The 115,343-nt window shown below is 63.8% G+C and carries 99 protein-coding genes and 1 pseudogene (2 of these 100 cut by a window edge); 49 read left to right on the top strand and 51 right to left on the bottom strand.

The genetic code is table 11. The features are described 5' to 3' along the window. Positions 1-918: the 3' portion of a methyl-accepting chemotaxis protein gene (locus C8K18_RS25765; protein WP_107709201.1), read on the top strand. 648 nt of this gene lie to the left of the window's left edge; 918 of the gene's 1,566 nt are visible here — the last part of the coding sequence; its start codon lies beyond the left edge, outside the window; it ends in the stop codon at positions 916-918. Between the two features lie 167 nt (positions 919-1,085). Continuing rightward, complete coding sequence (locus C8K18_RS25760; protein WP_029969535.1) at positions 1,086-2,393, top strand: solute carrier family 23 protein; 1,308 nt, start codon at positions 1,086-1,088, stop codon at positions 2,391-2,393. A gap of 19 nt (positions 2,394-2,412) precedes the next feature. Here the strand turns inward: C8K18_RS25760 and C8K18_RS25755 are convergent, their stop codons facing one another. Next, entirely contained in the window at positions 2,413-4,062 is a 1,650-nt protein-coding gene (locus C8K18_RS25755) for a Na+/H+ antiporter (RefSeq protein WP_107709202.1), read from the bottom strand. A gap of 285 nt (positions 4,063-4,347) precedes the next feature. Here C8K18_RS25755 and C8K18_RS25750 point away from each other — a divergent pair, with 285 nt between their 5' ends. Together C8K18_RS25750 and C8K18_RS25745 are read left to right on the top strand one after the other, a co-directional pair. Next, positions 4,348-5,625: an EAL domain-containing protein gene (locus C8K18_RS25750; RefSeq protein ID WP_006048190.1), complete on the top strand. Its 1,278-nt coding sequence runs from the start codon at positions 4,348-4,350 to the stop codon at positions 5,623-5,625. A gap of 35 nt (positions 5,626-5,660) precedes the next feature. Continuing rightward, a complete protein-coding gene (locus C8K18_RS25745) occupies positions 5,661-6,353 on the top strand; it encodes a copper homeostasis protein CutC (protein ID WP_107709204.1) in 693 nt (230 codons plus the stop codon). 81 nt (positions 6,354-6,434) lie between these two features. Here C8K18_RS25745 and C8K18_RS25740 read toward each other — a convergent pair whose 3' ends face one another. From C8K18_RS25740 to C8K18_RS25700, 9 genes are all read right to left on the bottom strand, one after another. Continuing rightward, on the bottom strand, positions 6,435-10,022 hold the full coding sequence (locus C8K18_RS25740; protein WP_107709206.1) for an indolepyruvate ferredoxin oxidoreductase family protein: 3,588 nt from the start codon (positions 10,020-10,022) through the stop codon (positions 6,435-6,437). Between the two features lie 289 nt (positions 10,023-10,311). Further along, the gene (locus tag C8K18_RS25735) at positions 10,312-11,271 is read right to left on the bottom strand and encodes an ion channel (RefSeq protein ID WP_006048187.1); all 960 of its coding nucleotides are present in this window, start codon (positions 11,269-11,271) and stop codon (positions 10,312-10,314) included. Positions 11,272-11,409: 138 nt separating this feature from the next. Then, positions 11,410-11,655, bottom strand: coding sequence for a hypothetical protein (locus C8K18_RS25730; protein WP_006048186.1), 246 nt, complete (start codon positions 11,653-11,655; stop codon positions 11,410-11,412). A gap of 64 nt (positions 11,656-11,719) precedes the next feature. Next, positions 11,720-11,950: a hypothetical protein gene (locus tag C8K18_RS25725; protein WP_006048185.1), complete on the bottom strand. Its 231-nt coding sequence runs from the start codon at positions 11,948-11,950 to the stop codon at positions 11,720-11,722. Between the two features lie 134 nt (positions 11,951-12,084). Continuing rightward, on the bottom strand, positions 12,085-13,002 hold the full coding sequence (locus tag C8K18_RS25720) for a carbohydrate kinase (protein ID WP_107709208.1): 918 nt from the start codon (positions 13,000-13,002) through the stop codon (positions 12,085-12,087). Beyond that, complete coding sequence (locus C8K18_RS25715; protein WP_107709210.1) at positions 12,999-14,285, bottom strand: AGE family epimerase/isomerase; 1,287 nt, start codon at positions 14,283-14,285, stop codon at positions 12,999-13,001. Before C8K18_RS25715 ends, C8K18_RS25720 begins: the two co-directional genes overlap by 4 nt. After that, positions 14,282-15,268 carry a LacI family DNA-binding transcriptional regulator gene (locus C8K18_RS25710; protein WP_006048182.1) on the bottom strand — a complete coding sequence of 329 codons (987 nt, stop codon included), beginning with the start codon at positions 15,266-15,268 and terminating at the stop codon, positions 14,282-14,284. The genes C8K18_RS25715 and C8K18_RS25710 overlap by 4 nt, the downstream gene beginning before the upstream one ends. A gap of 220 nt (positions 15,269-15,488) precedes the next feature. Next, entirely contained in the window at positions 15,489-17,342 is a 1,854-nt protein-coding gene (locus tag C8K18_RS25705) for a phosphodiesterase (protein ID WP_107709212.1), read from the bottom strand. Positions 17,343-17,637: 295 nt separating this feature from the next. Next, positions 17,638-18,663: a bile acid:sodium symporter family protein gene (locus C8K18_RS25700; RefSeq protein WP_006048180.1), complete on the bottom strand. Its 1,026-nt coding sequence runs from the start codon at positions 18,661-18,663 to the stop codon at positions 17,638-17,640. Between the two features lie 567 nt (positions 18,664-19,230). Here C8K18_RS25700 and C8K18_RS25695 point away from each other — a divergent pair. The 4 genes from C8K18_RS25695 (at position 19,231) to icmF (ending at position 25,989) form a co-directional block, all read left to right on the top strand. Beyond that, the gene (locus C8K18_RS25695) at positions 19,231-19,662 is read left to right on the top strand and encodes a hypothetical protein (RefSeq protein WP_053857407.1); all 432 of its coding nucleotides are present in this window, start codon (positions 19,231-19,233) and stop codon (positions 19,660-19,662) included. A gap of 587 nt (positions 19,663-20,249) precedes the next feature. Continuing rightward, the gene (locus tag C8K18_RS25690; RefSeq protein WP_006048177.1) at positions 20,250-21,335 is read left to right on the top strand and encodes a porin; all 1,086 of its coding nucleotides are present in this window, start codon (positions 20,250-20,252) and stop codon (positions 21,333-21,335) included. 250 nt (positions 21,336-21,585) lie between these two features. Beyond that, complete coding sequence (locus C8K18_RS25685; protein WP_053857408.1) at positions 21,586-22,521, top strand: LysR family transcriptional regulator; 936 nt, start codon at positions 21,586-21,588, stop codon at positions 22,519-22,521. A 66-nt stretch (positions 22,522-22,587) separates the two neighbouring features. Continuing rightward, positions 22,588-25,989, top strand: a complete 3,402-nt coding sequence (gene icmF / locus C8K18_RS25680; RefSeq protein WP_107709214.1) for a fused isobutyryl-CoA mutase/GTPase IcmF — start codon at positions 22,588-22,590, stop codon at positions 25,987-25,989. A gap of 17 nt (positions 25,990-26,006) precedes the next feature. On the opposite strand, the gene C8K18_RS25675 is transcribed toward icmF, so the two are convergent. Continuing rightward, complete coding sequence (locus C8K18_RS25675) at positions 26,007-26,966, bottom strand: nitronate monooxygenase family protein (RefSeq protein ID WP_006048174.1); 960 nt, start codon at positions 26,964-26,966, stop codon at positions 26,007-26,009. 287 nt (positions 26,967-27,253) lie between these two features. Here C8K18_RS25675 and C8K18_RS25670 point away from each other — a divergent pair, with 287 nt between their 5' ends. Continuing rightward, on the top strand, positions 27,254-28,144 hold the full coding sequence (locus C8K18_RS25670; RefSeq protein ID WP_053857410.1) for an alpha/beta fold hydrolase: 891 nt from the start codon (positions 27,254-27,256) through the stop codon (positions 28,142-28,144). 29 nt (positions 28,145-28,173) lie between these two features. On the opposite strand, the gene C8K18_RS25665 is transcribed toward C8K18_RS25670, so the two are convergent. Beyond that, entirely contained in the window at positions 28,174-28,644 is a 471-nt protein-coding gene (locus C8K18_RS25665) for an Lrp/AsnC family transcriptional regulator (protein WP_006048172.1), read from the bottom strand. 114 nt (positions 28,645-28,758) lie between these two features. Between C8K18_RS25665 and C8K18_RS25660 the strand changes: the two genes are divergently transcribed. Next, positions 28,759-29,658: a DMT family transporter gene (locus C8K18_RS25660; protein ID WP_006048171.1), complete on the top strand. Its 900-nt coding sequence runs from the start codon at positions 28,759-28,761 to the stop codon at positions 29,656-29,658. Between the two features lie 374 nt (positions 29,659-30,032). Here C8K18_RS25660 and C8K18_RS25655 read toward each other — a convergent pair whose 3' ends face one another. From C8K18_RS25655 to C8K18_RS25630, 6 genes are all read right to left on the bottom strand, one after another. Further along, complete coding sequence (locus C8K18_RS25655; RefSeq protein ID WP_107709216.1) at positions 30,033-30,971, bottom strand: MBL fold metallo-hydrolase; 939 nt, start codon at positions 30,969-30,971, stop codon at positions 30,033-30,035. Next, a complete protein-coding gene (locus C8K18_RS25650) occupies positions 30,968-31,441 on the bottom strand; it encodes a MaoC family dehydratase (RefSeq protein WP_029969556.1) in 474 nt (157 codons plus the stop codon). Before C8K18_RS25650 ends, C8K18_RS25655 begins: the two co-directional genes overlap by 4 nt. Then, positions 31,438-31,665 (bottom strand): DUF1289 domain-containing protein, encoded by a 228-nt coding sequence (locus C8K18_RS25645; RefSeq protein ID WP_006048168.1) that lies wholly within the window; start codon positions 31,663-31,665, stop codon positions 31,438-31,440. The genes C8K18_RS25650 and C8K18_RS25645 overlap by 4 nt, the downstream gene beginning before the upstream one ends. 5 nt (positions 31,666-31,670) lie before the next feature. Next, the gene (locus tag C8K18_RS25640) at positions 31,671-32,192 is read right to left on the bottom strand and encodes a YbaK/EbsC family protein (RefSeq protein ID WP_006048167.1); all 522 of its coding nucleotides are present in this window, start codon (positions 32,190-32,192) and stop codon (positions 31,671-31,673) included. Between the two features lie 62 nt (positions 32,193-32,254). Next, positions 32,255-33,181 (bottom strand): hydroxymethylglutaryl-CoA lyase, encoded by a 927-nt coding sequence (locus C8K18_RS25635; RefSeq protein ID WP_107709218.1) that lies wholly within the window; start codon positions 33,179-33,181, stop codon positions 32,255-32,257. 36 nt (positions 33,182-33,217) lie between these two features. After that, positions 33,218-34,159 carry a glyoxylate/hydroxypyruvate reductase A gene (locus tag C8K18_RS25630; protein WP_107709220.1) on the bottom strand — a complete coding sequence of 314 codons (942 nt, stop codon included), beginning with the start codon at positions 34,157-34,159 and terminating at the stop codon, positions 33,218-33,220. A gap of 318 nt (positions 34,160-34,477) precedes the next feature. Between C8K18_RS25630 and C8K18_RS25625 the strand changes: the two genes are divergently transcribed. Then, complete coding sequence (locus C8K18_RS25625; protein ID WP_107709222.1) at positions 34,478-35,080, top strand: alpha/beta hydrolase; 603 nt, start codon at positions 34,478-34,480, stop codon at positions 35,078-35,080. Between the two features lie 125 nt (positions 35,081-35,205). Next, positions 35,206-36,237 (top strand): sulfate ABC transporter substrate-binding protein, encoded by a 1,032-nt coding sequence (locus tag C8K18_RS25620; protein ID WP_107709225.1) that lies wholly within the window; start codon positions 35,206-35,208, stop codon positions 36,235-36,237. A gap of 6 nt (positions 36,238-36,243) precedes the next feature. Here the strand turns inward: C8K18_RS25620 and bioB are convergent, their stop codons facing one another. The 4 genes from bioB to bioA are packed head-to-tail and all read right to left on the bottom strand — an operon-like array spanning position 36,244 to position 40,644. Then, positions 36,244-37,338 carry a biotin synthase BioB gene (gene bioB / locus C8K18_RS25615; protein WP_107709227.1) on the bottom strand — a complete coding sequence of 365 codons (1,095 nt, stop codon included), beginning with the start codon at positions 37,336-37,338 and terminating at the stop codon, positions 36,244-36,246. Between the two features lie 35 nt (positions 37,339-37,373). Beyond that, complete coding sequence (bioD, locus tag C8K18_RS25610; RefSeq protein ID WP_107709229.1) at positions 37,374-38,102, bottom strand: dethiobiotin synthase; 729 nt, start codon at positions 38,100-38,102, stop codon at positions 37,374-37,376. Continuing rightward, positions 38,099-39,283 carry an 8-amino-7-oxononanoate synthase gene (gene bioF, locus C8K18_RS25605; protein WP_053857420.1) on the bottom strand — a complete coding sequence of 395 codons (1,185 nt, stop codon included), beginning with the start codon at positions 39,281-39,283 and terminating at the stop codon, positions 38,099-38,101. Before bioF ends, bioD begins: the two co-directional genes overlap by 4 nt. Beyond that, positions 39,283-40,644, bottom strand: coding sequence for an adenosylmethionine--8-amino-7-oxononanoate transaminase (gene bioA / locus C8K18_RS25600; RefSeq protein WP_107709231.1), 1,362 nt, complete (start codon positions 40,642-40,644; stop codon positions 39,283-39,285). Before bioA ends, bioF begins: the two co-directional genes overlap by 1 nt. A 426-nt stretch (positions 40,645-41,070) precedes the next feature. Here bioA and C8K18_RS33855 point away from each other — a divergent pair, with 426 nt between their 5' ends. The 5 genes from C8K18_RS33855 to C8K18_RS25585 all read left to right on the top strand — a co-directional run bounded on the left by C8K18_RS33855 (position 41,071) and on the right by C8K18_RS25585 (position 52,191). Continuing rightward, positions 41,071-45,429 carry a filamentous hemagglutinin N-terminal domain-containing protein gene (locus C8K18_RS33855; protein WP_258196158.1) on the top strand — a complete coding sequence of 1,453 codons (4,359 nt, stop codon included), beginning with the start codon at positions 41,071-41,073 and terminating at the stop codon, positions 45,427-45,429. Between the two features lie 33 nt (positions 45,430-45,462). Further along, the gene (locus C8K18_RS33850; protein WP_258196159.1) at positions 45,463-48,756 is read left to right on the top strand and encodes a hemagglutinin repeat-containing protein; all 3,294 of its coding nucleotides are present in this window, start codon (positions 45,463-45,465) and stop codon (positions 48,754-48,756) included. Further along, on the top strand, positions 48,750-50,102 hold the full coding sequence (locus tag C8K18_RS33845; protein WP_258196160.1) for a hemolysin: 1,353 nt from the start codon (positions 48,750-48,752) through the stop codon (positions 50,100-50,102). Before C8K18_RS33850 ends, C8K18_RS33845 begins: the two co-directional genes overlap by 7 nt. Beyond that, positions 50,099-50,365 (top strand): hypothetical protein, encoded by a 267-nt coding sequence (locus C8K18_RS25590; RefSeq protein WP_107709233.1) that lies wholly within the window; start codon positions 50,099-50,101, stop codon positions 50,363-50,365. The genes C8K18_RS33845 and C8K18_RS25590 overlap by 4 nt, the downstream gene beginning before the upstream one ends. Before the next feature lie 71 nt (positions 50,366-50,436). After that, positions 50,437-52,191, top strand: coding sequence for a ShlB/FhaC/HecB family hemolysin secretion/activation protein (locus tag C8K18_RS25585; RefSeq protein WP_107709235.1), 1,755 nt, complete (start codon positions 50,437-50,439; stop codon positions 52,189-52,191). 11 nt (positions 52,192-52,202) lie between these two features. On the opposite strand, the gene C8K18_RS25580 is transcribed toward C8K18_RS25585, so the two are convergent. The 8 genes from C8K18_RS25580 to C8K18_RS25545 all read right to left on the bottom strand — a co-directional run bounded on the left by C8K18_RS25580 (position 52,203) and on the right by C8K18_RS25545 (position 61,178). Next, positions 52,203-53,519 (bottom strand): dienelactone hydrolase family protein, encoded by a 1,317-nt coding sequence (locus C8K18_RS25580; RefSeq protein ID WP_107709237.1) that lies wholly within the window; start codon positions 53,517-53,519, stop codon positions 52,203-52,205. A 633-nt stretch (positions 53,520-54,152) separates the two neighbouring features. Next, positions 54,153-54,602: a YchJ family protein gene (locus C8K18_RS25575; RefSeq protein WP_107709239.1), complete on the bottom strand. Its 450-nt coding sequence runs from the start codon at positions 54,600-54,602 to the stop codon at positions 54,153-54,155. Positions 54,603-54,609: 7 nt separating this feature from the next. Continuing rightward, positions 54,610-55,740: an acyl-CoA dehydrogenase family protein gene (locus C8K18_RS25570; protein WP_107709241.1), complete on the bottom strand. Its 1,131-nt coding sequence runs from the start codon at positions 55,738-55,740 to the stop codon at positions 54,610-54,612. A gap of 62 nt (positions 55,741-55,802) precedes the next feature. Further along, positions 55,803-56,480 carry an SDR family oxidoreductase gene (locus C8K18_RS25565; protein ID WP_107709243.1) on the bottom strand — a complete coding sequence of 226 codons (678 nt, stop codon included), beginning with the start codon at positions 56,478-56,480 and terminating at the stop codon, positions 55,803-55,805. A 46-nt stretch (positions 56,481-56,526) separates the two neighbouring features. Further along, a complete protein-coding gene (locus C8K18_RS25560; protein ID WP_107709245.1) occupies positions 56,527-57,747 on the bottom strand; it encodes an acetyl-CoA C-acetyltransferase in 1,221 nt (406 codons plus the stop codon). Further along, entirely contained in the window at positions 57,740-58,516 is a 777-nt protein-coding gene (gene can, locus C8K18_RS25555) for a carbonate dehydratase (RefSeq protein WP_029969583.1), read from the bottom strand. The genes C8K18_RS25560 and can overlap by 8 nt, the downstream gene beginning before the upstream one ends. Before the next feature lie 106 nt (positions 58,517-58,622). Next, positions 58,623-60,479, bottom strand: a complete 1,857-nt coding sequence (gene aceK, locus C8K18_RS25550) for a bifunctional isocitrate dehydrogenase kinase/phosphatase (protein WP_107709354.1) — start codon at positions 60,477-60,479, stop codon at positions 58,623-58,625. A gap of 231 nt (positions 60,480-60,710) precedes the next feature. Further along, entirely contained in the window at positions 60,711-61,178 is a 468-nt protein-coding gene (locus C8K18_RS25545) for a MerR family DNA-binding transcriptional regulator (protein ID WP_053857430.1), read from the bottom strand. 123 nt (positions 61,179-61,301) lie between these two features. On the opposite strand from C8K18_RS25545, the gene C8K18_RS25540 reads away from it, so the two are divergent. Then, a complete protein-coding gene (locus C8K18_RS25540; protein ID WP_107709247.1) occupies positions 61,302-62,372 on the top strand; it encodes an MBL fold metallo-hydrolase in 1,071 nt (356 codons plus the stop codon). Positions 62,373-62,482: 110 nt separating this feature from the next. Here C8K18_RS25540 and C8K18_RS25535 read toward each other — a convergent pair whose 3' ends face one another. From C8K18_RS25535 to argS, 6 genes are all read right to left on the bottom strand, one after another. Further along, positions 62,483-64,069 carry an ABC transporter substrate-binding protein gene (locus C8K18_RS25535; RefSeq protein ID WP_107709249.1) on the bottom strand — a complete coding sequence of 529 codons (1,587 nt, stop codon included), beginning with the start codon at positions 64,067-64,069 and terminating at the stop codon, positions 62,483-62,485. A 258-nt stretch (positions 64,070-64,327) separates the two neighbouring features. Beyond that, complete coding sequence (locus tag C8K18_RS25530; RefSeq protein WP_107709251.1) at positions 64,328-65,155, bottom strand: helical backbone metal receptor; 828 nt, start codon at positions 65,153-65,155, stop codon at positions 64,328-64,330. Between the two features lie 3 nt (positions 65,156-65,158). Then, the gene (locus tag C8K18_RS25525; RefSeq protein ID WP_006048146.1) at positions 65,159-65,932 is read right to left on the bottom strand and encodes an SDR family oxidoreductase; all 774 of its coding nucleotides are present in this window, start codon (positions 65,930-65,932) and stop codon (positions 65,159-65,161) included. Positions 65,933-65,948: 16 nt separating this feature from the next. Further along, the gene (locus C8K18_RS25520) at positions 65,949-66,587 is read right to left on the bottom strand and encodes a thiol:disulfide interchange protein DsbA/DsbL (RefSeq protein WP_053858943.1); all 639 of its coding nucleotides are present in this window, start codon (positions 66,585-66,587) and stop codon (positions 65,949-65,951) included. A 205-nt stretch (positions 66,588-66,792) separates the two neighbouring features. Further along, positions 66,793-67,620, bottom strand: a complete 828-nt coding sequence (locus C8K18_RS25515; protein WP_006048144.1) for an SPOR domain-containing protein — start codon at positions 67,618-67,620, stop codon at positions 66,793-66,795. A gap of 61 nt (positions 67,621-67,681) precedes the next feature. Continuing rightward, positions 67,682-69,472, bottom strand: coding sequence for an arginine--tRNA ligase (argS, locus tag C8K18_RS25510; RefSeq protein ID WP_107709252.1), 1,791 nt, complete (start codon positions 69,470-69,472; stop codon positions 67,682-67,684). Positions 69,473-69,916: 444 nt separating this feature from the next. Between argS and C8K18_RS25505 the strand changes: the two genes are divergently transcribed. Continuing rightward, positions 69,917-70,243, top strand: a complete 327-nt coding sequence (locus C8K18_RS25505; protein WP_006048142.1) for a DUF1840 domain-containing protein — start codon at positions 69,917-69,919, stop codon at positions 70,241-70,243. A gap of 186 nt (positions 70,244-70,429) precedes the next feature. Here the strand turns inward: C8K18_RS25505 and C8K18_RS33840 are convergent, their stop codons facing one another. The 7 genes and pseudogenes from C8K18_RS33840 to C8K18_RS25470 all read right to left on the bottom strand — a co-directional run bounded on the left by C8K18_RS33840 (position 70,430) and on the right by C8K18_RS25470 (position 78,635). Beyond that, positions 70,430-70,636 (bottom strand): hypothetical protein, encoded by a 207-nt coding sequence (locus C8K18_RS33840; RefSeq protein WP_006048141.1) that lies wholly within the window; start codon positions 70,634-70,636, stop codon positions 70,430-70,432. Between the two features lie 198 nt (positions 70,637-70,834). After that, positions 70,835-73,558, bottom strand: a pseudogene (metH, locus tag C8K18_RS25495) (methionine synthase); the annotation flags it as partial. Positions 73,559-73,636: 78 nt separating this feature from the next. Continuing rightward, complete coding sequence (locus C8K18_RS25490) at positions 73,637-74,707, bottom strand: homocysteine S-methyltransferase family protein (protein WP_006048138.1); 1,071 nt, start codon at positions 74,705-74,707, stop codon at positions 73,637-73,639. Between the two features lie 307 nt (positions 74,708-75,014). Further along, positions 75,015-75,272, bottom strand: coding sequence for a DUF3567 domain-containing protein (locus C8K18_RS25485; RefSeq protein WP_006048137.1), 258 nt, complete (start codon positions 75,270-75,272; stop codon positions 75,015-75,017). Positions 75,273-75,383: 111 nt separating this feature from the next. After that, entirely contained in the window at positions 75,384-76,178 is a 795-nt protein-coding gene (locus tag C8K18_RS25480) for an alpha/beta fold hydrolase (RefSeq protein WP_006048136.1), read from the bottom strand. 204 nt (positions 76,179-76,382) lie between these two features. Continuing rightward, positions 76,383-77,705, bottom strand: coding sequence for a DUF3108 domain-containing protein (locus C8K18_RS25475; RefSeq protein WP_107709253.1), 1,323 nt, complete (start codon positions 77,703-77,705; stop codon positions 76,383-76,385). Positions 77,706-77,747: 42 nt separating this feature from the next. Then, entirely contained in the window at positions 77,748-78,635 is an 888-nt protein-coding gene (locus tag C8K18_RS25470) for an IclR family transcriptional regulator (protein ID WP_107709255.1), read from the bottom strand. Between the two features lie 163 nt (positions 78,636-78,798). Here C8K18_RS25470 and C8K18_RS25465 point away from each other — a divergent pair, with 163 nt between their 5' ends. From C8K18_RS25465 to rfaE2, 6 genes are all read left to right on the top strand, one after another. Further along, a complete protein-coding gene (locus C8K18_RS25465) occupies positions 78,799-79,782 on the top strand; it encodes a fumarylacetoacetate hydrolase family protein (RefSeq protein ID WP_107709257.1) in 984 nt (327 codons plus the stop codon). A gap of 132 nt (positions 79,783-79,914) precedes the next feature. After that, positions 79,915-81,216 carry an ABC transporter substrate-binding protein gene (locus C8K18_RS25460; protein ID WP_107709259.1) on the top strand — a complete coding sequence of 434 codons (1,302 nt, stop codon included), beginning with the start codon at positions 79,915-79,917 and terminating at the stop codon, positions 81,214-81,216. 60 nt (positions 81,217-81,276) lie between these two features. Continuing rightward, positions 81,277-82,128 carry an enoyl-CoA hydratase/isomerase family protein gene (locus C8K18_RS25455; protein WP_029969614.1) on the top strand — a complete coding sequence of 284 codons (852 nt, stop codon included), beginning with the start codon at positions 81,277-81,279 and terminating at the stop codon, positions 82,126-82,128. Between the two features lie 268 nt (positions 82,129-82,396). Further along, complete coding sequence (locus C8K18_RS25450) at positions 82,397-83,281, top strand: PhaM family polyhydroxyalkanoate granule multifunctional regulatory protein (RefSeq protein WP_107709261.1); 885 nt, start codon at positions 82,397-82,399, stop codon at positions 83,279-83,281. A 591-nt stretch (positions 83,282-83,872) separates the two neighbouring features. Then, complete coding sequence (locus tag C8K18_RS25445) at positions 83,873-84,745, top strand: hypothetical protein (protein WP_006048129.1); 873 nt, start codon at positions 83,873-83,875, stop codon at positions 84,743-84,745. A gap of 213 nt (positions 84,746-84,958) precedes the next feature. After that, positions 84,959-85,441: a D-glycero-beta-D-manno-heptose 1-phosphate adenylyltransferase gene (rfaE2, locus tag C8K18_RS25440; RefSeq protein ID WP_029969621.1), complete on the top strand. Its 483-nt coding sequence runs from the start codon at positions 84,959-84,961 to the stop codon at positions 85,439-85,441. A 25-nt stretch (positions 85,442-85,466) separates the two neighbouring features. Here rfaE2 and C8K18_RS25435 read toward each other — a convergent pair whose 3' ends face one another. The 3 genes from C8K18_RS25435 to C8K18_RS25425 form a co-directional block, all read right to left on the bottom strand. After that, the gene (locus C8K18_RS25435) at positions 85,467-85,706 is read right to left on the bottom strand and encodes a hypothetical protein (protein ID WP_006048127.1); all 240 of its coding nucleotides are present in this window, start codon (positions 85,704-85,706) and stop codon (positions 85,467-85,469) included. Between the two features lie 116 nt (positions 85,707-85,822). Continuing rightward, positions 85,823-86,632 (bottom strand): type III pantothenate kinase, encoded by an 810-nt coding sequence (locus C8K18_RS25430; protein ID WP_107709263.1) that lies wholly within the window; start codon positions 86,630-86,632, stop codon positions 85,823-85,825. Continuing rightward, on the bottom strand, positions 86,629-87,546 hold the full coding sequence (locus tag C8K18_RS25425) for a biotin--[acetyl-CoA-carboxylase] ligase (RefSeq protein WP_006048125.1): 918 nt from the start codon (positions 87,544-87,546) through the stop codon (positions 86,629-86,631). Before C8K18_RS25425 ends, C8K18_RS25430 begins: the two co-directional genes overlap by 4 nt. A 106-nt stretch (positions 87,547-87,652) precedes the next feature. On the opposite strand from C8K18_RS25425, the gene C8K18_RS25420 reads away from it, so the two are divergent. The 10 genes from C8K18_RS25420 (at position 87,653) to C8K18_RS25375 (ending at position 96,467) form a co-directional block, all read left to right on the top strand. After that, entirely contained in the window at positions 87,653-88,786 is a 1,134-nt protein-coding gene (locus tag C8K18_RS25420) for an ABC transporter permease (protein WP_029969629.1), read from the top strand. Then, positions 88,783-89,661 carry an ABC transporter ATP-binding protein gene (locus tag C8K18_RS25415; protein WP_107709265.1) on the top strand — a complete coding sequence of 293 codons (879 nt, stop codon included), beginning with the start codon at positions 88,783-88,785 and terminating at the stop codon, positions 89,659-89,661. Before C8K18_RS25420 ends, C8K18_RS25415 begins: the two co-directional genes overlap by 4 nt. A 30-nt stretch (positions 89,662-89,691) precedes the next feature. Next, the gene (locus tag C8K18_RS25410) at positions 89,692-90,654 is read left to right on the top strand and encodes an MlaD family protein (protein ID WP_029969632.1); all 963 of its coding nucleotides are present in this window, start codon (positions 89,692-89,694) and stop codon (positions 90,652-90,654) included. Between the two features lie 30 nt (positions 90,655-90,684). Next, entirely contained in the window at positions 90,685-91,326 is a 642-nt protein-coding gene (locus C8K18_RS25405) for an ABC-type transport auxiliary lipoprotein family protein (RefSeq protein ID WP_006048120.1), read from the top strand. A gap of 31 nt (positions 91,327-91,357) precedes the next feature. Continuing rightward, positions 91,358-92,515 (top strand): VanZ family protein, encoded by a 1,158-nt coding sequence (locus tag C8K18_RS25400; protein WP_029969634.1) that lies wholly within the window; start codon positions 91,358-91,360, stop codon positions 92,513-92,515. 206 nt (positions 92,516-92,721) lie between these two features. Then, entirely contained in the window at positions 92,722-93,045 is a 324-nt protein-coding gene (locus C8K18_RS25395) for a ferredoxin (RefSeq protein WP_006048118.1), read from the top strand. 8 nt (positions 93,046-93,053) lie between these two features. Further along, complete coding sequence (locus C8K18_RS25390; protein ID WP_006048117.1) at positions 93,054-93,698, top strand: alpha/beta hydrolase; 645 nt, start codon at positions 93,054-93,056, stop codon at positions 93,696-93,698. A 333-nt stretch (positions 93,699-94,031) separates the two neighbouring features. After that, positions 94,032-95,261, top strand: a complete 1,230-nt coding sequence (locus C8K18_RS25385) for a D-alanyl-D-alanine carboxypeptidase family protein (RefSeq protein ID WP_006048116.1) — start codon at positions 94,032-94,034, stop codon at positions 95,259-95,261. A gap of 13 nt (positions 95,262-95,274) precedes the next feature. After that, positions 95,275-96,180, top strand: a complete 906-nt coding sequence (locus C8K18_RS25380) for a D-amino acid aminotransferase (RefSeq protein WP_107709267.1) — start codon at positions 95,275-95,277, stop codon at positions 96,178-96,180. Between the two features lie 17 nt (positions 96,181-96,197). After that, positions 96,198-96,467, top strand: a complete 270-nt coding sequence (locus C8K18_RS25375) for a DUF493 family protein (protein ID WP_006048114.1) — start codon at positions 96,198-96,200, stop codon at positions 96,465-96,467. A 25-nt stretch (positions 96,468-96,492) separates the two neighbouring features. Here the strand turns inward: C8K18_RS25375 and C8K18_RS25370 are convergent, their stop codons facing one another. After that, the gene (locus tag C8K18_RS25370) at positions 96,493-97,509 is read right to left on the bottom strand and encodes a transcriptional regulator GcvA (protein WP_006048113.1); all 1,017 of its coding nucleotides are present in this window, start codon (positions 97,507-97,509) and stop codon (positions 96,493-96,495) included. Positions 97,510-97,607: 98 nt separating this feature from the next. On the opposite strand from C8K18_RS25370, the gene C8K18_RS25365 reads away from it, so the two are divergent. From C8K18_RS25365 to lipA, 3 genes are all read left to right on the top strand, one after another. Then, positions 97,608-97,934 (top strand): DUF2917 domain-containing protein, encoded by a 327-nt coding sequence (locus C8K18_RS25365; protein ID WP_029969638.1) that lies wholly within the window; start codon positions 97,608-97,610, stop codon positions 97,932-97,934. A 71-nt stretch (positions 97,935-98,005) separates the two neighbouring features. Next, the gene (gene lipB, locus C8K18_RS25360; protein ID WP_107709269.1) at positions 98,006-98,731 is read left to right on the top strand and encodes a lipoyl(octanoyl) transferase LipB; all 726 of its coding nucleotides are present in this window, start codon (positions 98,006-98,008) and stop codon (positions 98,729-98,731) included. A 13-nt stretch (positions 98,732-98,744) separates the two neighbouring features. Continuing rightward, complete coding sequence (gene lipA, locus C8K18_RS25355) at positions 98,745-99,752, top strand: lipoyl synthase (protein ID WP_107709271.1); 1,008 nt, start codon at positions 98,745-98,747, stop codon at positions 99,750-99,752. Between the two features lie 122 nt (positions 99,753-99,874). Here the strand turns inward: lipA and C8K18_RS33835 are convergent, their stop codons facing one another. Together C8K18_RS33835 and C8K18_RS25350 are read right to left on the bottom strand one after the other, a co-directional pair. Further along, on the bottom strand, positions 99,875-100,009 hold the full coding sequence (locus C8K18_RS33835) for a hypothetical protein (RefSeq protein WP_006048109.1): 135 nt from the start codon (positions 100,007-100,009) through the stop codon (positions 99,875-99,877). A 54-nt stretch (positions 100,010-100,063) separates the two neighbouring features. After that, the gene (locus tag C8K18_RS25350; RefSeq protein WP_006048108.1) at positions 100,064-100,510 is read right to left on the bottom strand and encodes a hypothetical protein; all 447 of its coding nucleotides are present in this window, start codon (positions 100,508-100,510) and stop codon (positions 100,064-100,066) included. Positions 100,511-100,786: 276 nt separating this feature from the next. On the opposite strand from C8K18_RS25350, the gene tauA reads away from it, so the two are divergent. The 3 genes from tauA to C8K18_RS25335 are packed head-to-tail and all read left to right on the top strand — an operon-like array spanning position 100,787 to position 103,514. Then, complete coding sequence (gene tauA, locus C8K18_RS25345; protein WP_107709356.1) at positions 100,787-101,809, top strand: taurine ABC transporter substrate-binding protein; 1,023 nt, start codon at positions 100,787-100,789, stop codon at positions 101,807-101,809. Positions 101,810-101,850: 41 nt separating this feature from the next. After that, a complete protein-coding gene (locus C8K18_RS25340) occupies positions 101,851-102,648 on the top strand; it encodes a taurine ABC transporter ATP-binding protein (protein ID WP_107709273.1) in 798 nt (265 codons plus the stop codon). After that, a complete protein-coding gene (locus tag C8K18_RS25335) occupies positions 102,645-103,514 on the top strand; it encodes an ABC transporter permease subunit (protein ID WP_006048105.1) in 870 nt (289 codons plus the stop codon). The genes C8K18_RS25340 and C8K18_RS25335 overlap by 4 nt, the downstream gene beginning before the upstream one ends. Before the next feature lie 40 nt (positions 103,515-103,554). Here the strand turns inward: C8K18_RS25335 and C8K18_RS25330 are convergent, their stop codons facing one another. Beyond that, positions 103,555-104,238: an HAD family phosphatase gene (locus C8K18_RS25330; RefSeq protein WP_006048104.1), complete on the bottom strand. Its 684-nt coding sequence runs from the start codon at positions 104,236-104,238 to the stop codon at positions 103,555-103,557. A gap of 234 nt (positions 104,239-104,472) precedes the next feature. Here C8K18_RS25330 and C8K18_RS25325 point away from each other — a divergent pair, with 234 nt between their 5' ends. Beyond that, positions 104,473-106,140 (top strand): Na/Pi cotransporter family protein, encoded by a 1,668-nt coding sequence (locus C8K18_RS25325; protein WP_006048103.1) that lies wholly within the window; start codon positions 104,473-104,475, stop codon positions 106,138-106,140. 45 nt (positions 106,141-106,185) lie between these two features. Here C8K18_RS25325 and C8K18_RS25320 read toward each other — a convergent pair whose 3' ends face one another. Next, positions 106,186-106,956: a DeoR/GlpR family DNA-binding transcription regulator gene (locus C8K18_RS25320; protein WP_006048102.1), complete on the bottom strand. Its 771-nt coding sequence runs from the start codon at positions 106,954-106,956 to the stop codon at positions 106,186-106,188. Between the two features lie 308 nt (positions 106,957-107,264). Here C8K18_RS25320 and ugpQ point away from each other — a divergent pair, with 308 nt between their 5' ends. From ugpQ to C8K18_RS25285, 7 genes are all read left to right on the top strand, one after another. Next, the gene (gene ugpQ, locus C8K18_RS25315; RefSeq protein ID WP_006048101.1) at positions 107,265-108,029 is read left to right on the top strand and encodes a glycerophosphodiester phosphodiesterase; all 765 of its coding nucleotides are present in this window, start codon (positions 107,265-107,267) and stop codon (positions 108,027-108,029) included. Positions 108,030-108,174: 145 nt separating this feature from the next. Continuing rightward, positions 108,175-109,287, top strand: coding sequence for an ABC transporter substrate-binding protein (locus C8K18_RS25310; protein ID WP_107709275.1), 1,113 nt, complete (start codon positions 108,175-108,177; stop codon positions 109,285-109,287). 96 nt (positions 109,288-109,383) lie between these two features. Next, positions 109,384-110,322, top strand: coding sequence for an ABC transporter permease subunit (locus tag C8K18_RS25305; RefSeq protein ID WP_006048099.1), 939 nt, complete (start codon positions 109,384-109,386; stop codon positions 110,320-110,322). Then, on the top strand, positions 110,319-111,110 hold the full coding sequence (locus C8K18_RS25300; protein WP_006048098.1) for an ABC transporter permease: 792 nt from the start codon (positions 110,319-110,321) through the stop codon (positions 111,108-111,110). Before C8K18_RS25305 ends, C8K18_RS25300 begins: the two co-directional genes overlap by 4 nt. A 19-nt stretch (positions 111,111-111,129) precedes the next feature. Next, on the top strand, positions 111,130-112,200 hold the full coding sequence (locus C8K18_RS25295) for an ABC transporter ATP-binding protein (protein ID WP_107709277.1): 1,071 nt from the start codon (positions 111,130-111,132) through the stop codon (positions 112,198-112,200). 393 nt (positions 112,201-112,593) lie between these two features. Then, entirely contained in the window at positions 112,594-113,874 is a 1,281-nt protein-coding gene (locus tag C8K18_RS25290; RefSeq protein WP_029969651.1) for a dicarboxylate/amino acid:cation symporter, read from the top strand. Between the two features lie 61 nt (positions 113,875-113,935). Further along, positions 113,936-115,343, top strand: partial view of an ATP-binding protein gene (locus tag C8K18_RS25285; RefSeq protein WP_006048095.1) — the 5' portion only. Its footprint extends 593 nt past the window's final position; only the first 1,408 of its 2,001 coding nucleotides appear in the window; its start codon is at positions 113,936-113,938; the stop codon falls past the right edge of the window.

The raw sequence follows: 115,343 nt of genomic DNA, 5'->3' as shown, positions 1-115,343 counted from the left end.
CAGTTGGGCGGCGAGCCGGATTACGCGATGCACATCGCGAACCGCATCGCCGGCGGCGACCTCAGCGTGCGCGTCGAAACCCGTCCTGGCGACACGCAGAGCATGCTCTTCGCACTGCGCAACATGCGCGAGCGGCTCTCGGGCATCGTCGCGGGCATCAGCGAATCGAGCGAATCGATCCTCACTGCATCGGGCGAAATCGCGCAGGGCAACACCGACCTGTCGCAACGCACCGAAGAGCAGGCCGCGGCCTTGCAGGAAACCGCGTCGAGCATGCAGCAACTGACGTCGACGGTGAAGCAGAACGCAGGCAACGCACAGCAGGCGGGCGGCGTCGCGCACGGCGCTTCGGAAGTGGCGGCGCGCGGCAGCGATCTCGTCGGCGATGTGGTCGAAACGATGCGCGAACTCGCGGCCGGCTCGAAGCGCATGACCGACATCATCGCGATGATCGAAGGCATCGCGTTCCAGACCAACATTCTTGCGCTGAACGCCGCGGTCGAGGCCGCGCGCGCGGGCGAGCAGGGACGCGGCTTCGCGGTCGTCGCGGGCGAAGTGCGCTCGCTCGCGCAGCGCAGCGCGGTGTCGGCGAAAGAGATCAAGGAACTGATCGAAAACTCGACGGCGCGCGTGGACAGCGGCGCGGAACTCGCGGAGCGGGCCGGCCAGACGATGGCCGAAGTGACTCAGGCGATCAGTCGCGTGACGGACTTGATGAACGAGATTTCCGCGGCGTCGCAGGAACAAAGCACAGGCATCGAAGGCGTGAATCGCGCGGTCGCGCAAATGGACGACGTGACCCAGCAGAATGCCGCGCTCGTCGAGCAAGCCGCGGCCGCGGCGTCGTCGATGGCGGATCAGGCGAGGCAGTTGCAGGCGGCGGTGACGGTGTTCTCGCTCGAGCCGAAGCACGCGTGACGAACGTCGCGTCATCGCGCGCGTCGCGTTTGTGCCTGGCCGCGCGCGATATTGTCCGCGCTTGCCACCTCCAATCGCACTCCGTACACTCGCGCGTAATTCCCGCACGGCGCTATTTTTGCGCGCCGTCGTCCACGAAAAACGCCGAATAGAGGAGAACCCCCGCGATGGCCGATTCCTATTTTCCCCGCTGGCGCGCGCAGCCAGATGCCGTCGAGGGGCGCATCGTCGGTACTGACGAACGCCTTGCCTGGCCGCAGATGTTCGCGATGGGCATTCAGCACGTCGTCGCGATGTTCGGCTCGACCGTGCTCGCGCCCTTGCTGATGGGCTTCGATCCCAACCTCTGCATCTTCATGTCGGGCATCGGCACGCTGCTGTTCTTCGTGCTGGTCGGCGGCCGCGTGCCGAGTTATCTCGGCTCGAGCTTCGCGTTCATCGGTCTCGTGATCGCGGTCACCGGCTACGGCGGCCACGGGCCGAACATGAACGTTCCGGTCGCGCTGGGCGGCATCATCGCGTGCGGCGTGGTGTATGCGGTCATCGGCCTGATCGTGTCGGCGGTCGGCACGCGCTGGATCGAAACGCTGATGCCGCCAGTCGTGACCGGCGCGATTGTCTGCGTGATCGGTTTGAATCTCGCGCCGATTGCCGTGCGCGGCGTGAGCGGCAGCAACTTCGATTCGTGGATGGCGCTCGTCACCGTGCTGTGCGTCGGCGCGGTCGCGGTGTTTGGCCGCGGCATGCTGCAACGCCTGCTGATTCTCGTCGGCCTGCTGATGGCCTACGTGATCTACGCAATCGTGACGAACGGCCTCGGCATGGGCAAGCCAGTCGACTTCTCGATCGTTGCGAACGCTGCGTGGTTCGGCATGCCGCATTTCACGGCGCCCGTGTTCAACATGCAGGCCATGACGCTGCTCGCGCCGATCGCGGTGATCCTCGTCGCCGAAAATCTCGGCCATATCAAGGCGGTCAGTGCGATGACCGGACAGAACCTCGACCGCTATATCGGCCGCGCTTTTCTCGGCGATGGACTCGCGACCGTCGTTTCCGGTTTTGCCGGCGGTACGGGTGTGACCACCTACGCGGAAAATATCGGCGTGATGGCCGTGACCAAAATCTATTCGACGCTCGTGTTCGTGATCGCCGCGTTGATCGCGCTCGTGCTCGGTTTTTCGCCGAAGTTTGGCGCGGTGATCCAGACCATTCCGGGTCCTGTGCTCGGCGGCGTTTCGATTGTCGTGTTCGGTCTGATCGCTGTGACCGGCGCGCGCATCTGGGTCGTCAACAAGGTCGACTTCTCGGATAACCGCAATCTGATCGTGGCCGCGGTCACGCTCGTGCTCGGCGCCGGCGACTTCTCGCTGAAACTCGGCGGCTTTGGTCTTGGCGGCATCGGCACGGCCACGTTCGGCGCGATCATTCTTTACGCGCTGCTCAGAAGGAAGCCGGCGCAAGGGCCGGTAGCCTGATCGTTTTCAGGAGACGACGTTACTTCCAGCGCGCGGTCAGCGCCGTCTCCGACAAATCCACTTCATGCATGAGCTTGTTGAACGTTTCGTCGTTGATCGTCTGATTGCTGCGCAAGCTGAGCAATACCTGGCGCTCGGCACGCATTGCGGAGAGCTTCATGCGAAATTCCAATGCGTCCGCGCGCCGCGCCATGTCGCGCGGTTCCTGATCTCCGGCGAGTGCCGTCAGCCTGCGGCGATAAATGTCCATGACGCGCGCGGTCACGTCGGCGGCATAGGCCGAGGCCGATTCATCGAGATTCGCGCACTCCTTGTCATGCAGATCGTCGACGGCGCGGATCGCCGCTTGCGCCGCCATCGTGCGCGCGAGCGCTTCTTCCGCGGCGTGCGGGTCCTTGCCGCGGCGCCATCCGCGCAAGAGCAACGGCAACGCAATCACGCCGACGACGAGCGACACGAGAATGACACCCGACGCGATAAAGATCGCGAGGTCGCGCCCAGGCAACGCCGCGCCGTCCGGCAACGTTTCGGGCAACGACAACACGCCGGCAAGCGTCACCGCCCCGCGCACGCCGGCAACTGTCGTAACCGCCACGGTGCGCAGCCCCGGCACCGCGTTGACGAGGCCATGCCGCGCTGCGCCGCGGCTCGAAAACCAGCGCAGCAGCCACACCCACGTAAAGCGCAACGCATACAGCGCCACGGCGACGACCGCGATGTAGCCGATCAGGCGTCCCACTTGCGCGTCGCTCGTTTGGTGCGCGTCGAGCAATGCGCGGCCGAGAATGTGCGGAAACTGCAGCCCCAGCAGAATGAACACCATGCCGTTGAAGACGAACTCGATCATCATCCACGTATTGTTTGCGCGCAGGCGCGACGAGACCGATCCCGACGTGGCGAGCGTCGTGTAGTTCATCATCATGCCGGCGGCGACCGCCGCGAGAATGCCCGAGAGCTCGAAACGTTCGGCGATCAGGTAGGTGGCGAACGGAATCAGCAGCGTCATCACGACGCCGGGCGCCGGGTCGCCTTCTTCCGTCAGATTGAGAAAGCGCACGGACACGAAGCTGAACAGCCAGCTTACCGCCGCGCCCGTCGCGAGACCGCCGACGGCGATGATCACGAAACTGATCGACGCATCGCGCAATGAAAACACGCCGGTCAACGCAGCGGCGATCGCGAACTTGAGCGCGACGAGGCCGGACGCGTCGTTCATCAACGCTTCGCCTTCGAGAATATGCATCAGCCTGCCCGGCACCTTGCCTTTGCCGGCGATACCCGAGAGCGCGACGGCATCGGTCGGCGACAGCACCGCGGCGAGTGCGAACGCGACCGGCAGCGGCATCGACGGCACCAGCGCGTGCACGAAGTAGCCGATGGCCAGCACCGTCATGAACACGAGGCCGAGCGCGAGCATCAGGATCGAGCGGCGCGCCATGAAGAATTCGCGCTTCGGAATGCGCCATCCGTCGGCGAACAGCAGCGGCGGAATGAACAGCATCATGAAGATTTCAGGGTCGAACGTGACATGCAGTCCGAGCCTCGGCCATGCGAGCATCGCGCCCATCGCGATCTGCACGAGCGGCAACGGCAAGGGCAGCAAGCGGGTCACGACACCGGAGGCGGCCACGGCAAGCAGAAGAATCAATACGGTGAAGACGATATCCATCGGTACAGGGCTTAAATAGACAACGGGGATTATCCGATGGATCGGCGCATCGGAGCCAGGGCGCACACGCACGTCCATCGCACCTTAACGGTGCGCGCTCGCCCTCTGGTGGCGCACGCGCCATACCGTCGGTGCAATCTTTCACGCGAGTTACATCGCTATGTGCGCAAGCGTGCGCATGGAGCTTGCTTAAGCCATATCGATGGCGCACATTTTGGAGCAATGGCGCCGTGGGTTGTTCGCATCCGCGTTCTGACCGGCCCGGCTCTCGCGTGAGAGGATTGCATGACGATTGCGCAACAGGAAAGAACGGCCGCCGCGCCTCATGGCTTCGACGTCGAAGTGACATCGGGCCTCGAACGATTTTCGGTGCAGCACGGCGAGCTGACGCTCACGAGCGTGTTTCAACCCATCTTCAGTCTGTCGCACATGCGGGCTGTCGGCTATGAAGGGCTATTGCGCGCGCACGACATGCTCGACCGGCCGGTGTCGCCGCTCGACGTGTTCGGCGAGGCGGCGCGCGTCGGCGACGTGTTGCAACTCGATCGGCTCGCGCAGACGCTGCATCTGGAAAACTTCAAGGTGCTCGGCGCCGAACGCGAGTGGCTCTTTCTCAACGTGCATCCCGGCGCGTTGACCGATCCTTACCTGTCCGCCGCATTGCTCGCCACGCTCAAGCGTCTCGACTTGCCGCCGCGGCGCATCGTGCTCGAAGTGCTCGAGCAGCGCGCGGAAGACCTCGAGCGTCTCGCGGATGCCGTGCGTCAATTCCGCGAGCGCGGCTTTCTGATCGCACTCGACGACTTCGGCGCGGGACACTCGAACGTCGAGCGCATCTGGCAACTGAATCCGGACATCGTGAAGCTCGACCGCATCATGCTGTCGCACGCCGCGCATCGCGCCGACATGGCGACGATCCTGCCGGGCCTCGTCGCGCTGTTGCACGAAGCGGGCAAGCTCGTGCTGATCGAAGGCGTGGAAACCGAGCACGAAGCGCAGATGGCGCTCGCCTGCAACGCCGACTTCGTGCAAGGCTTTTTCTTTGGCCGCCCGAATCCTGGCGCGGCCGACGCGACGCATGCGGCCAGTTGCATCGGCGAACTCACCGAGCGTTATCGCGACCAGACTGAAGCGGGCGAACGCCGCAATGCGACCCGCCTCGCGCCGTATCTGCGCGCCTTCGAACGCGCGGCCGAGCGGCTTGCGGCCGGCGAGCCGCTGGAAGAAGTGTGCTGGAATTTTCTCGCGCTCGATCACGCCGCGCGCTGCTTTCTGCTCGACGCGAAAGGGCGGCAAGCGGGCCGCAACGTCGTGCTGCGCGCCGACCGCGCGGCGCATGAAACGCGCTTCTTGCCGCTCGCCGACGCACAAGGCGCGAACTGGCTGCGTCGTCCGTACTTTCGCGATGCGATCAATGCACCTGAGCGCGTGCATGTCACGCGTCCGTATCTGTCGATCAACGAGGCGTTGCCGTGCGTGACGTTGTCGGTGGCCACGCAGGTTGGCGGACAAATCTGCGTGCTGTGCGGAGATATCGACTGGGTGGACGAAGAGCGCTTCTGACATCATGTCGTTTTCAACGACACACGGTTGCGCTCATGTCCGTTCTGCTCGAAGTCATTGCCACTACCGTTGCCGACGCGCGGCTCGCCGCGCAGGCGGGCGCTGACCGTCTCGAACTCGTCACCGCGATGGGCGAGGGCGGGCTCACGCCGAGCATCGGTCTGATCGAAGCCGTGGTGAACGCGGTCTCCATTCCCGTCAACGTGATCGTGCGTCCTCACAGCCGTTCGTTTGTCTACGATGCCGACGATCATGCGCTGATGCTGCATGACGTGCGCGCCGTGAAAGCGGCGGGCGCGAACGGCGTGGTGATCGGCATGTTGAACGTCGACGGCGAGATCGATCGCGAACAACTGGCGCGCGCAATCGACGCCGCCGATGGCCTTGCCGTCACCTTCCATCGCGCGTTCGATGAAGTGCGCGATCAGCAAAAAGCGCTGGACGTGCTGCTCGGTTTTAATGCCGTGACGAATGTGCTGACGTCAGGTGGACAGCCTTCCGTGCTGGATGCCGAGGCGACGATTCGCGCGCTCGTGCGCCAGGCGTCGGGATCGCATTGCACGGTGCTCGCGGGCGCGGGTCTGACAGTCGATGCAGTCGCCGGCTTCGTGAGCCGTACACAAGTGCAAGCGGTGCACTTTGGGTCGGGCGTGCGTGTGGGCGGCAACGGACTTGCGCCGATCGACATCGACAAAGTTGCGCGAGTCAGGGCATTGCTGAACGCATAAAAAAGCCGCTTCATGTCGACACATGAAGCGGCTTCATCGTTTGCGCAGCAGCAAGCGTTGCGCCGGTTTCTACAACGCGTGCTACTTCGCAACCACGACCGGAATACCGCGCAACTGTCCCGCGCCTTTAACATCCTCGAGCGATTTCTTCACCGACGCTCCCGTCGACGCTTCAATCTGCAAGCGCGCCGCGAGTTCACGTTCGCCACGCTTCACGCCTGCGAGATTCGCGAGCTTCACGTGACCGTAACCGCGCACGCGAGCATGCAGATCGGCGAGCTTCGCGACGTCTTCGAGATTGCCTGCGTCGAGCTTGGCAAGCGCGCGCTGTAACGTGGTTTCGTAGTCGTCGGCGAGTTCGCGCTCCATCTTGCGCTCGAGCGTGCGGCCAAACGGATCGAGCATCGTGCCGCGCAGTCCACGCACTTTTGCCAGCACGCCGAGAACCGGCCACATCCATTGACCGAAGGTTTTCTTGGTCGGATTCCCACCGGAATGCGGGCGCGTGAGCGTCGGCGGCGCGAGATTGAACTTGATGCCGAAGTCCTTGCCCGCGACGCCTTCGAATTGCGCTTCGAGTGCTTCACGGAAGGCGGCGTCGGTGTGCAGGCGCGCGACTTCGTATTCGTCCTTCACCGCGAGCAAGCGATAAAACGTCGTCGCCGCTGCACGCGTCACGCGTTCGCTGCTTGCATCCACCGCATGTTCGGCGCGACGCGCGGCGTCGACCAGCGCGCGATAACGCTTCACATAGCTCGCGCCGCCGTAAGTTTGCAGACGGCCTTCGCGATGCGCGATCAGTTCATCGAGCGTATCGACGCGCACCGTTTGCTTCGCCGCATGCCGCGCCTGCCACAGCGATTCGAGCGCGGCGGGATCGTCGGCGGCAAGACGGCCGATCGAAAACGCGAGTTGGTTCATCTGCACCGCGACGTTGTTCAACTCAATCGCACGCATCAACGCGCCGAACGACACGGGCACGAGGCCGAGTTGCCACGCAAAGCCGAGCATCAGAATGTTCGCGCCGATCGTGTCGCCGAGAAAACGTGTGGCGAGCGCCTGCGCGTCGCATGCCGACATGCGTTCGGCTCCGGCCGCATGCCGCATCTTGTCGATCAACGCGTCGGCGTGCAGCGTCGCGTCCGGGTTCGTGACGAAGGTCGCGTTCGGAATTGCATGCGTGTTGACGACGATGCGCGTGCGCCCATGACGTACCGTTTGCAGTGCGTCGGCGCTTGCGCCCACCACCATGTCGCAGGCGAGCAGCACGTCGGCCTGCTGCGTGTCGATGCGCACCTGGTTCAGCCATTCGTCGCGCGCCGCGAAGCGCACGAACGACAGCACCGAGCCGCCCTTTTGCGCGAAGCCCATGAAGTCGAGGACCGACGCGCTCTTGCCTTCCAGATGCGCAGCCATGCTGATCAATGCGCCGACCGTCACGACGCCCGTACCGCCGACGCCCGTCACGAGAATGTCGTACGGCGCGGCGTCGAGCTGCGTGGCGGGCAGCCGCAATGCGTTCACGCGTTCGGTCAGCGCTTGCGGATCGAACGCGACGCCCGCGGCTTTCTTCAGCTTGCCGCCTTCCACGGTCACGAAGCTCGGGCAAAAGCCGTTCACGCACGAATAATCTTTATTGCACGACGATTGATCGATGCGGCGCTTGCGCCCCAACGCCGTCTCAACGGGCTCCACCGACAAACAGTTCGACTGCACGCCGCAATCGCCGCAACCCTCGCAGACTTCCTCGTTGATAAAGAGCCGCTTGTCCGGATCGGGGAATTCGCCTTTTTTCCGGCGACGCCGTTTTTCGGCGGCGCAGGTCTGGTCGTAGATCAGCACGGTCACGCCGTCGGTGTCGCGCAGTTCGCGCTGCACGGCATCCATTTCGCTGCGGTGATGGAACGTCGTGCCCTTCGGGAAAAGATCGTGATGGCCGTCGTATTTCTCCGGCTCGTCGCTGACCACGACGAAGCGCGATACGCCTTCGGCTTCCACCTGACGCGCGATCTGCGGCACGGAAATGCTGCCGTCGACCGGCTGGCCGCCCGTCATCGCGACCGCGTCGTTATAGAGAATCTTGTACGTGATGGTGGCTTTCGCCGCGACGGCCTGGCGGATCGCGAGAATGCCCGAATGAAAGTACGTGCCGTCGCCGAGATTCTGGAACACGTGGCGCGTTTTCGTGAACATCGAATGCGATGCCCAGTCCACGCCTTCGCCGCCCATCTGAATGAGACCGGTGGTGTCACGCTCCATCCACGAAGCCATGAAGTGACAGCCGATGCCCGCCTGCGCAATCGAACCTTCAGGCACTTTCGTCGATGTATTGTGCGGGCAGCCCGAGCAGAAATACGGCGTGCGCTTCACGCTGTCGGCGGCGTTCGAAAGAATTTGCGGCGCGACCAGATCGACCACGCGCTCGCGGCGATCAAGCGCAGGCTTGTGCTTCGCGAGCCAGTTCGCGAACACAGGCAGAATGCGCGAAGGCCGCAATTCACCGAGCGACGACAGCAGCATGCTGCCGTCTTCCGCATGCTTGCCGATCACGGCCGGCCGCGCACCTTGCGTGCGGTTGTACAGATAGTCCTTGATCTGCTGCTCGATGACCGGGCCTTTCTCCTCGATCACGAGCACTTCGGAAAGACCGTCGACGAACGTATCGATGCGCGTCATTTCCAGCGGAAACGACAAGCCGACCTTGTAGATGCGCACGCCGGCCGCGTCCAGGTCGGCGACGGTCAGATCGAGGCGGCGCAACGTCTCCATCAGGTCGAGATGCGCCTTGCCGCACGTGACGATGCCAACGTTCGCATGCGGACTCGGCGCGATCCATTTGTCGATGCTGTTGGTTCTGGCGAAGTGGCGCACCGCGTCGAGTTTCGCGTGCATCCGCGATTCGATGGTGAGGCTCGGCAAGTCAGGCCAGCGGTTATGCAGGCCGCCTGCCGGCGCTTCGAAATCGTGCGGGACGGTCCAGTCGGTTCGCAGCGCATCGAGATCGACGGTCGAGCCCGATTCGACGGTTTCGGAGATCGCCTTGTAGCCGACCCACGCGCCCGAGAAGCGCGACAGCGCCCAGCCGTACAGCCCGAACTCGAGCATGTCGGCGAGGTTCGACGGATTCACGACCGGCATGTGCCACGCCATCATCGCGAAGTCGCTCTGATGCGGCATCGACGACGACACGCAGCCGTGATCGTCGCCGGCCACGACCAGCACGCCGCCATGCGGCGACGAGCCGTACGCGTTGCCGTGCTTGAGCGCGTCGCCCGCGCGGTCGACGCCGGGGCCCTTGCCATACCACATCGCGAACACGCCCTCGACCGTGCGTTCCGGGTCCGCTTCCACGCGCTGCGTGCCGAGCACGGCGGTGCCGCCGAGTTCTTCGTTGATCGCGGGCAGAAAGCGCACGTCGCTCGCTTCGAGCAGTTTCTTCGCCTTCCACAATTGCTGATCGACCATGCCGAGCGGCGAGCCGCGATAGCCGCTGATGAAGCCGGCGGTGTTCATGCCGCGCGCCTTGTCGAGCGCGCGCTGCATCAACGCGAGGCGCACGAGCGCCTGGGTGCCGGTCAGAAAGATGCGGCCGCGAGTCGCGGTGAGATTGTCGGACAGCTTGTAGTCGGCGAGAGCGGGCGTGCCGTCGATGGGCAGGCGAGCGGTCATGGGTGAGTCTCCGTAATTTTGCATTCGCGCGCGCGATGGGGACCGGTGGGAACCACGAAGCCCGCGCAGCGAAAGAGACTCTATTTTTTAGCGCCAATCAGAGTGGATTTTTTCTACTTTCCGCGCATGCACGCGAATGCGCGCGAAGAGCGCCGCGTTTTGACGCGGTTTTGAGATGGATATGCCACGCGAAGGATGGCTTCGGGTATGCCCTGGGTGCTTCGCCGGGTTATATCGGGCGATTCTCGCCCGCGCTTCGCGTGTTGCTGCTTTGGCCGTTTATCGCCGCTTACGGCCGCACGCTTGCCGCGACAGGCGCTTCGTCGAGCGGCACGATCTCGTCGAAATGCGAGTAGTCGATATGGCTCACGCCGTCCTGCTCGCTCATGATGTCGACGAAACGGTGATGCCAGAAGATTTCGTCGCACGACCACATGTGGCGCGCCTGCATCGTTTGCGACGTCGATTCGTCGACGCCTTCGAGCGTCAACAGCAGCGACGTGTCGCGCGCCTTCAACGTTTCGGCGGTTTCGCCAAACAGCGGACTTTCTTCGTCGATCACATGCATCAGACTCCAGCCGAGCTTGAACACAGGATGTTGATCGCGCACGAGCGTCAGGTCATGAAGCCGCCGCAATGTGTAGCCTTCGGCCGTGGTTTCACGCCGCAGAATGCGCAGCCGCGCATGCGCTTCGGCGATCACGTTCTGACGTCCGTTGGCCGAGCGCACGATCAGCGTCATGTGGCCGTCGAGCGGCCGGATGACCGCGTAGCGCGCGAACATGATCTTCGCGTGCGGGCGAGAGAAGCGCGCGAATATCAGCCCCGTTGCCAACGCAATGCTCGACATGCCGACGAAGATTTCGAGCGTGGCGATCCAGTGCGCGTAGACCGTTTGCGGATGCATGTCGCCATAACCGACGGTGGCGAGCGTTTCGACACTGAAGAAAAACGCGCCGCCGAAGCCCGTTGGATACAGGTTGGCAATCGGTGCGTCGCCGAGCATGTAGAGCGCGGCGAAGCTTGTGTTGAGCAACATGAACAGCACCGCGAGCGAGACGAAAAACGTCGGCCAGCGAACCGTCAGCGCGCGGTGATAGAGATCCTGCCAGAACCGCATCGGCATGCCGTGCGCGACGACCACCTGATCCTCGATACGCAGTTCGCGGCTGCCGCGCAAGCGGCGTTTTCGCGCGCGCTCTTCAGCGTCGCCGATGCCGGGAAAACGGTCGGTCGGTTCGGTAGCCATCGCGTGCTCGAGGAATGAAAACGGCGCAAGCGTAGCACGGCGCCTGGCTCGCCGAACGCGGCTTGCGAGTGCGAAGCGCGGCGCGCCCGAAAGCCGCACGCCGCGCCGCGCTTCGCACTCGCAAGCCTTAATGCCGCTTTATGGAAACGCCCGCGGCTTCGGAATGCCCGCGCCGTGTTCGATGTCCTCGACCGCTTGCTGATGCGCGGCCGCGATCGCCTCGGCGGAGTCGCCATAACCGTTGTCGCCGCCGACGGTCGTCCACGGCTTGACCGCTTTCTCGCGATGCCGGATTTCGTACTCGGCGTCCCAGCGCGCGCCGCTGAGTTCGATCGGGCGCACGTGAATCGAGTACACGCCGTAGAGGAATAGCTGTTCAGCCATGATCGCCTCCAACCATTGCGTTCGGCGGCGCGGCGCGGATGCACGAGCGCGGGCGCCGGTCTGCCTAGAGTTCGATTTCCCCGAGTATGCGATGAGCGAGCGCCTTCGCTTCTTCCAGTGCCTCGCCTGGCGTGGACGACGTAGCCTCGACTTCGTAGACGGTGGTTTCCTGGTCCTCGCTCGCTTCGCCTTCGTCGCGAGCGAGTGTGACTACGCCTTGCCAGGTGTCCCGATCGAGTTCTCTTACCGACGCAGTGGCCGTGTAGATGCCTTTGGTGTAGGTGATGTCCTCCATGGCGTCGCTCCTCGTTCCAAAGGTTGCCGTGTTTTCATGCTAGCACGGCCATCGCGCATCGGCAGAAGCGGCGGCGTGCCGCAGGGCGCAGGCCGCGCGCAACGACAGCGCAACACCAACATAAACCACCCGCGTTACAACAGCGCGACGACTTCATCCAGCGACGGCGCATGCGCGCCCGCATGCCGGCACGCCGCGGCGCCCGCCGCGAGCGCGAACGCCAGATGCTCGGGCCACGCGCGTTGCGAAGCGGTCATCAGGCTGAACAGCAAGCCGCCGATCGACGCGTCGCCCGCGCCGACCGTATCCACCACCTCGACGCGCGGCGGCCGCGCTTCGACCGTCATCGCGCCGTCGATCAGCAGCGCCGTTTCCGGTCCGCGCGTGACGAGGACCGTGGCGCTCGGGTTCATCGAACGCAACTGGGCGAGTGCTTGCGCTTCGTCGTCGGTCTTGAACAGCAGGCGCAGGTCTTCGTCGGAGACCTTGATGAGGTCGGCGAGCGCGGCCATTTTACGCAGCGTAGGTTCGTAGCCGTGCTCCATCAGGTTGCGGTAGTTCGGATCGAAGCTGATCTTCACGCCGCGCGAGCGCAACTCGGCGGCCAATGCCGCGAGCGTGTCGCCAAGCGGTTGACGCACGAGACTGATGCAGCCGAAGTGCGCCCACTTCACGCGCTCCATCCAGCCGGCCGGCAGGTGCGCGGGATCGAACGCGAGATCGGCGCCGTTTTCGCCCATGAAAAAGTACGCGGGCGGATGCGTGCGATGAACGATCGCGAGCAAGGGCGGGCGCTCGACGCGCTGCATGAAGCGCATGTCGAGGCCGGCGGCGACGCTCGCGTCCCACAGCTCGTCGGAGAAATTATCGACGCCTAGCGAGCCCGCGCACGCGGTCGGCAAGCCGAGCCGCGCCACGCAGCGCGCCACGTTCCAGCCGGCGCCGCCAGGACGCGACAGCCATTGCGAGGCGCCCGTGCGCACGAGGTCGGTGAGGATGTCGCCCGCCGAAACGAAGACCGGCAGTTCATGGTTTGTGTCCGCGTTCGTCATTTTGCCTGCTCCGTTTGAACGGTTGCAGTGGCTGCGGCCGCGCCGTCGGGCAGCGCGTGCGCGAGCACCTCGTAGCACGCGCCCATCGTGTGATAGTCGGTCTTGCCGGCCGGGCTCTTTTCGTCGCTGTATTTGCGGTTGTCGCAGGTGAGTATGCGATACCAGGCGCCGTATTTGTGATCGACGAAGTGCGTCCAGCTATAGCGCCAGATCTCGTCGTACCAGTCCCAGAAGCGCTCGTTGCCTGTGCGCTTGCCGAGCAGCGCGGCGGTCGCGAAGGTCTCCGCCTGGACCCAGAAGTATTTGTCGTGATCGCAGACGGTGCCGTCGGGGCCGAAGCCGTAGTAGAGGCCGCCGTGGTCTTCGTCCCATGCGTGCGTCATCGCGGCGTCGAACAGTTCGATTGCGCGCGGCAACAGCCACGGCAACGGACGGTAGCGCTCGAGAATCAGCAGCAGCTTCGCCCATTCCGTTTGATGCCCCGGCTGGAAGCCCCACGGACGAAAAATGTTCGAGCTGTCTTCCTCGTTGTAGTGCCAGTCCACCGACCAGTCCGCATGAAAGTGCTCCCACACCAGACCCTGCGAGAGTTTCGCCTGACGCAGCGTGATGTTCGACGCGACGCGCTCGGCGCGATCCAGATAGACGAGGTGACCGGTCGCTTCATGCGCGGTCAGCAAAGCCTCGGTGGTGTGCATGTTCGCGTTTTGCCCGCGATAGGAACTCACGCGCCATTCGGGCGATGCTTCGTCGGCATAGAGACCCGCGGCGGCGTCCCAGAAGCGGTGCTCCATCAGTTCGAAGGTCGCGCCGATCATCGGCTTGGCTTCCTCGATGCCGGCCATGGCCGCATGCGAATACGCGAGCAGCACGAAGGCCAGGCCGTAGCAATGACGCGTGGCGTCGAGCGTGCGCTTTTTGCCGTCGCGCCATTCGATCTCCCAGTCGTAGCCTTCGTGCTGCGCGTCCCAATGGGCGTCGTGCAGAAAGCGCAGACCGTGGCGCGCGTATTCCAGATGCTTCGGGTCGCCAAACTGGCGATACGCCATCGCGTAGTTGAACACGTAGCGGCAACTGCTCACCAGGTGCCGCGTGGTTTTGTCGTAGACGGAACCGTCGTCGCGGAAAAAGTGGAAGAAGCCGCCGCTCGGATCGAGCACGTTCGGCGCGTAAAAGCGCAGCGTGTCCTCGATATGCGAGAGCAGAAACTCGCGGCTTCTGAAACTGGCGACGGGCGGCACGGCAGGGCCGTTCGCGGAGTGAGGCGTGGCGGATTGCGTCATGGCGTTTTCACCAAAGTACTGGCACGGGCGATGAGATGGACGGGCAAGCGGACTTCCGTTTCGGCGGGCGCGTCTTCGAGCAGCAATTCGACGCCGCGCCGGCCGAGCGCTTCCTTGTCGACGGAGATGGTGGAAAGCGGCGGCGTGGCATGGGCGGCGGCGGGAATGTCGTCGAAGCCGATCACCGCGATGTCCTCCGGCACGCGCACGCCGCGCGCGAAGCAGGCGCGCAGCGCCGCGAGCGCGGCGGCGTCGTTGTAGGCGAATACCGCATCCGGACGCGGACCGGGCGCATCGAGCAGTTGCTGCATCGCGCGGGCCGCGCCGCTGTCGGGGTCGAGGCCGGCGTCGATCGTCACTTCCAGCGACGGGTCGAACAGCAGCCCCGCTTCGAAAAACGCGCGCCGGTAGCCGAGCGCGCGCTGCGCGATGCTGAAGTGCGCAAGCGATCCGCCGATGAACGCGACGCGCTTGCGCCCCTGTTCGAACAGATGACGCATGGCGAGCGCGGCGCCCGCGGCGTTGTCGAGATTGACCGAGCGCAGGCCGGGCGCCCACAGGTCGATCAGCACGAGCGGCCGCTGCATCGCGACGAGCGTGGCAAGCGTCTCGGGCTCGACGAAGCCGGCGATGGCGACGGCGTCCGGCGCATGCAGACGCATCTGCTCAATCACGTCTTCGGTCGGTCCGGCAGTCAGCACGGACGGCACGATGCCGCGCTCGCGGCACGCGTCTTCGACACCATGCAGCACATGCGAGAAGAACGGGCTGACGGCGAAGTTGTTGTGCTGCCGATGCAGCAGGAAAGTGAGGCGGCGAATACGCGGACGCAGTTGCGCGGCGTCGTAGCCGAGTTCGCGCGCGGCCTTGACCACGCGCACGCGGGTGGCCTCGGAAAGCCCTGGCTGGTTTTTCAGTGCGCGCGATACGGTGCCGATCGACACGCTGGCCGCGCGCGCGACGTCGCGAATGGTTATCGCCATCGAAGCAGGCGGCCGTGCAAAGGCGGCCGCGCGGTGTTTGGGTCCGGGCGATTGTATAGTAAAACGTAGCCGAAACAGCCTGAAAAAAGCGCTGACCACACCCGTAAATACCCGCATGTACGGGTTATTTGTGAGTTTTTGGTGTTTAGTAAAACTAGCTAAACACGCCCGGGGAAAAGCGTTCGGCGGCGCTCTCGCCTCTATGAGCGCTATCAGTCCGTCAGTCTGCGTGCAGCGCGGCTTCCGATTGTCCGCGTAACAACGCCACGCTTTCCTCGGCGTCGATCAGCACGAAGCCGCTCGCTTCCAGCTTCGCGCGCCGCTTGGCCAGCGCCGCGACCGTTGCGATTGCCTCGCTGTTGTAGAGCGAGACGCCATCGGCGGAATCCGGCTCGACGCGCACGCAGCCAATCGCCATCGTCACGAAGCCGAAGAAGGTCGGATTGCCGCGCCTGTCCTCGCCGTGGATGCCCCCGGCCAGACGGTCCGCGGGCGCATAGAAACGCTGCGCGCCTTCGTTGAACGCATGGATCGCGCACAGCACACGCTCGCGCCAGTCGTCGCTCTGGAACAGGATCAGGAAGTCGTCGCCGCCGACGTGGCCGAGAAAGTCGCGCGTCGGGTCGCAGACGTCGGCGAGCACGGCGGCGGCGAACTTCAGCACTTCGTCGCCTTGCCAGTAGCCGTATTGATCGTTGAAGGGCTTGAAGTGGTTCAGGTCCACATAGCACGCGTAGAAACCCGCGTGGTTGCCGACGAGCCGCGCAATGTGCGAGCTGATCGGAATGTTGCCGGGCAGGAAAGTCAGCGGGTTCGCGTAGCGCGCCGCTTCGATGCGCACTTCGGTGACCGCGCGCACGAGGTTTTCGCCGGTGCCGAGCCCCGCGTATTTGCCGTTTTCGGTGATGACGAAGCCATCGGCGAGATAACGCTGGTCGTCGCTCGCGAGCAGCTTGGCCATTTGCTCGACCGTCATGGATTTCTCGATCACGACCGGCGACGCATTCGCGAACAGCAGGCACGGCCGCTTGCCGAACAGCTCGCGGTGATAGGGCAGCGCGTAGCGGTCCATGAAGCTCCGGCGGTTGATCAGCGCGACCGGCTCGTCGTGTTCGACGACGGCCACCGCATGCAGTTCGGGCAGCCGGTTGAAGAGTTCGAGCACGTCGTTGTTGGTCGCGTGGCGCGGCAGCGCGGGCGCGTGCACGAGCATCTTTTCCGACGCCATGCCGCCCGATGGCGATGCGCCGCCGAGCGTGCGCGTCGCTTCGGGAAACACGGCGATGTGGCCAGCGCGCAGCGCGTCGCGGGCGTCGTCGGTGACCTTGCTGGCCGGCTGCGCATGCGGACGGCCGAAGAAAAAGCCTTGCCCGCAGCCGATTCCCATATCGCGCACGACGATCAGATCCGCTTCGTTCTCGATGCCTTCGGCGACCAGCCGCGCGCCGCTCGCGCTCGCAAAGTGCTGCATCGCGCGAACAGCTTCGAATTTCAGCGGATCGCAGGCGATGTCGTGAATGAAGAAGCGGTCGATCTTCACGACGTCCGGTTGCAGCCGCACCCACAGATTCATGCTGGCGTTCGCGGTGCCGTAATCGTCGAGCGCGAATTGCGCGCCCGCCGTGCGCAGGCAGGCGATCACGGGCAGAAAGGCGCCGACGTCGGGAATCGTGCTTTGCTCCGTCAACTCGATCACGATGCGCTGCGGGTCCACGCCGCGGTGGCGCAGCAGCGCGAGCGTTTCGTCGGGCGCGTCGGCCAGGCGCCGCAGCGCGCCCGCGCTGAAGTTGAGGAACAGCTTGCCGTCGCGGCCGAGCTGCGCGAACGCGTCGATGCACGCGCGCGCGGCGGCCTGCTCGAGCTCGATCGTGCAGCCTTCGGCGAGCGCCTGCGAAAAGAGCGCGAACGGCGCTTCGAGCGGCGTGCCGGCCGGGCCGCGGATCAGGCCTTCGTAGCCGAGAATCGCGCCGTCCTCGAAGTCGATGATCGGCTGGAACACGGCGGACAGCTCACGCCGGGCAATCAGTTCGTCGATGCGCGGCGCGGCGGATCGGGAGGGCGAGCGAAGTTGCATGGCAGGTCGGCGTAGCGATGGACCTGCGGCTTAACGACCGCCCATGCGAAGAATTAAGTGAACTTTTGATGAAGCGTTGCACTTGAGTGGTGCACGAGCGTCGTCCCAGGAATTTTGCGGAATCGGCCTATGCCATCCGGCCGAGGCGACAACCGCGGCGTTTGCGCGTGAAATAGCAAAAAGCCGCGCAAGGCGGCTTTTCGAAAAACGACGCTCAGGGAGGGCGCTTATGAACGTTCTATTTGCATTGCGCGCGTATTCAACGGCGAACTCAGCGGCGAACTCAGCGGCGAGTTCAACGACGAGCCACGGCGGCGGCAGTTTGCCCGCGCGAGGCGGCGCGCGTTTCGCCGCTCATGTCGCGGGCGCCCCAGCGCTGCGCGAGCGCGGCGCACACCATCAACTGGATCTGATGGAACAGCATGAGCGGGAGAACGACTGCGCCCACGGCCTGCGAGGCGAAGATGACCTTCGCCATCGGCACGCCGGCGGCCAGGCTTTTCTTCGAGCCGCAAAAGATGATGGTGATCTGGTCCGCGCGCGAAAAGCCGAGCCGCTTGCTCACGAGAATGGTGACGCCCAGCGCGAGCGCGAGCAGCACCACGCTGATGAGCAGCACGCCGCCGAGGGCGGAGAGCGGAATCTGGTGCCACAGGCCCTCGGTAACGGACTCGCTGAACGCGCCGTACACCACCAGCAGAATCGAGCCCTGGTCGACGAACTTGAGCACGCTGCGATGCCGCTCGATCCATTTGCCGATCAGCGGGCGCAGCAGTTGCCCCGCCACGAACGGCACCAGCAATTGCAGCACGATATTGCCGACGGTGTGCCAAGGGGAGCTACCGCCCGCCGCCTGATTCGTGACGAGGACGCTGACGAGCGCTGGCGTGACGAAGATGCCGAGCAGACTCGAGGCCGACGCGCTGCAAACGGCGGCCGGCACGTTGCCTTTGGCAATGGACGTGAACGCGATAGAGGACTGAACCGTCGACGGCAGCGTGCAGAGGAAGAGGACCCCGGCATAGAGCGCCGGCGTGACAAGTGGCGAAAGGAGCGGTTTAAGCGCGAGGCCGAGCAGCGGAAACAGCGCGAACGTGCTGAGCAGTACGACTATATGCAGACGCCAGTGCGTGGCGCCCGCAACAATCGCTTCCCGCGAAAGCTTCGCGCCGTGTAGGAAGAACAGCAGGCCGACCGCGACGTTCGTGACCCAGTCGAACCCGACGGCGGCCTGCCCGTGAACCGGCAACAGGCTGGCGAATATCACGGTGCCGACGAGGCACAAGGTGAAGTTGTCGGGAAGCAGTTTCGGGCGGGCCATGTCGGATTCTCGAAATCGGTAATGCGGGACTGCACGCAAGGCGCGTGCGCGAAGCGCCGCGGATCAGCGCCAGGGAAAACCAGTATTGTCCTGCGAAAGCGATTGAAAACGCAAATTCATTTGCCGAATCGATTGATGAGTGATGCGCATTCGGAGCCGCGTGCTGTCCACGGTTGGCCGTGAATTCGCAGGCGGTTGTGCATGCGCGAGGCGCACGGTTTCGGCTTTGTCGGTCCCGACATCATGCGCGCAAACAGACCCTTGCCACCCGGTTTCCGCTACGCGTTCCGCGAATGCCAGGAGCGCGATCCGGCACCGCCATAAGGCGGTTTCCGCAAGGGTTATGTCGTAGAAAAACGTCGCAGTAACAAGGTGTTACAACAGCGGGCGAGGCCTAACACTTTTTGGCTCGACACCCTCTGCCGACGACCATAAATTACCGTTCAAAGGCCGTCGGGAATGCCCCGCGCCGCGAGCTTTTCCGCGGCGCCCGCGCCAGTCCCTCAACAAGTCCGCCGCAGCTCGAACGGTGGGCTTCAGGCAAGTCTTCGGGCAAGTGAGTCACGGGTGGACGGGTTGTCGAGAACGAAGCACTGGCTGTGGGGCGCGCTTGTTGTCGCGCTGTGCTCGTTCGCCTACGCCAAAGGGCCGGGCGTTGCCGGTTTCGCCGTCGACAGCTACGGTCATGGCAATTACGTCAATCGCGACGTGGGCGGCGCCTTCCATCGCTCCGGTGTGCCTGTCTCCAACATTCGCCGTGTCGCCGGACCGGGCTCTTATCCCGGCGAAGGCCGCGGCGGAATTCCGTACCCTGGCGTGATCACGCCCGTCAGCGCTGAATCGCGTCCCGGACAGCGGCCGCAGTCCAACCCGCCGGTTCGCTCGGGCTCGATCCGCGCCGACGTCGCGCGATATAACGAAGAACGCAGCTCCATCCGCTCGATCCAGCGCCAGGGCGACGACAGCCGCCCGCCCGAAGCTTCGCCCTACCGTAACTAACTTGCGCTGACGTTGGCCGCTTGCAGCCGGTTTGGCCCGAGGCGTTTACACGCGCACGTCGCATACGCATACAACGTCCGTTGCTCCACGACGTATCCCGCGCATTTCACAAGCAACTCCGCCTTTCAATCCGCTTCGCATCCGCATTACATCTCAATTCTCTTCTCACAAGCATTGAAACGCCTCCGCTCTAGTTGACGTTTCGACGCCACACTTTTTTGAAAACACTCGGCAGCAGACCGTCTCCCGTCGTCAAATCGGGGCGGTTATGCGGCGCTGCGTCATCGGGATGTCATGTGAAGCGTTATTAACCGGCTGGCGTGCCGCGAGCGCTGCCTGGCGCGATTCATTGCGTCTGCCGCGGCACCGCGAAATGGCTTGCACAACGGTCTTTAACAGGCCGATAAACGACGAACCTAATCAGACCGATATACCGGCAATAACGAGCCATGTTTTTGTTTATAAAAATGGTCCGCAAAGATGGTCCCGCCCAGATTGGCTCGATGATCGGACGGACAACAACAATGGTTCGCGCGAGCTTGCCCTTTCGCACAGCCACACCCTTTTTGACAAAGACTGGAGAATCCATGAAAACAAACATCAGCCGTGCGCTGAAGACCACCCTCAAGGCGACCGCATGTGCTGCTTTGCTGGCCGGCGCATCGTCTGCTTTCGCGCAATCGAGCGTGCAGCTTTATGGCCAGGTCGACGAATGGGTCGGCGCACAGAAATTCCCCGGCGGCAAGACCGCAGTTGGCGTGTCCGGCGGCGGCATGTCGACGTCGTACTGGGGTTTCAAGGGGGCTGAGGACCTGGGCAACGGCTACAAGGCGATCTTCACACTCGAAGGATTTTTCCGCGCGCAAAACGGCCAGTACGGCCGCTTCACCGGCGACAGCACGTTCTCGCGCAACGCCTACGTCGGTATCGAATCGCCGTACGGCACGGTCACGGCCGGCCGTCTGACCACCCATCTGTTCGTGTCGACGATCCTCTTCAACCCGTTCATCGACTCGTACGTTTTCTCGCCGATGGTCTACCACGTCTATCTCGGGCTCGGCACGTTCCCGACGTACTCGACGGACCAGGGCGTGACCGGCGACTCCGGCTGGAATAATGCGGTGCAGTACCAATCGCCGAATTTCAACGGACTGTCGGCAAGCGCGATGTACGCGCTCGGCAACACGACGCAGAACGGCGCGAAGAAGTGGAGCGGCCAGGTGCTGTATTTCCACGGCCCGTTCGCCGCGACCGCCGTCTACCAGTACGTGAACTTCAACAACACGCCGGGCGATCTGGGCAGCTTCGATTCGTCGGGCGTGCCAGGCCTGAAGGCGCAAAGCGTCGCGCAACTCGGCCTGTCGTACGACCTGAAGTACGTGAAGCTGTTCGGTCAGTACATGTACACGCATAACGACCAGACGCTGACGAGCTGGCATGTGAACACGGCGCAAGGCGGCGTGTCGGTGCCGTTCGGGCCGGGCACGGTGATGGCGTCGTACGCGTACTCGCGCGATGGCGGCGGCTTCGACCAGACCCGTCAGACGGCCGCGGTCGGCTACGACTATCCGCTGTCCAAGCGCACCGATGTTTATGCGGCTTATCTGTACGACCACATCAGCAATCAGTCGAGCGGCAACACGTACGGCGTCGGCTTGCGCGCGAAGTTCTAGGCGCGGCTGAAACGCGGGGCGCGGCGGCTCGCTTGTGTCGCTGCGCGCCGAGCGATATTCGGCGCAGTTAACGTTGCAGTCGCAGTCGAAGTCGCAGCCAGGCTCGCAGTAACCACAAAGCCCGCGTTCTCACCGAACGCGGGCTTTCGTCGTTTTAGTCATTCGGCATTGCTCGCCCGCGGCCTTTCCCCACCGGCTCTTGATAAACCATGCAAAATGACGCCGATTAATTCCTTGAGCGAGTGATTCGATGGACACCCTCGTCAGCATGAAAGTGTTCCGGCAAGTGGTCGAGGTGGGCAGCTTCGTCGGCGCGGCTGAGCGGATGGAAATGTCGGCGGCGATGGCGAGCAAGCATGTGATGCATCTCGAGCAGCAGCTCGGCGCGCGCTTGCTCAATCGCACGACGCGCCGCGTCGCGCCGACCGAGGCGGGCCGCGAATACTACGAGCGCCTGAGTCAGGTGCTCACCGAACTCGAGGAAGCGGAGCAGGTGGTCGGCGCGGCAAGCGTGGTGCCGCAAGGGCGCTTGCGCGTGTCGTCGTTGTCGGCGTTCGGGCTCAGCCACGTGATGGCCGCCGTCGCCGACTACGCCGCGCAGTATCCGCAGGTCACCGTCGACATCACGTTGTCCGACCGCGTGGTCGAGCTGATCGACGAGGGCTTCGACGTCGCGATTCGCGCTTCGCCGAGCGGCATGAAGTCGTCGTCGCTCATTGCCCGGCCGATCGCGATGGCGCATCTGCTGCTGTGCGCGTCGCCCGATTACTTGCGTCGGCGCGGCACGCCCAAAACAGCCGCCGATCTCGCGCGCCACAACTATCTGCAGTACGCGGGCGTGTCGGCGCTCGACGTCCTGCAAACCACGGGCGAGGCGGCGCGCGTGCGCTTGTCCGGCAATCTGATCGTCAACCATCTCGAGGCGCAACGCGTGATGGTGCTGCATGGCGCGGGCATCGCGCTGCTCGGCACCGAGGTGATCGGCGCCGATCTCGCGGAAGGGCGTCTCGTGCCGCTGCTCGTCGATGAAGTGCCGCCGCGCGAGCTGCCGATCCATGTCGTCTACGCAAGCCGTCGCCATTTGTCGGCGAAGGTGCGGTCGTTCGTGGATTTTCTGGCTGACCGCTTCGCGAACGAATCGCTGTGGCCGTCGCTTGAGCAGATCAAGGCGATGGCGGTGAGGTAGCGCCCCCTTTCGCTATACTGGTTGCCAGCACCCGCACACGCAAACAGCGTAACGATTGGGGGAGACATGACCGATCTGTCCTCGCCGCAGCGCGCCGCCAGCCACGAGCTGCCCGCCGGCCGGCGCTTGCGTTTCGTCACTGCCGCAGCCTTGTTCGACGGCCATGACGCGTCGATCAACATCATGCGGCGCATTCTGCAAGCAAGCGGCGTGGAGGTCATCCACCTGGGCCACAACCGTTCCGTCGATGAAGTCGCGACCGCCGCGCTTCAGGAAGACGCCGACGGCGTCGCAGTGTCGAGCTACCAGGGCGGCCACAACGAATACTTCCGCTATCTCGTCGATCTGCTGCGAGCGCGCGGCGGCGAGCGTATCAAGGTGTTCGGCGGCGGAGGCGGCGTGATCGTCCCCGAGGAAATCGTCGCGCTGGAACGATACGGCGTCGAAAAAATCTATTCGCCGCACGACGGCCAGCGGCTTGGCCTGCAAGGCATGATCGACGACATGATTGGGCGGTGCGCAGCGCTTGCGCGCGAGAGCGCCGCGGCGCGGGGCGGCGCGGTTGGCGCAGTCGGCGAATGGATCGACGGTTTGATGGCTGGACGCACCGAACACCCCACCGCCATCGCGTTCCGCCACCTCGCCCAACTCATCAGCGCATTCGAAACCGGCGCCGTCACCGCCGCCGAGCGCAGCAAAATCGCGACCCTGGCGCAAGCCGCGCAGATTCCCGTGCTTGGCATCACCGGCACGGGCGGCGCGGGTAAATCGTCGCTGACGGATGAACTGATCCGCCGCTTCCGCCTCGATTACGGCGACGCGCTCACCATCGCCGTGCTCGCCATCGACCCATCGCGCCGCAAGTCGGGCGGCGCGCTGCTCGGCGACCGCATCCGCATGAACGCGATCGGCGATTGGGACGGCGGCGCGCGCGGCGGTGCGCGTGTCTACATGCGCTCGATGGCGACGCGCGAGGCGTCGAGCGAAATCTCGAACGCGCTGCCCGACGCGCTGATGCTCTGCAAGGCGGCGGGCTTCGACCTGATCGTCGTCGAGACGTCGGGTATCGGTCAGGGCGACGCCGCCATCGTGCCGTTCGTCGACGAATCGCTGTACGTGATGACGCCCGAGTTCGGCGCGGCGAGCCAGCTCGAAAAAATCGACATGCTCGATTTCGCCGACTTCGTCGCGATCAACAAGTTCGACCGCAAGGGCGCCGCCGATGCGCTTCGCGACGTCGCGAAGCAGGTACAGCGCAATCGCGGCGAGTTCGCGAAGCCGCCCGACGCGATGCCGGTGTTCGGCACCATCGCTTCGCGTTTCAACGACGACGGCGTGACCGCGCTCTACCGGCATCTCGCGAACGCGTTGCACAAGCATGGCCTGCGCGCGGACGGCGGCGGCCGTCTTGCCGCGCGAGCCGACCTGCGGTTTTCGAGCGGCCGTCATGCAATCGTCCCGCCGGCGCGCGTGCGCTATCTCGCGGAAATCGCGCAGACCGTTCACGTTTATCGCGAGCGCGCCGATGCGCAGGCGCGCATCGCGCGTGAACGCTGGCAACTTATCGAAGCGCGCCGAATGCTCGGCGAAGCCGACACGAATGACAACGACACAAACAATGACGCAAAAGCCAGCGACACAAGCGCCAACGCACCCGCCGCCCAACTCGACACACTAATCGAGCAACGCACAGCCGCACTAGGCGAACACGAACGCAAGCTACTCGACGCCTGGCCGCAAACCGTCGCCGCATATTCCGGCGATGAACACGTCATCCGCATTCGCGACCGCGAGATCCGCACGGCGCTCACGGTCACCACCTTGTCCGGCACGCCGATCCGCAAAGTTGCGCTGCCGAAGTTCGTCGATCACGGCGAGATTTTGCGCTGGCTGATGCTCGAGAATCTGCCTGGCTACTTCCCGTTCGCCGCGGGCGTGTTCCCATTCCGCCGCGAAAACGAAGATCCGACGCGTATGTTCGCGGGCGAAGGCGACCCGTCGCGCACCAACCGGCGTTTCAAGCTGCTGTCCGAGGGCATGCCGGCCAAGCGTCTTTCCACTGCTTTCGATTCCGTCACGCTGTACGGCGAGGAGCCGCACGAACGGCCGGACATCTACGGCAAGGTGGGCAATTCGGGCGTGTCGGTCGCGACGCTCGACGACATGCATGTGCTCTACGACGGCTTCGATCTGTGCGCGCCGGAAACGTCGGTGTCGATGACGATCAACGGTCCCGCGCCGACCATCCTCGCGATGTTTTTCAACGTCGCGATCGATCAGCAGATCACGCGCAAGCAACACGAACTAGGCCGCGCACTCACCGACGACGAACTCGCCGCGACGCGCCACATCGCGTTGGAAAATGTGCGCGGCACCGTGCAGGCCGACATCCTCAAAGAAGACCAAGGCCAGAACACCTGCATCTTTTCGACGGAATTCAGCCTGAAAGTGATGGGCGATATTCAGGCGTACTTTGTCGAACACGGCGTGCGCAATTTCTATTCGGTGTCGATCTCCGGCTATCACATTGCCGAGGCCGGCGCGAATCCGATCTCGCAACTCGCCTATACGCTCGCCAACGGCTTCACCTATGTCGAGGCGTACCTCGCACGAGGCATGTCGATAGACGACTTCGCGCCGAACCTGTCGTTCTTCTTTTCGAACGGCATGGACCCGGAATACACGGTGCTCGGCCGCGTCGCGCGACGCATCTGGGCAATCGCGATGCGCGAACGCTACGGCGCGAACGAGCGCAGCCAGAAGCTCAAGTATCACGTGCAGACGTCGGGGCGCAGCCTGCATGCGCAGGAGATCGACTTCAACGACATTCGTACCACGCTGCAAGCGCTGATCGCGATCTACGATAACTGCAACTCGCTGCACACCAATGCCTTCGACGAAGCCATCACCACACCCACCGAAGAGTCGGTGCGTCGCGCGGTGGCGATTCAGTTGATCATCAATCGCGAATGGGGACTCGCGAAGAATCAGAACCCGAATCAGGGCAGTTTTGTGATCGACGAATTGACCGATCTCGTCGAAGAAGCGGTGCTCGCCGAGTTCGACCGGCTCACCGAGCGCGGCGGCGTGCTCGGCGCAATGGAGACCGGTTATCAGCGCGGACGCATTCAGGACGAGTCGATGCTGTACGAGCATCGCAAGCATGACGGCTCGTATCCGATCGTGGGTGTGAACACGTTCGTAAGCGCGCATCCGCATGAGGCGCCGCAGCCCATCGCGCTCGCCCGTTCCACCGACGAAGAAAAGCAAAGCCAGCTAAAACGCCTGCGCGATTTTCAGGCGCGGCATCGCGAGGCCGCGCCTGCCGCGCTGGAGCGTCTGAAGCGCGCGGTGATCGACGATGAAAACGTCTTTGCGGTGCTGATGGACGTGGTCCGCGTGTGCTCGCTCGGACAGATCACGCACGCGCTGTTCGAGGTTGGCGGGCAGTATCGGCGGAACATGTAGGCGGGCGAAGCCTGGCGTCAGCGCGCGATGCCGAGGCGCGCCTTCGCGTCGTCGTATTCCTTCGACAAACGCGCGACCAGTTCGCTCACGCTCGGCACGTCGTCCATCAGGCCGACGCCCTGGCCCGCGCCCCAGATGTCTTTCCACGCCTTGGCCTTTTCGTTGGCAAAGTTCATCTTGGTCTTGTCCGATTCCGGCAGCGCATCCGGATCGAGCCCGGCGTTGACGATGCTCTCGCGAATGTAATTGCCATGCACGCCCGTGAACAGGTTCGTGTAGATGATGTCCGACGCCGACGAGCTCACGATAGCCTGCTTGTAGCTCTCCACCGCGTGCGCCTCTTTGGTCGCGATGAAGCGCGTGCCCATGTACGCGAGGTCGGCGCCCATCGCTTGCGCGGCGAGGATCGAGCCGCCGTTCGCGATTGCGCCGGACAGCACGATCGGGCCGTCGAAAATGCGCCGCACTTCGCCGACCAGCGCAAACGGCGACGTGGTGCCCGCATGACCGCCCGCGCCCGACGCCACCAGGATCAAACCGTCGACGCCCGCTTCGAGCGCCTTCTGCGCGTGACGCAGATTGATCACGTCATGCAGCACGATGCCGCCATAGCTGTGCACGGCGTCGACAATTTCTCGCGCCGGCGCGCGCAGGCTCGTGATGAAGATCGGCACCTTGTGTTCGACGCATACGCGCACGTCGTGCTCGAGCCGCGTATTCGATTGATGAACGATCTGGTTGACGGCAATCGGCCCGATGCGCGCGTCGGGATTTGCAGCGCGATGCTCGGCGAGTTGCGCCTGAATCTGCGTGAGCCATTCGTCGAGCAACTCGGCAGGGCGCGCATTCAGCGCCGGGAACGAACCGACGATGCCGGCCTTGCACTGCGCCAGCACGAGCTCGGGATAGCTGACGATGAACATCGGCGAGGCGACGACAGGCAACGCCAGATTTTGCAGAACGGCGGGCAATGCCATAGTGCGAGTCTCCTGATTGACGAGCCGGTGTGCGCGAGGCGCCCGGCTATTTGATGAGTTTAGCGGCATGCGGCGCGCGCCGCGTTGCAGCCGACAGCATGCATAGATGCTGGAACGTTTAAGAACGGTCGTTCGATTATAGGCGAAGCGCTCGCGCCGCGTTCGCCGCATCGTTTAGAACGGTTGGAAGGAGTGTTCAGGTTCTATGCTTGCGTGGGCTATCCCACCGCGTGCGGACACATTGGGCTTTTACAATGCACGCACTCCAAACGACAAGAGACACGGCCATGGCCTTCGAGAATTTCACGCCCTTTCGCGTCGCCGCGGGCGATGCCGATATCTTTGGAGTGAAGGGCGGAGCGGGGCCGCCGCTTCTGCTGCTGCACGGCCATCCGCAATCGCATCTGATCTGGGCGCGCTGCGCCGAGCGACTGGCTCAGCACTTCACGGTCATCGCCACCGATCTGCGCGGCTACGGCGCATCGGGCAAGCCGGCGAGCGACGCGGCGCACACGCCGTATTCCAAACGCGCGATGGCCGCGGATCAGGTCGCCGTGATGCGCCACTTCGGCTTCGAGCGGTTTCTCGTTTGTGCGCACGATCGCGGCGCGCGCGTCGCGCATCGCATGGCGCTCGATCATGCGGATGCCGTCGAGCGTCTGATGCTGCTCGACATCGCGCCGACGCTCGCGATGTACGAAGCCACCGACCGCACGTTCGCCACGCATTACTTCCACTGGTTCTTCCTGATCCAGCCCGAGCCGCTGCCGGAGACGCTGATCGGCGCCAATCCCGCCGCGTATGTCGATGCGGTGATGGGCAGCCGTCATGCTGGCCTCGCGCCGTTCGAACCGGCCTCGCTCGACGCGTATCGCGCGGCGCTCGCGCAACCAGGCGCGGTGCACGCGATGTGCGAGGACTACCGCGCGTCGGCGAGCATCGATCTCGAACACGACCGCGCCGACATCGAACGCGGACATAAGATTGCTTGCCCATTGCGTGTGCTGTGGGGCGAGAACGGCGTCATCGAAAAGTGCTTCGACGCGCTCGCCGAATGGCGTCATGTCGCGCGCGACGTGAGCGGGCGTTCGCTGCGGTGCGGCCACTATTTGCCGGAAGAGGCGCCGGACGAATTGCTCGCCGAAATGCTGTCCTTCTTTGAAGCGATAGAGAGGTAAAGCGCAAAGGCGGTTCGTTCTTCGCGCTTTTACGCAAGCGGCGGCAGCCGCCGCGCCAACGGCGTTGACTTGACGATTGCCGTGCTCGTCTCCGCGCGCTCGGTGACCTTCGACAGAATCTCGTCAAGCTGATCGATCGTCCGCAGATAAAGACGGCAGATGAAGCAATCGTCGCCCGTCACCTTGTCGCATTCGACAAACTCCGGGATTCGCCGGATCACTTCTTCCACCAGATGCAACTGCCCCGGCAGCGGCTTGACACGCACGATGGCTTGCAGCGTGAAGCCGAGCGCGCGCGGATCGAGTTGCACCGTGAAGCGCTCAATCACGCCTTGCGCCTCGAGCCTGCGGATGCGCTCGGCCGTACTCGGCGCCGAAAGGCCGACGAGCCGCGCCAGTTCGCTGACCGGGCGGCGCGCATCTTCGGCGAGCGCGGCGAGCAGCGCGCGATCGGTTTCGTCGAGCGGGACAGGCGCTAACGGAGTAAGGCGTTTCGTCATGACGGCCTTCGAATTTTAGGTGGTATGGCGGTATGGCTTAAGTTTATCCATGTATTCGCTCGACCGGATTATTTACACTGCTTGCCATACAGGAATCCATTCGAGGATCGAATCATGGCTTCAAACGACATCCGCCGCGGCGCGGCGGAGATGAGCGTGGCAATGCTGATGTCGGGCACGATCGGCTGGCTGGTCGTGTCGTCGCAGCAAAGCGCATTTAACGTGGTGTTCTTCCGCTGCATTTTCGGCGGCGCGACGCTCGCGCTCGTATGCGCAGTGCTCGGCCTCTTCAGGCGCAAGCTGTTCTCGTGGAAGATGGTTGGCCTCGCGCTGCTCGGCGGCGCGGCGATCGTCGCCAATTGGGTGCTGCTGTTCGCCGCGTATTCGCGTGCGTCGATCTCGATGGCGACGGCCGTCTACAACACGCAACCTTTCATGCTGGTCGCGCTCGGCGCAATCGTGTTTCGCGAGCGGATCAGCGCGTCGACGGTGCTGTGGCTCGTGCTCGCGTTCATTGGGCTCGTGTTCGTCGTGAAGGTCGAGCCCGCGGTGCTCGCCGTGCCGGGGCAGTATCTGGTCGGCATCGGGTATGCGGTCGGCGCGGCGGCGATGTACGCGGTATCGTCGATCATCACCAAGCATTTGAAGGGCACGCCGCCGCATCTGATCGCGCTGATCCAGGTGTCGCTCGGCGTGGTGATGCTCGCGCCGCTCGTGCGTTTCGACGCGCTGCCGGCCACGGGCGTGCAGTGGCTCGAGCTGGTCGTGCTGGGCGTCGTCAACACCGGGCTCATGTATGTGCTGCTGTATGGCGCGATCCAGAAGCTGCCGACTTCGATGACCGGCGCGCTGTCGTTCATCTATCCGGTGGTCGCGATCATCGTCGACAGAATCGCGTTCGGACAGACGCTTGCGTGGATTCAGGTGCTGGGCGCGGTGCTGATTCTGCTTGCCGCCGCGGGCGTCAATCTCGGCTGGCGCATCGTGCCGCAAAGACGCGCGCCGTCTGTTTGAATGCGGCGCTTTCCTGTTTCAGCCGGAGGCAGCCGATGCAAACGCCCAAATGCTACGGATTGCAAACGAACCACGTTTGTTCATATCAGCGGACTAATGGTTCGCAAAGCTAATGTCGGCGCCGGTTTGCGCGTGCCGGCGTGTATGCGGGTTAACAGCCGCCGTCATGCATCTGTAGGGAAATCACTGATGCGGCCGAAAATCGCGCGCGCGTATCATTCGGGCAGACGCTGATCACGTCCGACAGAATTTCCGCCGCTCGCCTTCACAGGTTGAGCGGCTTTCTTTTTGTGGCGGCGGTTTTTGCGTGAGCGCTGCTGCTGCTGCACGTCGCTGCCTTACTTCACTGCACGACTGCATTCCCGGTTGCAGCACTATCGCGCGACGATCTTTTCACCATCCACCGTAAGCGGCCCATTCCCGGCAGCCAGCTCGCCGACGATCGCTTTGACAAGCGCCGGCCACTCGCCGCGCGGTTTCAGCATCGAGGCCGCCGCGCGCATCGCCGCTGCGCCGTCGAGCATCTCCAGCAACGCCGCGAAGCTCGTTGCGCGCACATCGAGTAGCTTGAAGACGATCAATACCTTCAGCGCATTCTTTGCATTGCGCGCCGGATCGGCCCGCAGCCACGCGAGCCGCGAGAAAGCGCGCTCCAGCGCCTGCTCGACGTTCGTAAAGGGCGCGCCATGACCGGGGATCACGACGCGCACGTCGAGCGCGGCAATCGCCTCGAGCACCGCCTGCTGCTCGGCAAAGCCGCTTTCGCCTTCGAGCTCCGGAAAGATCACGCCGAAGCCGTTTTCCCACAGCGCGTCAGCGCTGATCAGCACGCGTTCGGCCGCGCAGTACAGCATCAGCGAATGCGGATCGTGGCCGGGCGCGCCGAGCACCTGCCAGTCGAGTGCGCCGAGGCGCAGCATCGCGCCCGGCGCGATCGTGCCGGTGAAGGCAAAGCGCTCACAGGTCTGCGCGGTCGCGCGGAAAGTCAGACGCGCTTCGTCCCAGTCGCGCACCGCGTCGGCTTCGCAGGCGGGAATGAGCGTGCGGCATGGCCACGTCGCCTGCAACAACGCGTTGCCGCCGCAATGATCCGAATGCAGATGCGTGTTGACGATCAGATCGAGCGGCCGCTCGCCCAGCGCCTGTTGCACGAGCGCACGCGTTTGCTGCGCATGCGTCGCGTAGCCGGTATCGACGAGCGCGGCGCAGTCGTTGTCGATGAGCAGCACGTTGTTCGACGACAGCCAGCCGCGCTCGAACACGCGCACCGATGCGGGCAATGCGATGGTCAATGCAGTGGTCAACTCGGTCATAGCGTGCCCGTGTTGATGCTCGCGTCGACGGACGCCTCGGGCTTCGGCATCACGAGAATGGTCGATGCGCCCACAACGGTCACTTCGCCGCGCTGATTTTTGACCGTGCCTTCCAGATGCGTCAGGTCGCCGTGCAGGCTCGGCTTCCAGTAAGCATCGCGCACACGCCATGTCATCACGAGCGTGTCGCCGGCGTGCGCAGCCTTCTTCAGCTTGATATCGAACTCGAGTCCGAGCGGCTGCGCGTAGGTCGAAAAATGCGTGGCGAGAAGCGCCATGAAATGCGCGGTGGGCTGCGTGCCCGACGCGATGAGACCGCCGAATCGGCTTTGCGCGGCATAGGCCTCGTCGTGATGCAGCGGGTTCAGATCGTTGACGAGCGTCGCGAACGTTTTCACCGAATCCGCCGACAGCGCGAGCGTCGCGCTAAACGTCTCGCCGATGGTGACAATGCGCGGCGCCGCGTTCATCGTTGCACCTTCGCCTGGCGGGCGATGAATTGGGCGCGGCGCGCTTCGAGCGCGTCCCACACCGCGCGTTTTTCGTCGTCATCGTAGAGCGACCAGCCGGCGATTTCGTCGATGGTGCGCAGGCATCCTTCGCACCAGCCGCTCGACGCGTCCATCCGGCACACGTTGATGCACGGCGACGGCACGCCGCCGCCTGTCGCTGCGTGATCGATTCGCGCTGTCATCGGATTCAGGCCGTCTCGCGCAGCGCCACGTCGACCACCGGCGCGCCCGTCAACGCAATCAGTTCCTGCGCGGTCAGATTGAACACCGCGTGCGGATGACCCGCGGCGGCCCACAGGCTGTCGAGCGCGAGCAGGTCTTCGTCGATCAGCGTGACGGGTTCGACCGCATGCCCGACCGGACACACGCCGCCGATCGCATAGCCGGTTTTTTCGCGGACGAACTTCGCATCCGCGCGGCCAATCTCGCCGACCTGCGCCGCCACTTTTTTTTCATCGACGCGATTTGCGCCGCTCGCGACCACCAGCACCGGCGCGTCGTCTTCGCGGCGGCGAAACAGAATCGACTTCGCGATCTGCGCGACCGAACAGCCGAGGCCCGCGGCGGCCTCCGCGGAAGTTTTGCCGGTTTCCGGCAGCATCACGACCCGTCCCGCGTGACCGCGTTCGCGCAGCAGCAGCGCGACACGGCGTGCGGAATCCGGCAATGCGGTGAGGTCGTCGGAGTCGAGAAAAGCGTGGTCCGTCATCGTTTCAGGTCCTGATGGTTTGAGTATGGGTGTTGCGCCTCAAGCATGCCGTTCGGTCCGGCTCATACGCAATTGGCGGCTTCGCTGCGCGCCTTCGCAAGCAACGCCTTGCCCGCGCGCGACACGTTCGGCCGGCCGATTGCCGTCGAAATGAAATCGCCGATGCCCACGACTTGCGCGAGGTCGATGCCAGTTTCGATGCCAAGGCCGTTCATCAAGTACAGCACGTCTTCGGTTGCGACGTTGCCCGTTGCGCCCTTCGCATACGGACAGCCGCCGAGCCCCGCCACCGACGCGTGATAAATCTCGATGCCTTCCTGCAACGCCGCGTAGATATTCGCGAGCGCCTGGCCGTAGGTGTCGTGAAAGTGCCCGGACAGACGCTCGCGCGGAAACACGCGGGTCACGGCTTCGAACACTTCGCGCGTGCGCTTCGGCGTACCCACGCCAATCGTATCGGCGATATCGATCTCGTCGCAGCCGAGCGCCGCGAAACGTTGCACCACATCGACCACCGACGCCACCGGCACTTCGCCCTGATACGGACACCCGAGCGCGCACGACACGCTGCCGCGCATGCGCAAGCCGTGCTGCTTCGCCGCCTGCGCGACCGGCGCGAATCGCTCGATACTTTCCGCGATGCTGCAATTGATGTTCTTCTGCGAGAACGCTTCGCTCGCCGCGCCGAAGATCACGATCTCGTCGGCGCGCGCGGCGAGCGCACCTTCGAAGCCGCGCAGATTCGGCGTGAGCACCGAATAGATCGTGCCGGGGCGCCGCTCGATGCCGGCCATCACGTCGGCGCCGTCGGCCATTTGCGGCACCCATTTCGGCGACACGAACGACGCCGCTTCGACGTTGCGAAAACCCGCTGCCGCGAGCCGGTTGATCAACTCGATCTTGATCGCCGTCGGCACGAAATCCTTCTCGTTTTGCAGACCGTCACGCGGACCGACTTCGACGATTTTCACTTGCTGGGGTACGGCCATGTTGTGTCTCCTTGACGTGATTGTGACTCCACGCCGTCAATATCCGCGCTCGATATTCACCACGCCGCCGACGGCTTCGCCGCGTTCGAGCGCGAGCATTTTTTGCGCGATCTGCGCGACGCTTTCTTCGCGCAAGGTCAGCGCCGACATGTGCGGCGTGACGGTAATGCGCGGCTCCTGCCAGAACGGATGATCGGGCGACAACGGCTCTTGCTGAAACACGTCGAGCGTGGCCGCGGCGAGTTGGCCGCTTGCCAGCGCGTCGAGCAGATCGGCTTCCACCAGATGCGCGCCGCGTGCAACGTTGATCAGATACGCGCCGCGTGCGAGCTTCGAAAACGTGCGGGCATTCAGCACGTTCGCGGTATCCGGCGTATGCGGCAGCAGATTGACGAGCACTTTCACGCCGTCGAGAAACGCGTCGAAACGCGCTTCGCCGGCGAACGTGGTGATGCCTTCGACATCCTTCGCACTGCGGCTGTAGCCGCGCACCGGCATGCCGAATCGCGCGACCGTTTGCGCGACGTGGGCGCCCAGCACGCCAAGCCCGAGCACGCCGACCGTGAACGTGTCGCGTGGATGCGGATCGAGCACTTGCCAGCGGCGCTCGCGCTGCAGCGCTTCATATTCGTCGAAGCGCCGCAGATAACGCAGCACCGCGTGCGTCACATACTCGGCCATTTGCGGCGCCATGCCGGTGTCTTCGAGACGGATCAACGGCGCGTTGGGCGGCAAGGTGCCGGGCTGCTCGCGTTCGAGCGCGAGAATCGCATCGACGCCCGCGCCCAGATTGAAGATCGCGCGCAAATCGGCGCGGCCGGCCAGCATCTCGCGCGGTGGTCGCCAGACGACCGCGAAATCGGCGGGCGCGGTGTCGCCGGGTTGCCACTCGCGCAGATCGGCTTGCGGCAGCGCGCGCGCAAAGTCATGCAGCCAGGCTGCGGCTTCGGCGTTCGGCATATAGAAGAGGACTTTCATGCGGCCTCACCGTTGCACGCGCAACGGCCCCGGTTCACGCTGCGCGCGCGGTGCGGGCGCGGCGGGCGGCGGGACGGCTGCAAGGCTCGCGACGGCTGCGGCGCGGCGCGCGACGCTGACGACATGAGGGCTCCTCCTTTTATGGGCAGGCTTCATTCTACTTTTTCGCCGACGATCCCGCGCGCTTGCGCACGACCGTCCGTTTTCGGCTTCGCGCTCCGCAGATTCAACCGATAAACAAAGCACAAAAACTTGGTTCGTCCGCGCGACGGGCGGCGGGACAATGACTACCCGGTTTTCCCTTTCCGAGGGACAGACATGCTTTCATGCACCAGATCGCCGTGGCCGCCGCGGCTCGTGACCGTTCCGGGTCTGCACGGCAGCGAGGGCGCACATTGGCAAACGTGGCTCGAACGCCAGTTCGCTCGCTCGTTGCGCGTCGAGCAGGCCGACTGGGATGCACCGGACGTCGCCGGCTGGGCCAACTCGCTGCGCGAGTTGCTCGCGCGCGAACGCGGGCCGTTCGTGCTCGCCGCGCACAGCTTCGGATGTCTTGCGGCCGCGCACGCGTTGCAGCAGGCGTCGTATGCGAACGAAGTGGTCGGCGTGCTCCTCGTCGCGCCCGCGAGCCCGCAAAAGTTCGCCTTCGCCGGATCGTTCGAGGCACGGCGGCTGGGCGTGCCGTCCATTCTGATCGGCAGCGAAACCGATCCGTGGATGCCGCTTGCCGGCGCTCGCGAACTCGCGCAGCGTTTCGGCAGTGCGTTCGTCAATCTCGGCGATGCGGGGCACATCAATACCGCAGCCGGATTCGGACCGTGGCCGCGGGCCAAGTATTTCATCGACACGCTCGTGCACTGCGCGGCGCCGCTGCGCTTTCGCGACGAAGCGCTCGAGATCGGGCAGCACGCGGTGGTTTAACGCGCGGGCTCGAGTGCGTTGCTCGGGCCGGCCCGGCTCGCCGCGTATAAGCGATCCGCTAGAATCCCGCTTGATGCTGCGCGATTGCGCGGCCACAGGTTTTTAACATCGATAGCGGGGACAAGATGGCAGGCAAGACGGGGACTTCACGCTGGCTGGCGGCCGGCTTTACGGCGCTCACGCTCGGCTTCGGCGCTGGCGGCATATCGGCGGCGCATGCCGAGACGTCGTTGATGAATGTGTCGTACGACGTAACGCGCGAGTTGTACAAGGACATCAACGCGGGCTTCATCGCCGCGTATAAGCAGAAGAGCGGCGAGACGGTGTCGATTCGCCAGTCGCATGGCGCGTCGAGCGCACAGGCGTTGTCGGTATTGCAGGGCTTGCAGGCCGACGTCGTGACGATGAACCAGCCGAACGACATCGACCTCCTCGCGGAAAAAGGCCAACTGGTGCCCGCCAACTGGCGCACGCGTCTGCCGGACGACAGCGCGCCGTACACGACGACGATGGTGTTCCTCGTGCGCAAGGGCAATCCGAAGCACATCAAGGACTGGGACGATCTCGCGAAGCCCGGCGTACAAGTGGTGATCGCGAATCCGAAGACGTCCGGCAACGGACGCTACACGTACCTCGCCGCGTGGGGTTATCGCAAGCAGCACGGCGGCACCGATGCGCAGGCGCTCGACTTCGAAAAGGCGCTGTTCAGGAACGTGCCGGTGCTCGACACGGGCGGCCGCGGCGCGACGACGACGTTCACGCAACGCGGCATCGGCGACGTCCTGGTCACGTTCGAAAACGAAGTCGCGCTGATGAACAGCGACGTGGGCGGCGGCAATTTCGAGGCGGTGTATCCGTCGGTGAGCCTGCTGGCCGCACCGCCGGTGTCGATCGTCGACAAGGTGGTCGACAAGCGCGGCACGCGCAAGGAAGCGCAGGCGTATATCGACTATCTGTGGTCGCCGGCCGCGCAGGAGATCATCGCGCAACATCATCTGCGTCCGCGCGACAAGAACGTGCTCGCGAAACACGCCGCGGAGTTCAAGCCGATCAAGACCTTCACCGTCGAAGAAATGTTCGGTAACTGGCAGAAAGCGCAGCAAACCCATTTCTCCGACGGCGGGACTTTCGATCAGATCATCGTCGACAGGAAGTAATGCGCTTTACGCGTGTTCGCAGCCGTGCTCGCAGCCGCTCTTGTCGAGCGGCATCTGCTGCGCGGCTTCGGCGCGAATGCCGAGGCGCGCGAGCAGCTTGCGGTCCGCTTCGGCTTGCGGGTTGCTCGTGGTCAGCAACTGATCGCCGTAGAAAATCGAGTTCGCGCCCGCGAGAAAACACATTGCCTGCAACGCCTCGTCCATCTGCTCGCGGCCGGCGGACAGGCGCACCATCGCGCGCGGCATCGTGATCCGCGCAATCGCGATGGTCCGCACGAATTCGAACGGATCGATCGCTTCGGTGCCGGTCAGCGGCGTGCCTTCCACTTGCACCAGATTGTTGATCGGCACCGATTCCGGATACGGCTCCATGTTCGCCAGTTGCGCGATCAGGCCCGCACGCTCGCGGCGCGATTCGCCGAGGCCGACAATGCCGCCGCAGCACACGTTGATGCCCGCATCGCGCACGCGTTCCAGCGTGTCGAGACGATCCTGATACGTGCGCGTCGAAATGATCTGACCGTAAAACTCCGGCGACGTATCCAGATTGTGGTTGTAGTAATCGAGGCCGGCCTCGCGCAACGCTTGCGCCTGATGCGTCTCGAGCATGCCGAGCGTCACGCAGGTTTCGAGTCCCATCGCCTTCACGCCGCGGATCATCTCCTTGATCGGCTCGAGATGGCGGTCCTTCGGATTGCGCCATGCGGCGCCCATGCAGAAACGCGTCGCGCCGTTTTCCTTCGCGGCTTTCGCGGCGGCGAGCACTTCGTCGACCGGCATCAGCTTGTCGGCTTGCAGGCCCGTGTCATGATGCACCGACTGCGGACAGTACGCGCAATCTTCCTCGCAGCCACCGGTCTTGATCGACAGCAGCGTCGACAGTTGCACGGTGTTGGCGTCGAAATGCTCGCGATGCGTTTGCTGCGCGCGAAACATCAGGTCGTTGAACGGGAGTTCGTACAACGCGACGATGTCGGCGACGCGCCAGCGCGCGAGCTGTTTGCCCGCAGCGTCGGCGTTGACATTGGCGTTCGCGTTGACGTTGGCATTGTTAAGGGCAGCCGTATCAGCGGATGCAGCAGCGATGTTCAGTTGCGTCATGTGGTCGATCCTCATGAGTGGACGTGATGTTCAATTCAGCGCTGCGCGTCGCGCAGCGTTTGCAATAGCCGGTGAATGTCGAGCCGTTCAGCCGCGAGTTCGGGCGATGCCGGGCTCATATGCGGCACGATGCCGAGCAACGGCGCGTGATGTTCGCGCGTGAGATGCTCGCGGATCGACGCGATGTTTTCGTCGGGAAAAGTCATGCCGGGATCGACGCGATTCGCGACCCAGCCGGCAAGCGTGAGTCCGCGCGCGGCGATGGCCTCGGCGGTGAGCAACGCGTGGTTGATGCAGCCAAGGCGCATGCCGACCACCAGCACGACCGGCAGCTTCAAGGCGACGGCGAGATCGGCCGTGTCGTGCGTCGCCGTCAACGGCACACGAAAGCCGCCGACGCCTTCCACCACGACGACGTCCGCGCGCGTCAACGCTTTGCTATGACACGCGACGATGTGGTCGATGTCGAATGCAACGTTTTCCAGCGCGGCGGCAATGTGCGGCGCGGCCGGTTCTTTCAGCAGATACGGCGTGCGCATCGCGGGCGGCAACAGCACGTTCGACGCCGCGTCGAGCTGGTCCGCGTCTTCGTTATGCAGTTCGCCGTTCACCTCGAACGCGCCCGCTGCGATCGGCTTCATCGCGGCCGCTTGCAGTCCCTCGCGAACGAAGCCTCGCAATAATGCCGACGACACGAACGTCTTGCCGATTTCGGTATCCGTGCCGGTGACGAAGAGTGACAGTGCAGTGTTCGCAGACGTCATGCGCTTTGCTCCCCCGCGGCTTGCAAGCCCGCTTCGAGCCGGTCGAGATCCGCATGCGAATGCGCGGCCGATAGCGAAATGCGCAGGCGCGACGTGCCGGCGGGCACGGTCGGCGGCCGAATCGCGGGCACCCACAAACCCGCGCGATCGAGCGACGCGGCAATCCCGAGCGTCGCGTCGTTCGCGCCGATAATGAGCGGCTGCACGGCGGTATGCGAATCGACGGGAAGCCACGGCGTGGTCTTGAGCATGGCGCGCGTGCGCTCGATCAATTGCCGAAGATGCGCGCGCCGCTCATCGCCTTCATCGCCGCCGATAATGCGCAGACTCGCCGACACCGCGTGCGCGGCAGCCGGCACCGAAGCCGTGGTGAAAATGTACGGACGCGCGCGTTGCACGAGCCACTCGATCACGGTCCCGTGCGCCACGACGAATGCGCCCGACACGCCCGCCGCCTTGCCGAGCGTGCCGATGGAAATCAGATTCGGCGAGCGCAACGCGGCTTCGGCGATCGCGCCGCGGCCTTGCGGACCGAGCACGCCGAAACCGTGCGCATCGTCGACGATCAGCCATGCTCCATGCCGCTCCGCAAGTTCGAGAAGACGCGTCAGCGGCGCGATGTCGCCGTCCATGCTGAACACCGTATCGGAGACGATGACCTTCTCGTCCGCGTCCGACGCATCGAGCATCGCGCTCAGCGCTTCCATATCGCAGTGCGGGTAGATCTGCACGTCGGCTCGCGACAGACGCGCGCCGTCGATCAGCGAAGCATGGTTGAGCGCATCGGAGAACAGCGTCGTGCCGCGGCCCGCGAGCGCGGTGAGCGTCGCGAGATTCGCCATGTAGCCAGTGCTGAAGTAAAGCGCGCGCGGCGCATCGACGAATCCGCCGACGAACTCCGCGAGATCGTCTTCGAGTTGCGCGTGTGCGCGCGAGTGGCCGCCGAGCAGATGCGAACCGCCGCTGCCCGCGCCATAGCGTTGTGCGCCTTCGGCGATGGCCGCGATCAACTGCGGATGCGCGGCGAGTCCGAGATAGTCATTGCTCGCAAAGCCGACGATCTCGCGGCCGTCGACCGTCATATGCGCTGCGCACGGCGTGTCGACTGTGCGGCGGCGACGGCGCAGACCGTGTTCGTCGATCTCTTTGAGTCCCTGCGAAAGTTTGTCGAGCAGATGCATTAGCGCAGCTCCGCGAGCGTGGCGTCGAACGTTTCGCGCGTGCGCGAGGCGAGCAGCGCGATCTCTTCGTCGTCGAGAATGTATGGCGGCATCAGGTACACGGTGGTCGAAATGGGGCGCAACAATAGCTCGCGCTGCAAGGCATTTTCGAAGAATCGGCGCGAGAAGGTTTTGGCATGCTGCTCGTTTTCGATGACTGCGTCGAACGCGAAAATCGTTCCGCACTGGCGCAGATTGCGCACATTCGCGTGTTCCGCGAGCGGCGCGAGTGCGGCCTTCAGCGTTGCCGACTTTTGCGCGTTGACCGCGAGGACGTTGTCGCTCGTGAACAGGTCGAGCGTTGCGAGCGCCGCGCGGCACGCGAGCGGATTGCCGGTGTACGAATGCGAATGGAGAAAGCCGCGAGCCGTGTCGTCGTGATAGAAGGCTTCGAAGATTTCGTCGCGTGAAAGCACGATGGAAAGTGGCAGATAACCGCCGCTAATGCCCTTTGACAGACACAGGAAATCCGGCCAGATGCCGGCCTGTTCGCAAGCGAAGAAAGTGCCGGTGCGGCCGCAGCCGACGGCGATTTCGTCGGCGATCAGATGCACGCGGTACTGATCGCACAGCGCACGCAAACCGGCGATGTACGACGCGTCGTGCATGGTCATGCCGGCTGCGCATTGCACGAGCGGCTCGACGATCAGCGCGGCGATTCTGGTGGCGCGCGCTTCGAGGAGCGAACGCACAGCTTCGAGCGCGCGACGCGCGACGTCGGCGGCTGTTTCGCCGGGTTGTGCAAGACGCGCGTCCGGCGATGCCACGACGTGAGCGTTGCGAATCAGCGGATCATAGGCGTCCTTGAACAACGCGACGTCGGTCACGCCGAGCGCGCCGATCGTCTCGCCGTGGTAACTGTTCGCAATGCAGACGAATTCCTGCTTGTCGGCGAAGCCGCGATTGCGCCACGCGTGGAAGCTCATTTTCAGCGCGATTTCGACGGCGGATGCGCCATCCGATGCAAAGAACGCGTGGCCCAGCGCGTGATCGGTGAGCGCGTTGAGGCGCTCGGCGAGTTCGATTGCGGGCTCGTGTGTGCAACCGGCGAGCATCGCGTGCTCGAGCGTATCGAGCTGATCCTTCAGCGCCGCGTTGATGCGCGGATTCGCGTGGCCGAACAGGTTGACCCACCACGAACTGATCGCGTCCAGATAGCGATGACCGGACTGGTCATAGAGCCACGCGCCTTGACCGCGCGCGACGGGTATCAGGGGCAGACGCTCATGATGCTTCATCTGCGTGCAGGGATGCCAGACCGCGCGCAGGCTTCGGGCGATCCAGTCTTCCGTGGATGTGGGTGATGTTGCTGACATTTCCAAGGCGTACTCCAGGGTGCTTTTTTGCGGCCGCCGTGGGTTCTTTTTGTCAGGTTTTTGGGGCGCGGTGCGTCGCGTTTTTTAGCGATGCGCGACCCTACGGCTAGCGTGCGGGGTCGAGATTAGCGGTTTCTTCGGGGCTTTGCACTAGCGGTTTGGCGGCGAATTTCGGCTGCCGGCACGGGGTTCGGCGCTGTTCGCGGCAGGTGATTTGCGTTTTGCCGTGAAGGGCGCAGAAGGGCGGAATTAGCGACGGAAAAGTATTGGGGGGTAGTGGAGCAAAAGATGGGCGCTCGGGGGCCTCGCAATCAGATATGACCTATTTTGTGGCAATCGTTGTGTCGATGCTGACCTTGACGAATCTTGACACATCTGCCTCGCGCGGTTCGGTACGTTACGGCCTTCTTACCAATCCGCAACAGAAAAACGATGAACCGCAGGGCATTCAGGCTGGTATTCAACCGGCTAAGGGCAATGCTGGTTGCCGTCGAGGAATCGGCCACGGCAACAGGCAAGGGTAATGGCGAGACCGCTGCAACGAGGCGCGTGCTCGCGACTCCATCCAGCACGCAACAGCACAGCTTCGCGCTGCGAAGCATCGCACTTGCGGCCCTTGTGCTGCTCGGCGCCCTGCCCGCTTTCACCGTAGCGCAGATCGTGCCGGGTGGCCCGAACGCGCCAGGCGTCATCACGACGCCGAACGGGCTGAATCAGGTGAACATCAACCGGCCGTCCGGCGCGGGCGTGTCGGTCAACACGTACAACCAGTTCGACGTGCAGCAGCGCGGCGCGATCCTGAACAACTCGCCGACCATCGTGCAGACGCAGCAGGCGGGCATGATCAACGGCAATCCGAACTTCGCGCCGGGACAGTCCGCGCGGATCATCGTCAACCAGGTTAATAGCAGCGCGGCGAGCCAGATTAACGGTTATCTCGAAGTCGCCGGGCAGAAGGCGCAGGTCGTGATCGCCAACGGCTCGGGGATCAGCGTGAATGGTGGCGGCTTCATCAACACGTCGCGCGCGACGCTCACTACCGGTACGCCGAATTACGGCGCGGACGGCAGCCTCACCGGGTTTAACGTGAGCGGCGGCAATATCACCGTGCAGGGCGCGGGGCTGAACGCGGGCGACGTCGATCAGGTCGATCTGATTGCGCGCGCCGTGCAGGCGAATGCCGCGATCTACGCGAAGAACCTGAACGTCGTCACGGGCGCGAACCGTGTCGATTATGGGACGCTGAACGCGACGGCCATCGCGGGCAGTGGCGCTGCGCCGGGTGTGTCCATCGACGTGAGCAGTCTTGGTGGCATGTACGCGAACCGGATCGTTCTGGTGGGCACCGAGAACGGTGTGGGCGTGTCGACGAAGGGCGTGCTCGCTGCGCAGGCGGGCGACGTGACGCTGACCACGCAGGGCAAGCTGGTCCTCGGCGGGCAGACGAACGCGAGCGGCAATATCGCGATCAATGCGCGTGATGGGATCGACAATAGCGGGACCACTTACGCGCAGCAGAATGTCAGTGCGAGCACGGCTGGCACGCTGAGCAATAGCGGCACGTTTGCCGCGCAGCAGAACACCACGGTCAATGCGGGCGGCGTGGCATCGACGGGTACGCTTGGCGCGGGCGTGAACAGCGATGGCACGATAGCGAATGCAGGCGATCTGTCGGTGACGGCGGGCGGCGCGCTCGCGGCAACCGGGCGCAATGCAGCGGGCGGGAATGCGAATCTGCAAGGCGCGTCGGTCAATCTCGCGGGTAGCAGTACGTCGGCGAATGGGAGCATGGCGTTGACCGCGACGGGCGGTGATGTGAATACCACTGGCGCGACGACGACGGCCGGCAGTACGCTCGCGGTCAAAGCAGCGGGCACGCTGGTCAATGATGGCGGTGTACTGTCGTCAGGTGGCGCGCAGACGGTCAATGCGGGCGCGCTCTCGAACAGCAACGGCCAGATCGTTTCGGGCAGTGTTTTAAGTGCAAACGTCGTGGGGGCCGTGTCCAACACGGGCGGCACGATGCAGGCCGCGGGTGCGTTGACGGCGAACGCTGGGTCATTCGACAACACCGCGGGCCATATCGCATCGCTCAATGCGGGCGGCCTGACGCTCTCCGCGGCGGGCACGTTGAATAACGGCGCGGGCGGCACGGGTCTGGGCACCATCGGCGGCAACGGCAATGTGACCGTGCAGGCCGGACAGATTGCGAACGCCGGGTCGATCACCGCGGGGCAGAACCTGACTGCGGCTGCGGCGCAAAGCCTGTTCAGCAACGGCACATTGGCCGCCAACGGAAACGTGAACGCATCGGCCGGCACGACACTCGCGAACGCCGGCACATTCACGGCCGGCCAGCAGGCAGTGATCAGCGCGGCGACCGTCGATAACAGCGGCGGCTCGACGAGCGCAAACCTGCTCACACTGCACGCGACGAACCTCGTCAATCACGGCGGCACGATCACGCAGACCGGGACCGGCGCGACGACGGTCGATGTATCCGGCACGCTCGACAACACAGGCGGCACGCTTCAGACCAACGCCGCGAGCCTGACGCTCGCGCCCGCTGTCGCCCTCGTCAACGACAACGGCACCATCGCGAATGCCGGGACAGGCGCGCTGACGGTCAGCACCGGGACGCTGTCCAACAGGGGCGGCACGATCGCCAGTAACGGCCAGACCGCGCTTCAGGCCGGAGCGCTCGACAACACGGCTGGCTCGATCATCGGCCAGAACGGTCTCACGGCCACCGTCGGCGGCACGCTGGACAACACCAACGGCAAGCTGCTTTCGAACACGGGCCTGAGCCTTGCCAGCGGCACGCTAAACAACAACGGCGGCCAGATCGGCGCGGGCGCAAACGAAACCATTCATACCGGCTCGCTGACCAACAGCGGCGGCTCGATTGTCGCGCCGAACCTGGCACTCACCATCGGCTCGACACTGGATAACAGCGGCGGCAACATCCAGGCGAACCAGCTTGCGCTGAACGCGGCGGACCTGGTGAACCACGGCGGCACGATCACGCAATACGGCGCGTCGTCGATGGGCTTTAACGTCAGCGGCACCTTCGACAATTCAAGCGGCGGCACATTCCAGACCAACAGCACCGACCTGACGCTCGCGCCTGGCGCGCTCATCAACGACGGTGGCACGATCCTCGACGCCGGCACGGGCACGCTGACGATTGCACCGGGCAATGGCGCGGGTTCCTTCTCGAACGTCGGCGGTCGCATCATCACGGCCGGGCAGCTCACCGCGCAGGCCGGCAGCCTGAACAACGCGAATGGCGTGCTCGCCGCGCAGGGAAACATCGCGGCAAACATCGCGGGCGATGTGAACAATACGCAAGGCTCGGTTCGCTCGCTCTCGTCGCTGACGCTCGCGAGCGGCGGCACGCTGACGAACACGAATGGACAGATCCAGTCCGGCACGGGCGCGGCTGGCGACGCGAGCACGCTCGCGATTCAGGCCGCGTCGGTCAACAACACGAACGGCCTCGTCGGTAATCTCGGCACGGGCGACATGACCGTGCAAGGTGGCAGCCAGATCGTGAACGGCGGCGGCGTCATGACGGGCAACGGCAATGTTGCCGTCGATACGTCGGCGCTCGTCAACACGCAGAACGGCCAGCGCGGTGGCCAGATCAGCGGCGTGAATGTCGCCGTGCGGGCGGACACGGTTGACAACAGCAACGGCCAGATCGGCAACCTGAGCGGTTCGAATGGCGATGTCGCGATCACGACGACCGGCGCGGTCACGAACACGAACGGGCAGATTGGCGCAACACACAACCTGGCCGTGAATGCCACGACCCTTACGGGCGGTGGCGCATACAGCGCGACCAACGACGTAGCGGTAAGCGTACAGCGCGACTTCACGCCGACGCCCGATCTGCAGTTCGCCGCAGGCCATGACCTCAGTTTCACGCTGCCGGGCACATTCAGCAATGGCGCGCTTGTCGAAGCGGCGAACAACCTGAACATCAACGCGGCCGACGTGCAGAACAGCGGCGTGATGATGGCGGGCGGCACGCTCACGACGCACTCGAATACGCTCGAGAACACCGGGACGATGGTCGGCGGCAGCGTCTCGCTCAACGCGACGCAATCGCTGACGAACACGGGGCCGACTGCGCTGATCGGCGCAACCGACAGTAACGGCACGCTCGAACTGCTGTCGAACGACATCGAAAACCGCGACGACACCACGGCGACCGACACGCAGGCGACCACCGCGATTTACGGTCTCGGCAAGGTGATACTGGCGGGCGGCAAAAATGCAGACGGCAGCTACACGAACGCGGCCCTGATCCGCAACCAGTCAGCGCTGATCGAATCGGCCGGCGACATGGAACTGCACGCCGCCCAGGTGACGAACACGCGCACGACGATGACGACGACCGGCCTGAACCAGCCGGTCGACCCGGCGCTGCTGGACGAACTTGGCATCAGCCTGTCCGGCGGCACTGGCCAGGTCGGCATACAGGACCCGAACAGCATCGGTGGCGTCTTTACCGATCCGCCACACGGAGGGCAATGGAATTCGACCTACCAGTACACCACCTACACAGGCGTCGCGCTGGCGAACCTGATCGCAGGCATCAGCCCGCAGGCGCAGATCATCGCGGGCGGCAATCTCGACGCGTCGAACGTGGGACTGTTCCAGAACTACTGGAGCGCGGTCGCAGCGGTCGGCAACATCGCCGCGCCCACGACGCTCGACCAGAATAGCTGGCAGGGTCAGACAGCGCCCCAGGTGCAGGTCACGTATTCCGGCGAGTACCACTAGAACAACTACGACAACAGCGAACACGACTGGCAATTGCCGTTCGGCGATGCGCCGTTCGTCGGCAAGCGGCCAGGCGGCTACACGCAGGCGGCGCCGGCCGATATCCGCTATTACGCGCTGCCGGGTTACGAATCGAGCTTCGTCGCGGGCGGCACGCTCTCGGGCACGGGCATCAGCATCAACAACACGGCGGGCAACGCGGGCATTCCGTCGATCGGTCTCGCACCAGGCCAGGCCATGTCCGGGGTGAATATCAGCGGCCTGAGCGGCAACGCGAGCGGCGCGAAGTCCGGCGCGGCTTCGGTCAACGGTGGCGCGGGCATGGTCAATCCGGTCATCGCGAGTGCGACGGCGCAGACCGTCCTGCAAAACCTGACGGTTCCGCAGGGCGGACTGTTCAGACCGGCCAGCGCACCAGGTGCCGGTTATCTGATCGAAACGAACCCGGCCTTCACGAACCAGAAGACGTTCATTTCGAGCGACTACTACCTGCAACAGCTTGGCGTGAATCCGCAGACGACGGAAAAGCGTCTCGGCGACGGTTTCTACGAGCAGCAGCTCGTGCGCAACCAGGTGACGTCGCTGACTGGCAAGGCCGTGCTTGGTCCTTACACCGATCTCCAGTCGATGTACCAGTCGCTGCTTGCCGCAGGCGCCTCGCTCTCGCAGTCGCTGAACCTGCCGCTCGGCATGAGCCTGTCGCCCGAGCAGGTGGCCGCGCTCACCGGCAACGTCGTCATCATGCAGACCGAGATGGTCGACGGCCAGGCCGTGCTCGTGCCGGTCGTCTATCTTGCGAAGGCCAGCCAGCAGAACATGAATGGTCCGCTGATCGCCGCAACCGACATCGACATCCAGAACGCGCAGACCTTCACCAACAGCGGCACGGTGCAGGCAGGCAATACGCTGTCAATCCAGGGCAACCAGATCAACAACGCATTCGGCACGCTGCAAAGCGGCGGCCTGATGACGCTGAACACAAAGGGCAATATTGACCTGACCTCGGCGACCGTGAATGCGGGCAGTCTTGCGCTGAAGGCGGGCGGCGACCTGCTGCTCAATACGGCGGTCAAGACGGTTGACCAGGTGAGCGCAACGGGCGCCACGCGCACGACGACCACGCTCGGCCCGATTGCGAACCTGAACGTCGCGGGTAACGCGGTCATCGTCACCGGCGGCAACGTCGAGCAGAACGCGGGCAATCTGAACGTCGGCGGCAACCTCGGCATGGCCGTGGGTGGCAACTACGATATCGGCGCGGTGCAGACCGGCGAACACAAGATTGTCGAGCGCGCGAACGGTGTGTCGAACACCGACTTTAACCAGACGACCGGCAGTTCCATCAAGGTCGGTGGCGTTTCGCAGATTGGCGTGCGCGGCGACCTGACCGCAACCGGCGCAGACATCCGCCTCGCGGGCGGCGGAACGCTCGCTGCGAACGGCAATGTGACCTTGCAGGCTGCAAAAGCCACGTCAACCACGAACAGCAACAGTTCAGGCAGCGATAGCCACGGCAGTTATTCGGAGTCCTTGCACCGGTCGGACGACACGCTTACTGCGACGACGCTTAATGCAGGCAACTCGCTGACGGTCGCGTCAGGCAAGGATATCAACGTCACGGGCAGCGCAATCAGTCTCGACAAGGGAACCGCGACGCTCGCGGCGACAGGCAACGTCAACATCGGCGCGGCGACGGAAACGCACGTCGACAATTCGCAGGAGCAGCACAAGCACAGCAATGTGGTGAGCGGCATGCAAGTGTCGAGTTCGAGTAACAGCACGACGACGTTGTCGCAGGGCAGTATGGTTTCAGCCGATGCGGTGACCATCGCAAGCGGCAACGACATCAACGTAAAAGGCAGCACGATTGTCGGCACGAACGATGTCGCGCTCAGTGCTGCGCACGACGTGAACATCACGACGACACAGGATACGCAGACCACGTCCAGCAGCTATCGGGAACGTCAGTCCGGTTTCGGCGCGGGCGGCGGCATCGGCATATCGGTTGGCAGCCAGACGCAGACCAATACGGCGAATACGTCACAGGTGACGAACAACGGCAGTACGATCGGCTCGCTGAACGGCAACCTGAACATCGTCGCGGGCAACGATCTGCATGTGACGGGCAGTGACCTGGTCGCGGCGAAGAACGTCACGGGGACGGGTGCAAATGTCATCATCGACGCGGCGGCTGACATCTATCATCACGACGAAAAGCAGACGGTCAGCAAGAGCGGCTTTACGCTTGCAGTCAAGTCGCCGGTTATTGATGCGATTACCAGCACGGTCGATCAGGCGCACGCGGCGAGCCACAGTCAGGATGATCGCGCGGCGGCATTGCACGGCATGGCGGCGGCAAGCAGCGCGATTGATTCAGTCGGTGCAGCCGACGCGGCGTTGGGCTCGCTTGCCAGCGGTGGGACACCGTCGGCGAAGATCGAACTCAGCTACGGAAGCAGCCACAGCGAAAACACCTACACGGAAGACAGCACGACGCATCGCGGCTCGAGCGTCAACGCGGGCGGCACGGCTGCGTTCGTTGCCACCGGCAATGGCACACCTGGAAGCGGCAACGTGACGATTGCAGGCTCCAACGTGAACGCGAACGATGTGATCCTCGCGGCAAAGAATCAGGTCAATGTCGTGAACACGACCGACACCGATTCGACGCGCAGCACGAACCAGTCGAGCAGCGCGAGCGTCGGTATTTCGTATGGCACGCAGGGTTGGGGCGTGGACGCGTCGATGTCGAAGGCGCACGGCGACAGCAATAGCGATGCGGCCATGCAGAACAACGCACATGTGACCGCGGCGAATACCGCGACGATTATCTCGGGAGGCGATACCAACATCATCGGTTCGAACGTCAATGGCCGTCAGGTGAATGCCGATGTCGGCGGCAACCTGAACATTGCGAGCGTGCAGGACACGATGACGAGCAGCGCGCATCAGGAGAGCACGGGCGGCGGTTTCAGCATCAGCCAGGGTGGCGGCAGCGCGAGTTTCAGTCACACGAATGCGAGTGCCAATGGCAGCTATGCGGGCGTGAACGAACAGGCCGGCATCCAGGCGGGCGATGGAGGGTTCAACGTCAACGTCAAGGGCAATACCGATCTGAAGGGCGCAGTGATTGCGAGCGATGCCGATGCGTCGAAAAACAATCTCGCCACGGGCACGCTCACCTATAGCGATGTACAGAACTCGTCGAGCTATAACGCGCATACGGGCGGCATCGGCGGAGGCGTGACGGCCGGTGACGGCGGCGCGAACTACGGCACGACCGGCAGTACGTCGGGCCACAACGCAGGCGGCCCGCGCCGATGCTGAGTCAAAACGACAGCGGCAGCGGTAGCGCGATCACGCGCAGCGGCATCAGCGCGGGCACCATCAACGTGACGGATGTGGCTCATCAGACGCAGGACATCGCGAGCCTCAATCGTGATACGTCGAACGCCAACGGCACGGTCGCGAAACTGCCGGACGTGAATAATCTGCTCGACCATCAGGGGGACATGATGGCGGCCGCGGGTGCGGCGGGTGAGGCGGTGTCCCGGCGTATTGGTGACTATGCAGAATCGAAGTACAAGGAGGCAAAGGCGAACGGCGATCAGGCCGGCATGGATGCGTGGAAGGAAGGCGGCTTAGCGCGCGCCGGAATGCAGGCCGCGGGCGCTGCGCTCGTGAGCGGGCTTGCTGGCGGCAATGCAATTGGCGGCGCAGCGGGTGCTGGCATCGCTTCGATCGAGGCGGGCAAGCTGAACGAGCTGAGTGGCGACATTGCCGGTTCGAAGCCGACCGGCAATGCGGATATGAATGAAGCGCTGGGCAATATTGTTGCAAACGCGATTGCTACAGGGGCGGGTGCGGTGGTTGGCGGCAATGCGGGGGCGTTTGAAGGCTACAACGTGGATAGGTTCAACCGGCAGTTGCATCCCGAAGAAAAGGCCGTAGCCAAGCAGCTTGCAGATAAGAGCGGTGGCAAGTACACGGAGGCGCAAATTGAGGACCAGATGCGCATTATGGGCGTAACCGTGAACGGGACCAACGAATCAGGCGCACCGACGACGCTGATTGGCCAGGCGCCCACGGATTCCGGCGCAAAGTGGATATCGGGTGGTACGACGGCGGACGGCAAACCGATTCTGACGCAGGTTACGGCGCAGGCGAATCCGGAGTTGCAGACATACATCCTGTCGAACTATGCCACGGACGTGCCGGGCACAGTTTCATATGATCCGTTGTCCGGCTCAAAGTCATCAACTATAACGGGGCCGTTCACCAACTTCGACAAGAGCGACGCGGACTTTATGCGTAACACAACGGCAGATGCAGCGGGGATGGTTTCGACTAACGCCGGACGTGTATCGTCACTTGCGGCAGCGGGTGCGTCGATAACACCTTGCTCAGTAGTCTGTGAGGGTATTGCATACGGCGGAACAATCATAGGAATCACCGCAGATGCGGTTGGGCAATTGGCTAAGCCGAATACGGGGCAGTACGTTTTTAATGGTTCTACGTCTATTGCATCGAACTACATTTCAGCGGCATCTCCCCTATTGACCCCTGCCGTGAATGAGTTGGTGAATCAAGTGAACGGTAGTGGCGTGGCTAAGAACGTGCAAGAAAAGATAGATGGCATTTTCGGGCCGCAAACTCCCAGGGGGAAAAAATGAAGATCAGATTCATCGACAACGGCAACCTAGCTTCATGGCTTCGCTTGACGCTAATCGTTATTGGAGTAGGACTTGCCGCTATCGCACTTGAATGTGAACTCCCAGTCCTTTGGGCGAGAGTTTTCTTGTTAGTCGGCTTTCTTTCAGTGCTTGTCGGTGGAATGACCAGTCGGGCCAAATTGCTAAATAGCAAGCCCTTCGATAACAGCTACAAGAAAGCACGCGACAGCTACAAAACGAAGGACGACGAAAACGGGAAATAAACCGTTGATGCAGCAGCGGGCTAACGATGCCCGCCGCTGCATGTCGTATCGAATCACGGAATGAAACACCCATGAAAATTCGAAATAGGCTGGCGGCACTCCCGCTCACAGCCCTGGTATCACTCGCGTCCAACGCGCAGCAGGCACCCACGCCCGCGGACACAGCCGCCGCGGCACGCGCCAACGCAGAACAGAACCAGCAACTCCAGCAGCAACGCGACGCGCAGCAGCGCGACGCAACAGTGCAGGCGCCGGTCGTGCGTTCCGAAGTCCCACGCGTGCAGGGCTGGCCCGGACTGCCGGCAGAGCAACCGTGCTTCCGCATCGACACCCTTTCACTCGACGTGCCGCCCAATCTGCCCGACGCAGTACGCAGTCACGGCGCCTCGCAACTGCCACTCGACCGCTTCGCGTTCGCGCGCGAATGGCTTGCGCACTACCGCGGCCAGTGCATCGGCAAGGCCGGGCTCGATGTCCTCACCAAAGGATTGCAGCAAGCCATTTTGAGCGAGGGCTACATCACGACCCGCGTGCTGCTACCCGCGCAAGACCTGTCAACCGGCACCCTGAAATTCGCGCTCGTGCCCGGCGTCATTCGCAAACTGCGCTATGCCGATCCCGACACGCGCGGCACATGGAAAACCGCATTCCCCGCGCGCGATGGCGACCTGCTGAACCTGCGCGATCTTGAGCAGGGTCTGGAGCAGTCGAAGCGCGTCGCGAGTCAGGACGTCGACATGAAGATCGAGCCGACCGACACACCAGGCGAAAGTGACGTCGTCATATCGATGAAACGCGCAAAGCCGTGGAGCGTGGTCGCATCGGTGGACAACTCGGGTTCGCGCGCAACCGGCAAGCTACAGGGCAACCTTAGCGTCGGCATCGACAACCCGCTCGGACTGAATGACGTTCTCACGGCGGGCGCCAGTCAGGATCTCGAATTCGGCGACAAGCGCCTGGGCTCGCACGGCTTCAACGGATCGTACTCGCTGCCATGGGGTTATTGGACCGCCACACTGTCGGGCACTGCGAACACCTATTACCAGAACATTGCGGGCGTGAATCAGACTTTCGTCTCCAGCGGCAATTCGCAGACCGCCGCACTCCGGCTCGCGCGTGTCCTGAGACGCAGTCAGACCGACGTGTTCGGCGTGGAATTCCAGCTATCGAAGCGCTTCGGCGAGAGCTTCATCGACGGCACCGACATTCCAACGCAGCGCCGCAACAACACGTTCATCGAGGCGGGGCTGACCGACCGGCATTACTTTGGCGCGGCACAGTTCGACGGGACGCTCGCGTATCGTCAGGGCATCGGCGGACTGGGTGCGACGCCTGACCCGCATCCGGACGGTCCGACGTACCGTTACCATCTCGCCGTGCTGGACACAAACCTGTCGGTGCCGTTTGCAGTTAGCAAACAGAACTTCCGCTACGTCACAACCGTTCACGCACAGTTCACGAACGACACGCTGTTCTATTTAGACGACCTGACGATCGGCAGCCGCTACACGGTACGCGGCTTCGATGGCGAGACGATGTTGGCGGCGGAGAAAGGTTTCTACTGGCGCAATGAACTACAGATGCCCCTAGGCCAGACAGGGCAGACGCTCTACACGGGGATCGACTACGGGCGCGTATTCGGACCAAACACGGCGTTTCTGGCGGGCACGCAACTGGCCGGCGCGGTAATCGGCCTACGCGGTAACGTCGGCACGCGGATCGGTGGATTCGCCTATGACGTGTTCGCCGGCACACCCGTCTACAAACCGGCGGCATTCCCAACCGCGCGTGTCACGCTCGGCTTCCAGGCGACAGCGCAGTTCTAGCGGGAAGGGCCTCACTCCCGACTAGCAATAGCCGGTCGCACGTCACCATCGGAAGACACAGAGGAAGAAGAAACCGAACCTGCCCCACCCGCGCCACTATCAGCCGTCCGCGATCCCTGATCACCCCACACAACGGAGTTATCGACCGCGTACAACCGGCAAGGCGCCGAACTCTGCTTCTGGCAATTCGCAATCGCAACCGACATCGGATCGTCGCCGCCCTCGGCCCACGACCACGCGCCCGTGTCCGACACCGCGAAGGCACGGCTCGGGTACTGGTGCAGGAAGTTGCGATAACCGTTGCGCCCGGCTTCATCGACGTAGGGGACCGCGTCGACGGCATCGACGGAAGCAAAGCCGCTCGCCTTCGGCGCCGAAGGATCGGACACGCGATACTGCACGCCCGTGGGCATGCCCACGCGTGCAAGGAACGACTCCACAGCCGGCCACCAGACATGCACGCCGTCGCGGTCGCCGACGAGCCGGTGCGCGTCGTTCTTATACGTGCCGTAGTCCACCATCTTCGCGCTCGCGCCGTGCGCGACGTACGCCGCGTGCATGCCGGCTACGAGCGGCGCATTCCACACCGAATCGTTGTCGCCGTACATCCACAGCGACGGCACTTTCGTCTTGTCGCCATACGCGCCGAATGCTCGCGTCAGATTGCCCTGCCAGTCGCCGCACGCGTCCTGGCGCAAGCCGCCGGAAAAGTTGATGAGCGCGCGCACGCCCGGCGCTGCTTCGGTGCCGTAGGCCATCGTCGCCAGGCCGCCATGCGACGTGCCCGCCACGACGATATGCGTGGCGTCGACGTAAGGCTGCTTCGACATGTAATCGATCGTCGCCGCGACATCGCCGGCTTGCGACATGCCGTTGCGTTCGACGTCGCAGCCGTCCTGCTGATAGACGCCGCCCGACTGGCCGAAGCCCTGGCGGTTCGGCGCCACGACCACGTAGCCGCGGCGCACGAATTCGCGCGCGAACGGCAGCGGGTCGCTGCGTTCCTGCATACGCGGATCGCCGGGAATCTTGCCGTGATTGAAGACGATCATCGGAAACGGGCCTGGGCCGTCCGGTTTGTAGATCGTCGTTTGAAGGGTGACGTCGCCGTCGGCATCGGCGGGTACGCGGATAATCTGTTCGTTCAGCCGCGCGCTCGGCAGATACACGTCATCCGGCAGTGCGATGCGCGGCACGTGGGCGCGAGCAAGCGGTCCGGGCTGGGCGTCCGCGAGCGGGGTCGCGTGCGCCGCTGCCACAGCGCACGCCGCCGCCGCTGCTGCTGCACACATCGCTGCCCACTTCGCCAGAACCTTGCTCAACGCCATTCACCCACCTGCCTCAAAAAATCTGCCTCGACATCTCGTGTCTGTTCATCGAATCGCGCGGCTGACATTTATCTTTCGCACGCGCGTTTGCGACAAACAAAAACATGCTCACGTACGCATTGCGCGAAGCGCACGCACGCCAATCGAGATCGCACGGGATAAACCCAACGGCCGACGCGACCCCACGCGCCGATGATGAACGCCACCTCCGCTGCCGGACGCCGCTGCCATAACCTCATTAACTGGTTATCGGCAGGCGCCGGCGCAACTTGCGGAACCCTTACCAGCGGGTCCTCGCTTGATGGCGTCACGAAGCAACGGCCTCATCCTGGCACGACAATTTTGTTTTGTGCAATCAAGGAGAACCCCTGACGAAAAAATTGCCGCGTCGCGCGAGAGGCAGAGCGGCAGGCTCGATGAGCAAGACGCGCGGTGAAAACCGGCGCAGGTGTGGGCAATAAAGCCGCGAAAAGGGCCTTAAATCGGCGGATCGAGGCGATGCGTTGGCCGGGCTCGCCTTTGCATCGCGCGATAGCGGGCTGACTGGACTGTCGCGTTGAGCCAACGCCTTGAAGCGGCCCCGCTAAGGGGCCATATGCGATGACGGCGGATTCTCCGTTGACGCTTAAAAAACTATTCGCTTACATCGCCGTCGACGTAGAGCCAGTGGCCGCGATCATCGCGAATGAAACGGCTTAACTCGTGCAGCCGATGCGCGCGCCCGGCCACCTTGTACCGCGCGACGAACTCGACGGTTGCGTGTTGCGAATCCGTTTCGGCGAAGGCCTTGATCTGCAGTCCGAGCCAACGCGGGGCGTCGGGCGCGGAAGGGTCGGCGTCGAGATCGGCGGGGCAGGTGGCGGGCGCCCACGTGACGCGCAAATAATCCGTTGCGCCGACAACATACGCGCTGTAACGCGAGCGCATCAGTTCGAGCGCGCGCGGCGCCAGTTCGCCGCCGTCGATATAACGGCCGCAGCACGCCGCGAAACGCGGTGCTTTCGCGGCCGCGGACTGGCGAGGCGCAGCGCCGCCGCAAGGACAGTCGGCGGGCCGCTGTGTGGACGACTCGTGCTTGCTCATCGAACTCCTAACCAAGACCGCGTGCGATCAATATCTTCTGGATGTCGCTCGTGCCTTCGTAGATCTGGCACACGCGCACATCGCGATAAATCCGTTCGACCGGAAAGTCGCTCAGATACCCGTAGCCGCCGTGAATTTGCAGCGCCGCCGAACAGATGCGCTCGGCAGCCTCCGACGCAAACAGTTTCGCCATCGCGGCTTCGGTAAGGCAAGGCTGGCCTGCGTCTTTCAACGACGCCGCGTGCCAGATCAACTGACGCGCGGCTTCGAGTTGCGTCGCCATATCGGCGAGACGGAACTGCACGGCCTGGTGCGAGAACAGCGGCTGGCCGAAGCTCTCGCGCTCCTTCGCGTAACTCAACGCTGCTTCGAACGCCGCGCGCGCCATGCCGACGCTTTGCGCGGCGATGCCGATGCGCCCGCCTTCGAGCCCCGACAGCGCAATGCGATAACCCTCGCCTTCTGCGCCGATCAGATTCGCGGCGGGCACGCGGCAATCGTCGAAAATGATTTGCGCGGTATCCGACGAATGCTGGCCGAGCTTCTCTTCGAGCCGCGCGACCAGATAACCCTTGCTGTCGGTCGGCACGATAAACGCGCTGATGCCGCGCTTGCCGGCGGCCTTGTCGGTGACGGCCATCACGATGGCGACGTTGGCGTTCTTGCCGCTCGTGATGAACTGCTTGACGCCGTTGAGCACGTAGGCGTCGCCATCGCGCGTTGCGGTGGTGCGCAGCGCCGAGGCGTCGGAACCCGCCTGCGGTTCGGTCAGGCAGAACGCGCCGAGCATCTCGCCGCGCGCGAGCGGCGTGAGCCAGTCGCACTTTTGCGCGTCGTTGCCGTAACTCAGCAGAATGCTGCACACAGGGCAATTGTTGACGGAGATCGCCGTGGATGTGCCGCCGTCGCCGGCTGCGATTTCCTCGAGAATCAACGCGAGCGCGAGCGCGTCCATGCCGGCGCCGCCATACTCTTCAGGTACGAGCACGCCGTACGCGCCGAGCTCCGCGAGTTGCCGGTGCACTTCTTTTGGAAAAGTGCGCTCGCGGTCCCACGCCGCCGCGTGCGGTGTGACGGCTTCGCGCACGAAGGTGCGCAGCGCGTCGCGGACCATCAGATGATCCTGATCAAGCACCATGAATCTGCCTCCTCACTCTGGCCTCGTGCATAAGGGCCGACCAGACCACTCACGCGCTCGTGCTACCACTCCAGCTGCGTGCCGTCGTATTGATAGAAGCGGCCATTGAACGCGTCGCGCGAGGCCGCTGCCTGCGCGAGCACGTCACGCATGCCGGCGACGCTCGTCGTGGGATCGATTGCCGCGTGCGCGCCGCCCATGTCCGTCTGCACCCAGCCCGGATGCAGCGACACGCACGTCGCGCTCTGTGCTTCGAGCGACGCGAGCTTGAGCGCATCGTTCAATGCCGCCTTGCTCACGCGATACAGCCAGCCACTCGTGCCGCCCGAATCGGCGATGCTGCCCATCTTGCTCGAGATCACCGCCAGCACGCCGCCCGTTTCCTCGACGATCGGCAGCAGGATCGGCATCAGTTGCATCGGGCCGCGCACGTTGGTGTGCATCACATGATCGAAGTCTTCGGCGGTGATGGTTTCAATGCGGTCGCTGCGCGGACCATACACGCCCGACACGATGATCGCCACATCGACATGCTCGCCGTCGAGCTTCCAGCCCAATGCGGCGATGTCCGCGGGCTCGGTCACGTCGACGGAATAGGTTTGCGCGCCGAGTTGCGTGAGCGCGTCGAGCGCGGCGCCGTCGCGCGCGGTGGCGAGCACACGCCAGCCGCATTGTTTGTACTGCCGGACAAATTCCTGGCCGATGCCACGCGACGCACCGACAATCAACACTGTCTTCATGAATCACCTCCGACTATGTGACGCGCCCGAACATGCGCGCGACGCGTCAAACGAGTTCGATGCCCATTGCCGTCGCTTCGCCGCCGCCGATGCAAAGCGTGGCGACGCCGCGCTTGCCGCCGCGCTTTTTCAGCGCACCGATCAGCGTGACGAGAATGCGCGCGCCCGATGCGCCGATCGGATGGCCGAGCGCACACGCGCCGCCGTGCACGTTGACCTTGTCGTGCGGAAGCTTGTGTTCCTTCATCGCGGCCATCGTCACGACGGCGAAAGCCTCGTTGACTTCATACAGATCGACTTCGTCCGCGCGCCAGCCGTTTTTGTCGAACAGCTTGCGGATCGCGCCGACCGGCGCGGTGGTGAACTTCGCCGGCTCCTGCGCGAACGTGGAGTGGCCGGCCACGCGCGCAAGCGGCGTGACGCCGAGACGCTTCGCCGTCGATTCGCGCATCATGACGAGCGCCGCGGCGCCGTCCGAAATCGACGACGAGTTCGCGGCCGTCACCGTGCCCGTTTTGCTGAACGCGGGCTTGAGCGTCGGAATCTTTTCGAGGTTCGCCTTGTACGGCTGTTCGTCGTGGTCGATGGTCGCTTCGCCTTTGCGGCTTTGCACTTTCACCGGCGCGATTTCCCACGCGAACGAACCGTCTTCGTTCGCACGTTTCGCGCGGTTCAGCGACTCGACGGCGAACGCGTCTTGCGCTTCACGCGTGAAGTCGAAGGAGGCCGCGCATTCTTCCGCGAACGTGCCCATCAAACGGCCTTTTTCATAGGCGTCTTCGAGGCCGTCGTAGAACATGTGGTCGATGACCTGGCTGTGACCCATGCGCATGCCGCCCCGCGCTTTGGGCAGCAGATACGGCGCGTTCGTCATGCTCTCCATGCCGCCCGCGACGATCACGTCGACCGAACCGGCGGCCAGCATGTCATGCGCGAACATCGCCGCGCGCATGCCCGAGCCGCACATCTTGTTGACTGTCGTGCTGCCCGTCGAAAGCGGCAAGCCGGCGCCGAGCGCGGCTTGCCGCGCGGGTGCCTGGCCGAGACCCGCGGGCAGCACGCAACCCATCACGACTTCATCGATCTGCTCGGGCTTGAGGCCCGCGCGCTGAACCGCGGCTTCGATCGCGATCGAGCCGAGTTGCGGCGCGGTCAGCGATGCGAAATCGCCCTGAAATGCAGCCATCGGCGTGCGTGCCGCGCTCACGATCACAATGGGATCGGCCGTCGTGCCGTTCGTCTCTGTCTTTGTCTTCGTCTCACTCATGTTTTAGCTCCTTGATTACGCCTTGGACTATCGCCGGCACGTCGCCAAGCTGCGCCGCGTCTGACGCGACGACGTCGTTGTCCGCCGTATGCGCGGTGCTCGCCGACACGCCGGCCACACAACGCCGATAGGTTTCATCGAGCGCGGCCGCGTTGTTGATCGTCATGCCGAGGTCGCGCACCTTGCCGTCGTGCACGCCATACGCCCAGCCGTGCACGGTGAGTTCCTGGCCGCGCGCCCATGCGTCGTTGATGATGGTCGTGCGGCACACGTTCACGACCTGCTCGATGGTGTTCAGTTCGACGAGACGCCGGTGACGTGTCTCGCCAATGGGCCACTCGTCGATCAGTGCGGCATGTTTTGCGCGCACGTCCTGCACGTGATGCAGCCAGTTATCCGCGAGACCCACGCGGCGGCCGTGCAATGCCGCGGCCACGCCCGAGCAGCCGTAGTGGCCGACCACCATGATGTGCTTGACCTTCAGCAGATCGACGGCGAACTGGATCACCGAGAGGCAGTTCAAGTCCGTGTGCACGACCACGTTCGCGATGTTTCTATGCACGAACACTTCGCCCGGCGGCAGACCGATGATCTGGTTCGCGGGCACGCGCGAATCGGAGCAGCCGATCCACAGATACTCCGGCGTCTGCTGATGCGCGAGGCGCGAGAAGTACTCGGGATCTTCGGACAACTTGCGCGTGACCCACGCGTCGTTGTTGTCGAACAGATGCGCGAGCGGATGAGCGGGGTTGGAAGCGTTCATGTTCATGATGCGTCTTGGCGGTTAATCGACGGTTATTCAGTGGTTATCTGGCGGCTAAGCGACCGCTTTCAGCGGCAGGTTTCGTTGCGTTGGATTCGGTGTGATGCATGCGCTAGGCAACTCTCACGCTGCGCTCGTCGGCCTGCGGTTCAGCGGCGCCGATAGCATCTGCTGCGTTCGACTCTGCGGATTCTGCATCGACAAAACGCTCCGGATAGCGAATGCAAAAACGCACGCTGCTGTCATACGGAAAGAAGTCGGGCAGTTCGCCTTTCAGCAGATGATTCTTGTGCTTTTGCCACAGCGCCGGATCGAAGAAGTCCGCGTGATGCTGCATGAACGCGCGGCGCACGCGCGGGTCGCCGAGCAGAAAGGTGCCATACGTCTCGGGGAAAATGTCGTGCGGTCCGACCGAGTACCACGGCTCGCCCGACATCTCGTCTTCTTCGTTACGCGGCGCGGGCACTGCACGCACGTTGCAGTCGGTCAGATATTCGATCTCGTCGTAATCGTAGAACACCACGCGGCCGTGGCGCGTCACGCCGAAGTTCTTGTACAGCATGTCGCCGGGGAAGATGTTCGCTTGCATCAATTCCTTCACCGCGTTGCCGTATTCCTTGATGCCGTGATCGACGTCGTCGTCGCTGCCGTTTTGCAGGAACAGATTCAGCGGCACCATGCGGCGCTCGATATACATATGGCGGATCACCACGTTGTCGCCGTCGTACTCGAGCAGCGACGGCACTTCTTTCTCCAGTTCACGCATGAGCGCTTCGTCGAGCCGCGAAATGGGCAGCGCGACGCTCGAATATTCGAGCGTGTCCGCCATGCGGCCGAGGCGGTCGTGCCGTTTGACGAGCTGATACTTCTCCTGAATCTTCGCGCGCGTGGTTTCCTTCGGCGGCGGGAAGTTGTCCTTGATGAGCTTGAACACGTACGGAAAAGAGGGCAGCGTGAACACCAGCATCACGAGCCCCTTGATGCCGGGCGCGGTGATGAACTGATCGCTCGAATGCGACAGGTGATGCAGCAGATCGCGATAGAACAGATTCTTGCCCTGCTTCTGCAAGCCGACCGACGTGTAGATTTCCGCCTTCGGCTTGCCCGGCATGATCATGCCGAGGAATTCGACGTAAGCCGACGGTACTTCCATATCCACAAGAAAGTACGAGTGCGAGAAGCTGAAGATAATCAGCAACTGTTCGCGCGTCAGCAGCACCGTGTCGAGCGCGAGCACGCCGGGCTTCACGTGACGCAGCGGCACGGCGAACGGCAGCAGCCTGTCGCCGTTGATGATTCGCCCGACGATATACGCCGACTTGTTGCGAAAGAACAGCGACGAGAGCACATGAATCTGGAAGTTCGGCGCTTCGTCGAAGGTGCCGAACGCGTCGTGGATCGCCTGCATTACGCAGCCGACGTCGCGCGTCAGATCTTCGAACGGCGGCTCGAGTTGAAAATTCGTGACGATGCGCTCGAGCGTCGCGGCGAGGCCGTCCTTGCCGGGATAATACGCGCGATATGTCGGCTTCGCCGCGGGCTCGTCGTTCTCGATATATTCGGTCGAGATTGCCGGGCGCACGAAAATGAAGTCGTTGTTGAAATACGAGCGGTGCAGAATCTTGCAGCACACCGAATTGAAAAACGTTTCCGCGCACTCGGGCTGACGGTGCGTGGTGAGAAGGCCAATGTAGTGCAGCTTGATCTGCTGCCACACTTCGCTGTCGATGTTCTCCGCGTCGTACTCGTCTTCGAGCAGTTCGACGCATTCCTGCACGCGGTCGTCATATGAAGTAATGCGCTCGCGCGCGAGCTTTTGCAGACCGTGCCAGTCGCCGTGTTCGAACAGCGTCTTGGCATGAATCGCCGCGTCGCGAAAGATCCGGTAGTGCCGGTTGAATCCTTCGAGCATGGTTTGCGCGACGTCAAAGCCGATTTGCGACGACAACAGTTTGGGGAAGTGATTCATGTCGACCGTGCATTCGTCTCGTGTCGTGAAGACACCCGTGATTGTATCGTCGGGTGCGCTCGCGACGCATTGCGTCAACCGGCTCGTGCGCCGGCGCCGTGTGAGCGGTGCCGGGCATTTGCGGACTTTTCGGGGCAACTGCGCTCAATGCCCTGGTTCGGCGTTGTTAAACGGCTCAAATTGCGGCAAGAAAAAATTTCGTTCACGACTTCACCTGGTGCGCGGGTCTCGTCATGCAGGCTTGGCTTCGCGCGCTCGTCGCCCTTGTTGCGTTTCTTGCGCTTCCGTCGCTTTGCGTGCCTCGGAAGCCGCATGCTTGCCGCCTTCGAGCAGCGCGCGCGCCTGCGCTTCGTATTGCGCGAGGTCTTCGAGCGTCGCGTTCAGGTCTTCCAGTTGCCGCTCCAGCACCTCGCGATGACGCGCGACCGTTCCGAGAAACGCGTGCAGTTGCGGGACGGTGTCCGTCGGCGATTCGTACACGTCCAGCAGATCGCGAATTTCGGAGAGCGTGAAGCCGAGCCGCTTGCCGCGCAGCGTGAGCTTCAGGCGCGTGCGGTCGCGGCCCGAATAGACGCGCCGCAAGCCGCTCGAACCTTCGCGGCTCGGCGAGAGTAAACCCTGGTCTTCGTAGAAACGTATGGCGCGCGGCGTGACGTCGAATTCCCGCGCGAGTTCGGTGATCGTGTATTGAGTGGTCATCGGGGCATTCACTGGCCGGGCACAAAGTCAGATTGAACGATAGAATCGACGTTTACGTTATCGTCAACTTGGGTTGAATGCAACCTGCGGCAAGTACGCGGAAAGCGTGGAGGAAGACACCGAATGAATGCACTCGAACATCAACTCGACTATCCGTTCAACGACACGCTGCCCGAGCCCGGCCACGCGCAGGAAGTCGCGCCCGGTGTGTTCTGGCTGCGCATGCCGTTGCCGTTCGCGCTCGACCATATCAATCTGTGGCTGCTGCGCGATCAGATCGACGGCGAGGAAGGCTGGACGGTGATCGACTGCGGGATCGCGTCGGACGCGATCCGGGAGAACTGGGAAAAGGTGTTTGAGTCGGTGCTCGACGGTTTGCCGGTGCTGCGCGTGATCGTCACGCATTGCCATCCCGACCACGTCGGTCTCGCGGATTGGGTCTGCAGCGGCGGCGACAAGAAGCGCTGGAACGCGCGCCTGTGGATGACGCTCGGCGAATACATGCAGGCTCGCGTGATGGCGGCCGGCGACGGCTCCAACGCGGGCGGCGAAGCGGCGGCGCGGCATTTCGCGCTGCACGGCGTCACCGACGAGGACTCGCTCGAGAAGCTGCGCAGCCGGCAGAGTTATTACGCGAATCTGGTGCCGTCGGTGCCCGATCAATACCGGCGTTTGCGTGAAGCGGACCGCGTGCGGATCGGCAGAAAAACGTGGCGCGTGGTGACGGGCTATGGCCATTCACCGGAGCACTGTGCGCTGCATTGCGAAGAGATGGGCGTGCTGATTTCCGGCGACATGGTGCTGCCGCGCATTTCGACGAACGTGTCGGTGTTCGCGATGGAGCCCGAAGGCTCGCCGCTTGCGCTTTATCTCGAGTCGCTCGCGCGCTACGAGGTAATGCCTGAAGACACGCTCGTGTTGCCGTCGCACGGCAAGCCGTTTCGCGGCGTGCGTACGCGCGTGAAGCAGTTGCGCGAGCATCACGATGCGCGTCTCGCCGAAGTACGCGAAGCGTGTGCGCAAGAGCCGCAAAGCGCGGCGGACATCGTGCCGCTCATGTTCAAGCGCGCGCTGGATATTCACCAGATGACGTTCGCAATGGGCGAGGCGCTCGCGCATTTGCATCTGCTGTGGCTGGCGGGCGCGTTAAAGCGCACGCACGATGCGGATGGGGTGATGCGGTTTTCGGCGTGAGCCCTTGCTCGATGTCGGTGGCCTACGCATAAAAAAAGCCCGGTCGCGCGTTGCACTGCATTGCATTGCATTGGGCGACCGGGCTTCTGCTGCTTCAGCTTCGTGCGGTATTACTGCACCGACACCGCCCCGAAGTTCTGCCGCCCAAACGGGCTCACGTGATAACCGCTCACGTTGGTTCGCGTGATAGCCGCCGCCGTCGGATAACCGAGCGGAATCCACAGCGCCTGATCGTGAATGATCTGCTGCGCAGCCTGATACGCTTTCGTGCGCTTGGCCTGGTCCGGCGTGGACTTGCCGTCGGCGATCAGCTTGTCGAGATCCTGATCGCAGAAGCGCGCGAAGTTGATGCCCGACTTCACCGCATTGCAGCTAAAGAGCGGCGACAGGTAGTTGTCCGGATCGCCGTTGTCGCCCGCCCAGCCCATGAATAGCGAGTCGTGCTGGCCTTGCTTGGCCTGCTTGATCAGCTCGCCCCATTCGATCACCTTCACGTCAGCCTTCACGCCGATCTTCGCGAAGTCCGCTTGCAGCAGCTCGGCGCCTGCTTTCGGATTCGGATTCAGCACGCTGCCGTTCGGACGCACCCAGATGGTCGTTTCAAAACCGTTCGGGTAGCCCGCATCGGCGAGCAGTTTCTTCGCCTTGGCCGGATCGTACGGCCAGGCCTTCACGGCCTTGTCGTAGCTCCAGGTGTTCGGCGGATACGGATTCACCGCTGCGGTCGCGGTGTTGTCGAAGACGGTCTTCAGATACGTGCCGCGGTCGAACGCCATGTTCAGCGCGGCGCGCACCTTCTGATTGTCGAGCGGCTTCTTCTGCGTGTTCAACGCGACGAACGCCGTCATGAACGCGGGTGTCTGCACGATGGCGAGCGACTTGTCGTTCTTCGCATCCGCGAGATCCTGCGGTTTCGGCGACAGCGCAATCTGGCATTCGCCGGCTTTCACCTTTTGCGCGCGCACGGTGGCGTCGGGCGTGATTGCGTAGATCAGACGGTCGATCTTCGGCTTCGAGCCCCAGTAGGTCGGGTTCACGTCGTAGCGGATCACCGCGTCTTTCGTGTAGCTCTTCAACTCGAACGGGCCCGTGCCGACCGGCTTCGAATTCAGATCGACCTGCTTGCCGGCCTTCAGCAACTGATCCGCGTATTCAGCCGAGTAGATCGACGCGAAGCCCATCGTCAGGATCGACACGAAGGTCGCGTCCGGCGCGTTCAGTTCGAACTTGACGGTGTTGTCGTCGACCTTGCTGATCGCCTTGATGAGCTTCGGCAAGCCCATCGACTGCGCATGCGGAAAGCCGCTCGCGCCCGTCACCTTGTGCCACGGGTTGCTGTCGTTGAGCATGCGGTCGAACGTGAACACGACGTCGTCGGCATTCAGCGGCCGCGTCGGCTTGAAGTAGTCGGTGGTCTGGAACTGCACGTTCGGGCGCAGATGGAACGTGTACGTGAGGCCGTCCGCGCTCACGTCCCACTTGTCGGCCAGCGACGGCGCCACTTTCTTCGCGGCCTCATCGTAGGAGACGAGCGAATTGAAAATCACATCCGCCGATGCATTGGTCGTGACGAGCGAGTTGAACTGCACGACATCGAAGCCGTCGGGGCTCGACTCGGTGCAGACGGTCAGCGGTTTGGCGAGCACGAGCGCGGGCGCCGTGAAGAGTACGGCGGCTGCGAGCAGTTTGAAGCGCATAAGATCTCCGATAACAAGCGCAGTCAGGCAGTGCGTCTGGTTGTGTGGTTATTCCGTTGACGAGCGACAGCGACGTTTATGGCCTCGCCGTCGACTTCATTCTGATACCTTTCCGGGGCTCGCGCATGCTCGCCAAAATGCGGGCTCACGTGCGCGCCGGCCTTCGCGAAAGCTTATCGAAGGGCAGTTCGCGCGACAACAACATAATCCGCATATCCATATGGGATCGTATGGAGGCTGTCCGTGCGCGTGCTGGCTTCACGCGGCGCTCGCACGCTGCATCAGATAAGCGATGCCGTCGATCGCGCGCACGCCGTACCACGAGACCATCTCTCCGTCGATCAACTCGATGCGCTTGCCGGCCATGCGCGGATCGCTTTTCAGCGCATCGCAATGCGCCTGCGTGAAGCGATAAGGTTCGCTCGAAAGCAGAATGCGGTCGACGCTAGCAAGCCACAGCGCGCGCTCGGCGTCGTCGAATCCGAACGATGGATAACGGCCCACGCCTGTCGCGCCGCCTTGCACCTCCGGCAGCGTCTGCCAGTTCACGACGCGCAGCATCGCGGAAATGTAGGTGTCGCGCGCGACGGTCATCCACGGTTCGCGCCAGATCAGATACAGCACGTTTTGCGCGGCGAATGCGTGCGTGGCGGCGTCATGCAGACGCGCCTGCAACGCATCGGCGAGACGCTGCGCTTCGTGCTCGCGATCGAAGATCGCGCCCAGCAGCGCGTACAGCGAGAAATTGTCGTGCGGCGTGAGCGGATGAGTCACGACGACATGCGGCACGAAAGCACGCAGTTGCTCGACGGTATCGCGCTCGTTCTCATCGATATTGACGATCAGGTGAGTAGGCCGCAGCGCGCGAACGGCGTCGACCTTCACGGCTTTCGTGCCGCCGACCTTGGGCACATTGCGCACCTTGTCGCGGGGATGCACGCAAAAACCGGTACGCCCGACGACCTGGCGTTCTAGACCCAGCGCAAACAGCAGTTCGGTGATGCTCGGCACCAGCGAGACGATGCGCGCGCCGGCACCCGTTTTTTCGTGCGCGACGCCGGCTGCATCGACCGCACAGGCAGACATGATTTACTCGACGACGGCGCGCGGCTTGCGCGGCGCGCGTTCGAACACGCGGTCGTAGAGCCAGCGCGGCACGACGTGCAGCAGCATCGCCACGAGCCGCATCTGCCACGGAAACACCGCGAAAGCGGTGCGGCGCTCGATGGCCTGCGCGGCTTTCGCGGCAAAGCGGTCGGCGTCCATCAGAAAGGGCATGGTGTAGGGATTGTGCGCGGTCATCGGCGTGCGGATATAGCCGGGCGCGATCGTGACAACGCCCACGTCGTGCGGGCGCATTTCGACGCGCAACGCTTCGAGGTACTTGAGCGCCGCCGACTTCGACGCGCTATACGCGCCCGAACCCGGCAAGCCGCGCACGCCCGCGACGCTCGCAATGCCGACGAGCGTGCCGCGTCTTGCGGCAACCATCGCGGCCGCGAACGGCTCGAAGGTGGCGACCATGCCGAAGTAGTTGATGTCCATCACTTCGCGGAAGGTGCGCAGGTCGCCTTCGCCGGTGACGGCGCCGCGGCTGACGCCCGCATTGGCGATCACGATGTCCGGCTGGCCATGTTCCGCGATGAACTGCGCGGCCGCTTCGGCGAGCGCCTCGGCGTCGCGCACGTCGACGCTATAGCAGGAGATGGAGTTTTGCGGATGAGACCGCTTGAAGGCGGCGAGGGCTTCGCCGCGGCGGGCAACGAGGCCGAGCGTCGCGCCGCGCCGCGCGTATTCGGCGGCGAGCGCGAGGCCAATTCCACTCGAAGCGCCGGTAATGAAAACTTTCAACGGTGAGCTCATTCCGGCGCCTCGGGCTTTACATCTTCTTCGCGCGAACCTGCTGGACCAGGTAATCGAGCACCTGGACCGTGCCAGGCAGGCTGTTGGTCGCAGCCGGGCCGGTTTCGTACTTGCCTTGCACGGCGATGGTCGGCACACCGTCGATCTTGTAGTCTTCGAGCAGTTTCTTGTCTTTCTGCAACGCGCTTTGCGTCGAGAACGAGTTGTACGCGTCCATGTACTTCTTCGGATCGACGCCGTTCTTCGCGAGGAATTTGGCCTGATCTTCCGGCGTCAGCAGATAGTTCTTGTTGACGTGAATTTCGTTGAAGACCTTCGGCGTGAGCTGGTTGGCGAGACCGAGCGCGTCGAGCGCGTGATACATCTTCGAATGCGGAATGAAGTCGTCGCGGAAGGCAACCGGCACGCGCTTGAACACGACGTCCGAACCCTGCTTCTTCACCCATGCTTCGAGGTACGGGTCGAATTCGTTGCAGTGCGGGCAGCCGTACCAGAAGAATTCGGTGACTTCGATCTTGCCGGCGGGCACGTCGGTGGACTGCGCGCTCGGCAACACGGTGTAGTCCTTGCCCGAGACCGGCGCGGTCGGCGATGCGTGCGCCGAGGCCGCGACGAGGCCCAACGAGAGGAACAGAATGCTCAGCAGTTTTTTCATGTTGTCTTGACCCAGGTAGGCGTAAAACAGTGGCGCCACGCAAATGCCCGTCACCGTTTTCAAATCGGCGTTGGACGGCTCTATCGGCCGTCGTGCTCAATCATGCTCAATCGTGCTTACTGTGCTTATCTTGCTTGCGATTCCTGTGACAGGCGCCGCGCGCCGATAGTTCGGCGGCGGCGCCTGCCTGCGGGTCCCGCGCTGCTTATTGTTTGGTGAAGCGGATCACGGCGGTGTCAACGCCCGCGTCCGACAGACGCTGACGGCTCGCGTTCATGTCCTCGAACTTCGAGAACGGCCCGATACGCACGCGATAATACGTGACCCCGCCCGCATCGCGCTGCGTGACCTTCGACTCGAAGCCCTGGAACGCGAGACGCGCGCGTTGCTGTTCGGCGTCCGCAGCGGTTTTGTACGCGCCCACTTGCAGGAAGTAGCCCGTGTTCGCGTCGCCCGGCGCGGGCGCTGCGCCCGAACCCGGCTTGACGTTCGCGACCGCCGCCGACGACGTGCTCTTCGGCGCGGAACCCGCTGTGGTTGCAGCCGGCGCGCTCGTGGCTTGCGGCTTTTTCACCGCGGCGGTGGCGCTGCTGCCGTTATCCGGCGCGGGCTTCGGCGCGACCGCCGTGCCGTTGGCATTGCCCGCGGCATTATTGTTCCCGCCGAGGGTCGGCGGCACTTCGATGATTTGCGGCTGCTCGAGCATGCCCGACTGCGTCTGCGAGTTGGTCTGGCCAGGCGCGGTGTTCGGCGGCGCGGGTTGCGCGGCCTGCGGCACCGGCTGACCCGGCGTTTTGCCTTGCAGCGGACGGTTCGGATCGTATTGCGCCTGGCTCGCGCTCGACTCGGACGCCGCGGGCGGCGCGACCTTCGACACGAACGGCGTAGGCGCACGGGTGATATACAGCGCCACCACTACCGCGATCGCGAGGCCGACAATCAGGCCCAGCACGATGCCGAGAAAAGTACCCCCGGTTTGTTTCGATTGCTTTGTTGTGCGGCGTGGTTTTGCCATCGTATGAATCACCTGCAAAAAGAATCCTGGAACGGCCGCCGATTATAACGACGGCCGCATGCATGTTGCGCCGGAGGACTTACATCTTGACGGGAGCGGAGACGCCGATGATCGCAAGACCGTTGGCGAGCACCTGACGCGTGGCTGCGAGCAGCGCGACGCGTGCATTGCGTTCGGCCGCATCGTCGACCAGCACGCGTTCGGCTCTGTCATTGTAGAACGAGTGGAATTCCCCGGCGAGGTCGCGCAGATAGAACGCGACCGCGTGCGGCGCGAGTTCGTCGGCGGCGTGTTGCAGCATGTCCGGGAACTCCGCGAGCTTGTTCAGCAAGGCCATTGAGCGCTCGCTCGACAGCGGCGCGAGGTCCACGCTGTCAAGCGTGCTTTCGTCCGCGCCGTAGCGAGTTTTGCATTCGGCGATGACCGAGCAGATCCGCGCATGCGCATATTGCACGTAGTGCACGGGGTTTTCGTCATTTTGTTTCAACGCGAGGTCGATGTCGAAGACGAACTCCGTATCGGCCTTGCGCGAGATCAGGAAGAAACGCACGGCGTCGCGGCCGCGGCGAATCGTCTCTTCGTCGATCTGATCGACGGCTGCCTCGGTTCCGGGCAGCGCGCCGCCCGACCATTCGATCAGATCGCGCACCGTCACGTAGCTGCCCGCGCGCTTGGAGATTTTCACCTCTTCGCCGTTGCGCATGACCGTGACCATCTTGTGCAGCACGTAGTCGGGATAGCCCTTCGGAATGCCGATGCCGAGACCTTGCAGCCCGGCGCGCACGCGCGCGATCGTGCCGTGGTGGTCGGAACCCTGAATGTTGATGACCTTGGTGAAGCCGCGCTCCCACTTTGCGACGTGATACGCGACATCGGGCACGAAGTACGTGTACGTGCCGTCGGTCTTGCGCATCACGCGGTCCTTGTCGTCGCCGTCGTCGGTTGTGCGCAGCCACAGCGCGCCTTCCTGCTCGTAGGTCTTGCCCGCGGTGATGAGCGCCTGCACCGTCTTCTCGACGCGGCCTTCAGTGTAAAGCGACGACTCCAGGTAGTACTGGTCGAACTTCACGCCGAACGCCTGCAAGTCCATGTCCTGCTCGCGGCGCAGATACGCAACCGCGAAGCGGCGGATCGCGTCGAGATTCTCCACGTCGCGCGCGCCGGTGACGGGCTCGCCGTCGCTCGCCGATACCGTGACGCCGTTCAGATAGTCTTTCGCGATGTCGGCAATGTACTCGCCGTTGTACGCGGAAGCGGGCCAGCCGGCGTCGCCCGGAGCGAGGCCGCGTGCGCGCGCCTGGGTGGATAGCGCGAGCGTGCCGATCTGCACGCCGGCGTCGTTGTAATAGAACTCGCGATGCACGTCCCAGCCTTGCGAGGCCAGCACGTTCGACAGCGCGTCGCCGAGCGCGGCCTGACGGCCGTGGCCGACGTGCAGCGGGCCGGTCGGATTCGCGGAGACGAACTCGATCAACACGTGCTTGCCCGCGTCGCGTTGCGAGCGGCCATGCACGTCTTTCTCCGCGAGCACGGCCTTGACCACCGCCTGCTTGGCCGCAGCGGCAAGACGCAGGTTGATGAAGCCGGGGCCCGCGACTTCGGCGGATTCGATCAGGCCTTGCGCCTGCGGCTGCGCGAGCAGCGTGTCGACGATTTGCTGCGCCAACTGGCGCGGATTCGCGCGCAGCGGCTTGGCGAGTTGCATCGCCACATTGCACGCGACGTCGCCGTGCGCGGCGACCTTCGGACGTTCCAGCGCGATGGTGGGCGACACGAAGGCGGCTTCGGTTGCGCCTTGCGTGGCGAGAGCGACCTGCTTCACCGTGTCGGCGAGCAGTGTTTCCAGAGTGTGTTTATGTGCGGGCAGCATGCTTGTTGCGAGTCCAGTGAGGCAATCCGGTGATACGGAGGAAGCGCCGGCCGCCTCGAGCGCGGCCGATTCGGCAGAAGCGTGGAAAGCGGCGGTTGCGTGGCGGCGCGGTCTGTCATGACATATCGGCATGACGAGGCGAGCTGTTGGGCACTTTGCCTGCAATGCAATCAGCGCGCCGTTCGGCCGCGAGGCGAAGGCTTGGCCGCCGCGGCATGCAGGCCGCAACCGGCTGGCCGGCCGCGCCGCTGCGCCTTGCCGCGCGCGGTGCAATGCGGCGCGCTTTTCCGTCCAGACGGATTTTAGCAGGTGCTAATATGTTCAATGAGAAGCCCAGCAAGGGCCGTGGCCGCCGCGTCTGTTCGCGCGGCTAACGGAACATGCGAGAGGCCGCTTTCGGCTCCGCTTGCGCGTGAAGCCAACATAACGAAAAAGGGAATTGTCATGCTGATTACTTTCAAATGCCGAGCTTGTCCAGATGTGATGATGCTCGAGAATCTGGCGCAGTATCTGGTCGGCATTGTCGGCAAGCGCCTCGGTGAGCGCGGTGTGATTACGCACGCCGAAACCGGCGAAGCGATCGCCAAACTCGAAGCGGCCATCAACTTCGACAAGCAGGAACGCGCCGAACACGACGGCCATTTCCACGAAGGCGAAGAAGGCCACGAGCATCACGAGATTCCGCCGGGTCTTGCGCAACGTGCGTATCCGTTCCTCGACATGCTGCGCGCCGCCCAGAAGGAAAACGCGGACATCGTCTGGGGGCTGTAGTCGAGGCAGGTTCGCCGGGACGGCAGCGGCGACTGTCGTGGCCAGGGCGACAAACACGGCCATCGTGGCCGCGGCACTTGCTGTGACTCACGGCCTGTCGCCGTGTCCAATGTATGTACGGCGCCAAAAAATGAGCCCGCTCGAAGCGGGCTCATTTTCTTTGCAAGCCAGAAACGCGAAAGCGGTTTACTGGCTTGCGGCTTCCGGAGCAACCGCGGGAGCTGACGCGCCCTTTTTCATTTTCTGCTTCTTCGGCTTCTTGACGTGTTTCGTCGTGGGCGGCGAATACGAACTGACCGAACTCGATGCGGCCGGAGCGGCGGTTTGTGCGAGCGCCGCCGAAGCGCCCACGGCAAACGAAACAGCGGTCAATAACAGCGCCAGCTTCTTCATATGATTTTCTCTCCGTTGACGGTTGCAATTAGATGAGCCGACGCATTCTGGTTGCGTCTGGCGGGTCAAGCCGCCTCAGTCTACAAAGCCGAAAATTACGTTGCCGCAAATATTCAGTCTTTCTCGCCGGATATAGTGGGTTTCGCGCCACGCCGGCTCGGCTCATCGATGCATTCAACGCTGCCTTGCCGGAACGGCTTATAGCAACGGCGCCAACGCGCGTTCGGCATCCGCCTTCGAGAGCGACATGCGCTGCGCGTAATCTTCCAATTGGTCCTGGCCGATCTTGCCCACCGAGAAATAAGTGCTGTCCGGATGCGCGAGATAGAAACCGGAGACGCTCGCCGCAGGCAGCATCGCGAGCGATTCCGTTACGGTCATGCCGATTTCATTCGCCTGCAGCACGTCGAACATGTCGCGCTTGACCAGATGATCCGGGCACGCCGGATAGCCGGGCGCCGGGCGAATGCCGCGATACTTTTCGGCGATGAGTTCGTCGTTCGCAAGCGTCTCGTTGCTCGCGTAGCCCCACAAGTCGCGTCGCACGCGCGCATGCAGCGCTTCGGCGAAGGCTTCGGCGAAACGGTCGGCAAGCGCCTTCAGCATGATCGCGCTGTAGTCGTCGTGATCCTTCTCGAACTGCTTTTCCTTCACGTCGACGCCCAGACCCGCCGTGACCGCGAACATGCCGATGTAGTCGGCCACGCCCGAATCTTTCGGCGCGATAAAGTCGGCAAGCGAGCGGTTCGGCCGCATCACGCCATCGACCACCGGCCGCACGCTTTGCTGCCGCAGATTGCGCCATGTCAGCGCAACTTCGCTGCGCGAATCGTCGGTATAGATTTCGATGTCGTCGTCGTTCACGGTGTTGGCCGGCAGCAGCGCAATCACGCCGTTCGCTTGCAGCCAGCGGCCCTGGATCAGGCGCGCGAGCATCGACTTGCCGTCCGAAAACACGCGCCGCGCCGATTCGCCGACGATCTCGTCGTTCAGAATCGCGGGGTAGGGACCGGCCAGATCCCACGTCTGGAAGAACGGACCCCAGTCGATATAGTTCGCGAGTTCGTTCAGATCGAAGTTCTTGAACACGCGCCGGCCGATGAACTTCGGCTTGACCGGCTGATAGCTCTTCCAGTCGATCGGCGTCTTGTTCGCGCGGGCTTCGGCGAGCGTGACCATCGGCAGCGCTTTCTTGTTCGCGTGCTGATTGCGAATGCGATCGTAGTCGGCCTTCAGTTCGTCGAGGTACTTGGCCGCGCCTTCGTCGGACAAGAGGCTCGATGCGACCGATACCGAGCGCGACGCGTCCGGCACATACACGACCGGCCCTTCGTAATGCGGCGCGATCTTCACGGCCGTATGCACGCGCGAGGTGGTTGCGCCGCCGATCAGCAGCGGAATCTTCTTCACGCGGAAGTAGTCGTCGCGCTGCATTTCAGACGCAACGTAGGCCATTTCCTCGAGACTCGGCGTGATCAAGCCCGACAGTCCGATGATGTCCGCGCCTTCCACTTTCGCCCTCGCGAGAATGTCGTTGCACGGGACCATCACGCCCATGTTGACCACTTCGAAGTTATTGCACTGAAGCACCACCGACACAATGTTCTTGCCGATGTCGTGCACGTCGCCCTTCACGGTGGCGATCACGATCTTGCCCTTCGCGCGCACGTCGCCGCCCGCGGCCGCGAGCTGCTTCTTTTCTTCTTCGATGAACGGGATCAGATGCGCGACCGCCTGCTTCATCACGCGCGCCGACTTGACGACTTGCGGCAGGAACATCTTGCCCTGACCGAACAGATCGCCGACGATGTTCATGCCGTCCATCAGCGGGCCTTCGATCACATTGATCGGGCGGCCGCCTTGCGCCGCGATCTTCGCGCGCACTTCCTCAGTATCTTCGACGATGAAGTTCGTGATCCCGTGCACGAGCGCATGCGACAGGCGCTTCTCGACCGGCTGATTGCGCCACTCCAGGTTTTCTTCTTTCTTCGCTGCGCCGGTTTTGTATTTGTCGGCGACTTCCAGCAGACGATCGGTGCCGTCCGCGCGGCGATTCAGCACGACGTCTTCGACGCGTTCGCGCAGTTCCGCATCCAGATCCGCATACACGCCGAGCTGGCCCGCATTCACGATGCCCATGTCCATGCCGGCCTGAATCGCGTGATACAGGAACACGGTGTGAATCGCTTCGCGCACCGGATCGTTGCCGCGGAACGAGAACGACACGTTCGACACGCCGCCGCTCACCTTCGCGTACGGCAGGTTCTGCTTGATCCAGCGCGTCGCGTTGATGAAGTCGACCGCGTAGTTGTTGTGCTCTTCGATGCCCGTGGCAATCGCGAAGATGTTCGGATCGAAGATGATGTCTTCCGGCGGGAAGCCCACTTCGTTCACGAGAAAGTCATACGAGCGTTTGCAGATCTGCGTCTTGCGCTCGAACGTGTCGGCCTGGCCTTGTTCGTCGAAGGCCATCACCACGGCTGCCGCGCCGTAGCGGCGAATCAGTTTCGCGTGATGGCGGAAAGCCTCTTCGCCTTCCTTCAGCGAGATCGAGTTGACGATCGCCTTGCCTTGCACGCATTTCAGGCCCGCTTCGATCACTTCCCACTTCGACGAGTCGATCATGATCGGCACGCGCGCAATGTCCGGCTCCGACGCGATCAGATTCATGAAGCGCACCATCGCCGCTTTCGAATCGAGCATCGCCTCGTCCATGTTGACGTCGATCACCTGCGCGCCGTTCTCGACCTGCTGACGCGCGACGGCAATCGCCTCGTCGAACTGGTCGTTCAGAATCATTCGCGCGAAGGCTTTCGAGCCCGTCACGTTGGTACGTTCGCCAACGTTGATGAAAAGCGTCCCGGACGTGACGTTGAACGGCTCGAGGCCGGCAAGGCGCATGGTGTGATCGGTCATGGCGTAGGTGCGAGTCGATTGCGTGCGTTAGGTGCGGCCTGGGTGCCTGATGCGGCTTGAGCGGCGGCTGTTTTCTGATGCCGCTCAGGCGGCGTCGCGGTATTGCGTCGGCCACTTGCGCGGCTTCACTTCGGCAAGCGCGCGGGCGATCGCCGCGATGTGCTCCGGCGTCGTGCCGCAGCAGCCGCCGGCGATATTCACGAGACCCGCTTCGGCAAATTCCTTCAGCAGGCCCGAGGTGTCAGCCGGCAATTCGTCGAAGCCCGTATCGCTCATCGGATTCGGCAAGCCCGCGTTCGGATAGCACGACACGTAGGTGTCGCACAGCTTCGCCAGTTCGGCGATGTACGGACGCATCAGCGCCGCGCCCAACGCGCAGTTCAGGCCGAACGTAAGCGGCTTCGCGTGGCGCAGCGAGTTCCAGAACGCCTCGACGGTTTGCCCCGAGAGGATGCGCCCCGAGGCGTCCGTGACCGTGCCCGAAATCATGATGGGCAGACGCTCGCCGGTGTCTTCGAACAGTTCGTCGAGCGCGAACAGCGCGGCTTTGGCATTGAGCGTGTCGAAGATCGTTTCGACGAGGAACAGGTCGGCGCCGCCGTCGAGCAACGCTTTCGCCTGCTGGTAATAGGCGGCGTGCAGTTCGTCGAACGTGACATTGCGCGCGCCCGGATCGTTCACGTCAGGCGAAATGCTCGCGGTCTTCGGCGTCGGTCCGATTGCGCCGGCGACAAAGCGCGGTTTGTCGGGCGTCGAATACTTGTCGCACGCGGCGCGCGCGAGTTTCGCCGACTCGAGATTCATCTCGACTGCAAGCGCTTCCATTCCGTAGTCGGCCTGCGCGACGGTGGTCGCGCCGAACGTATTCGTTTCGATGATGTCGGCGCCCGCAGCCAGATACTGCTCGTGAATCTCGCTGATGATCTGCGGTTGCGTGATGGACAGCAGTTCGTTGTTGCCCTTGATGTCGCGTCCGTAGTCCGCAAAGCGCTCGCCGCGATAGCGTGCTTCGTCGAGCTTGTAGCGCTGGATCATCGTACCCATCGCGCCGTCCAGAATCAGGATGCGCGACTTGAGCAGCGCGGGCAGTGTCGCGCCGCGCGTGTAATCGCGCTCGGGACGGATAGGCTTGACGGTTTGGGCAGGCTGGTTCATGGCTGACGATGGCTTGGGCCGGCTTTTTTGGGACCTGTCATTGTAGCCGCAGCCGGGCTATCGCGCCGGGCGCGGCACTGGGCGGCACGTGGCGGCACTGGACGACACAGCGCGCCCGGCCGCGCGAAACGCGCTTTGCAAAAGAAAACGGTCCAGCGCGCCTTAAGCCCGCTGAACCGATTCCATTAAAACCGACCGCCTCGTGAAGCCCGCCCGTGAAGCCCGGCGGCGGCGTCGGCAAATGTCGCCAACAACGTCGAGATGCTCGCAACGCCAAAAACCTTGGCGCTTCCTGCACTCCTTGCGGTTAGTGAAGAATGACCGGCTGATGCATCAGGCTGTCGAACTGGCCGAGGAATTCGTCGACCTCATCGAGCGACGGTTCCTCTTCGATCAGCTTCTGCACGCTCTCGCGAAACCGCGCCGCCATTGCACCGTCGATGTAAATCTCGCGCTGCATGTTCTTGTCGACGATCTCATAGCCACCCGATTTCATGGCCAGCGGACCTTCCTGCGGCGGAAATTCGACGACACAATAGTTGGGGCTGTTGTAGATCATTTGCATGGCGACACTCCTTATTTCCGTTGGCTCCTGGCCGTTCCTGCGCCTTACGTGGAGCTTGTGGTCTGGAATTCAAGGGGTGGGTCCGGATTGACGCATGTAAAAGTTCCGAACCTACCGGTTAGACCGGCCTTCAAGAAACGTTTCAAGCAGTGCGGCAAACCGTTGGGACTGCTCGACAGGCGCGAGATGAGCGGCGTCGAGCAATTCGAACTGCGCGCCTTCAATGGCATCTGCTATTGCCTGACTAGCAGCAGGCGCCGTGCCCGTGTCGTGGCGTCCAGCCACCACCAGGGTTGCGCAGCGAATGCTTCCCAGCTTACCCCGTACATCGAAATCGCGCAGCGCTTCGCACGCCAGGGCGTAGCCTTCCGGCAACGTGCGCACGAGCGCCTCGCGGATCGGCTCGACGGCTTCGGGATGCGCGCTGCGAAACTCAGGCGTCAGCCAGCGCTCGAGCGTGGCGGGCGCAAGCGATGCCATGCCGTCCCGGCGCGCGCTCGCGGCGCGTTGATCCCATAGCGGGCGGGCTTCAGGGAGATTGGCGGCGCTGCTGTCAGCAATAGTGAGCGTGTCCACGCGCGAAGGGTGATCGAGCGCGAACTGCTGGGCGATCATGCCGCCCATCGACATGCCCACGAGGTGCGTGCTCGGTGCGCCGAGCGCATCGAGCAGTGCGGCGAGGTCGCCGGCGAGATCGGCAATCGTGAACGGCTCCTTCGATACCGCCGTCTCGCCGTGGCCGCGCACGTCGTAGCGCAGAACCGTGTAATCGTCGCGGAAATAGCCGGCGAGTTGGTCCCAGACCGACAGATCGCCGCCGAGCTGATGAATGAACGTCAGCCACGGGCCACCACCTTCATTGCTCAACACGTAGCGTGTCTCGATACCGTTGATGTTCACTTGCATGCAAGCTCCTTCGAGGGAATGCAGTGGGAGAGTCCGTCGGCGCTGGTTGTTGCATGTCGCTGCCTGGCGTTTGTGCGCAGCGGCCCGCCGAACGGTTGCATCAGATGATGAAGAGTCGGCGGCCAGGCGGAAGTTTCGCGGAATGTCAGAGGCACCATTCGGGTGCGGCGCTTGCCTTTGCGCGTTTAGCCGAATGGCATGTCGTTATGGCTTGATGTTGCCGGAAGTGTCGTCGGGAGCGGTCGAGTCGACCGGTGAGGGCGGTGCTGGCTCGGGTGCCGCTGCGGGCGCAGCGGAAGGCGAGGTATTGGCGGACCCATCCGGCGAATCGGTGCCGGTGCCCACGCCAGCGCCAGCGCCGTTATCCGCATTCAGCTTGCCACGCCACACCAGCTCGAATTGCGTGCCGTTCGGCTCCGTCTGCACGATCCGCGCGGGCAGCCAGCCGAGCGAAGGCGCGAGCCATACGTCGATGCGGCGCTGATCGCCCTCGCGACGCGGCAGGCGTTTGAAATGGCGCGTTTCGAGGTAGCCCTGCGCGGTGCGGATGGTTTCGTCGCCGATGGTCTCGACCGGCCAGTTCTCGCCGCTGTCGCTGTCCACCACGAAGAACTGCCGCGTGACGCCCGGCTTGTACGCAGTCGGGTCGCCGCGCACGAGACTCGCCAACTGCATCACCATGCTGAAGCGGTCCTGTGCGCCGTCGGGCAGCGGCAAGGTGGCCGGCGTGCGCGTGAAGGCGATTTTCCGGTCGGCGCGGTTGAAGATTGAAATGTCTTCCGCGCGATGGCCGCGTTTTTCCACGTATTGCTCCGGCGCGAGACCGAATGCGTCGATACGGCCATGACTCGAATAGACGAACGTACCGACAAAAGGTAAGGGCACCGAAACCACCATTTCGTAGCGCTCGCCGCTGCTCGTCCAATGGATGGTGCCGGGCTGATTGCGCACGCCGTTGTAAAACGTGTCGTATTGAAGATCGCCGGACGGCGGGACAGAGAACTTTGCGCCGGGAGCCGGTTGCGGCGAGTTTGCGTTTGCCGATGCGTTTGACGTTGCGCTCGCATTTGCCGACGCGCCGCTCGCGGAACTCGCTGAACTCGCGGAACTCGCGGAACTCGCGGGCATCGCGTTTGCGGCGGCCGCGCTCGCCGCGGCGTCCGATGCAGCGCTCGCCGCTTGCATTGCCGCCCGTTCGGCCGATTGCATTGCTGTCAGCACATGTTCTCGCGGCTTGCTCGCGGCGGGCTTGCGCGTCGCCGGCTGCGCGGCCGGCGCGGGCGGCACGGCCGCCGGATTGCGCTCGATACGTTCGGGCTTCAGAAGCGCGACCTGCACGGGCACGTGTTCGTCATCCGAAGGATTCAGGGTTGCGCGATGACGCTCGACCCATTGCGCGGCGATCCAGTGAAGCACGCCCACGACGAGCAGCACGACGATCCATCGCCAGATGCGCGAACGGGCGCGCGGCTCGTCTGGCGGCGTGACAGTGGCTTCGGCGGAACGTGCGGCGAAAGGGAAGGCCATCGGCGGAAAAATGGGCGAGGCGGACGGAAAGCGGCGTGCGCTTTAGCGAGGCGTCGGACTATACCCCAGCTCGTACGACAGCTTGCGCGCGCATTCGCGCAGGGCCGTGTCGATCTCGCCGCCCCAGCTAATGTCGAACGCGCCTTCGTGACCGAGCGCGACGAGGCCGAGCGCAAGCTCGCCGGTCGAGTCGAACACCGGCATGCAGAACGCGTGGATGGTCGGCAGCAGCATGCCTTCGACGCGCGCCGCTTCGTGCTCGCGCACTTCCGCGAGCGCGCGTTCGACTTCCTCGCGCGTGCGCGGCACGCCGATATGCGACGAGCGGCGCGTGTCGGCCAACTCGCGCTCGAGCATCGCTGCGGTTTTGCCTGTGGGCAGATAGGCCGCGAAGAGCAAGCCGGTCGCGGAACTGAGGAGCGGCATCACGTCGCCGAGCTTGAGCGACGCTTTTGCCGGGTGGCTCGACTCCATCCAGTGGACCATGGTCGGCCCCTGGTTGCCCCACACGGCGATGCCGACCGTCAGGTCCAGGCGGTCGCGCAATTCGGCGAGCGCGATACGCGCGAGCTTCACGCCGTCGACGCGCGCAAGCCGCGCGAGTCCGAGTTGCAACGCGAAGCCGCCGAGTTCATAGCGCCCCGACAACGGGTCTTGCGCGACGACGCCAAGCCGCAAAAAGCTCACCAGATAGCGGTGCGCTTTCGCCGGACTCATGCCCGCGCGCTGCGCGAGATCGCGCAACATCATCGCGCGCGGCTCGTGAGTGAGCACGTCGAGCAGCTTGAAGCCGACTTCGATCGACTGGATTCCCGAGCGCAGTTTTTCTTCGCCGGCGTCGTCGGTGTCGGGCGCTTCCGATGCGTCGAGCGGTTCGGCAGCGGCGTCAGCATCGTGAGCAATGGCGCCGGAGCGGGCAGTGTGCGGCATGAGCAAAGGGCGCTAAGCGCGTTCAAAAGCAATGTAGGAAGAACCGGCTGCGGCGCGCATGCAATGCGCGTCTTGCCGGCCAGGGCGCGCCGGACTTGGGCGGCGCCGATTCACCATCGTAGAATAGATTCCCCTTATCGTCACTAACACGGTTCATTCCTCCATGAAACTTGCCACGCTGAAGGACGGCACGCGCGACGGCCAACTGATTGTCGTGTCCCGCGATCTGCATACCGCTGCCGTCGCCGACGCGATCGCGCCCACGTTGCAGCGCGTGCTCGACGACTGGGCCTTCTACGCGCCGCAATTGCTCGACCTGTACGACGCGCTCAATCAGGGCCGCGCGCGCAACACGTTTTCGTTCGACGCGAGCGACTGCATGGCGCCGCTGCCGCGCGCGTTCCAATGGGCCGACGGCTCCGCGTATGTGAATCATGTCGAACTCGTGCGGCGCGCGCGCGGCGCGGAAATGCCGCCGGAATTCTGGACCGATCCGCTGATGTACCAGGGCGGCAGCGACGATTTCATCGGCCCGAAAGACGACGTGGTGTGTGCGTCCGAAGCGTTCGGCATCGACTTCGAGGCGGAAGTTGCCGTCATCACGAGCGACGTGCCGATGGGCGCCACGCCCGACCAGGCGCTCAGAAGCGTGCGCCTCATCACGCTCGTCAACGACGTCTCGCTGCGCAATCTGATTCCCGCCGAACTCGCGAAGGGCTTTGGCTTTTTCCAGAGCAAGCCGGCCACGTCGTTTGCGCCGGTTGCGGTCACGCCCGACGAACTCGGCGAGCATTGGCGCGAAGGCCGCGTGCATCGGCCGATGATCGTCCATTGGAACGGCAAGAAAGTCGGCCAGCCGGATGCCGGCACCGACATGGTGTTTCACTTCGGCCAACTGATCGCGCACGCGGCGAAAACGCGCAATTTGCGAGCGGGCGCGATTGTCGGCTCGGGCACGGTGTCGAACAAGGACGCGAAGCGCGGCTATTGTTGTATCGCCGAAAAGCGCTGCCTCGAGACCATCGAGCACGGCGCGCCGCAGACCGAGTTCATGAAGTACGGCGACACGGTGAAAATCGAAATGTTCGACGAAGCGGGTAAGTCGATCTTCGGTTCCATCGAGCAGAGCATCGCACCGCTCGACTGACGCGGCACGCGCCGGTCCGAAAGGGTTTCGCCCGATGCCGCTGCCATCGCGCGCCGCTACACTGACTGGCGCGGCGGCATCGGCGGATGATTAGAACGAAGCAGAACAAAAACTCTCATGTGAGGAGACACCATGCGGCGAGCTGGATCGTTGGAAGCGGGGATGGCGGGCGCTTGCGGGCAGCCCGCGCGTGCGGGCATAGGGCGCGAGTTCGCGGAGCGGTTCGCGCAGCAGGTTGCGCGACAGGAGAAGCGGTTTGCCTGGTTTCTGCGCTTGATGCCTCTTGTGCGTCGCCCGGCGATTTTGTTCGCGATGTTTGCCGCACTGTCGCCCGCCGTCGCGCTTGCTCAGGTCAAGATCGGGCTCGTGCTGTCGCTGACAGGACCGGCCGCGTCGCTCGGCATTCCCGCGCGCGACACGGCGAGCTTGCTGCCTAAACAGATCGGCGGGCAGAGCGTCGAATACATCGTGCTCGACGATGCATCGGACACGACGCAGGCCGTGCAGGACACGAAGAAGCTGATCTCCGAAAATCACGTCGACGCGATCATCGGTTCTTCGATCACGCCGAATTCGCTCGCGATGATCGACGTGGTCGCCGACGGAACGACGCCGATGATCTCGCTGGCGTCGTCGGCGAAAATCATCGAGCCCGTGGATGCGAAACGCCACTGGGTATTCAAGACCCCGCAAACGGACGCGATGATGGCCTCGGCGATTGCCGAGCACGCGAGCACGCGCGGCGTTAAAACGGTCGCGTTCATCGGCCAGGCGGACGCGCTCGGCGAGACTTTTTACAACGAAGTCGCGAAGTTCGCGCAACTGCATCACATGCAGATGGTGGCGAGCGAGCGCTTTAACCGCACCGATCCGAGCGTGACCGGCCAGGTGCTGAAAATCCTCGCGACGCATCCCGATGCCGTCGTGGTCGGCGCGGCCGGCACACCCGCCGCACTGCCGCCGAAGACGCTGCGCGAGCGCGGCTACAAAGGGCTGATCTATCACAATCACGGCGTGGGCAACAACGACTTCCTGCGCGTGTGCGGCGCCGATTGCAACGGCACGTTCCTGCCCGCGAGCCCGGTGCTGGTGGCGGCGCAATTGCCGGCGGATCATCCGGCGAAGCGTCTTGCACTCGATTACATCGCGCGTTTCGAGGCGCTGCGTGGCGCAGGCACGGTGTCGGCGTTCGGCTCCTACACCTGGGACGCGGGCATGCTGCTCAATCATGCCGTGCCGATCGCATTGAAGGCGGCCTCGCCGGGCACGCCCGAGTTCCGCCGCGCGTTGCGCGACGCGCTCGAAACCACGCACGGTCTCGCGGACACCAACGGCGTCGTCAACATGAGCCCCACGGACCACCTCGGTCTCGATCAGCGCGCACGCGTGATGGTCGAAATCAGGAACGGCAAGTGGGTTTATCAGCCGCGTTAGCGTTAAATCGACTCACGACGCGCGCCACGCGCGCCTTTACCGACACACGGATCGATCGCCATGTCAGAGCAAGCTCACAGCAACGACGCGTTTTACGCACACTACCGGTCGCTTCGACTGCGTCGCCATCAGCACGGCGTACTTGAAGTGGTGATGAGCGGCGAAGGCGCTAACAAAAGCGCGCTCGCCACCGCGGACGCGCGCATGCATTACGAGCTTGCGGAAATCTGGCGCGACATCGACCGCGATCCCGACACGCGCGTCGCGATTATTCGCGGCGAGGGCAAGGGCTTTTCGGCGGGCGGCGATCTGCAACTCGTCGAAGACATGGCGACCGATTTCGATGTGCGCGCACGCGTGTGGCGCGAGGCTCGCGACCTCGTCTATAACGTGATCAATTGCAGCAAACCGATTGTCTCGGCGATGCATGGTCCGGCGGTCGGTGCGGGACTTGTCGCCGGGTTGCTTGCGGATATTTCGATCGCGTCGAAAACGGCACGCATCATCGACGGGCACACGCGGCTCGGTGTCGCTGCCGGCGACCATGCGGCGATTGTCTGGCCGCTTTTGTGCGGCATGGCGAAGGCCAAGTACTACCTGATGCTGTGCGAGCCGGTGAGCGGCGCGGAGGCGGAGCGCATCGGCCTCGTCTCGCTTGCCGTCGACGAAAACGATCTGCTGCCCAAAGCATTCGAAGTCGCGCAAAGGCTTGCGCACGGCTCGCAGACGGCGATCCGCTGGACCAAGTATGCGTTGAACAACTGGCTGCGCTCGGCCGGCCCGGCGTTCGATACGTCGCTTGCGTTGGAGTTCATGGGCTTCGCGGGGCCCGACGTGCGCGAAGGCGTGAACTCGCTGCGCGAGCGGCGCGCGCCGGATTTCGGCGGCGCCGATCCGTGGCGCGAGCGGTGAGAGCGGCGGCTCGGTCTGACGGCTCCTGCGCGTGATGCTCACCATGAGAGCCGTGGCGTGATTGGGTAGAGGCGGCGCATGGTGAGTACGCTTGGGGCCGCGGCCCGATCTGGCGGCATCAGCGCGTCGCGAAAACGGCGACAGCCACCGTGCGATCAGGCAACGCCGCGCGCGGTATGATCAGATTCAGATGCGTGTGCGCGGTACTCAGCGCGTTTGTGCGCTCTTTGTTCCGTGCTTTTTCAGTTAATGCAGCGAGGCGACAAGCATGACCGACACACCTGGCTCAACGCCGCCGTTTCCTGGCTTCCCTGGTTTTCCGCCCGCCGACATGCTCGAGAGCATGTGGGGCATGATGCGCCTGTCGCCGTTCGGCTCCGCGTTTTCTGGCGCGCAGCCGGGCGCGGGCCTCGGCCCATCGCTGTCGATGATGTCCGACATGATGGCGCCGCTCACCAATGTCGAGGAACTCGACAAGCGCATCACCGACATGCGCGCCGTCGAGCAGTGGCTCAAGCTGAACCTGAGCATGCTGCAGTCCGCGATTCAGGCGCTCGAGGTGCAGCGCGCGACGCTTGCGACGCTGCGTGCGTTCGGCGCGTTCGCGCAACAGTCGATGGCGCAGCCTGCGGCGGCGGCCGAAGCGCAGTCGCCGGCGCCCGCGCCGAGCCCGTCGGCGGCGAGCGGCTGGCCGAATTCGCCGGCGTCGGCTTCGGCCTCCAGTTCGGCGGAAAGCGCGAGCGCCGCTGAATCTGCGAGCGATGAGCAAGCCGAGCCCGCCACGCCGAGCTTCGATGCATCGGCATGGTGGAATCTGCTGCAATCGCAATTCAATCAGATCGCCCAGTTCGCGATGACGCAGCCGGCGGCCGGCGCAGCGAGCGCTGCCGGCGCGGCCACGAGCGGCGGCGCGCAGGCGGCATCGACGGAAGACCACTTGGACGAGGCAAGCGAAGCGGTAGGCGGCGCGACGGATGTGCCGCGTCCATCGCCGGCGGACGTTGCAGCGGCAGCCGCGGCGTCCGGTGGATCGAGCGGCAGCGCTGAGTCTGCCGCCAAGCGTCCCGCGGCGAAGCGAGCGCCGACCGCAACGAAGCGCACCGCCGCCGGCACCGGCAGCAACGCGTCGAAAGCGCCGAAAAAGTCACTGTAAGCACGCGCGCCGGACGGCGGCGCGCATCGACTGTCGGCTGCAAACAACAACGGAAATCGCCGACTGTCACGCTTTTGTCCCCGATCGCCCGTCACACTCCGCCGATTGCGCGCGTCATTGAGACACGTCAAGCGGGCACCGGAATTGCGTCTGTTCCCGCGCGGGTTTGGGCAAATCAGCGTGCTATCATTGGAAGGTATTTGTTTGGCTTTTGGGCGTGCGCGGAAAAACAACCAATCCAGCCGCCCTTGCTCCATTCGCCGCCGGCAGGACCGGCGCAGGGCTGGACGGTGCGGTTTTCATCGCAGACTGGCTCGACCTCAGGCATAGGGTATCCCTCACCCACGGTTGGCCGCGCAGCGCGTAACGTTGAGCATGCAAATTTTGCGTTAGCCGCTCTTCGCGCAAGCGCCCGGACTTCTTCGCTGCCCGTGCATCCAGGCGGCCGGTTACCGCGTAAAATTGAAGCTTTGGCCGGCGAACGGCGCGGCATTCGGGCACAACGCCCGGTGCACCAGGTTCGTCGTCAGCAAGAGTGCTACACGTAGTAGTGACAGACACACACAGTATGTGCAGAACAGGGGTGGGACTATGAACACCATGCTTTATCCGGAACTTTATAAATCGCTCGAATCCGTTCGATGGGACATGGAGAAAGACATTCCCTGGGACAAGTTCGATGCATCGCTATTGACCGACGAGCAGGCCGCGACGATCAAGATGAACGCGATCACCGAATGGTCGGCGCTGCCCGCCACGGAAATGTTCTTGCGTGACAACCATCACGACAGCGATTTTTCCGCGTTCATGAGCGTGTGGTTCTTCGAAGAGCAAAAGCATTCGCTGGTGCTGATGGAATACCTGCGCCGCTTCAAGCCCGAAATGTGCCCCACCGAAGAAGAACTGCACGCCGTGCGCTTCGAATTCGATCCGGCGCCGCCGCTCGAAACGCTGATGCTGCACTTCTGCGGCGAAATCCGCCTGAATCACTGGTATCGCCGTGCGGCCGAATGGCACACCGAGCCGGTCATCAAGCACATCTACGAAACCATTTCGCGCGACGAAGCGCGGCATGGCGGCGCCTACCTGCGCTACATGAAGAAGGCGATGGTGCAAACCGGCGACATCGCGCGCGCTGCGTTTGCGAAAATCGGCGTCCTGATGGCGTCGGCGCGCCGCACCGAAAAGCCGCTGCATCCCACGAATCTGCACGTCAATCAGGCGCTGTTCCCGCGCGACACGATCCAGTCGCGTCTGCCCGACCCCGAATGGCTCGAGCGCTGGCTCGACGAGCAGATCCGTTTCGACGACGGTTGGGAAAAGAAGGTCGTCGAGCGCATTTTGCACAATCTGTCGCTGCTGTTCGAACGCACGTTCAACACCGCGCAGGAACTGAACCGCTATCGCAAGGAAGTGGTGGCGCGCCTGCAGGCCGACCAGAAATCGGCGGAACAGCCGGCTTAATGGCTGAGCGCTCGTAAGTTCCGGTTCGACGCTTCTGATTCGTAAAAAAAGACGGCCCGGCAGGCATCAGCTTGCCGGGCCGTTCCGTTTCATGACTCGGTTCGATCGGCTCTATCTGCGCGGCTTCGTCAGGTCCTTTTTGATCGGTTTTGCGTTCTCGATACGGCTCGCGGTGTATCGTGACGGCGCTCCTTCTGTCTCTTCCACATCCTCATGGCTGCCATTTTCGAACGCAAGATTCTCACGCGCGACGCACTCGTCGCATTGCGCCCTTCACTGAAGTCGCCGGTCGTCTTTACGAACGGCGTGTTCGACATCCTGCATCGCGGGCATGTGACCTATCTCGCCGATGCCAAAGCCCAAGGCGCTTGCCTGATTGTCGGCGTGAATAGCGACGCGTCGGTGCGCATGCTCGGCAAGGGCGACGACCGTCCGATCAACAACGAAGCCGACCGCATGGCGCTGCTCGCGGCGCTGGAAAGCGTCGATTACGTCGTTTGCTTCACGGAAAAGACGCCGGTCGATCTGATCTCGGCGGTGCGTCCGGACGTGCTCGTGAAGGGCGGCGATTACGACATGGATGCGTTGCCGGAATCGGCCATCGTGCGTGGCTGGGGCGGTAAGGCGTTGGCGATTCCGTTCGAGCACGATCGCTCGACCACGGCGCTGCTCAACAAGGTTCGCACGCAGGGTTGAATGTGGCGCGCGGTTTCACCGTGCTTTATTGCGGTAACGCTGACGCCGCGATCGGCGCAGCCGGGGCCGGCGCGCCGACTACCGCCTGATCGCCCGCCTCGGCGGCAGTGATCGGGCGCACCTTCAGCCCATCGGGATGCACTTCCCGGCTCAGATGATTGGGTTCGCGTCCGCTCGCGGTGGGCGTCGGACCGAATACGCCGCGCACCGCGACGAATGCCAGAAGGTTGGCTAGAAACAGAATGGCAATCAGCCAGCGCAGCATCGTTTTATTTTCCCATCTATAAGCTGAGTCAGTTTAGCCGCCGGTATCGCCGCTGGACCACGACGTCGAGCCGTGCCGATGATATTCGACCGTGCTTTAAGCGTCGTCAGGCGTCTTTAAGCGTCGCGCTCCGAAGCGATCAATGCGAGCCCGGATAAGACCAGCGAATCGTGGCGAGTATGCGGCACTTTCAACGCGCTCGCCACTTCGTCCGCCGCGCCGCCGCCGATCACAAGGTGCACCGGCACCTGCCATTCATCCTGCAAGTCGCGCCACATCCGTTCGACGAGACCCGCTTGCGCAAGCGTGCAACCGGCAGAGAGCGAACGCGGCGTGTCTGTCGCAAAGGACGGCCCGCGACTGGCGGCGTCCCGCGTGCCGCGAGCGTCGTCATCAAGAAGGCCGCGCGCGGCGTCGGCGTCGAGCGTCGGCAATTGCGCCGTGTGCTCGCCGAGCGAGCGCATCATCAAACTCCAGCCCGGCGCAATCAGTCCGCCGACAAAGCAGCCGTCCGCGCGCAACGCCTCGAGCGTGGTCGCAGTGCCGAACGTCGCGATCAGCAGATGCTCGCCCGGGAATGCCGCGTGCGCGCCGATCATGCCGGCCCAGCGGTCGCTGCCGAGCGCATGCGGCGTCGTGTAGCTGTTGGTCACGCCGCATTGGCGTTCGCGTGCGCGGATCGTGGTGAGCGGCAAGCCCGGCCACTGCGTGCGGACGAGTTCGGCGATGCGCGCCGCGACCGCATCGCCGGCGACATTCGATAACCACGCGCCGCCCGGCGCGGGCAGCGTTGACCACTCCGGCGAATCGCCATCCCCATGGGCGAGCGCTCCGGCGGCGATCTGCGCACCGTCCGCCGCCACCATCACCCATTTGACGCGGCTATTGCCCGCGTCGATCAAAAGATAAGGCGCGCCGCGCGTCATGCGGCACCGTCGGCGAGACGCAGCGACACGTCGCCGGTCGCGATGCTCTGCCGTCCCGCAGCCGTGTCGAGCAGCAACTGACCGCGTTCATCGACGCCCGCAGCCACGCCGCGCGTGACTTCCTGGCCTTGCTCGAGCAGCACGACCTCGCGGCCCGCGTACGCGTGCACCGCGTTCCAGCGCGCCTGGAAGGGCGCGAAACCTTCCGCGCCGAAGCGCTGCAAGGCGGGTTCGAGCGCATTGAGTTCGGCCGCGAGCGTATCGGTGAGATTGGCGTTCGGCAGCGCGCGCTGCAACGCGGTCGGCGCCGTGCCGCGCGCCTGCGGCGGCGCGTCGGCGTTCAGCGCGCCGATCTTCGCGGCGAGTTCGTCGGCGCCCTTCACGTTCGTGCCGATGCCGATCACGACCGCGCTCGCGTGCTCCGTGCTCCACGCGGTTTCGATCAGAATGCCCGCGAGCTTGTCGCCTTCGAGCAGTACGTCGTTCGGCCACTTCAGTGCGATCTGGCCGGGGCCCGCGACCGGCAACGAACGCAGTCCGTCGACGAGCGCAACACCCACCGCGAGGCTCAATCCCGCAAGCCCTTCGAGCGGACGCGGCAGCACACAGGCCACCGAAAACAGCAGCGCATTGCCCGGCTCCGCGTACCACGGACGGCCGCGCCGGCCGCGCCCGGCGGTCTGCAGATAAGCGACCCGCACGATCGGCCGCGGCAGCGCGCCCGCTTTGCGCGGCAGCGCCTTTACGCGCGACATGAGGTCGGCATTGGTCGAGCCGGTTTCCTCGACGATTTCGATTGGCCAGTCATGCGCATGCGCGCCGAAAAGCGCGACGGCGCGTTCACGGTCGATGCGCCAGTCAGCTGCGTTCGCGGCAGCGGCCGGACCTTGGGGCGGAGTGCGGGAAGCGTTCATGTCCCATATTGTAACGACAGCGAACCGCGCGAGGCCGCCCGCACGGTCGTTCCGCTGCGCCTTCGCTACAATGGCCGCTAATCCGATAACCAGATTGCAGCGATCCTTGAACTACGACACTCCGCCCGGCCTCGAAGTCGCGGCCGGCAGCCAAGGCAAGATCGTCCGGCTCTCGGGCCAGTGGACGGCGCTCGCGCTCGCGCGCGATCGCGCAACCGGACACGTGATCCCGCAACTGCGCTCGCTGGAGGGCGCCGAAGGCATCGGCCAGTGGGACCTGTCGCGTATCGACCGGATGGACCATGTGGGCGGCCAGGCGCTGTGGCGCGTGTGGGGCCACAGAATGCCGCCCGACACCGAGCTGACCGACACGCAGCGCGACATTTTCGAGCGCATCGCGTTGCTCGACACGGTTCGCGAGACGGCTGAACCGGTCGTCAGATTCGATCCGTTCACGCGGCTCGGCCTCGCGATTTTTTCGTTCTTCGAGCATCTGTACGGCGGCGTCGCGATGCTCGGGCGCGTCGTGCTCGATCTGCTCGCCATCGCGCGCAAGCCGGCCATCACGCCGTGGACGGAAATCTCCGCGAACATCTACAACGCCGGCACGAAGGCGCTACCGATCACCGCGCTGGTCGCGTTCCTGATCGGCATCGTGTTGAGCTATCTGTCCGCGCAGCAACTGCGGCTCTTCGGCGCGAATCAGTACATCGTCAATATTCTCGGGCTTTCGGTGATTCGCGAACTCGGCCCGGTGCTGTCGGCGATTCTGGTGGCCGGCCGCTCGGGCTCGGCGATCACCGCGCAGATCGGCGTGATGCGCGTGACCGAGGAACTCGACGCGATGCGCGTGATGGGCATTCCGCACGGCTTGCGGCTGATTCTGCCGCGCGTGATCGCGCTCGGCGTGGCGATGCCGCTGCTCGTGATGTGGACCGACATCATCGCGCTGACGGGCGGCGCAGTCGCCGCGAAGATCGTGCTCGGCATCGACATGAGCTACTTCGCGCGCGCGTTGCCGGGCGTCGTGCCGGTGGCGAATCTGTGGATCGGGCTCGGCAAGGGCGTCGCGTTCGGCATGCTGATCGCGATTGCCGGCTGTCATTTCGGCTTCCGTATCAAGGCGAATTCGCAGAGCCTGGGCGAAGGCACGACGACATCGGTCGTGACGTCGATCACGATCGTGATTCTCGCCGACGCCGTGTTCGCCATCCTGTTCCAGAACGTGGGGCTCGGATGATCGCGCCGCTCACTCAGGCCGTGCGCGGCCAGCCGATGCCTTCGATCGCCGAGCCGGTGATCGAGGTGATCGACGTCACCAAGCGCTATGGCCGCAACATCGTGCATCAGCATCTGGATCTCGACGTGCGGCGCGGCGAAATCCTGTCGATTGTCGGCGGTTCGGGATCGGGCAAGACCACGCTCGTGCGGCAGATTCTCGGCCTGGAGCGGCCGTCGTCGGGAACCATCAAGCTGTTCGGCGAGGACCTTGCGACCATTTCGCCCGAAACCGCGCTGCTGATGCGCAGCCGCTCCGGCATGCTGTTTCAGCGAGGCGCGCTGTTCTCGTCGCTGTCGGTGTTCGATAACGTCGCGCAGCCGGTGCGCGAACTCGGCAAGGTGCCCGAAGACCTGCTGCGCGACATCGTGATGCTGAAGCTCGAGATGGTCGGCCTGCCGTGCAAGCACGCGTCGAAAATGCCGTCGGCGCTGTCGGGCGGCATGATCAAGCGCGTCGGCATTGCCCGTGCGATCGCGCTCGAACCGGAACTGCTGTTTCTCGACGAGCCGACGGCCGGGCTCGATCCCCAGGCGTCCGATGAGTTCGTCGAACTGATCTCGGCGCTGCATCGCGCGCTCGGCCTGACGGTCGTGATGGTCACGCACGACCTCGATACGATGGTCGCGCTGTCCACGCGCGTCGCGGTGCTGGCGGACCGCAAGGTGCTGGTCGCCGCGCCCGTTGAAGAAGCGGCGGGCGTCGATCATCCGTTTATCCGCGAATATTTTCTGGGCTTGCGCGGACGCCGCGCGTTGCAGGCGCTGCCGCCCGAGCGCCGTGCGAAGCTGCCGCGCGCGGCGCTCGAGCCGGCGTCGTCGGAATTGCCGCTGTGAAATTGCCGCTGTAAATCAGGGAACCTGGTAATGGAAAACAAATCACATGCGTTCTGGGCTGGGCTCTTCACGATCGTGCTGCTCGGCGCGATTGCGACGGCGGCATTTTTGTTCAATGTCGACCGCGCCGTGCGCGTGCCGTACGATCTGATTGCGCGCACCAACGTAACGGGCCTGTTTACCGACGCCGCCGTGCGCTATCGCGGGCTCGACGTCGGCAAGGTGCAGTCCATCAAGTTCGACCGTGCTCATCCTGGGCAGATCGTGATCCGCATCCTCGTCGACACGCATGCGCCGATCACGCATTCCACGTTCGGCAGCCTCGGCTTTCAGGGCGTGACGGGCATTGCGTTCATTCAGCTTGACGACACCGGGCGCGATCCGTCGCCGCTCGCTTCGTCGCCGAAACAGGTTGCGCAGTTGCCGATGCGTCCGGGCTTGCTCGATCAGTTGCAGCAACGCGGCGACGTGCTGCTGAAGAAGCTCGAAAAAGTCACGGACGACGTCGACAATCTGTTGTCGCAGGAAATGGTCGACCAGTTGCACGGCACGGCGGCCAGCATCCAGAAGGCCGCGGACGGCGTCGCCACGCTCACGCAGCAGATGGCGCCGGCGGCCGGCAAGTTGCCCGCGACCATCGACAAGCTGGACAGGACGCTCGTCTCGACCAACCAGTTGATCACGAGCTTGAACCGCCCCGATGGTCCGTTCGAGATGAACCTGAACAAGGTAGGCACCGCCGCGCAGCAGGCCGGCGACGCGCTGACGCAGATGAACGGCTCGTTGCAGGAACTGTCGGCGCGAGTCGGCTACGACACGCTGCCGCGCGTCAATTCGCTCGCCGAGGACGTGCGCTCGGCGGCGCGCTCGGTCGACCGGGCCGCCGATACGTTCAGCACCAGTCCGCGCAGCGTGTTCTTCGGCGCGCCGACTGCGGCGCCTGGGCCCGGCGAGGCCGGCTTTACGTGGCCCGCCACGGGCGCCGGGAAATGAATCTGAAGGTTTGAAGAAAGGAAGATTGTCATGTCACGCTCCATTCACCGGTTGTTGTCCTCGCGCGTCACGCGTGCGGGCGCGGCGTGCGCGGCGCTCGTCGCCGCCGGTCTGCTGGCCGCGGGCTGCACCAGCACGCCGGCGGCGCTGTCGGACATCCGTTATGACTTCGGTCCGCCGAAGCCGGCATCGTCGGCGGGAACACAGCCGGCCGTGAAAGTGCTCGACGTGAGCGCGCCCGAAGTGCTGCGCTCCGACAAGCTCGTGTACCGGATCGGCTATGCGGACTCGCAGCAGGTCGCCGCGTACGCGAACAGCCATTGGACGATGCCGCCATCCGAGCTGCTCACGCAGCGTCTGCGCGGCGCGCTCAGTTCGCGCGGCACGGTGCTGACGGGCGCCGACGGCGTCCCGGCGCCGGTGCTGAAAGTCGATCTGAACGAGTTCGAGCAGGTTTTCGACAGCCAGGCGCAAAGCCATGCGGCAGTGACCGCGCGCGCCACGCTGACGCAGAACGGCAAGGTGATCGGCCAGCGCACTTTCATTTCGCGTGCGCCGTCCCGTTCCGCCGACGCCGCCGGCGGCGCGCAGGCGCTCGCCGCCGCCAGCGACGACCTCGTCGCGCAAATCGGCGCGTGGCTCGGCGTCCAGGCGCTGGTCGCCGCGCAATGACGCCCGCGCAGCGCACGCAACGGAGCGCTGCATGAGCGAACGATCCTGGCTGCGCCGTCCTTCGGTGCTCTCGCGGCAAGCGTTGGTGCTGTACACCGCGCTGATCGTCTACGGTTCGTGGTATCCGTTTTCGGGCTGGCGTTCGCTCGGCCTCGGTCCGTTGGCGTACCTGTCGGACCCGATGCCGCAGTACCTCACCGCGTTCGACGTCGTCACGAATGTGCTCGGCTATATGCCGTTCGGCGCGCTGATGGTGCTCGCGCTTTACCCGCGCTGGCGCGGACCGCTCGCGGTTGCGCTCGCGTTCGTGCTGGGCGGACTGCTGTCGGGCGTGATGGAAGCCGTGCAAACCTATCTGCCGACGCGCGTCGCTTCCAACCTCGATCTCGCGGCCAACGCGCTCGGCGCGCTGCTCGGCGCGGCGATCATGTCGCCCGCCACCGGCGCGCTGCTCGACCGCGGCTTGCTGCGGCGCTTGCGGCTCATGTGGTTCGAGCGCGACAGCGCGGCGCTCGCGTGTCTCGTAACGGCATGGCCGTTTGCGACGATGTATCCGTCGCCGCGTCTGTTCGGACTCGGCAACTGGCCGCGTGCGTTGTGGACGCGGTTCGATTCGACGACGCAGGACGCGCTCTTCGCATGGGCGCCGGCCGGCTGGCACGTCGGCGCCTGGCCGGCGTGGGTCGCCGCGTGGTTGCCGGACGACGGCTGGGAAGCGCTCATCACGACGCTCAATCTGTTCGCCGCGCTGGCGCTCGCGTCGCTGACGGTGCGCCGGCATGCGCCGCGCGTGCGGCTGCTGCTGCTGTTCATCGTCGTGGCTTTGGGCGTGAAGGCGGGCGCGACGTTTCTGCAATCGCAATCCGGCCTCGCGTTCGATTGGGCGACGCCCGGCGCGCTCGCGGGGCTCGGCTGCGGCGCGCTGCTCGGGCTTGCCGCGCTGCGTCTCACGCGCAGCGCGCGGGCGGGGCTGGCCGCCAGTGCGCTCGTCGTGACGCTGGTGTTCGTCAACCTGCTGCCGGTGAATCCTTATTTCGACGTCGTGCTGGCCGACTGGCGGCAAGGGCGGTATCTGCACTTCAACGGCCTCGCGCGCTGGCTCGCGTGGGTCTGGCCGTATGCGGCGCTGGTGTGGCTTGCGTTTGTCGTCGAACGGGTGTGGTTGGGGCGGCGCACTCGGCGCGCTTGAGGGCGGGGCGGGATGCGTGTGGCGGGGTGGGGCTTGCCCGCTCGCTATAATTGTTTGCTACGGGCGGTCGGCAAGAGGCTCTCGGTCGTCCGCACGCCAACAGTTACCGCCCGCCGCTACGATCAGCGAACAAAACCTCGCGCCGCTGCGCCGAACCGCGTTCTGCTGCACTATTGCCCTTCCGACAGTCTCCCTCTGCGTACATCATGGACTCCTTCTACAAGTATCACGTCTTCTTTTGCCTGAATCAGCGCGAGCCGGGCGCGGAGCGGCCGAGTTGCGCGAATTGCAACGCGCAGGCCATGCAGGAGCACGCAAAAAAGCGCGTCAAGAAACTCGGCCTCGCGGGGCCCGGCCAGGTGCGCATCAACAAGGCCGGCTGTCTCGACCGCTGCGAGCTGGGTCCGACGCTCGTGGTCTATCCGGAGGGCGTCTGGTACACGTACGTGGATGAAAGCGACATCGACGAAATCGTGGACTCCCATCTCGCGAACGGCAAAATCGTAGAGCGTCTGAAGATCGATCAATAAGCGCCGCCATGAACGTACACACCAAGAAGTATCTGATCGACGGCCCGGTCGGCAAGATCGAGGTCGCGCTGGACCTGCCCGACGAAGCGCGCGAAAACGGCGCCGCGCCGCGCGGCATTGCGCTCGTCGCCCATCCGCATCCGCTCTTCGGCGGAACGATGGACAACAAGGTCGCGCAGACGCTCGCGCGCACGCTCGTCCAGTTGAACTACGTGACGTATCGCTCGAATTTTCGCGGCGTCGGGCAAACGCAAGGTGAACACGACGCCGGCATCGGCGAGCGCGACGATCTGCGCGCCGTGCTCGATCACATGCGCGCGCAGCCGGGACACGAAGACCTGCCGCTCGTGCTGGCGGGTTTCTCATTCGGCACGTTCGTGCTGTCGCACGTGGCCGCGAAGCTGCGCGACGAAGGCCAGCAAATCGAGCGCATGGTGTTCGTCGGCACCGCGGCGAGCCGCTGGGAAGTCGCGCCGGTGCCGGAAAACACGCTGCTGATTCACGGCGAAACCGACGATACCGTTCCCATTCAATCGGTTTACGACTGGGCGCGGCCGCAGGAATTGCCGGTCGTCGTGATTCCGGGCGCGGAGCATTTCCTGCATCGCAAGCTGCACATTCTGAAGCGGATCATCGTCGACGCATGGCGTTGATGCGGCGGGCGCCGCGCGTTTTCCGGGGTACAGGTACGCGAAAACGCACAATTAATCGCCTGCCACTACGCGAAGTTACCCGAGCAGCGCGCGTATAATGGGCGCTCTTTTTTGGGCGCAGCACGGCTTGTGCGGCAGTTCGCGCGACGCGTAGCTTCTTTTCACGCGCGCAGCGGTGCCGCCTGCAAGTGTGCTGCGCGAACCGATCGCGTGGCCGGAAGTCCAATGGGCGCCCGCGCCGTTACGCTTGATGTTGTTGCGGCCCGACGCTCGCCGACCGGCTCTTCCCACTCTGCGCCCTGCGCGTTGTATTTTTCTGCACGAACCGACCTTATGCGTTTTTCGACCTCCGGCCGCCTGTCTTTCCCCTCTGTTGCATCCTTTGTTCCTTCCACGCCAGCCCGCGCATTCGCGCTCGGCGTCGTGCTGCCCGCAACGCTCGTGGCCAGCACCGCGTTCGCGCAAGTGCCGCCGCCGGCGGTGAACGCGCGCTCATGGGTGCTCGTCGACGCGACCAGCAATCAGGTGCTCGCGTCGGGCAATCCCGACGAACGCGTGGAACCCGCTTCGCTCACGAAGCTGATGACCGCGTATCTCGTCTTCGAAGCATTGCAGACGAAAAAGATCACGATGGACCAGACGGTGACGCCGGGCGAAGCAGTGCGCCGCGTGCGCACGGACGAATCGCGCATGTTCATCGAGGCGAACAAGCCCGTCACTGTGCACGATCTGGTGTACGGCATGATCGTGCAGTCGGGCAACGACGCAGCCATCGCGCTGGCCGAACTGGTCGGCGGCAGCGAGTCGCAGTTCGTCAACATGATGAACACCGAGGCGCAGCGCCTCGGCATGAAGCACACGCATTTCGCCGACGTGAACGGCATGCCCGACCCGCAGCACTACACGACCGCGGGCGACCTCGCGGTGCTGTCGGCGCGTCTGATTCGCGACTTCCCTGACTACTACAACATCTTCTCAGTCAAGGATTTCACGTACAACAAGATCAAGCAGCCGAACCGCAATCGTCTCTTGTGGATCGACCCGACAGTGGACGGCCTGAAGACCGGCCACACGCAGGCCGCCGGCTACTGCCTCATCGCAAGCGCGAAACGTTCGCTGCCGGGCACGCCGGACGCATCGCGCCGGCTCGTCTCCGTGATGATGGGCGAGACCAAGGAACACGACCGCGTGCAGGACAGCCTGAAGATGCTGAACTACGGCTACTCCGCGTACGACACGGCGCGCCTCTACAAGGCGAATCAGGTGGTCGGCACGCCGCGCGTCTACAAGGGTGCGCAGGATACGGTGCAGATCGGCGTGAAGAGCGATCAGTACATCACCGTGCCGAAGGGCATGGCCGACAAGGTCAAGCCGCAGATCGAGCAGATCGATCCGCTGATCGCGCCGATCGCCAACGGTCAGCAGGTCGGCACCGCCAAGCTGGTTGCCGACGGCAAGGTGCTCGCGCAATTCCCGGTGGTCGCATTGCAGGCCGTGCCGCAGGCCGGCGTGGTGGGCCGCGTGTGGGATTCGCTGATGCTCATGTTCAACAAGAAAAAGTAAAGACCTGACTGCGATGACCGCTCTTCCCGATGTTTCGCTCGAACCGATCGTTTATCTGAACGGCGAAGTGGTGCCGTTGTCCGAAGCGCGCGTGCCGGTTCTCGACCGCGGCTTTATTTTCGGCGACGGCATTTACGAAGTCGCGCCGCTGTATGCGCGCGCGAGCGGCCGCTTGGCGTTCCGCTTCGAGCATCACCTGGCGCGCCTTGCGCGTTCGCTCGAGAAGATCGGCGTCGCCAATCCGTTGGACAATGCCGGCTGGCGCGCGCTGATCGAGCGCGTGACCGCGGCGAACGAAGCCGAGGCCGGCCTCGCCGCCGACCAGGACGCGATTGCGTACATCCAGATCACGCGCGGCGTCGCGAAGCGCGCTCACGCGTTTCCCGCAGGCATCCAGCCGACGGTGTTCGTGATGGTCACGCCGCTCACTCTGCCGGGCGCAGCACAGCGCGCGGCGGGCGTGCGCTGCGTGAGCGCCGAGGATCGCCGCTGGCTTCATTGCGACATCAAGTCCGTGTCGCTCCTCGGCAATGTGCTGATGGCGCAATACGCGGCCGAAAACGATGCGCTCGAAACCATCCAGTTCCGCGATGGCGTGCTGACCGAAGGGTCGTCGTCGAATGTGTGGGTGGTGAAGAATGGCGTGCTGGCCGCGCCGCCGCGCAGCCACAAGATTCTCGAAGGCATCCGTTATGGGCTGATCGAGGAACTCGCGGCGCAATGCGGCATTCGCTTCGAAGTGCGCGAGATCGCCGAAGCCGAGGTGCGCGCCGCGGACGAAATCCTGATCAGTTCCGCGACCAAGGAAGTGCTGCCCGTCACGCAGCTCGACGGCAAGCCGGTCGGCGACGGCAAGCCGGGCGCGGTGTTTGCGGCGCTGTATGCGGCGTATCAGCGAGCCAAGGCAGAACAGGCGTGAGCGGCAAGGAGCAAGCCATGAATCCGGCGGAAGAATCACTTATTGAGTATCCGTGCGATTTCCCGATCAAGATCATGGGTAAATCGCATCCCGAGTTCGCCGAGACGATCGTCTCGGTGGTCCGGCAGTTCGATAGCGAAGTCGACGCATCGCGCGTCGAAACGCGTCCGTCGAGCGGCGGCAACTACACCGGACTGACGGTGACCGTGCGTGCGATCAGCCGCACGCAGCTTGACGACATTTATCGCGCGCTGACCGGACATCCGATGGTCAAGGTGGTGCTTTAACTTTTACGCGCCGGTTTGTGCCGCGTTAGGGCGCGACGCGCAATGCGTTCGCGTTCGCCGTCCCGCCGGTGCTTGTTGCGTTTGCGGCATCTTCAGCGCTCTTGCTTGCGACACGCGCCGCCGGCCCGGCCTCGCAGACCTGGTCGAAAAGCAGCTTGAACCGCCCCACCTCCCCGAACACCCAGTCCCGGAACGCCTTCACCCTCGCTGTTTCCAGCATCTGCGGCGTGCAGATGAAGTAGTACTGCCACGGGCTCGGCCCATCCACATCGAAAAGCCGCACGAGGCGGCCCGCGGCGATCTCGTGCATCGCCAGCGAGCGGCGTGTGAGCGCGATGCCCTGACCGTCGATAGCCGCCTGCAACAGATTCGACGAATCCTGATACAGCACGCCGCGTTTCGGCTCCGGCCAGTCCGTGAGCCCGGCGGCGTCGAACCACGGACGCCACAGTTCGTCGTCGGAACGCAGCAGCGGCAGATTGGCCAGATCGGCCGGCGTTTTGGGCAGCTTCCCGCCGTTGAAATTCGGCGCGCAAGCCGGGAAGAAGATTTCCTCCAGCAGCAGCTCGGAATACAGGCCCGCATATTTGCCGTAGCCGAAACGGATTGCCACGTCGACGTCGTCGCGCGCGAAGTCCGTCAACGCGTTGGTGGACAGCAGTTCCAGGTCCCACTGCGGATGCGCCTCGATAAAGCTGCCGATGCGCGGCGTCACCCAGCGCGCGGCAAACGACGACAGCATCGACACCACCAGCCGCCGTTCGCGGTCGCCGGCGCGAATTTCGCGCGTGGCGTCGGACAGCGCGGTGAGCGCCGTGCGCACGTGGCTGGCGTAGCGCCTGCCGGTTTCGGTGAGCCGCACGCGCTTGCCGTCGCGCGCAAAGAGCGACACGCCAAGCTCGGCCTCGAGCGCCCGGATCTGATGGCTGACCGCGCCGTGGGTGACGAAAAGCTCGTCCGCGGCGCGCGAAAAGCTTTCGTGGCGGGCGGCCGCTTCAAAGGCCTTGATCGCATTCAGTGGTGGAAGATGGCGCAGCTCCATCGCAATTTTTCTCACATAGAGGTGAAAATTGATCGTTTTGCGTAAGCCCTTGCTACGCCTACGATTGTAGCCATGAAACGACTTTTGGCGAGGGCATCATGCGAGAAATATCCTCTAGCATCGCGTATGAAATTCATAGCGGCGAAACGCTGCCCCTGAAGGTGGCGCGCAGCACCAAGCTGGTCGTGCGTGGCGGCGCGGTGTGGGTGACGCGCAGCGACGATACCGAAGACTACTGGCTGCAACCCGGCCACACGCTCAGGTTGCGGCGCGGCGAACGGCTGTGGCTGAGCGCCGAGGGCACGCCCCGCGCGACGGTCGCGTTTTCGGTGCCGACGCGTTGCGACGAGCGCGCGCTGAACTGGTTTGCGCGCATCGGCGAGCGCCTCGCGGCGCGGATGCGCGGAGGCTGGCGCACCGTTTGACGGCGGACGCCGCGGCGCGTCCGCGGCGACGCCGGGCGGGCATTGCCGTATTTCGGTAAACTGCCGGGATCATGTCCGCCTCTCCGGTTTCTTCATCTCTATTGCCCGCCGCGGCGCCGCTCACGCTGCGCTGGCGCGGCAACGAACTCTACGAAGCCAGTTTCGAAGCGATGCGCGCGTTCACCGACGCGCGCACCGCCGACACGTCCGACGAAATCTGGCTGGTCGAACATCCGCCCGTCTTCACGCTTGGCCAGGCCGGCGATCCCGCGCACCTGCTGGCTGCCGACAGCGGCATCCCGCTCGTGAGAGTGGACCGCGGCGGCCAGATCACGTATCACGGCCCAGGCCAGGTGGTGGCCTATCTGCTGCTCGATCTGCGGCGCCGCAAACTGATGGTTCGCGAGATGGTCACGCGGATCGAGCAGGCCGTGATCGACACCCTTGCGGCGTATAATCTCGCCGGAGAACGCAAGGCGGGCGCGCCCGGCATTTATGTCGCGCCCGGGCCGCAGGCCGGCTTGCATGCCGGCGCGAAGATTGCCGCGCTGGGCCTCAAAATCCGCAACGGCTGCAGCTATCACGGCGTCAGCCTGAACGTGAAAATGGATTTACGGCCGTTTCTGGCCATCAACCCTTGCGGCTACGCGGGGCTCGAAACAGTCGACATGGCAACGCTCGGCGTTGTGGCCGGCTGGGACGACGTGGCCCGCACCCTTGCAGCACGCCTCACCGCAAACCTCGACGGCAGTCCCGCGGCCGTCGACCAACCGCAGGCCGGTGCGCTCACCGCCTGACTGGATCGAACGAATGACTGACGTTACCGCGAACCTCGCAGCTTCTCCCGCGCCCGAAGGCGTGCCGGCATCCGCCGCTGCTTACGACGCCACGGCGAAGCAGAAAGCTCAAGCCAAAACCGCCCGTATTCCCATCAAGATTGTTCCGATTGAAAAGCTCAAGAAGCCGGACTGGATTCGCGTCAAAGCGGCAACCGGCAACTCGCGCTTCTACGAAATCAAGCAGATCTTGCGCGAGCACAATTTGCATACGGTGTGCGAGGAAGCGAGCTGCCCGAATATCGGCGAATGCTTCGGCAAGGGCACCGCGACCTTCATGATCATGGGCGACAAGTGCACGCGGCGCTGCCCGTTCTGCGACGTCGGACACGGCCGTCCCGATCCGCTCGATGCTGAAGAACCGGCGAACCTGGCGCGCACCATCGCCGCGTTGAAGCTCAAGTACGTCGTGATCACCAGCGTGGATCGCGACGATCTGCGCGACGGCGGCGCGGCGCACTTCGTGGAATGTATCCGTCAGACGCGCGAGCTGTCGCCTGACACGCGCATCGAAATTTTGACACCGGATTTCCGTGGACGTCTGGACCGCGCGCTCGGCATTCTGAACGCCGCTCCGCCCGACGTGATGAATCACAACCTCGAGACCGTGCCGCGTCTGTATAAGGAAGCCCGGCCGGGTTCGGACTACGCGCATTCGCTGAAGCTGCTCAAGGACTTCAAGGCACTGCATCCGGACGTCGCAACCAAGTCAGGTCTGATGGTGGGCCTCGGCGAAACCGAAGAAGAGATCTTGCAAGTCATGCGCGATCTGCGCGAGCACGACGTGGACATGCTCACCATCGGTCAGTATTTGCAGCCTTCCGAACACCATCTGCCGGTGCGTTCTTATGTGCACCCGGATACCTTTAAGATGTACGAGGAAGAGGCGTACAAGATGGGCTTCACGCACGCAGCAGTGGGCGCGATGGTGCGCTCCAGCTACCACGCCGATTTGCAGGCGCATGGAGCCGGCGTGGTGTAAGCGCCTCGCGCTTTGCTCCGCCGGTTTGAAGAATGCCCGCACATGTTGCGGGCATTTTTATTCGCGGTAGGCAAAATGCAACATGCGAAACGCCGACCCGCGAGCGCGGCGACTGCGGCGCGCTACCGGTAGTACCGCGCGAGCAACATGCAAACGGATGCGAGCGTGCCGCCGACTATCGAAAACGGGATCGTGAATGCGATAAAGCGGTCGCGCACAGCCGGATTTTCGATGACGTAGTCGATGAGATTGGGCATGTGAGTTCTCCGGTAAGCGTGAGCAAAAAGTATATCTGATCACGTTAAATTTAGTTAGGTTAACGAATAATGAGATGCGGCGAACGACGCGGCGACCACAGCGGTCATGACGAGTGACGGCCACATCAGCGTTCCTTCCTGCTTGCCGTCACGGCGCCGATAGCCAGGGCGGCGTGTGGAATCCGCCGCGCCGAACGAAACCAGAATCGACGCGACGACGATAAAGCCGACGTACCACAACAAGCCCGCCAGCATCAGCGCAAGTGTGCCGCGAGTGGGGGCGTCGCCTAGCGCGCATCCTATCTCGTAGCAGGCGCTTGCGCACATCGAAATGACGACCCATAAGAGCTGTCCGTCGCGTATCGATCGGACGGCAATTCCCTTCGACGTCTGTCGATACGAACGCGAGAAACTGAGAAGCGGCAGCAGCGCAATCGGACCCAGCGCGGGCACGCCGATATTGAAAAAGAGCCAGCTCGAGCGGCTAAGAAATTCGATCATGAAAGAGGTCAGGCGATGGAGATGCACGCATCATCCCGAACGCATCCTACAAGCGTCAATCAGCCGAATGGCCAGCTTGTTTTAAGGCATCGCAATCGCGCATCATGTGTGGAAGCCGGCGCACTGAGCGTTCGAGCAGCGGCTCGCAACCAACGCAACGTGAAAAGCAATGCTCGAACAGCGTGATTTGCAATCGCGGATTTGTTAGAACCGCATAAGGGCAAACTCCCTATAGTCGAAAGCCTCCCAGACAACATCCGCTACAAGGGGCTTTTGATGAACTGTCTCCGCCGTCCGCTCGCCGCGTTTGCGACGCTGCTCGCCCTGTCCGCGCTGTTCGCTTCCACCGCGCGCGCCGACGCCAAAGAAGTCGTGATTGCGTATCAGGACATGGTGGTGCCGTGGCGCTACGCGCAGGCAACGGGTGAAGTCGAAAAGGCGACGGGCTACAAGGTCACGTATCGCAAACTCGGCAGCGGCGCCGACGTGATTCGCGCGCTCGCCTCAGGCTCGGTGCAACTGGGCGAGGCCGGATCGAGCCCGATCGCGGCGGGCTTGTCGCAAGGTGTCGACATTTCGTTGTTCTGGATTCTGGACAACATCAACGACGCCGAAGCGCTCGTCGCGCGCGACGGCTCGAACGTCGCGAGCATCGCCGCACTGAAGGGCAAGAAAATCGGCGTGCCGTTCGTGTCGACATCGCATTTTCATACGCTCGTGGCGCTGCAAAGCGCGGGCGTGAATCCGTCGGATGTGAAGATCGTCAATCTCCGTCCGCCTGAAGTCGCGGCCGCGTGGGAGCGTGGCGACATCGACGCAACGTATATCTGGGACCCGGTGCTCGCGAAGGTCAAGAAGAACGGCAAGGTGCTCATTACTTCGGGCCAGATCGCGCAGCAAACCGGCAAGGCGACGTTCGACGGATTCGTCGTCGATCGCAAGTTCGCGAAGGACAACGCGGAGTTCGTGGCGCGCTTCGTGAAGGTGCTGGCCGCCAACGACGCGAGTTATCGCGATCACACATCGGCGTGGACCGCGGCCTCGCCGCAAGTCCAGGCCGTCGCCAAAGAGTCCGGCGCGAACGCGCAGGAAGTGCCGGCGAGCCTCGCGCTCTATGCGTTCCCGACGCCGGCGCAGCAGGCGTCGAATGCGTGGCTTGGCGGCGGCGCGCAATCGGGCGCGGCGAAGTCGCTTGCGGCAACGGCTGCGTTCCTGAAAACGCAGGGCACGATTCAGAACGTGCTGGCCGATTATTCGGCTGGCGTCGATCCGCGGTTCGTGCAGCGCGCGGCGCAATGACCGCCGCATGAGGCTTCACGTGAGCATGACGAGGTCCGCCGATGAGCGCTCTTGAAATCCGCCGATTGCGCGTCGCCTACGAAGGCGCGCGCGGCGCGGCGCCGCAACTCGCGCTCGACGACGTCGATCTGCATATCGAAAGCGGCGAGTTCGTCGTTGCATTGGGCGCGTCCGGTTGCGGCAAGACGACCTTGCTGAACTGCATCGCCGGCTTCGTTTCGCCGACGCAAGGCGAGGTGCGGTTAAACGGCGAGCGCGTCGTCGGACCCGGCGTGGATCGAGGCGTGGTCTTTCAGAAGTACGCGCTGATGCCGTGGCTTGACGTGCTCGACAACGTCGCGCTCGGTCTGCGTTTTCAGCGCGTGCCGAAGGCGGAGCGCGAGCGCGTCGCGCGTGACATGCTTGCGTTGGTCGGGCTCGAGAAGCACGCGCATTCGCGCGTTCACGCGCTCTCCGGCGGCATGCAGCAGCGCGTGGGCATTGCTCGCGCGCTGGCGAGCGATCCGCAAGTGCTGCTGATGGACGAACCGATGGGCGCGCTCGACGCCATGACGCGCGAGTCGATGCAGGAACTCGTGCTGGACGTGTGGGGGCGCACGCACAAGACGGTGTTCTTCATCACGCACAGCGTCGAGGAAGCGCTTTTTCTCGCGACGCGTCTTGTCGTGATGACGCCGGGTCCCGGCCGCATCGCCGAGAGCTACGAGTTGCCGTTCGCGCGGCGCTTTCTGAAGACGCGCGATGCGCGCGCGGTCAAGTCGTCGGCGGAATTCATCGAATGGCGCGAGCGGCTGGTGCGGCACCTGCATCGGCGCAACGAGGAAGAGGTGAGTCTATGACGGCTTCGCGCGACTCATTGGCCGATGTGCGGCTGGCCGACGCCGCGCAAGGCGAGCGGCGTCGAACGCGGCCGCCGAAAGCCTGGCGTCTGCCGGGCGAAGGGCCGACTGCCGCGCTTAGCGCGGCGTCGGTGGCGGGGCTCGCGGCGCTCTGGTGGGTGGCCACGCATCTGCACTGGCTGCCTCCGCTCTTTCTGCCGACACCGGAAGCCGTGTGGGCGGCTTTCGTCGATGCATCGCGCGGACACATTCAGGGCGGCTTGCCGCTCGCGCAGCATCTCGCGTGGAGTGCGCTGCGCGTGTTCGGCGCGTTCGCACTGGCTGCGCTTACCGCGGTGCCGGTCGGCATTCTGATGGGCGTGAGCCGCGTCGCGCGCGGTCTGCTCGATCCGCCGCTCGAGTTTTATCGACCGCTTCCTCCACTCGCTTATTTGCCGCTGGTCGTGATCTGGTTTGGTATCGACGAAACGGCGAAGATCGTCGTCATCTATCTTGCCTGCTTCGCACCGATCGCGATGGCGGCGCGCGCCGGCGTGCGCAGTGCGACGACCGAGCAGATTCATGCGGCGTATTCGCTCGGCGGCAGCTTCGGTCAGGTCGTGCGTCACGTTGTATTGCCGGCTGCGCTGCCGGAGATTCTGACCGGTCTGCGGATTGCAATCGGCTTCGGCTGGACGACGCTGGTTGCCGCCGAAATGGTCGCGGCCACCGCCGGGCTCGGTCAGATGGTGCTCAACGCGTCGAGCTTTCTGCGCACCGATGTCGTGGTGATGGGCATCGTGCTGATCGGCTTGATCGCGTGGGTGTTCGACCTGGGCATGCGCGCGCTTGAGCGGTGGCTCGTGCCGTGGAAGGGCCGGGCTTAACAACCCCGCATATGCGTTGAACGGCGCGCCACCGCGTGCGCTATGCAAAAAGCTCAATCACCGGCCAACCCCGCTCGTTCGCGATCGCACGCAAGCGCGCATCGGGATTCGTCGCGACAGGATGCGTGACGCGTTCGAGCAACGGAACGTCGTTGATCGAATCGCTATAAAACCAGCTTTGCGGAAAGTCCTGCAAACAGTGACCGAGCGACGCCAGCCAGTTCTCGGTGCGTGTGATTTTGCCTTCGCGGAAAGTCGGAATGCCGACCGACGCGCCCGTGAAGCGCGCGAGCGGATCGCCGCCCTCGGTGCCAAGCTCGATTCCAAGCAGATGCTCGAAGCCGAGCGCCTTGCCGATCGGCGCGGTCACGAACACATTCGTCGCGGTGACGATGCAGCACAGATCGCCCGCGTCCCTGTGACGTTGCACGAGCTCGCGCGCGGCCGGCAGGATGGCGGGCGCGATCACCTCCTGCATGAAGCGCGCGTGCCAAAGGTCGAGTTGCTCGCGCGAATGGCGAGCGAGCGGCGCCAGCGTGCGCTCCAGATAGGCCGCCATGTCGAGCGTGCCGGCCACGTATTGCCGGTAATACTCGTCGATGTCCTGCGCATGCCGCGCCGCGCCTTCTATTCCGAGTCCGGCGACAAAGTGCGCCCATGCCTGATCGCTGTCGAGCGGCAGCAGCGTATGGTCCAGGTCGAACAGCGCGAGATTGCGGCTCATCCGGTTGTCCTCGTCATCAGGTGGCCAAAGCGTTAGCGGCATACGGTTGATATGAGCACGACGTGCGCAGCAAAAAGCGGCCACGCCGCGCTCGACATCGTTGCGCGAGCGTATATTTAAAAGCACAAAATTACAATAAGGCAAAAATGTGCAACACTACTGTCATACGCCCCGGATGCCGTGCGCGGCATGCGGTTCCGGTTACGGCAGCAGAGAACGAGTGCGCAGTGCCTTATGTTGATTCTCCTTAACCTTCTCGCAGGCGTGGCACTGCTCGTGTGGGGCTCGCATATCGTGCGCACGGGCATCCTTCGCGTGCTGGGCGCCGATCTGCGCGGCGTGCTCGGGCGCAGCACGCGCAACCGCTGGCGCGCGTTTCTGTCCGGCGTCGGCGTCACCAGTCTCGTACAGAGCAGCAACGCGACCGCGGTCATCCTCATGTCGTTCGCGGCGCAAGGGCTCTTGCCGCTCACCAGCGGGCTCGCCATCATGCTCGGCGCCGACGTCGGCACGGCGCTAATGGCGCGGGTTCTCACACTCGATCTCTCGTGGTTGTCGCCCATCCTTATCCTGTTCGGCGTGCCGCTCTTTCTGTCGCGCAAGCAAACACGCGCCGGCCAGGTCGGCCGTACGCTGATCGGTCTCGGGTTGATCCTGCTCGCGCTGCATCTGATCGTCGAGGCCGCGCAGCCGATGATGCAAGGCGCCGGCGTGCGCGTGATGTTCGGCGCATTGACGGGCGACACGATGCTCGACGCGCTGGTGGGCGCCGCGTTCGCCGTCCTGTCGTACTCGAGCCTGGCAGCGGTGCTGCTCACGGCGACGCTAGCGTCGTCCGGCGTGATCTCGTTGAAGGTGGCGCTGTGCCTTGTGATCGGCGCGAATCTCGGCAGCGGTCTCGTCGCCTTGCTCGGCGCGGCCGCGCAGAATTCGGCGGCGCGGCGTCTTGCGCTCGGCAGCTTCACGTTCAAGCTCGCGGGCGCGTTGCTGATCCTGCCGTTCGCGTCCTTGCTCGCGCGCTGGCTGCCGATGCTGATCGCCAATCCACGCGAAGCCACGGTCGGCTTTCACCTGATCTACAACGCGCTGCGCTGCGGCGTATGCCTGTCGTTGATCGATCCGGTCGCCCGTATCTGCGAGCGAGTGCTGCCCGACCGGCCCATGCCGAACGGCGAACTGCGGCCACTGCATCTCGATGCAGCCGCGCTGTCCACGCCGACGCTCGCGCTTGCGAATGCCGCGCGCGAAGTGCTGCGTATCGGCGACATCGTGCGGACCATGCTCGACAATGTGGCCGAGCTGATTCATCACAACCGTCTCGACAAGGCGCGCGAAACGGTTCGTATGGACGACGACGTCGACGAACTGTACGCCGCGGTCAAGAACTACCTCACGCTGATTTCACGCGAGCAGCTTGACGAAGCCGATAGCCGCCGTTGGACCGACATCATTTCGCTGACCATCAACCTCGAGCACGCGGGCGACATTATCGAGCGGATCGTGGGCGACATCGAAGAGAAAAAGATCGCGCACCGGCTGTCGTTTTCCGAAGAAGGGCTCGGCGAACTGGACGATTTGCAGACGCGGCTCGTCAGCAATCTGCAGCTTGGCCTGTCAGTGTTCCTTAATAACGATCTGCGTTGCGCCGAGCGGCTTCTCGCGGAGAAAGAGCGCTTTCGCGATCTGGAGCGCGCGTATTCGTACCGGCATCTGGATCGACTCGCCGGGCAGACGCTGCGCAGCATCGAAACCAGCGCGCTGCATCTCGATCTGATCAGCGACATGAAGCGGCTCAATTCGCTGTTTTGCTCGACGGCTTATCCGGTTCTGGATGCCGCGGGCGCGCTGCACGACACGCGCTTGCGCAAGCGTGTGCTCGATACCATGCATGTGAAGGAATGATTCCGCGAAGCGCGGCAATGCGCGTGAAGCTTCACGCTCCGCGCTTCACGCCAGCACCACTTCTTCCAGCTTCTTTTTCAGCGCACCGAAATCAGCCGCATCCGCGGCCTTCTTATTGGTGACGAGCACGTCGATCTGCTCAACGGGGCAATACGAAATCCGGCTGCGCTGCCCGATCTTGCTGTAGTCGGCGAGGATCACCACGCGGTCCGCATTCGCGACCATCGCGCGCGCCACTTCGGTTTCCGCATGATCGTAGTTGGTCGCGCCATGCCGGTGGTCGATGCCGACCGGCGACAGCAGCGCGAGGTCCGCGCGATACCGCTGAATGTCGAGCACGGTGGTCGCGCCGGTGGTCGCCATTGCGCGGTCGCTGATCGTGCCGCCGAGCAGAATCACTTCGTTGCCGGCTTCCGACTGCTCGGCCGCGCCGCGCATTTTCAACGCGACGTCGATTGAATTTGTGACGATGGTCAGATTCGCGAGCTTCGCCAGTTCTTCGGCGAGCGCGGCGGTGGTCGTGCCCGCGTCGATAAAAAGCGTCTGGCCGCTCGCAATCAACCCGATTGCCGCTTTGGCAATGGCCGTTTTCGATTTGACGCGCATGTGGGCGCGCTCGGCGATCGGCGCTTCGTCGGCCGGCTTGATCGCGCCGCCATGCACACGCCGCAGTTCACCGAGCGCTTCGAGATCGAGCAGATCGCGCCGCACGGTTTCGCGCGACACGCCCAGGTCCGCCATGATCCGTTCGGTCGACACTCTATGGAGCGTCGACAATAACGCGCGTATTCTCTGATGACGGTCTTCCTGCCACATGCATTTTCCTTGGATGCGAAGGCGCTCGCACAACGTGTTTCGACTGACGACATCGTGGACATGAATGTGTGTCGAGACGATGTCAAGCGTACTACTTCAGCCGGATTGTGTTGTATTTTTTTGGTAGCTTGCAAGTTTGTGTATTTGACTTTAGCCTTCGCAAATCGAAGCGCCGCCTGATTCGAACATCGAATCGTCGAAGGGAAAGTTAATCTGTGCTTTCGCGCTTTGTCATGGCGTTTTTTGACAAGACCGTTGGCGTCGGCGCGCGGCGAAACGCGCTTATTCTGAGTGAAAGGTGACGGGACGTGGCAAACGGGATCGATCGTGCATCACCTGCAGACTGGCCGTATCCGCCGCTCGTCGCGCATCGCTGCGGCGGCACGCTTGCGCCGGAGAACACGTTAGCGGGCTTCGACGCCTGCGTGCGTTACGGTTACCGCATGGTCGAATTCGACGCCAAGCTTTCCGTCGACAACCAGCTTTTCCTGCTGCACGACGACACGCTCGAGCGCACCACCAACGGGTATGGCGCGGCGGCGGTCTACACATGGGCGCAGCTTGCGTTGCTCGATGCCGGCGCCTGGTACGGGCCGCAATTCGCGGGCACGCGTTTGCCGACGCTCGCCGATGCGGCCGCGCGTTGCGCGCGCGATGGCATCGCGGCGAACATCGAGATCAAACCCTGTCCTGGCCGCGATGAGATCACCGGCCAGCTCGTCGCGAGCGCCGCGCTCGAGTTGTGGAAAGACCAGACGCCGCCGCTGCTGTCGTCGTTTTCTTTCGACGCGCTCGCGGCCGCGCGCGATGCCGCGCCTTCATTGCGGCGCGGCATGCTGTTCGAGGAAGTGCCCGCGGACTGGCTGCGTATCGTGCGCGAACTGGACTGCGTGTCCTTGCACGCGAGCCATCTTTATCTGACCGAACCGCTCGTCGCGGAAATTCGCGCGGCCGGCTTGCATGTACTCGCTTACACCGTCAACGATCCCGCTCGCGCCGAATTGCTCGCGCAATGGGGCGTCGACATGATTTGTACAGATCGCATCGATAAGCTGTCGCACGACATGCTTTGAGCGCCGCAGCCGGCGCGGGCATGGCGTGGGCGCGCAAGCACGAAAGCACGGGAGCACCAGCGGACGAGTGCGAGCGAGCTGTGCCCTTGAAGTCGAACCAGCAACTTTCCAAACGCAACAACTTCGGCAGAGGATGGGGAAAACTATGAACCGCACCGTGTTAGCTCGGATACTTTCGATGTCGGCCGTCGCGGGTGTCGCCGCCGTGGGCGCGAGCAGCGCATCGGCCGCGCCGCTCGACGCATTGATCGCCGCCGCGAAGCAGGAAGGCCAGCTCACCGTGATCGCATTGCCGCACGACTGGTGCAACTACGGGCAACTCGTCGCGGGTTTCCAGAAGAAGTACGGCATCAAGATCAACGAGCTGAATCCGGACGCGGGCTCGGGCGACGAAGTGGAAGCCATCAAGGCGAACAAGGGCAACAAAGGTCCGCAAGCGCCCGACGTGATCGACGTGGGTCTGTCGTTCGGTCCGACCGCGAAGGCCGACGGCCTGCTGCAACCGTACAAGGTGTCGTCGTGGAACTCGATTCCGAAGGAGTCGAAAGATCCGGACGGCTACTGGTACGGCGATTACTACGGCGTGCTTGCGTTCGAAGTCAACGCCGACATGATCGACAAGGCGCCGTCCGACTGGAGCGATCTGCTCAAGTCCGATTACAAGAACGCCGTGTCGCTCGCGGGCGATCCGCGCTCGGCGAATCAGGCGATCCAGGCCGTCTATGCGGCGGGCTTGTCGCAAAGCAAGGGCGACGCGGCGAAGGCGGATAAAGCCGGCCTCAAGTATTTCGCCGACCTGAACAAGAGCGGCAACTTCGTGCCGGTGATCGGCAAGGCGGCATCGCTTGCGCAAGGCACGACGCCGATCGTCGTCCGTTGGGATTACAACGCGTTGGCCGATCGCGATACGCTGAAGGGCAACCCGAAGGTGCAGGTCGTGATTCCGAAAACGGGCGTCGTCGCAGGCGTCTATGTTCAGGCGATTAGCGCTTACGCGCCGCATCCGAACGCAGCGAAGCTGTGGATGGAGTACCTCTATTCCGACGAAGGCCAGCTTGGCTGGTTGGCCGGCTATTGCCATCCGATGCGCTACAACGAACTCGTGGCCGCGAAGAAAGTGCCGCAAGCGCTGCTCGACAAATTGCCGCCGCCGTCGTCGTATAAGAACGTGGTGTTCCCGACGCTTCAGCAGCAGGACGCGTACAAGGAAACCATCACGAAGCATTGGGACGAAGTGGTCGGCGCGAACGTCAAGTAAGCGCAGCTTTAGAAAGCGCGAAGTCATGTGTGCGCCGCGGCGCCGTTCGCAAAGAGCGGCGTTTGCGGCGTTAGTCATCAAGCCCAAAGGTGAGCTATGAGCGCTTCATCGGATGCTGGATCGGTGCCGCCGGATCTGCTGGTGCCGCCCGTGCCCACGCCGACGCCGCGCGTCGACGGTCCGGGCCGCGCGTCGCAGATGCTTGCGTGGATCGGCGTCGTGCCGTTCTTCACGTTCGCGCTGCTGTTTCTGATTCTGCCGACCGGCTTTCTGATGATCGGCGCGTTCCAGGACGCGCAAGGTCACTTCACGCTCGCCAATCTACGCGATCTGTTTCAGCCGTCGATACTCGACGCCTACTGGATCAGCTTCAAGGTGAGCGCGGCGTCCGCGGCGGGCGGCGCGCTGATCGGCTCGCTGCTCGCGTGGGCGGCGGTGCAGGGCAAGCTGCCCGGCTGGATTCGTCCGACGTTGATGACATTCTCGGGCGTCGCGTCGAACTTCGCGGGCGTGCCGCTCGCGTTCGCGTTCATCTGCACGCTGGGGCGCGTCGGGCTCGTCACCGTGCTGCTGAAGAAATACCTCGGCTTCAATCTTTACTCGACGGGCTTCAGCATTCTCAGCTTCTCGGGGCTCACGCTGACTTACCTGTACTTCCAGATTCCGTTGATGGTGCTGATCGTCACCCCCGCGCTCGACGGCCTGAAGCGCGAATGGCGCGAAGCATGCGATTGCCTCGGCGGCACCGCCTATCAATACTGGCGCCACGTCGCGCTGCCCGTGTTGTGGCCTAGCGTGCTCGGCGCAACGCTGCTGCTGTTTGCCAACGCGTTCGGTGCTGTGGCCACGGCTTACGCGCTGACGGGCAGCTCGCTGAACATCGTGCCGATCCTGCTGTTTGCACAAATACGCGGGGACGTCATGCATAACCAGAACCTCGGCTACGCGCTCGCGCTCGGCATGGTGCTCGTGACCGGGCTTTCGAATGGCGGCTACATCTGGCTGCGTTCGCGCGCCGAAAGGGGCCGTCGATGAAAAGCCAATCTCGCGTCGGAGCGTGGACCGCGACGGTGATCGGTTCGCTGTACTTCCTGATTCCGCTGATCGCCACGTTCGAATTCAGCTTGCGGATGAAACGCGGCACCTACAGCTTCGAGGCGTATAGCGTCGTGCTGAGCGATCCGCGCTTTCAGGCGTCGTTCGGCTATTCCATTCTGATGGCGCTGCTGACGATCGTCGTCGGCATATTGCTGGTGGTGCCGACCGCTTACTGGGTGCAGTTGCGTTTGCCGAGGCTGCGGCCGGTCGTCGAATTCATCACGCTGCTGCCGCTCGTCGTGCCGGCTATCGTGATCGTGTTCGGCTATCTGCGCATCTACAACAGCAGTTCGATCCTGCCGCTCACGGGCAACGAGCGCGCGACCGATCTGCTGCTCGTGTTCGGCTACGTGACGCTCTCCTTGCCCTACATGTACCGCGCGGTCGATGCGGGCCTGCGCGCCGTGGACGTCCGCTCGCTCACCGAAGCCGCCGAATGTCTCGGCGCGAACTGGCCGACCATTCTGTTCAAGGTGATCTTTCCGAATATCCGCTCGGGCATTCTCTCCGGCGCGTTTCTCACCTTTGCGGTCGTGATCGGCGAGTTCACGCTCGCGAGCCTGCTCGACCGTCCCGCGTTCGGTCCGTACCTGCAACTGATCGGCGCGAATCGCGCGTATGAGCCGTCGGCGCTGGCGATTATCGCGTTCATGATCACGTGGGCGTCGATGGGATTGATACAGGTGTTCGGCTCGGCCCGCGCGTTGAGCGGCCAGAAAATCTGACGCACTGAGGCAGCGAACCATGGCATTTCTCGAGATAGAAAATCTGCACAAGTCCTTCGCGTCGAACATCGCGCTGCATCACTTCGACATGAAGATCGAGCGCGGCGAGTTCGTCACGTTCCTCGGGCCGTCCGGTTGCGGCAAGACGACCGTGCTGCGCATGATCGCCGGATTCGAGACGCCGACGCGCGGCGTCATCCGGCTCGACAACAAGGACGTCACGCATCTGCGCACGCGGCAGCGCAAGGTCGGCATGGTGTTCCAGTCGTACGCGCTCTTTCCGAACATGACGGTGGCCGAGAACATCGGCTTCGGGCTAAAGATCACGCACCGGCCGCAGGCGGAGATCAATCCGCGCGTCGAGGAGATGCTGCATCTGATCAAGCTGCCGCAGCTCGGCGGGCGTTATCCGTGGCAACTGTCGGGCGGTCAGCAGCAGCGCGTGGCACTCGCTCGCGCGCTCGCCGGCAAGCCGCAGGTGTTGCTGCTCGACGAGCCGCTGTCCGCGCTCGACGCGAAAATCCGCATCTCGTTGCGGCAGGACATTCGCGCGTTGCAACGCGAACTCGGCATCACGTCGATTTTCGTCACGCACGATCAGGAAGAGGCGTTGTCCATTTCCGACCGCATCGTCGTGATGAACGAGGGGCGCGTCGAACAGATCGGCTCGCCATCGGAAATCTACAACTATCCGCGCACGCGTTTTGTCGCGTCGTTCGTCGGCACGCTCAATATTCTGGCCGGGCATGTGATCGATCCGGCGACGGGCAAGATGGCCGTGGACGGTCAGGAGCTCATCACCACGCAGCAACTTCCTTCCGCCGATGCCGGCAAGAAGCGCCTGCTCGCGCTGCGTCCCGAAGCGATCGTGCTCGAACCTGCGGCGCCCGGCCGCAATACGCTGAATGCGACCGTCGAAGAAGTGAATTTTCTCGGCGCCGTCGTGCGCATCAGAACGCGCGTAAAAGACGCAGTGATTTCGCTCGACGTATTCAACGATCCGAATCGCGGTTTACCCGAAAGAGGGCAGCCGGTGTCGCTCGGCTTTTCGCACGACAACCTGCTGGTGCTCGAAGAAGGCAACGCCTGACAATCCGCCAACGCCCGCCAAAGCCCGCCGAAGCCCGCCCGCAAAGGCTTCGGGTTTTCCCGAGGGTTTGCACGGCGGCGAGTCCGGGTTTCCCGACGCCGCTCGTCCGGATTTCCGGAATCCCGGAACGCGCGCGCCAGGTCTTACGCGCAAACCCATAAGAATCAAGGGTATGTCTTAGGCATCAAGCTGGCATCGACCTTGCAAAATAGATAACGCGGCCGCAACGGTCCGACAACTAAAGCAAGGAGACAACGATGTCTGATTTCCCTTCCCGGTATTTCTGAATTCGTCGTCTTGTCGCGGCCTAATGCCGTGCAGAGGCGACGTTCATTCGTTCGCATGATGCGCAGCGTGGCAGGCCATGGGCTCACCCACATCGCAGGAAACATCGTGAAGAAACCTATCCACAAAGTGCTGTACGTCCAGGTGATCGTGGCGATCATCATCGGTATCGCGCTCGGCCACTTTTATCCGACCTTCGCCGTCGACATGAAGCCGCTCGGCGATGCCTTCATCAAGCTCATCAAGATGGTGATCGGACCGATCATCTTCTGTACGGTCGTGACCGGCATCGCCGGCATGGAAGACATGAAGAAGGTCGGGCGCGTCGGCGGCAAGGCGCTGCTGTACTTCGAAATCGTCTCGACGTTCGCACTGCTGCTCGGCCTGGCGGCGACGCACCTGCTGCGGCCGGGCGTCGGCTTCAACGTCGATCCGGCTACGCTGAACGGCAAGGAAGTCGCATCGTATGCCGCGAAGGCGCACGGTCAGACGACCGTCGACTTCCTGATGCACATCATTCCGGACACGCTCGTGTCGGCATTCTCGCAAGGCGAAATCCTGCAGATCCTGCTGATCGCGCTGCTGTTCGGGGCGGTGCTCGCGCACATCGGCGAACGCGGCAAGCCGGTGACGAGTTTCATCGAAAGCCTGTCGAGCATCCTGTTCGGCATGGTCGGCATCATCACGAAGCTCGCGCCGATCGGCGCATTCGGCGCGATGGCGTTCACCATCGGCAAGTACGGCATCGGCTCGCTGCTGCCGATGCTCAAGCTGATCGGCACGTTCTATCTGACCGCGATCGTGTTCGTGGTGGTGGTGCTCGGCGCGATTGCGCGTGCGGTGGGCTTCAATATCCTGCGCTTCATCGCGTACATCAAGGAAGAGATGCTGATCGTGCTCGGCACGAGCTCGTCCGAAGCCGCGTTGCCGCAACTCATGCTGAAGCTCGAAAAGCTCGGCTGTTCGCGTTCGGTGGTGGGCCTCGTCGTGCCGACCGGTTATTCGTTCAACCTCGACGGCACCAACATCTACATGACGATGGCCGTGCTGTTCATCGCGCAGGCGACGAACACCGACCTCACGTGGACGCAGCAGCTCACGCTGCTCGCGGTGACGATGCTGACCTCGAAAGGCGCGAGCGGCGTGACCGGCGCGGGCTTCATCACGCTGGCCGCGACGCTGGCGGTGGTGCCGACCATTCCGCTGTCGGGCATGGTGCTGATTCTCGGCATCGACCGCTTCATGAGCGAATGCCGTGCGCTGACCAACATCGTCGGCAATGGCGTGGCGACCGTCGTGGTGTCGGCGTGGGAAAAGGAACTGGACCGCAGCAAGCTGGAAGCGGCGCTGCGCGGCGATGTGCCGGTCGACGAACCGGCCAGCGTCTAAGCCGGACGTCGTCGGGCATCGCCTGAAATAGCGTGATGTTTGCGGCCGCGGACACCAGCCCATGCAACCGGTGAACGCGCGCCCAACCCCAGTGCCGTCGGCCGAGGAAGCGCAGGCCGACGGCGCTTCGCCTTATGCCACAATATCCGATCCCACCCGACCGGATAGTGCCAACGTGACCCGCCGCCTGCTGATCCTCTTCGCGCTCGTTGCCGGGCTCGTTGCGGCGTGCGGGCTCACCTATAGCGTCGCGTGGCAAAGCGGCATCGACAGCTTGCGGTTGAATGCGGCGGGGCGCGTCGACCGTACCGCGAGTTCGCTCAAGAGCACGCTCGAGCGCTATGAATCGCTGCCGTATCTGCTCGCGGAACATCCGATCGTGCAGGACGTGCTGGTCGATCCGTCGCCCGCCAACGTCGAGCGCGCGAATCTCTATCTTGAAGACCTGAACCGCCACGCGCGCGCGACGGTCACCTACATCATTCCGCTCGACGGCTACTGCGTGGCCGCGAGCAACTGGCAAGGGCCGGGCAGTTTCATCGGCGCGGGCTATCAGTTCCGGCCGTATTTCGTCGATGCAATCAAGGGCGGCGTGGGCCGCTTCTTCGGCATCGGCACGATCTCGCAGGCGCCGGGGTATTACATTTCGCAGCCGGTGCGGCGCGACGGCAAGATTGTCGGCGCGGCGGTCGTCAAACTCGATCTCGAATGGTTTCAGGGCTCGGACGCGTCCGAGCCGTTGCTCGTCACCGACGATCATGGCGTGATCTTTCTGTCGTCGGTGCCCGCCTGGAAATACCACACGATACGGCCGCTGTCGGGCCAGGTCGCCGATTCGATTTACCAGGCGCGTCAATATGCGCAGCAGCCGATCGCGCCGCTGCCGGTGACGATCGAGCGCAAGCTGGAAGGCGACGCGCAGATTGTGCGCGTGGGCGGCGGCCGCTATGCGCCGCGTTATCTCGCGTCGCGGCGCGGCATGGGCGAACCCGATTGGCATCTGATCACGATGGCGCCCGTGAGCCCCGTCGATGCCGACGCGCGCAACGCGACCATCGTCACGGGCTTCGGCTATGTGTCGCTCGTGCTGCTCGCGTTCTACTGGAGAATGCGCCGCTCGCGCGTGCGCGAGGTGATGCGCAGCCGTACGCTGTTGCAAAAGGCGTATGCCGAACTGAATCAGCGCGTCGCGGAACGCACGGCCGATCTGTCGCAGGCGAACGAGCAGTTGCAGAAGGAAGTCGCCGAGCGCACGCGCGCCGAGCAGGAACTGCGCGCCGCGCACGACGAGTTGATCCAGGCCAGCAAGCTCGCCGCGCTCGGTCAGATGGCGGCCGGCATCACGCATGAACTGAATCAGCCGCTCGCTGCGTTGCGCGGTTTTTCCGACAACACGCGCGTGCTGCTCGAGCGCGGCGATCAGGCGTCGGCGCGTGAAAATCTCGAAGCGATCGCGGCGCTCACCGAGC

Origin of the sequence: Paraburkholderia sp. GV068 (assembly GCF_003058125.1) — a bacterium.
Taxonomy (GTDB): Bacteria; Pseudomonadota; Gammaproteobacteria; order Burkholderiales; family Burkholderiaceae; genus Paraburkholderia; species Paraburkholderia graminis.
Note: the sequence above shows the minus strand (reverse complement) of the source record. Positions and strands in the feature narration are given on the sequence as shown.

What these genes read in the sequence shown, in the direction of transcription:
- C8K18_RS25760 (WP_029969535.1), top strand. Translation starts at nt 1,086, where the DNA reads ATGGCCGATTCCTATTTTCCCCGCTGGCGCGCGCAGCCAGATGCCGTC.
- C8K18_RS25755 (WP_107709202.1), bottom strand. Translation starts at nt 4,062, where the DNA reads ATGGATATCGTCTTCACCGTATTGATTCTTCTGCTTGCCGTGGCCGCC.
- C8K18_RS25750 (WP_006048190.1), top strand. Translation starts at nt 4,348, where the DNA reads ATGACGATTGCGCAACAGGAAAGAACGGCCGCCGCGCCTCATGGCTTC.
- C8K18_RS25745 (WP_107709204.1), top strand. Translation starts at nt 5,661, where the DNA reads ATGTCCGTTCTGCTCGAAGTCATTGCCACTACCGTTGCCGACGCGCGG.
- C8K18_RS25740 (WP_107709206.1), bottom strand. Translation starts at nt 10,022, where the DNA reads ATGACCGCTCGCCTGCCCATCGACGGCACGCCCGCTCTCGCCGACTAC.
- C8K18_RS25735 (WP_006048187.1), bottom strand. Translation starts at nt 11,271, where the DNA reads ATGGCTACCGAACCGACCGACCGTTTTCCCGGCATCGGCGACGCTGAA.
- C8K18_RS25730 (WP_006048186.1), bottom strand. Translation starts at nt 11,655, where the DNA reads ATGGCTGAACAGCTATTCCTCTACGGCGTGTACTCGATTCACGTGCGC.
- C8K18_RS25725 (WP_006048185.1), bottom strand. Translation starts at nt 11,950, where the DNA reads ATGGAGGACATCACCTACACCAAAGGCATCTACACGGCCACTGCGTCG.
- C8K18_RS25720 (WP_107709208.1), bottom strand. Translation starts at nt 13,002, where the DNA reads ATGACGAACGCGGACACAAACCATGAACTGCCGGTCTTCGTTTCGGCG.
- C8K18_RS25715 (WP_107709210.1), bottom strand. Translation starts at nt 14,285, where the DNA reads ATGACGCAATCCGCCACGCCTCACTCCGCGAACGGCCCTGCCGTGCCG.
- C8K18_RS25710 (WP_006048182.1), bottom strand. Translation starts at nt 15,268, where the DNA reads ATGGCGATAACCATTCGCGACGTCGCGCGCGCGGCCAGCGTGTCGATC.
- C8K18_RS25705 (WP_107709212.1), bottom strand. Translation starts at nt 17,342, where the DNA reads ATGCAACTTCGCTCGCCCTCCCGATCCGCCGCGCCGCGCATCGACGAA.
- C8K18_RS25700 (WP_006048180.1), bottom strand. Translation starts at nt 18,663, where the DNA reads ATGGCCCGCCCGAAACTGCTTCCCGACAACTTCACCTTGTGCCTCGTC.
- C8K18_RS25690 (WP_006048177.1), top strand. Translation starts at nt 20,250, where the DNA reads ATGAAAACAAACATCAGCCGTGCGCTGAAGACCACCCTCAAGGCGACC.
- C8K18_RS25685 (WP_053857408.1), top strand. Translation starts at nt 21,586, where the DNA reads ATGGACACCCTCGTCAGCATGAAAGTGTTCCGGCAAGTGGTCGAGGTG.
- icmF (WP_107709214.1), top strand. Translation starts at nt 22,588, where the DNA reads ATGACCGATCTGTCCTCGCCGCAGCGCGCCGCCAGCCACGAGCTGCCC.
- C8K18_RS25675 (WP_006048174.1), bottom strand. Translation starts at nt 26,966, where the DNA reads ATGGCATTGCCCGCCGTTCTGCAAAATCTGGCGTTGCCTGTCGTCGCC.
- C8K18_RS25670 (WP_053857410.1), top strand. Translation starts at nt 27,254, where the DNA reads ATGGCCTTCGAGAATTTCACGCCCTTTCGCGTCGCCGCGGGCGATGCC.
- C8K18_RS25665 (WP_006048172.1), bottom strand. Translation starts at nt 28,644, where the DNA reads ATGACGAAACGCCTTACTCCGTTAGCGCCTGTCCCGCTCGACGAAACC.
- C8K18_RS25660 (WP_006048171.1), top strand. Translation starts at nt 28,759, where the DNA reads ATGGCTTCAAACGACATCCGCCGCGGCGCGGCGGAGATGAGCGTGGCA.
- C8K18_RS25655 (WP_107709216.1), bottom strand. Translation starts at nt 30,971, where the DNA reads ATGACCGAGTTGACCACTGCATTGACCATCGCATTGCCCGCATCGGTG.
- C8K18_RS25650 (WP_029969556.1), bottom strand. Translation starts at nt 31,441, where the DNA reads ATGAACGCGGCGCCGCGCATTGTCACCATCGGCGAGACGTTTAGCGCG.
- C8K18_RS25645 (WP_006048168.1), bottom strand. Translation starts at nt 31,665, where the DNA reads ATGACAGCGCGAATCGATCACGCAGCGACAGGCGGCGGCGTGCCGTCG.
- C8K18_RS25640 (WP_006048167.1), bottom strand. Translation starts at nt 32,192, where the DNA reads ATGACGGACCACGCTTTTCTCGACTCCGACGACCTCACCGCATTGCCG.
- C8K18_RS25635 (WP_107709218.1), bottom strand. Translation starts at nt 33,181, where the DNA reads ATGGCCGTACCCCAGCAAGTGAAAATCGTCGAAGTCGGTCCGCGTGAC.
- C8K18_RS25630 (WP_107709220.1), bottom strand. Translation starts at nt 34,159, where the DNA reads ATGAAAGTCCTCTTCTATATGCCGAACGCCGAAGCCGCAGCCTGGCTG.
- C8K18_RS25625 (WP_107709222.1), top strand. Translation starts at nt 34,478, where the DNA reads ATGCTTTCATGCACCAGATCGCCGTGGCCGCCGCGGCTCGTGACCGTT.
- C8K18_RS25620 (WP_107709225.1), top strand. Translation starts at nt 35,206, where the DNA reads ATGGCAGGCAAGACGGGGACTTCACGCTGGCTGGCGGCCGGCTTTACG.
- bioB (WP_107709227.1), bottom strand. Translation starts at nt 37,338, where the DNA reads ATGACGCAACTGAACATCGCTGCTGCATCCGCTGATACGGCTGCCCTT.
- bioD (WP_107709229.1), bottom strand. Translation starts at nt 38,102, where the DNA reads ATGACGTCTGCGAACACTGCACTGTCACTCTTCGTCACCGGCACGGAT.
- bioF (WP_053857420.1), bottom strand. Translation starts at nt 39,283, where the DNA reads ATGCATCTGCTCGACAAACTTTCGCAGGGACTCAAAGAGATCGACGAA.
- C8K18_RS33855 (WP_258196158.1), top strand. Translation starts at nt 41,071, where the DNA reads ATGAACCGCAGGGCATTCAGGCTGGTATTCAACCGGCTAAGGGCAATG.
- C8K18_RS33845 (WP_258196160.1), top strand. Translation starts at nt 48,750, where the DNA reads ATGCTGAGTCAAAACGACAGCGGCAGCGGTAGCGCGATCACGCGCAGC.
- C8K18_RS25590 (WP_107709233.1), top strand. Translation starts at nt 50,099, where the DNA reads ATGAAGATCAGATTCATCGACAACGGCAACCTAGCTTCATGGCTTCGC.
- C8K18_RS25585 (WP_107709235.1), top strand. Translation starts at nt 50,437, where the DNA reads ATGAAAATTCGAAATAGGCTGGCGGCACTCCCGCTCACAGCCCTGGTA.
- C8K18_RS25580 (WP_107709237.1), bottom strand. Translation starts at nt 53,519, where the DNA reads ATGGCGTTGAGCAAGGTTCTGGCGAAGTGGGCAGCGATGTGTGCAGCA.
- C8K18_RS25575 (WP_107709239.1), bottom strand. Translation starts at nt 54,602, where the DNA reads ATGAGCAAGCACGAGTCGTCCACACAGCGGCCCGCCGACTGTCCTTGC.
- C8K18_RS25570 (WP_107709241.1), bottom strand. Translation starts at nt 55,740, where the DNA reads ATGGTGCTTGATCAGGATCATCTGATGGTCCGCGACGCGCTGCGCACC.
- C8K18_RS25565 (WP_107709243.1), bottom strand. Translation starts at nt 56,480, where the DNA reads ATGAAGACAGTGTTGATTGTCGGTGCGTCGCGTGGCATCGGCCAGGAA.
- C8K18_RS25560 (WP_107709245.1), bottom strand. Translation starts at nt 57,747, where the DNA reads ATGAGTGAGACGAAGACAAAGACAGAGACGAACGGCACGACGGCCGAT.
- can (WP_029969583.1), bottom strand. Translation starts at nt 58,516, where the DNA reads ATGAACATGAACGCTTCCAACCCCGCTCATCCGCTCGCGCATCTGTTC.
- aceK (WP_107709354.1), bottom strand. Translation starts at nt 60,479, where the DNA reads ATGAATCACTTCCCCAAACTGTTGTCGTCGCAAATCGGCTTTGACGTC.
- C8K18_RS25545 (WP_053857430.1), bottom strand. Translation starts at nt 61,178, where the DNA reads ATGACCACTCAATACACGATCACCGAACTCGCGCGGGAATTCGACGTC.
- C8K18_RS25540 (WP_107709247.1), top strand. Translation starts at nt 61,302, where the DNA reads ATGAATGCACTCGAACATCAACTCGACTATCCGTTCAACGACACGCTG.
- C8K18_RS25535 (WP_107709249.1), bottom strand. Translation starts at nt 64,069, where the DNA reads ATGCGCTTCAAACTGCTCGCAGCCGCCGTACTCTTCACGGCGCCCGCG.
- C8K18_RS25530 (WP_107709251.1), bottom strand. Translation starts at nt 65,155, where the DNA reads ATGTCTGCCTGTGCGGTCGATGCAGCCGGCGTCGCGCACGAAAAAACG.
- C8K18_RS25525 (WP_006048146.1), bottom strand. Translation starts at nt 65,932, where the DNA reads ATGAGCTCACCGTTGAAAGTTTTCATTACCGGCGCTTCGAGTGGAATT.
- C8K18_RS25520 (WP_053858943.1), bottom strand. Translation starts at nt 66,587, where the DNA reads ATGAAAAAACTGCTGAGCATTCTGTTCCTCTCGTTGGGCCTCGTCGCG.
- argS (WP_107709252.1), bottom strand. Translation starts at nt 69,472, where the DNA reads ATGCTGCCCGCACATAAACACACTCTGGAAACACTGCTCGCCGACACG.
- C8K18_RS25505 (WP_006048142.1), top strand. Translation starts at nt 69,917, where the DNA reads ATGCTGATTACTTTCAAATGCCGAGCTTGTCCAGATGTGATGATGCTC.
- C8K18_RS33840 (WP_006048141.1), bottom strand. Translation starts at nt 70,636, where the DNA reads ATGAAGAAGCTGGCGCTGTTATTGACCGCTGTTTCGTTTGCCGTGGGC.
- C8K18_RS25490 (WP_006048138.1), bottom strand. Translation starts at nt 74,707, where the DNA reads ATGAACCAGCCTGCCCAAACCGTCAAGCCTATCCGTCCCGAGCGCGAT.
- C8K18_RS25485 (WP_006048137.1), bottom strand. Translation starts at nt 75,272, where the DNA reads ATGCAAATGATCTACAACAGCCCCAACTATTGTGTCGTCGAATTTCCG.
- C8K18_RS25480 (WP_006048136.1), bottom strand. Translation starts at nt 76,178, where the DNA reads ATGCAAGTGAACATCAACGGTATCGAGACACGCTACGTGTTGAGCAAT.
- C8K18_RS25475 (WP_107709253.1), bottom strand. Translation starts at nt 77,705, where the DNA reads ATGGCCTTCCCTTTCGCCGCACGTTCCGCCGAAGCCACTGTCACGCCG.
- C8K18_RS25470 (WP_107709255.1), bottom strand. Translation starts at nt 78,635, where the DNA reads ATGCCGCACACTGCCCGCTCCGGCGCCATTGCTCACGATGCTGACGCC.
- C8K18_RS25465 (WP_107709257.1), top strand. Translation starts at nt 78,799, where the DNA reads ATGAAACTTGCCACGCTGAAGGACGGCACGCGCGACGGCCAACTGATT.
- C8K18_RS25460 (WP_107709259.1), top strand. Translation starts at nt 79,915, where the DNA reads ATGCGGCGAGCTGGATCGTTGGAAGCGGGGATGGCGGGCGCTTGCGGG.
- C8K18_RS25455 (WP_029969614.1), top strand. Translation starts at nt 81,277, where the DNA reads ATGTCAGAGCAAGCTCACAGCAACGACGCGTTTTACGCACACTACCGG.
- C8K18_RS25450 (WP_107709261.1), top strand. Translation starts at nt 82,397, where the DNA reads ATGACCGACACACCTGGCTCAACGCCGCCGTTTCCTGGCTTCCCTGGT.
- C8K18_RS25445 (WP_006048129.1), top strand. Translation starts at nt 83,873, where the DNA reads ATGAACACCATGCTTTATCCGGAACTTTATAAATCGCTCGAATCCGTT.
- rfaE2 (WP_029969621.1), top strand. Translation starts at nt 84,959, where the DNA reads ATGGCTGCCATTTTCGAACGCAAGATTCTCACGCGCGACGCACTCGTC.
- C8K18_RS25435 (WP_006048127.1), bottom strand. Translation starts at nt 85,706, where the DNA reads ATGCTGCGCTGGCTGATTGCCATTCTGTTTCTAGCCAACCTTCTGGCA.
- C8K18_RS25430 (WP_107709263.1), bottom strand. Translation starts at nt 86,632, where the DNA reads ATGACGCGCGGCGCGCCTTATCTTTTGATCGACGCGGGCAATAGCCGC.
- C8K18_RS25425 (WP_006048125.1), bottom strand. Translation starts at nt 87,546, where the DNA reads ATGAACGCTTCCCGCACTCCGCCCCAAGGTCCGGCCGCTGCCGCGAAC.
- C8K18_RS25415 (WP_107709265.1), top strand. Translation starts at nt 88,783, where the DNA reads ATGATCGCGCCGCTCACTCAGGCCGTGCGCGGCCAGCCGATGCCTTCG.
- C8K18_RS25410 (WP_029969632.1), top strand. Translation starts at nt 89,692, where the DNA reads ATGGAAAACAAATCACATGCGTTCTGGGCTGGGCTCTTCACGATCGTG.
- C8K18_RS25405 (WP_006048120.1), top strand. Translation starts at nt 90,685, where the DNA reads ATGTCACGCTCCATTCACCGGTTGTTGTCCTCGCGCGTCACGCGTGCG.
- C8K18_RS25400 (WP_029969634.1), top strand. Translation starts at nt 91,358, where the DNA reads ATGAGCGAACGATCCTGGCTGCGCCGTCCTTCGGTGCTCTCGCGGCAA.
- C8K18_RS25395 (WP_006048118.1), top strand. Translation starts at nt 92,722, where the DNA reads ATGGACTCCTTCTACAAGTATCACGTCTTCTTTTGCCTGAATCAGCGC.
- C8K18_RS25390 (WP_006048117.1), top strand. Translation starts at nt 93,054, where the DNA reads ATGAACGTACACACCAAGAAGTATCTGATCGACGGCCCGGTCGGCAAG.
- C8K18_RS25385 (WP_006048116.1), top strand. Translation starts at nt 94,032, where the DNA reads ATGCGTTTTTCGACCTCCGGCCGCCTGTCTTTCCCCTCTGTTGCATCC.
- C8K18_RS25380 (WP_107709267.1), top strand. Translation starts at nt 95,275, where the DNA reads ATGACCGCTCTTCCCGATGTTTCGCTCGAACCGATCGTTTATCTGAAC.
- C8K18_RS25375 (WP_006048114.1), top strand. Translation starts at nt 96,198, where the DNA reads ATGAATCCGGCGGAAGAATCACTTATTGAGTATCCGTGCGATTTCCCG.
- C8K18_RS25370 (WP_006048113.1), bottom strand. Translation starts at nt 97,509, where the DNA reads ATGGAGCTGCGCCATCTTCCACCACTGAATGCGATCAAGGCCTTTGAA.
- C8K18_RS25365 (WP_029969638.1), top strand. Translation starts at nt 97,608, where the DNA reads ATGCGAGAAATATCCTCTAGCATCGCGTATGAAATTCATAGCGGCGAA.
- lipB (WP_107709269.1), top strand. Translation starts at nt 98,006, where the DNA reads ATGTCCGCCTCTCCGGTTTCTTCATCTCTATTGCCCGCCGCGGCGCCG.
- lipA (WP_107709271.1), top strand. Translation starts at nt 98,745, where the DNA reads ATGACTGACGTTACCGCGAACCTCGCAGCTTCTCCCGCGCCCGAAGGC.
- C8K18_RS33835 (WP_006048109.1), bottom strand. Translation starts at nt 100,009, where the DNA reads ATGCCCAATCTCATCGACTACGTCATCGAAAATCCGGCTGTGCGCGAC.
- C8K18_RS25350 (WP_006048108.1), bottom strand. Translation starts at nt 100,510, where the DNA reads ATGATCGAATTTCTTAGCCGCTCGAGCTGGCTCTTTTTCAATATCGGC.
- tauA (WP_107709356.1), top strand. Translation starts at nt 100,787, where the DNA reads ATGAACTGTCTCCGCCGTCCGCTCGCCGCGTTTGCGACGCTGCTCGCC.
- C8K18_RS25340 (WP_107709273.1), top strand. Translation starts at nt 101,851, where the DNA reads ATGAGCGCTCTTGAAATCCGCCGATTGCGCGTCGCCTACGAAGGCGCG.
- C8K18_RS25335 (WP_006048105.1), top strand. Translation starts at nt 102,645, where the DNA reads ATGACGGCTTCGCGCGACTCATTGGCCGATGTGCGGCTGGCCGACGCC.
- C8K18_RS25330 (WP_006048104.1), bottom strand. Translation starts at nt 104,238, where the DNA reads ATGAGCCGCAATCTCGCGCTGTTCGACCTGGACCATACGCTGCTGCCG.
- C8K18_RS25325 (WP_006048103.1), top strand. Translation starts at nt 104,473, where the DNA reads ATGTTGATTCTCCTTAACCTTCTCGCAGGCGTGGCACTGCTCGTGTGG.
- C8K18_RS25320 (WP_006048102.1), bottom strand. Translation starts at nt 106,956, where the DNA reads ATGTGGCAGGAAGACCGTCATCAGAGAATACGCGCGTTATTGTCGACG.
- C8K18_RS25310 (WP_107709275.1), top strand. Translation starts at nt 108,175, where the DNA reads ATGAACCGCACCGTGTTAGCTCGGATACTTTCGATGTCGGCCGTCGCG.
- C8K18_RS25305 (WP_006048099.1), top strand. Translation starts at nt 109,384, where the DNA reads ATGAGCGCTTCATCGGATGCTGGATCGGTGCCGCCGGATCTGCTGGTG.
- C8K18_RS25300 (WP_006048098.1), top strand. Translation starts at nt 110,319, where the DNA reads ATGAAAAGCCAATCTCGCGTCGGAGCGTGGACCGCGACGGTGATCGGT.
- C8K18_RS25295 (WP_107709277.1), top strand. Translation starts at nt 111,130, where the DNA reads ATGGCATTTCTCGAGATAGAAAATCTGCACAAGTCCTTCGCGTCGAAC.